The sequence below is a fragment of the Dyella sp. SYSU CM1112 genome, assembly GCF_058216415.1.
Genome location: NZ_JBZEGI010000002.1, coordinates 346028 through 461370 on the forward strand (window position 1 = coordinate 346028; position 115343 = coordinate 461370).

General features: G+C 58.7%; 93 protein-coding genes (2 of these 93 running past the window's edge). 43 read left to right on the forward strand and 50 right to left on the reverse strand.

Annotated elements, in window-relative coordinates:
• Window positions 1-306, forward strand: partial view of a lipocalin-like domain-containing protein gene (locus AC4HNJ_RS04615; protein ID WP_490478347.1) — the 3' portion only. It extends 267 nt beyond the left edge of the window; 306 of the gene's 573 nt are visible here — the last part of the coding sequence; the start codon falls outside the window, past its left edge; the stop codon is at window positions 304-306.
• Window positions 307-389: 83 nt separating this feature from the next.
• Here AC4HNJ_RS04615 and AC4HNJ_RS04620 read toward each other — a convergent pair whose 3' ends face one another.
• Window positions 390-1253 (reverse strand): LysR family transcriptional regulator, encoded by an 864-nt coding sequence (locus tag AC4HNJ_RS04620; RefSeq protein WP_490478348.1) that lies wholly within the window; start codon window positions 1251-1253, stop codon window positions 390-392.
• Window positions 1254-1389: 136 nt separating this feature from the next.
• On the opposite strand from AC4HNJ_RS04620, the gene dinB reads away from it, so the two are divergent.
• Window positions 1390-2478, forward strand: coding sequence for a DNA polymerase IV (gene dinB / locus AC4HNJ_RS04625; protein WP_490478349.1), 1089 nt, complete (start codon window positions 1390-1392; stop codon window positions 2476-2478).
• 48 nt (window positions 2479-2526) lie between these two features.
• On the opposite strand, the gene lpdA is transcribed toward dinB, so the two are convergent.
• From lpdA to AC4HNJ_RS04645, 4 genes are all read right to left on the reverse strand, one after another.
• Window positions 2527-4311, reverse strand: coding sequence for a dihydrolipoyl dehydrogenase (lpdA, locus tag AC4HNJ_RS04630; RefSeq protein WP_490478350.1), 1785 nt, complete (start codon window positions 4309-4311; stop codon window positions 2527-2529).
• Window positions 4312-4327: 16 nt separating this feature from the next.
• Window positions 4328-5701, reverse strand: a complete 1374-nt coding sequence (gene aceF, locus AC4HNJ_RS04635; RefSeq protein WP_490478351.1) for a dihydrolipoyllysine-residue acetyltransferase — start codon at window positions 5699-5701, stop codon at window positions 4328-4330.
• 147 nt (window positions 5702-5848) lie between these two features.
• Window positions 5849-6643 carry a mechanosensitive ion channel family protein gene (locus tag AC4HNJ_RS04640; protein ID WP_490478352.1) on the reverse strand — a complete coding sequence of 265 codons (795 nt, stop codon included), beginning with the start codon at window positions 6641-6643 and terminating at the stop codon, window positions 5849-5851.
• 173 nt (window positions 6644-6816) lie between these two features.
• The gene (locus AC4HNJ_RS04645; protein WP_490478353.1) at window positions 6817-7620 is read right to left on the reverse strand and encodes a DUF2884 family protein; all 804 of its coding nucleotides are present in this window, start codon (window positions 7618-7620) and stop codon (window positions 6817-6819) included.
• A 209-nt stretch (window positions 7621-7829) separates the two neighbouring features.
• Here AC4HNJ_RS04645 and AC4HNJ_RS04650 point away from each other — a divergent pair, with 209 nt between their 5' ends.
• On the forward strand, window positions 7830-9485 hold the full coding sequence (locus AC4HNJ_RS04650; RefSeq protein ID WP_490478354.1) for an FAD-binding dehydrogenase: 1656 nt from the start codon (window positions 7830-7832) through the stop codon (window positions 9483-9485).
• Complete coding sequence (locus AC4HNJ_RS04655) at window positions 9482-10492, forward strand: 2-dehydropantoate 2-reductase (protein ID WP_490478355.1); 1011 nt, start codon at window positions 9482-9484, stop codon at window positions 10490-10492. The genes AC4HNJ_RS04650 and AC4HNJ_RS04655 overlap by 4 nt, the downstream gene beginning before the upstream one ends.
• Before the next feature lie 37 nt (window positions 10493-10529).
• Here the strand turns inward: AC4HNJ_RS04655 and AC4HNJ_RS04660 are convergent, their stop codons facing one another.
• The 6 genes from AC4HNJ_RS04660 to AC4HNJ_RS04685 all read right to left on the reverse strand — a co-directional run bounded on the left by AC4HNJ_RS04660 (window position 10530) and on the right by AC4HNJ_RS04685 (window position 14449).
• On the reverse strand, window positions 10530-10919 hold the full coding sequence (locus AC4HNJ_RS04660; RefSeq protein WP_490478356.1) for a hypothetical protein: 390 nt from the start codon (window positions 10917-10919) through the stop codon (window positions 10530-10532).
• 435 nt (window positions 10920-11354) lie between these two features.
• The gene (locus AC4HNJ_RS04665) at window positions 11355-11792 is read right to left on the reverse strand and encodes a DUF2383 domain-containing protein (RefSeq protein WP_490478357.1); all 438 of its coding nucleotides are present in this window, start codon (window positions 11790-11792) and stop codon (window positions 11355-11357) included.
• Between the two features lie 118 nt (window positions 11793-11910).
• A complete protein-coding gene (locus AC4HNJ_RS04670; protein WP_490478358.1) occupies window positions 11911-12666 on the reverse strand; it encodes a DUF2884 family protein in 756 nt (251 codons plus the stop codon).
• A 136-nt stretch (window positions 12667-12802) separates the two neighbouring features.
• Complete coding sequence (locus AC4HNJ_RS04675) at window positions 12803-13279, reverse strand: hypothetical protein (protein WP_490478359.1); 477 nt, start codon at window positions 13277-13279, stop codon at window positions 12803-12805.
• 59 nt (window positions 13280-13338) lie between these two features.
• Complete coding sequence (locus AC4HNJ_RS04680) at window positions 13339-13887, reverse strand: peroxiredoxin (protein WP_490478360.1); 549 nt, start codon at window positions 13885-13887, stop codon at window positions 13339-13341.
• 103 nt (window positions 13888-13990) lie between these two features.
• Window positions 13991-14449 (reverse strand): hypothetical protein, encoded by a 459-nt coding sequence (locus tag AC4HNJ_RS04685; RefSeq protein WP_490478361.1) that lies wholly within the window; start codon window positions 14447-14449, stop codon window positions 13991-13993.
• Between the two features lie 225 nt (window positions 14450-14674).
• On the opposite strand from AC4HNJ_RS04685, the gene AC4HNJ_RS04690 reads away from it, so the two are divergent.
• Window positions 14675-15094, forward strand: coding sequence for a universal stress protein (locus AC4HNJ_RS04690; protein ID WP_490478362.1), 420 nt, complete (start codon window positions 14675-14677; stop codon window positions 15092-15094).
• 101 nt (window positions 15095-15195) lie between these two features.
• On the forward strand, window positions 15196-16017 hold the full coding sequence (locus AC4HNJ_RS04695; RefSeq protein WP_490478363.1) for a ferritin-like domain-containing protein: 822 nt from the start codon (window positions 15196-15198) through the stop codon (window positions 16015-16017).
• 122 nt (window positions 16018-16139) lie between these two features.
• Here the strand turns inward: AC4HNJ_RS04695 and AC4HNJ_RS04700 are convergent, their stop codons facing one another.
• The 3 genes from AC4HNJ_RS04700 to AC4HNJ_RS04710 form a co-directional block, all read right to left on the reverse strand.
• A complete protein-coding gene (locus tag AC4HNJ_RS04700) occupies window positions 16140-16616 on the reverse strand; it encodes a DUF6491 family protein (RefSeq protein ID WP_490478364.1) in 477 nt (158 codons plus the stop codon).
• Window positions 16617-16687: 71 nt separating this feature from the next.
• Window positions 16688-17431, reverse strand: coding sequence for a hypothetical protein (locus AC4HNJ_RS04705; RefSeq protein WP_490478365.1), 744 nt, complete (start codon window positions 17429-17431; stop codon window positions 16688-16690).
• Window positions 17432-17495: 64 nt separating this feature from the next.
• The gene (locus AC4HNJ_RS04710; protein ID WP_490478366.1) at window positions 17496-18368 is read right to left on the reverse strand and encodes a LytTR family DNA-binding domain-containing protein; all 873 of its coding nucleotides are present in this window, start codon (window positions 18366-18368) and stop codon (window positions 17496-17498) included.
• A gap of 100 nt (window positions 18369-18468) precedes the next feature.
• On the opposite strand from AC4HNJ_RS04710, the gene AC4HNJ_RS04715 reads away from it, so the two are divergent.
• From AC4HNJ_RS04715 to AC4HNJ_RS04725, 3 genes are all read left to right on the forward strand, one after another.
• Window positions 18469-19713 (forward strand): MFS transporter, encoded by a 1245-nt coding sequence (locus AC4HNJ_RS04715; RefSeq protein ID WP_490478367.1) that lies wholly within the window; start codon window positions 18469-18471, stop codon window positions 19711-19713.
• A gap of 361 nt (window positions 19714-20074) precedes the next feature.
• Window positions 20075-20248, forward strand: a complete 174-nt coding sequence (locus tag AC4HNJ_RS04720; protein WP_490478368.1) for a hypothetical protein — start codon at window positions 20075-20077, stop codon at window positions 20246-20248.
• A gap of 114 nt (window positions 20249-20362) precedes the next feature.
• Entirely contained in the window at window positions 20363-20677 is a 315-nt protein-coding gene (locus AC4HNJ_RS04725; RefSeq protein WP_490478369.1) for a hypothetical protein, read from the forward strand.
• Between the two features lie 144 nt (window positions 20678-20821).
• Here the strand turns inward: AC4HNJ_RS04725 and aceE are convergent, their stop codons facing one another.
• Window positions 20822-23515 carry a pyruvate dehydrogenase (acetyl-transferring), homodimeric type gene (aceE, locus tag AC4HNJ_RS04730; protein ID WP_490478370.1) on the reverse strand — a complete coding sequence of 898 codons (2694 nt, stop codon included), beginning with the start codon at window positions 23513-23515 and terminating at the stop codon, window positions 20822-20824.
• Window positions 23516-23938: 423 nt separating this feature from the next.
• Window positions 23939-26227 (reverse strand): NADP-dependent malic enzyme, encoded by a 2289-nt coding sequence (locus AC4HNJ_RS04735; protein WP_490478371.1) that lies wholly within the window; start codon window positions 26225-26227, stop codon window positions 23939-23941.
• 254 nt (window positions 26228-26481) lie between these two features.
• On the opposite strand from AC4HNJ_RS04735, the gene AC4HNJ_RS04740 reads away from it, so the two are divergent.
• Window positions 26482-26994 carry a DUF2165 family protein gene (locus AC4HNJ_RS04740; RefSeq protein ID WP_490478372.1) on the forward strand — a complete coding sequence of 171 codons (513 nt, stop codon included), beginning with the start codon at window positions 26482-26484 and terminating at the stop codon, window positions 26992-26994.
• A gap of 12 nt (window positions 26995-27006) precedes the next feature.
• Here the strand turns inward: AC4HNJ_RS04740 and AC4HNJ_RS04745 are convergent, their stop codons facing one another.
• Together AC4HNJ_RS04745 and rsgA are read right to left on the reverse strand one after the other, a co-directional pair.
• Entirely contained in the window at window positions 27007-28281 is a 1275-nt protein-coding gene (locus AC4HNJ_RS04745; protein WP_490478373.1) for a peptidase MATCAP family protein, read from the reverse strand.
• 7 nt (window positions 28282-28288) lie between these two features.
• A complete protein-coding gene (gene rsgA, locus AC4HNJ_RS04750; protein ID WP_490478374.1) occupies window positions 28289-29344 on the reverse strand; it encodes a ribosome small subunit-dependent GTPase A in 1056 nt (351 codons plus the stop codon).
• Window positions 29345-29505: 161 nt separating this feature from the next.
• Here rsgA and AC4HNJ_RS04755 point away from each other — a divergent pair, with 161 nt between their 5' ends.
• The 4 genes from AC4HNJ_RS04755 to AC4HNJ_RS04770 all read left to right on the forward strand — a co-directional run bounded on the left by AC4HNJ_RS04755 (window position 29506) and on the right by AC4HNJ_RS04770 (window position 36462).
• Complete coding sequence (locus AC4HNJ_RS04755; protein ID WP_490478375.1) at window positions 29506-30753, forward strand: aminotransferase class I/II-fold pyridoxal phosphate-dependent enzyme; 1248 nt, start codon at window positions 29506-29508, stop codon at window positions 30751-30753.
• Window positions 30754-30756: 3 nt separating this feature from the next.
• Complete coding sequence (locus tag AC4HNJ_RS04760) at window positions 30757-31362, forward strand: SGNH/GDSL hydrolase family protein (RefSeq protein WP_490478376.1); 606 nt, start codon at window positions 30757-30759, stop codon at window positions 31360-31362.
• A 245-nt stretch (window positions 31363-31607) separates the two neighbouring features.
• Window positions 31608-34487: a TonB-dependent receptor domain-containing protein gene (locus tag AC4HNJ_RS04765; protein WP_490478377.1), complete on the forward strand. Its 2880-nt coding sequence runs from the start codon at window positions 31608-31610 to the stop codon at window positions 34485-34487.
• A 109-nt stretch (window positions 34488-34596) separates the two neighbouring features.
• Complete coding sequence (locus tag AC4HNJ_RS04770) at window positions 34597-36462, forward strand: tetratricopeptide repeat-containing sulfotransferase family protein (RefSeq protein ID WP_490478378.1); 1866 nt, start codon at window positions 34597-34599, stop codon at window positions 36460-36462.
• Between the two features lie 9 nt (window positions 36463-36471).
• Here the strand turns inward: AC4HNJ_RS04770 and AC4HNJ_RS04775 are convergent, their stop codons facing one another.
• Complete coding sequence (locus AC4HNJ_RS04775; RefSeq protein WP_490478379.1) at window positions 36472-37680, reverse strand: aspartyl/asparaginyl beta-hydroxylase domain-containing protein; 1209 nt, start codon at window positions 37678-37680, stop codon at window positions 36472-36474.
• A 273-nt stretch (window positions 37681-37953) separates the two neighbouring features.
• On the opposite strand from AC4HNJ_RS04775, the gene AC4HNJ_RS04780 reads away from it, so the two are divergent.
• Together AC4HNJ_RS04780 and grxD are read left to right on the forward strand one after the other, a co-directional pair.
• Complete coding sequence (locus AC4HNJ_RS04780; protein ID WP_490478380.1) at window positions 37954-38814, forward strand: UDP-2,3-diacylglucosamine diphosphatase; 861 nt, start codon at window positions 37954-37956, stop codon at window positions 38812-38814.
• A 139-nt stretch (window positions 38815-38953) separates the two neighbouring features.
• Entirely contained in the window at window positions 38954-39877 is a 924-nt protein-coding gene (grxD, locus tag AC4HNJ_RS04785) for a Grx4 family monothiol glutaredoxin (RefSeq protein ID WP_490478381.1), read from the forward strand.
• Window positions 39878-40003: 126 nt separating this feature from the next.
• Here grxD and AC4HNJ_RS04790 read toward each other — a convergent pair whose 3' ends face one another.
• Complete coding sequence (locus tag AC4HNJ_RS04790; RefSeq protein ID WP_490478382.1) at window positions 40004-40705, reverse strand: Fe2+-dependent dioxygenase; 702 nt, start codon at window positions 40703-40705, stop codon at window positions 40004-40006.
• Window positions 40706-40828: 123 nt separating this feature from the next.
• On the opposite strand from AC4HNJ_RS04790, the gene AC4HNJ_RS04795 reads away from it, so the two are divergent.
• Window positions 40829-42391, forward strand: a complete 1563-nt coding sequence (locus AC4HNJ_RS04795; RefSeq protein ID WP_490478383.1) for a tetratricopeptide repeat-containing sulfotransferase family protein — start codon at window positions 40829-40831, stop codon at window positions 42389-42391.
• Window positions 42392-42480: 89 nt separating this feature from the next.
• On the opposite strand, the gene AC4HNJ_RS04800 is transcribed toward AC4HNJ_RS04795, so the two are convergent.
• The gene (locus tag AC4HNJ_RS04800) at window positions 42481-45645 is read right to left on the reverse strand and encodes a TonB-dependent receptor (RefSeq protein ID WP_490478384.1); all 3165 of its coding nucleotides are present in this window, start codon (window positions 45643-45645) and stop codon (window positions 42481-42483) included.
• Here AC4HNJ_RS04800 and AC4HNJ_RS04805 point away from each other — a divergent pair.
• Entirely contained in the window at window positions 45644-45844 is a 201-nt protein-coding gene (locus tag AC4HNJ_RS04805) for a hypothetical protein (RefSeq protein WP_490478385.1), read from the forward strand. The two genes, AC4HNJ_RS04800 and AC4HNJ_RS04805, sit on opposite strands and share 2 nt — an antisense overlap.
• Before the next feature lie 476 nt (window positions 45845-46320).
• On the opposite strand, the gene AC4HNJ_RS04810 is transcribed toward AC4HNJ_RS04805, so the two are convergent.
• Window positions 46321-49365, reverse strand: coding sequence for a TonB-dependent receptor (locus AC4HNJ_RS04810; protein ID WP_490478386.1), 3045 nt, complete (start codon window positions 49363-49365; stop codon window positions 46321-46323).
• Window positions 49366-49993: 628 nt separating this feature from the next.
• On the opposite strand from AC4HNJ_RS04810, the gene AC4HNJ_RS04815 reads away from it, so the two are divergent.
• Together AC4HNJ_RS04815 and AC4HNJ_RS04820 are read left to right on the forward strand one after the other, a co-directional pair.
• The gene (locus AC4HNJ_RS04815) at window positions 49994-50938 is read left to right on the forward strand and encodes a DegV family protein (protein WP_490478387.1); all 945 of its coding nucleotides are present in this window, start codon (window positions 49994-49996) and stop codon (window positions 50936-50938) included.
• 72 nt (window positions 50939-51010) lie between these two features.
• Window positions 51011-51637 carry a DUF4124 domain-containing protein gene (locus tag AC4HNJ_RS04820; RefSeq protein ID WP_490478388.1) on the forward strand — a complete coding sequence of 209 codons (627 nt, stop codon included), beginning with the start codon at window positions 51011-51013 and terminating at the stop codon, window positions 51635-51637.
• Between the two features lie 159 nt (window positions 51638-51796).
• On the opposite strand, the gene AC4HNJ_RS04825 is transcribed toward AC4HNJ_RS04820, so the two are convergent.
• Window positions 51797-52579 carry an SDR family oxidoreductase gene (locus tag AC4HNJ_RS04825; protein ID WP_490478389.1) on the reverse strand — a complete coding sequence of 261 codons (783 nt, stop codon included), beginning with the start codon at window positions 52577-52579 and terminating at the stop codon, window positions 51797-51799.
• 78 nt (window positions 52580-52657) lie between these two features.
• Between AC4HNJ_RS04825 and AC4HNJ_RS04830 the strand changes: the two genes are divergently transcribed.
• Complete coding sequence (locus AC4HNJ_RS04830) at window positions 52658-52873, forward strand: hypothetical protein (RefSeq protein WP_490478390.1); 216 nt, start codon at window positions 52658-52660, stop codon at window positions 52871-52873.
• A gap of 80 nt (window positions 52874-52953) precedes the next feature.
• Window positions 52954-53775 carry an ABC transporter ATP-binding protein gene (locus tag AC4HNJ_RS04835; RefSeq protein ID WP_490478391.1) on the forward strand — a complete coding sequence of 274 codons (822 nt, stop codon included), beginning with the start codon at window positions 52954-52956 and terminating at the stop codon, window positions 53773-53775.
• 171 nt (window positions 53776-53946) lie between these two features.
• Here AC4HNJ_RS04835 and sppA read toward each other — a convergent pair whose 3' ends face one another.
• Window positions 53947-55830, reverse strand: coding sequence for a signal peptide peptidase SppA (sppA, locus tag AC4HNJ_RS04840; protein WP_490478392.1), 1884 nt, complete (start codon window positions 55828-55830; stop codon window positions 53947-53949).
• A 154-nt stretch (window positions 55831-55984) separates the two neighbouring features.
• Entirely contained in the window at window positions 55985-57388 is a 1404-nt protein-coding gene (locus AC4HNJ_RS04845; RefSeq protein ID WP_490478393.1) for an MATE family efflux transporter, read from the reverse strand.
• 120 nt (window positions 57389-57508) lie between these two features.
• Here AC4HNJ_RS04845 and AC4HNJ_RS04850 point away from each other — a divergent pair, with 120 nt between their 5' ends.
• Both AC4HNJ_RS04850 and AC4HNJ_RS04855 read left to right on the forward strand, forming a co-directional pair.
• The gene (locus AC4HNJ_RS04850) at window positions 57509-58666 is read left to right on the forward strand and encodes a DUF3667 domain-containing protein (protein WP_490478394.1); all 1158 of its coding nucleotides are present in this window, start codon (window positions 57509-57511) and stop codon (window positions 58664-58666) included.
• Between the two features lie 390 nt (window positions 58667-59056).
• Entirely contained in the window at window positions 59057-61231 is a 2175-nt protein-coding gene (locus AC4HNJ_RS04855; protein WP_490478395.1) for a primosomal protein N', read from the forward strand.
• Between the two features lie 31 nt (window positions 61232-61262).
• Here the strand turns inward: AC4HNJ_RS04855 and AC4HNJ_RS04860 are convergent, their stop codons facing one another.
• From AC4HNJ_RS04860 to AC4HNJ_RS04915, 12 genes are all read right to left on the reverse strand, one after another.
• A complete protein-coding gene (locus tag AC4HNJ_RS04860) occupies window positions 61263-64496 on the reverse strand; it encodes an efflux RND transporter permease subunit (RefSeq protein WP_490478396.1) in 3234 nt (1077 codons plus the stop codon).
• A 198-nt stretch (window positions 64497-64694) separates the two neighbouring features.
• A complete protein-coding gene (locus AC4HNJ_RS04865; protein ID WP_490478397.1) occupies window positions 64695-66176 on the reverse strand; it encodes an efflux transporter outer membrane subunit in 1482 nt (493 codons plus the stop codon).
• Window positions 66173-67372 (reverse strand): efflux RND transporter periplasmic adaptor subunit, encoded by a 1200-nt coding sequence (locus AC4HNJ_RS04870; RefSeq protein ID WP_490478398.1) that lies wholly within the window; start codon window positions 67370-67372, stop codon window positions 66173-66175. The genes AC4HNJ_RS04865 and AC4HNJ_RS04870 overlap by 4 nt, the downstream gene beginning before the upstream one ends.
• Entirely contained in the window at window positions 67362-67613 is a 252-nt protein-coding gene (locus tag AC4HNJ_RS04875) for a hypothetical protein (protein WP_490478399.1), read from the reverse strand. Before AC4HNJ_RS04875 ends, AC4HNJ_RS04870 begins: the two co-directional genes overlap by 11 nt.
• A 240-nt stretch (window positions 67614-67853) precedes the next feature.
• Window positions 67854-69248 carry a sensor histidine kinase gene (locus AC4HNJ_RS04880; protein WP_490478400.1) on the reverse strand — a complete coding sequence of 465 codons (1395 nt, stop codon included), beginning with the start codon at window positions 69246-69248 and terminating at the stop codon, window positions 67854-67856.
• Window positions 69241-69915 carry a response regulator transcription factor gene (locus AC4HNJ_RS04885; RefSeq protein WP_490478401.1) on the reverse strand — a complete coding sequence of 225 codons (675 nt, stop codon included), beginning with the start codon at window positions 69913-69915 and terminating at the stop codon, window positions 69241-69243. The genes AC4HNJ_RS04880 and AC4HNJ_RS04885 overlap by 8 nt, the downstream gene beginning before the upstream one ends.
• 87 nt (window positions 69916-70002) lie before the next feature.
• Complete coding sequence (rpoH, locus tag AC4HNJ_RS04890) at window positions 70003-70860, reverse strand: RNA polymerase sigma factor RpoH (RefSeq protein WP_490478402.1); 858 nt, start codon at window positions 70858-70860, stop codon at window positions 70003-70005.
• 210 nt (window positions 70861-71070) lie between these two features.
• The gene (ung, locus tag AC4HNJ_RS04895) at window positions 71071-71781 is read right to left on the reverse strand and encodes a uracil-DNA glycosylase (RefSeq protein WP_490478403.1); all 711 of its coding nucleotides are present in this window, start codon (window positions 71779-71781) and stop codon (window positions 71071-71073) included.
• A 76-nt stretch (window positions 71782-71857) separates the two neighbouring features.
• Entirely contained in the window at window positions 71858-72706 is an 849-nt protein-coding gene (locus AC4HNJ_RS04900) for a response regulator (protein ID WP_490478404.1), read from the reverse strand.
• 142 nt (window positions 72707-72848) lie between these two features.
• Window positions 72849-73820 (reverse strand): permease-like cell division protein FtsX, encoded by a 972-nt coding sequence (gene ftsX / locus AC4HNJ_RS04905; protein ID WP_490478405.1) that lies wholly within the window; start codon window positions 73818-73820, stop codon window positions 72849-72851.
• A complete protein-coding gene (gene ftsE / locus AC4HNJ_RS04910) occupies window positions 73817-74494 on the reverse strand; it encodes a cell division ATP-binding protein FtsE (RefSeq protein ID WP_490478406.1) in 678 nt (225 codons plus the stop codon). Before ftsE ends, ftsX begins: the two co-directional genes overlap by 4 nt.
• Before the next feature lie 112 nt (window positions 74495-74606).
• The gene (locus AC4HNJ_RS04915; protein WP_490478407.1) at window positions 74607-76277 is read right to left on the reverse strand and encodes a DEAD/DEAH box helicase; all 1671 of its coding nucleotides are present in this window, start codon (window positions 76275-76277) and stop codon (window positions 74607-74609) included.
• Window positions 76278-76633: 356 nt separating this feature from the next.
• Here AC4HNJ_RS04915 and trxA point away from each other — a divergent pair, with 356 nt between their 5' ends.
• From trxA to AC4HNJ_RS04945, 6 genes are all read left to right on the forward strand, one after another.
• Window positions 76634-76960: a thioredoxin TrxA gene (gene trxA / locus AC4HNJ_RS04920; RefSeq protein ID WP_490478408.1), complete on the forward strand. Its 327-nt coding sequence runs from the start codon at window positions 76634-76636 to the stop codon at window positions 76958-76960.
• Between the two features lie 156 nt (window positions 76961-77116).
• A complete protein-coding gene (rho, locus tag AC4HNJ_RS04925) occupies window positions 77117-78880 on the forward strand; it encodes a transcription termination factor Rho (protein WP_490478409.1) in 1764 nt (587 codons plus the stop codon).
• A 199-nt stretch (window positions 78881-79079) separates the two neighbouring features.
• Window positions 79080-79745 (forward strand): response regulator, encoded by a 666-nt coding sequence (locus AC4HNJ_RS04930; RefSeq protein ID WP_490478410.1) that lies wholly within the window; start codon window positions 79080-79082, stop codon window positions 79743-79745.
• A gap of 194 nt (window positions 79746-79939) precedes the next feature.
• Window positions 79940-81301, forward strand: coding sequence for a sensor histidine kinase (locus AC4HNJ_RS04935; protein WP_490478411.1), 1362 nt, complete (start codon window positions 79940-79942; stop codon window positions 81299-81301).
• Between the two features lie 210 nt (window positions 81302-81511).
• Window positions 81512-82879: a glutamate--cysteine ligase gene (locus AC4HNJ_RS04940; RefSeq protein WP_490478412.1), complete on the forward strand. Its 1368-nt coding sequence runs from the start codon at window positions 81512-81514 to the stop codon at window positions 82877-82879.
• Window positions 82876-83514 (forward strand): LysE/ArgO family amino acid transporter, encoded by a 639-nt coding sequence (locus AC4HNJ_RS04945; protein WP_490478413.1) that lies wholly within the window; start codon window positions 82876-82878, stop codon window positions 83512-83514. Before AC4HNJ_RS04940 ends, AC4HNJ_RS04945 begins: the two co-directional genes overlap by 4 nt.
• Here AC4HNJ_RS04945 and AC4HNJ_RS04950 read toward each other — a convergent pair.
• Window positions 83501-83986, reverse strand: coding sequence for a DoxX family protein (locus tag AC4HNJ_RS04950; protein WP_490478414.1), 486 nt, complete (start codon window positions 83984-83986; stop codon window positions 83501-83503). The genes AC4HNJ_RS04945 and AC4HNJ_RS04950 overlap by 14 nt on opposite strands.
• 278 nt (window positions 83987-84264) lie before the next feature.
• On the opposite strand from AC4HNJ_RS04950, the gene bufA2 reads away from it, so the two are divergent.
• From bufA2 to AC4HNJ_RS04975, 5 genes are all read left to right on the forward strand, one after another.
• Complete coding sequence (gene bufA2, locus AC4HNJ_RS04955) at window positions 84265-84534, forward strand: BufA2 family periplasmic bufferin-type metallophore (protein ID WP_490478415.1); 270 nt, start codon at window positions 84265-84267, stop codon at window positions 84532-84534.
• Window positions 84535-84595: 61 nt separating this feature from the next.
• On the forward strand, window positions 84596-85444 hold the full coding sequence (bufB, locus tag AC4HNJ_RS04960; RefSeq protein WP_490478416.1) for an MNIO family bufferin maturase: 849 nt from the start codon (window positions 84596-84598) through the stop codon (window positions 85442-85444).
• Window positions 85441-86208 carry an HvfC/BufC family peptide modification chaperone gene (locus tag AC4HNJ_RS04965; RefSeq protein WP_490478417.1) on the forward strand — a complete coding sequence of 256 codons (768 nt, stop codon included), beginning with the start codon at window positions 85441-85443 and terminating at the stop codon, window positions 86206-86208. Before bufB ends, AC4HNJ_RS04965 begins: the two co-directional genes overlap by 4 nt.
• A 99-nt stretch (window positions 86209-86307) precedes the next feature.
• The gene (locus AC4HNJ_RS04970) at window positions 86308-87255 is read left to right on the forward strand and encodes a helix-turn-helix transcriptional regulator (RefSeq protein ID WP_490478418.1); all 948 of its coding nucleotides are present in this window, start codon (window positions 86308-86310) and stop codon (window positions 87253-87255) included.
• A 170-nt stretch (window positions 87256-87425) separates the two neighbouring features.
• The gene (locus AC4HNJ_RS04975) at window positions 87426-88220 is read left to right on the forward strand and encodes a FadR/GntR family transcriptional regulator (RefSeq protein ID WP_490478419.1); all 795 of its coding nucleotides are present in this window, start codon (window positions 87426-87428) and stop codon (window positions 88218-88220) included.
• A gap of 93 nt (window positions 88221-88313) precedes the next feature.
• On the opposite strand, the gene AC4HNJ_RS04980 is transcribed toward AC4HNJ_RS04975, so the two are convergent.
• From AC4HNJ_RS04980 to AC4HNJ_RS04995, 4 genes are all read right to left on the reverse strand, one after another.
• On the reverse strand, window positions 88314-89891 hold the full coding sequence (locus AC4HNJ_RS04980; RefSeq protein WP_490478420.1) for an exo-alpha-sialidase: 1578 nt from the start codon (window positions 89889-89891) through the stop codon (window positions 88314-88316).
• 107 nt (window positions 89892-89998) lie between these two features.
• Window positions 89999-92821 (reverse strand): TonB-dependent receptor, encoded by a 2823-nt coding sequence (locus AC4HNJ_RS04985; RefSeq protein ID WP_490478421.1) that lies wholly within the window; start codon window positions 92819-92821, stop codon window positions 89999-90001.
• 179 nt (window positions 92822-93000) lie between these two features.
• Window positions 93001-94179, reverse strand: a complete 1179-nt coding sequence (locus AC4HNJ_RS04990) for a glycoside hydrolase 5 family protein (RefSeq protein WP_490478422.1) — start codon at window positions 94177-94179, stop codon at window positions 93001-93003.
• A 96-nt stretch (window positions 94180-94275) separates the two neighbouring features.
• Entirely contained in the window at window positions 94276-95433 is a 1158-nt protein-coding gene (locus AC4HNJ_RS04995) for an aldose epimerase family protein (RefSeq protein ID WP_490478423.1), read from the reverse strand.
• A 325-nt stretch (window positions 95434-95758) separates the two neighbouring features.
• On the opposite strand from AC4HNJ_RS04995, the gene AC4HNJ_RS05000 reads away from it, so the two are divergent.
• From AC4HNJ_RS05000 to AC4HNJ_RS05035, 8 genes are all read left to right on the forward strand, one after another.
• Entirely contained in the window at window positions 95759-96472 is a 714-nt protein-coding gene (locus tag AC4HNJ_RS05000) for a FadR/GntR family transcriptional regulator (RefSeq protein WP_490478424.1), read from the forward strand.
• Complete coding sequence (locus AC4HNJ_RS05005; protein ID WP_490478425.1) at window positions 96469-97434, forward strand: 2-dehydro-3-deoxygalactonokinase; 966 nt, start codon at window positions 96469-96471, stop codon at window positions 97432-97434. Before AC4HNJ_RS05000 ends, AC4HNJ_RS05005 begins: the two co-directional genes overlap by 4 nt.
• Entirely contained in the window at window positions 97431-98066 is a 636-nt protein-coding gene (locus AC4HNJ_RS05010; RefSeq protein ID WP_490478426.1) for a 2-dehydro-3-deoxy-6-phosphogalactonate aldolase, read from the forward strand. The genes AC4HNJ_RS05005 and AC4HNJ_RS05010 overlap by 4 nt, the downstream gene beginning before the upstream one ends.
• Window positions 98063-99211: a galactonate dehydratase gene (gene dgoD, locus AC4HNJ_RS05015; protein ID WP_490478427.1), complete on the forward strand. Its 1149-nt coding sequence runs from the start codon at window positions 98063-98065 to the stop codon at window positions 99209-99211. The genes AC4HNJ_RS05010 and dgoD overlap by 4 nt, the downstream gene beginning before the upstream one ends.
• Before the next feature lie 26 nt (window positions 99212-99237).
• The gene (locus AC4HNJ_RS05020; RefSeq protein ID WP_490478428.1) at window positions 99238-100002 is read left to right on the forward strand and encodes an SDR family NAD(P)-dependent oxidoreductase; all 765 of its coding nucleotides are present in this window, start codon (window positions 99238-99240) and stop codon (window positions 100000-100002) included.
• Window positions 99999-100889 carry an SMP-30/gluconolactonase/LRE family protein gene (locus tag AC4HNJ_RS05025; RefSeq protein ID WP_490478429.1) on the forward strand — a complete coding sequence of 297 codons (891 nt, stop codon included), beginning with the start codon at window positions 99999-100001 and terminating at the stop codon, window positions 100887-100889. The genes AC4HNJ_RS05020 and AC4HNJ_RS05025 overlap by 4 nt, the downstream gene beginning before the upstream one ends.
• A gap of 12 nt (window positions 100890-100901) precedes the next feature.
• Window positions 100902-102356: a sugar porter family MFS transporter gene (locus AC4HNJ_RS05030; RefSeq protein ID WP_490478430.1), complete on the forward strand. Its 1455-nt coding sequence runs from the start codon at window positions 100902-100904 to the stop codon at window positions 102354-102356.
• Between the two features lie 130 nt (window positions 102357-102486).
• Complete coding sequence (locus AC4HNJ_RS05035) at window positions 102487-104049, forward strand: RICIN domain-containing protein (protein WP_490478431.1); 1563 nt, start codon at window positions 102487-102489, stop codon at window positions 104047-104049.
• A 229-nt stretch (window positions 104050-104278) separates the two neighbouring features.
• Here AC4HNJ_RS05035 and AC4HNJ_RS05040 read toward each other — a convergent pair whose 3' ends face one another.
• The 8 genes from AC4HNJ_RS05040 to AC4HNJ_RS05075 all read right to left on the reverse strand — a co-directional run.
• Entirely contained in the window at window positions 104279-104986 is a 708-nt protein-coding gene (locus tag AC4HNJ_RS05040; RefSeq protein WP_490478432.1) for a hypothetical protein, read from the reverse strand.
• A gap of 404 nt (window positions 104987-105390) precedes the next feature.
• On the reverse strand, window positions 105391-106257 hold the full coding sequence (locus tag AC4HNJ_RS05045; protein ID WP_490478433.1) for a transposase: 867 nt from the start codon (window positions 106255-106257) through the stop codon (window positions 105391-105393).
• Between the two features lie 35 nt (window positions 106258-106292).
• Complete coding sequence (locus AC4HNJ_RS05050; protein WP_490478434.1) at window positions 106293-107261, reverse strand: hypothetical protein; 969 nt, start codon at window positions 107259-107261, stop codon at window positions 106293-106295.
• A 444-nt stretch (window positions 107262-107705) separates the two neighbouring features.
• Window positions 107706-109916 carry a peptidyl-dipeptidase Dcp gene (dcp, locus tag AC4HNJ_RS05055; protein ID WP_490478435.1) on the reverse strand — a complete coding sequence of 737 codons (2211 nt, stop codon included), beginning with the start codon at window positions 109914-109916 and terminating at the stop codon, window positions 107706-107708.
• A gap of 107 nt (window positions 109917-110023) precedes the next feature.
• Window positions 110024-111136: a glycosyltransferase gene (locus AC4HNJ_RS05060; protein WP_490478436.1), complete on the reverse strand. Its 1113-nt coding sequence runs from the start codon at window positions 111134-111136 to the stop codon at window positions 110024-110026.
• A gap of 162 nt (window positions 111137-111298) precedes the next feature.
• Entirely contained in the window at window positions 111299-112441 is a 1143-nt protein-coding gene (gene hpnH, locus AC4HNJ_RS05065) for an adenosyl-hopene transferase HpnH (RefSeq protein WP_490478437.1), read from the reverse strand.
• 134 nt (window positions 112442-112575) lie between these two features.
• Window positions 112576-113178, reverse strand: a complete 603-nt coding sequence (gene idi / locus AC4HNJ_RS05070; RefSeq protein WP_490478438.1) for an isopentenyl-diphosphate Delta-isomerase — start codon at window positions 113176-113178, stop codon at window positions 112576-112578.
• Window positions 113171-115343, reverse strand: the 3' portion of a protein-coding gene (locus AC4HNJ_RS05075; RefSeq protein WP_490478439.1) for a hydroxymethylglutaryl-CoA reductase, degradative. The gene runs 107 nt beyond the window's last position; only the last 2173 of its 2280 coding nucleotides appear in the window; its start codon lies beyond the right edge, outside the window; the stop codon is at window positions 113171-113173. The genes idi and AC4HNJ_RS05075 overlap by 8 nt, the downstream gene beginning before the upstream one ends.

Here is a 115343-nt window from a genome sequence, read left to right on the forward strand (position 1 = left end):
CACTACATGATGCAGATCGTACGCGCGCGGCGCATGCCGTTCGCGTCAGGCGACAAATCCAAAGGTACGCCCGAGGAATACCGCGCTGCGTCGCTGGATAGCAACGCACACTACGGCAGCATCAGCATCCAGGGTAACCGGATGATGACGCACATCGATCAGGCTTCTTTCCCCAACTGGACCGGGCACGACCGTAAAACGACCTACATGCTAAAAGGCAATCAAATCACCTACATCGTGCCAAAACCCACGAGTGGGGCGGCACAGGGTGTGCACGGCGAAGTGGTCTGGCAGAAGGTGGATTGAGGAAGACAGGCAAGGGCGACGCCATTACTGGTGTGAGCTGATGATGGCCTCGCTCTTTGCACCGAAGGCCACGCATCACTTCGCTATGCCGCGGAAAGACTTTTGAACGCCGTCGCCAGTGTACGCAACGCATGACGCGAACGCTGATCGTTGAGCGCCGAATAAAGCACCACATCCAGAGTGGGCAGCGCCGGCAACGACAAAACCGGCGCGATATCGACGGTGCCGCTGGGCGCGGTGCGGCGGGCAAGTATGGCGACCGCCAAGCCGGCAGCAGCAGCCGCACCGACGACCGCAGCACCTTTGCCGATGAAAACCTCGGTCCATGCAATACCTGCTTGATCGAGCGCGTCCACCGCTGCCGTGCGAATACTGCATGACTCACCTTGCGTTGAAAGAGAGAGCGGTTGGCCGGCGCGAGGCTCCCAATGGGCTGCGGCAATCCACGCAAAGTTTTCGGTAAAGATCACTTCGCCCTGGTGACGGCGATGTTGCGGCTGGGCGACCAAGGCTGCGTCCAGCGTGCCTTCCTCGTAAGCCTGCATGACCTCGCGCGAACCCGCGACACGCATTTCGATGAGCAGATTCGGGTCATGCTCATTCATACGACGCAATAAGCCCGGCAACTCGCTGCCGACGATCAGATGGCTGACACCGATCACCAGTCGCCGCTGCTCTGCCTGGAACGAAGACACCGCACGCTCGTGCGCGCCTACGAGCGATCGCGCCGCTTCGAGAAATACCGCGCCCTCTGCCGACAAACGTACCTGCCGCGGCGTACGCTCCAGCAACCGTCGGCCAAGCTGATCTTCCAGACGGCGCAATTTGAGGCTGATGGTCGACTGCGTAGTGTGAAGGGCCTCCGCTGCGCGCGTGAAGCTTTGCAAGTCCGCAACAAAGACGAAAGCTTTGACGGCATCAAGGTCTAGCGCTTTCACAGGCATCATGATTGCTATTTGCAATGGATGGACTATACAGCAATAGTATTTGCGAATGCCGCACTCGTTCTGCATGGAAGCAGTACGGTTGCGAACGAGCTATCTCCCCTAGAATTCTGCCGTCGCCCAGCTCCTCGCACGCACCGTGCCCAATCCGCCACGCAAGATCCTTCATGTCGACATGGATGCGTTTTACGCATCGGTGGAGCAGCGTGACGACCCTTCCCTGCGCGACAAGCCTGTCGTGGTAGCGTGGCGTGGGGCGCGCTCGGTGGTGTGCGCGGCAAGCTACGAGGCACGCAAGTTCGGTGTGCGTTCGGCCATGCCGGCGGTGCGCGCCGAGCGGCTATGCCCCCACGCGGTATTCGTACCGCCGGATTTCGTGCGTTACAAAGCGGTGTCGCGCAAGGTGCGTGAGATTTTCGCGCGTCATACCGACCTCATCGAACCGTTGTCGCTGGATGAGGCTTATCTGGACGTCACCACGACCAAGACCGGGCTGCCTTCCGCCACCGCCACCGCGGAGGCGATTCGCGCGGCGATTCGCGAAGAAACGCAACTCACCGCCTCGGCTGGCGTGGCGCCGAATAAATTCCTCGCCAAAATCGCTTCCGACTGGAACAAGCCAGACGGTTTGTTCGTGATCCGGCCGCATCAGGTGCTGGGTTTTCTTGCGCCCCTGCCGGTAGGACGGTTGCCCGGGGTGGGCAAGGTGATGGAGGCAAAGCTTGTTGCGCTCGGCATTACGTTGGTGGGCCAGTTGCGCGACATACCTCTTGCCGAACTGGAGCAGCGCTTCGGACGTTGGGGACGACGACTGCATGAGCTGTCGCTGGGCATTGACGAACACACCGTGCAATCGAATCAGTTTGCCATGCAGGTATCGGCCGAAGACACCTTCGAGCACGATCTCACGCTGGACGAACTGGAGCCACATATCCGCCGCCTGGCGGAAAAAACCTGGGCTGCCCAGCAACGCGAAGCGCAGCGTGGACGCATTGCGCGCACGATCGTGCTCAAGCTCAAGACGGCCGACTTTCATACTCTCACTCGCAGCCTTACGCCATCGATGCGCCCGCAATCTGCAAACGAACTCGCCGATGTGGCTTGTGCATTACGCGAACGAGTGGATCGCCCCGCCGAGAGCCGTTATCGACTGGTCGGTGTCGGCATGTCCGGTTTTGTAGACCAGGACAGCTTCATGGTGCAAAGCGATCTGTTTGCGCAGGACTAAAAAAAGCCCGGGAAATCCCGGGCTTTTTGTACACCGCAAAGTGTCGAACTATTTTTTCTTTGGCATGTACAGATCGGTGATGGTGCCTTCGTAAACTTCGGCCGCCATGCCTACCGATTCGCTCAGGGTCGGATGCGGGTGAATGGTGAGGCCGATATCGGCGGCTTCCGCGCCCATTTCGATCGCGAGCGCGATTTCCGAAATCAGGTCGCCGGCATGCGGACCCACGATGGCGCCGCCGACGACGCGATGCGTTTCCTCATCGAACACCAGCTTGGTGAAGCCTTCCGTGCGGTCGATGCCGATGGCGCGGCCACTGGCCACCCACGGGAATTTGCCGACGCCGATCTTGAGGCCTTTTTCCTTCGCTTCGCGTTCGGTGACACCCACCCATGCAACTTCCGGATCGGTATACGCCACCGAAGGGATCACGCGGGCGTCGAAATAGCTCTTCATGCCTGCCACGACTTCGGCAGCCACCTTGGCCTCGTGCGTCGCCTTGTGCGCGAGCATCGGCTGGCCGACCAGGTCGCCGATGGCGAAGATGTGCGGCACGTTGGTACGCATCTGCGTATCGACGTTGATGAAGCCGCGCTCGGTGACGGCCACGCCGGCCTTGTCCGCACCGATCTTGTTGCCGTTCGGCGAACGGCCCACGGAGACCAGCACCCGATCGAACACGGTGGTAGCGGGGATGCTTTCCCCTTCGTAGCTGACTTCGATGCCTTTCTTGGTGGCCGTGGCTTCCACTACCTTGGTCTTGAGGTGTACGCCCTTGAGCTTGCTGCCCAGACGCTTGGCCAGTGGCTTGATGAGATCGGCATCCGCACCGGGAATGATCTGGTCCATGAACTCGACCACGGTCACTTCACTGCCGAGCGCGGCGTATACGGTCGCCATTTCCAGGCCGATGATGCCACCGCCCACGACGAGCAACTTGGCGGGTACATCCTTCAAGTCGAGCGCATCGGTGGAATCCATGATGCGCTGGTCATCCCACGGGAATGCGGGCAGCTTCACCGCTTGCGAGCCGGCGGCGATGATGGCGTATTCGAAGCGGATCAGCTTCTTGCCTTCGGCCGTCTGGACTTCCATTTCATTCGGCGAGACAAAGTTGCCCACACCTTGTACGGTTCGCACCTTGCGCTGCTTCGCCATGCCGGCGAGACCACCGGTGAGCTGGCCGACGACTTTGCTCTTGAAGCCGCGCAGTTTGTCGATGTCGATCTTGGGTTTGCCGAAGCTCACACCGTGCGCGGCCATCGCGTCGGCTTCGTCGATCACGGCGGCCGCATGCAGCAACGCCTTGGACGGAATGCAACCCACATTGAGGCATACGCCGCCGAGCGAGGCATAGCGTTCCACCAGCACGGTATCGACACCCAGGTCCGCTGCGCGGAAAGCGGCCGTATAGCCGCCCGGACCGGAGCCGAGTACGACCAACTTGCATTCGATGTCAGCCGTACGACCGGTAGCATCTGCAGCTTGCGGCGCGGGTGCAGCCGCCTTGGCAGGGGTCGCGGCGGGTGCGGGTGCTGCGGCGGGTGCGGGAGCCGGCGCAGGCGTCGCCGGCGTGGATGCTTCCGCTTCGGCGCCGGCCACCTCGAGGATGGCGATGACGGCACCTTCGGACACCTCATCACCGACCTTCAGCTTGAACTCCTTGATGATGCCGGCAGTGCTGGCCGGAATCTCCATCGTCGCCTTGTCCGACTCCAGCGTGATGAGGCTTTGCTCCTTCGCCACGGTGTCGCCGGCTTTTACCATCACCTCGATGACCGGCACGTTTTCGTGACCGCCGATATCGGGAACCTTCAATTCAATCGTAGCCATGTTGATCTTCTCCCCGTCAGAGCAGCAGGCGGCGGATGTCGCCAAGCTGGGTGGCGAGGAAGGAGGCGAAGCGCGCGGCGACGGCGCCATCGATGACGCGATGGTCGTAGCTGAGCGACAACGGCAGGATCAGACGCGGCGCGAATTCCTTGCCATTCCACACCGGCTTGGTCTGCGCCTTGGACACGCCAAGGATCGCCACTTCCGGCGCATTGACGATCGGTGTGAACGAGGTGCCGCCGATGCCGCCGAGGGAGGAGATCGAGAAGCAGCCGCCGGACATATCGTTGGGACCGAGCTTCTTGTCGCGCGCTTTCTTGGAAATCTCGCCCAGTTCAGTCGCCAGGTCGAGCAGGCCCTTCTTATCGCAATCGCGGATCACCGGCACGACCAGGCCATCCGGCGTATCCACGGCGATGCCGACGTGGAAATACTTCTTGAGGATCAACTTCTCGCCGCTTTCGTCCAGCGAGGCATTGAACTGCGGGAATTTCTTCAGCGCCGCAACCACCGCCTTGATCTGGAACACCAGCGGGGTGATCTTCAGATCCTTGTTTTCTTCGCCGAGCTTCTTGCGGAACGCCTCCAGCTCGGTGATGTCAGCATCTTCATGCTGGGTGACGTGCGGGATCATCGCCCAGTTACGCGCGAGGTTCGCGCCGGAAATCTTCTGGATACGCGAAAGCGGCTTCTCCTCGATCTCGCCGAATTTGGCGAAATCGATCTTCGGCCACGGCAGCAGATTGAGACCGCCGCCGGCCGCTACGCCGCCGCCCTGGATCGGACGCGCGCCGGAAGCAAGCGCATGCTTGACGTAAGCGGTCACGTCCTCGCGCACGATGCGGCCACCTCGACCACTGCCCTTGACTTGGTGGACGTCCACGCCCAGTTCGCGGGCAAAAGCACGGATCGCCGGCGAGGCATAAGGGGCATCGCCCGGCATCACCAGTTTTGCGTCGAACGGCGGACGGGCTTGCGGCGCCGCATCGCCTTCCGGTGCATTACCGGGCAGTACGCTGCGACCGCCCAATGGAGCAGGCTCTTCCTTCACTTGAGGAGCGGGGGCGGGGGCGGGCGCCGGTGCAGGCGCGGGTGCCTTGGCAGCGGGCTCTTCCGCCTTGGCCGGGGCCTGGCCAGCGGCAGCGCCGCCAGCCGCTTCGATCACGGCAATCAGCGCGCCCTCGGAGACTTCGTCTCCTACCTTCAGCTTGACTTCCTTGACCACACCGGCAAACGGTGCGGGCACTTCCATCGTGGCCTTATCCGACTCCAGTGTGATCAGGCTCTGATCTTTTTCAACAGTGTCGCCGGGTTTGATCATTACCTCGATGACGGGCACATCGGCGTGACCGCCGATATCCGGAACGCGGGCTTCTTTAAGGTCGGCCATGATTTCTCCTGCGGAACGATGGCGGCCGCGCAGGGGGAGGCGACGGCGGCCGCAAGGCTTCCATCATAGCAACCGCAGTGGATTCCGGACATGGCAAGAACGGCAAAAGCACCCCGTGCGCATACGTATGCGCTGAATTTGTCTTGCTTATTGCCCGGGCGAGGCGGTGACCACGCGAATCTCACGTTGTGGGAAGGGAATACTGATGCCTTCGGCGTCAAAGGCCTCCTTTACCGCGCGCAGCAAATCCGTCTGCGCGGGCCAGAAATCGGCAGTAGCAGTGTAGGCCCGCAACAGAAGGTTTACGCTGCTGTCCCCAAGGCTGTCGGTCCATACCGTTGGCGCGGGATCTTTCAAAATGCGGCGGTCGGCAGCGAACAAGCGCTGCACCACCGCCACCGCCTTGCCGATGTCGTCGTCATAGCCGATACCCACGCGCAACTCGAAGCGCCGGGTTCCGCGGCGGCTGAAATTGATGATGGCATCCGCTCCGATCTTCGCATTGGGCACTACGGCTTCGCGATTGTCCGCCAGGATCAGTTGCGTGTGCATGAGGTTGATGCCTTCGACCGTGCCGTCGACACCGCCGGCGTGAATGAAATCCCCGACTTTGAACGGACGAAACACGATCAGCAGCACGCCCCACGCAAGATTGCTCAAAGAGCCTTGCAAGGCCAGGCCGATCGCCAGACCTCCCGCGCCCAGCGCGGCGAGAAGGGGCGCGCTCGGAACGCCGGCCGTCTGTAGCGCAATCACGATCAATACGGCGATCAGCACACCGTAGAGCACATTGCGCAGGAAACCACTCAGGGTGGGATCCACCGCGGCACGCTGCATCGCACGCTGCAGGAAATTAGCCAAGCGTGCGGAAGCCCAGCTACCTATCGCTAGCACCAGCAATGCACCAAGCAGGCTGGGCCCGTGCCGCGTGAGCAATGACATCAGGTCATCAGACGAAGTGTGTAGAAAACGCTCGAACATAACGCAGTCCCTGGCAAAACTGCGCAAAGCCTAACAGCCTGCAAACTGGCCTCCCACACCGGCGCAAAAAAATGCCCGGAAGGGAGACCGGGCATGTGACTGTCCCATGCCGGGGGAGCATGGCTTTAGGGGGACTAACGCTGGGCGTATTGACTTGCCTTGTAGGAACGATCCATGTCTAAGGTCATCAGTTGCAGCCGCTCACCGTGCGAGAGGCGAAACTGAAAGTGTTGTTGAAGCTGATCGAGTTGGCTCAGCTGGGGACATAGCGCTTCGGCGCGCTGTGCGAGCTTGTCTGCCGGTTGATTGACCGCTTTGTCGAGCGTTGCGTCCAGTGCAGCGGTCCGCTCTTGCAATGATGCGAGTTTGGTCGAGTCTCCGCTGAGCGCATCTTTAAGCGCATCGCCGGTGATGTTGCCGACGATATCTTCCACCGTTTTCTGCAAGTTGCCGCTGAAGAGGTCGTCCTCATCACCCGCGTTCCAGAAACCCCGGCCAAGCGTATCGTCGATGTGTTGCATCGCCTCGACGCGCCGGTCACGCAACTCCTGCAACAGCTGTGTGCGTTCATCGCCGTTATCGGCGAGCGTTGCCGCGACCGTGGCAAGCGCGGAATAACCGATATCCACGCCATCGCGGGCGATGGCCGTGACAGCTGGTACCAGACTGCGTACCTGATATTCGAATTGACGTAGACGATCCGCGTCCGCCGGAGAAACAGCCATCGCGTGATCGTCTATCCACAACTGTCCGTCATGCATGAAAACATCATGGGGATATCCGCTGCTGCGGGTGAACACGACACCCTCAGGCTTGACGTGCACATCGTAATCACTGCTATAGGAGCACTGCAGCCCATGACGATGGCTTTCACCGGCTTGGACTCCGCCGGCGATCAGGCCAAAGAGCAGGAAAGACACGACGAAACGATGGCGCATGCAGCAACCCTCCCGTATTCAGTCATTGCACGCTTGGATGCGTTCGGACAGGCATAGGGTTTAATGCCGGGGGTAGTGGCGGCATGGGCCGTACGTCACGCCCTGCCATCGGTCATAGGCGTGCTTCTGCCTCCATGGCGCAGCGCACATAGGCAAATGGAGGGCCACACGATAAGTTGGCTGTTCCAAGCGCACCCAGGGATGTGCCCATGCAATCCACCGATGCCATCGTGGTCGGCAGCGGACTCGCCGGCCTGGTCGCGGCGACCGAGCTGACCGATGCCGGCCGGCGCGTTGTCGTGATCGAGCAGGAGCCCGAGCAAAGTCTCGGTGGGCAAGCGTTTTGGTCGTTCGGTGGTTTGTTTTTCGTCGATTCTCCCGAACAGCGCCGCATGGGCGTGCGCGATTCGCGCGAGCTGGCGCTGGCGGACTGGCTCGGGACAGCCGCATTCGATCGTCCCGAGGACTATTGGCCTCGCCAGTGGGCGGAAGCCTATGTCGATTTCGCCTCGGGTGAAAAACGTGCCTGGCTGCATCGCATGGGGATGCGCTGGTTTCCGGTGGTGGGCTGGGCGGAGCGTGGGGGCTATGGCGCGATCGGCCACGGTAATTCCGTGCCACGTTTTCATGTGACCTGGGGTACCGGTCCGGGTGTGCTGGAACCCTTCGTGCGGCGCGCACGCGAAGCACAAGCGAAAGGCTTGTTGAGCTTCGCCTTCCGTCACCGTGTTGATGGATTGATCACGGACAACGGCGACGTCATCGGCGTCCACGGCGCACGGCTTGCGGACGATGCCATCGAACGCGGCAGACCCAGCACACGCGAAGTCGTCGGCGATTTCGAATACCACGCGCAAGCTGTCATCGTGGCCTCCGGCGGCATCGGCGCCAATCACGAACTGGTACGAAAGAACTGGCCGGAGCGATGGGGGCAGCCACCCACCCATATGCTGAGCGGCGTCCCCGCGCATGTGGATGGCCGCATGCTCGGCATCAGTGAACAAGCAGGAGCGCGACTGATCAACCGTGATCGCATGTGGCATTACGTGGAAGGCATCGAGAATTGGAATCCGATCTGGCCGATGCATGCGATCCGTATCTTGCCGGGCCCCTCCTCGCTTTGGTTCGATGCTTGCGGCAATCGCCTGCCCGGTCCGCTTTGGCCGGGCTTCGATAGCATGGGTACACTTGAACATCTGCGCCGCACCGGCTTCGATTACAGCTGGTTCATCCTTGATCAGCAGATCATCCGGCGGGAATTTGCATTGTCGGGCTCAGAGCAGAATCCCGACCTGACCAGCAAGAGCTGGCGACAAGTCGCCGGACGCGCCATCGGCAAGCAAGCGCCCGCGCCGGTGGAAGCATTCAAGCAACACGGCCGCGACTTTATCGTGCGCGACAACCTGGATGATCTGGTCGCCGCCATGAATGCGCTGGCTGGCAATGCCCTGCTCGACGCATCGCATTTGCGTCGGGAAATCGAGGCACGCGATCGGCAATTCGATAACCCTTATGCCAAGGACGGGCAAGTCATGGCCATTCATAACGCTCGCCGTTATCGGGGGGATCGTCTGGTACGCGTCGCCAAGCCGCATCGGATACTTGATCCGGCCAATGGTCCGTTGATTGCGGTACGCCTGCATATTCTTACCCGCAAGACCCTGGGCGGTTTGGAGACAGATCTGCAAGGGCGTGTGCTGGGGCATGACAACGAAGCCTTGCACGGCCTTTATGCGGCGGGCGAAGCCGCCGGCTTTGGTGGCGGCGGCTTGCATGGCTACCGTGCCTTGGAAGGCAGTTTCCTGGGTGGCTGCCTGTTCTCCGGCCGCGTCGTCGGACGCGCTGCTGCCGCCGCCGTCGCATGACGTCATTACCGCGCATTGCCATTTACGGTGCCGGCATGGTTGGCAATTACCTGGGTGGCAGGCTTCACCACCATGCACGCGTTCGCTTGATTGTCAGGCCGCATATCGCAGCGACGCTGCGGCGATCCGGACTGACTGTCAGTGACCTGCACGGATACGAACAGCACGTTGCTTCCAGCTCGCTCGACCTGGCATGGCAACCCCATGCCGTGCGTGGTGTGGATGCGGTGCTGGTCACCGTCAAATCAGCGGCAACGATGGATGTGGCACACGAACTTGCCGAAGTGCTCGCACCGGGAACGCCGGTCATCAGCTTCCAGAACGGCGTGCGCAATGCGGCGGAATTACGTGCCGCGCTACCTGGACATCCTGTGTTGGCTGGCATGGTCCCTTTCAATGTCACGCAACCGGATGCCGGTCATTTTCATCAGGGTTCTTCCGGTCAGCTGGTCGTGGAACGCTCATCGGCGCTGCAGGACTTGTTGCCGGTCTTCGCAAACAGTGGCTTGGCGTTGCAGCAGAGCGACGATATGCAGGCGGTAATGTGGGCAAAACTGTTGATCAATCTCAACAACCCACTCAATGCACTGAGCGGACTGCCGCTGCGCGAACAGTTGGCGCAATACGCCTGGCGGCGCTGCCTCGCCTTGCTGCAAGGCGAAGCGTTGCGAATATTGGATGCCGCGGGAATCCGGCCGGCGCAACTGACTCCGCTCCCCGCCCGCTGGCTGCCGATGGTGCTGTCGACGCCGAATACGCTGTTCCGCCGCTTGGCTTCGCGCATGCTTGCCATAGATCCATTGGCGCGCTCATCGAGCTGGGACGATCTGCAAGCAGGCCGCCGCACCGAGGTGGATTACATCAATGGTGAAATCGTGGCGCTAGCGGCTTCGAAAGGCCTGCGCGCGCCGGCGAATGCACGTATCGTTGGATTGATCCGCGAAGCGGAGCAGTCGTATTCAAGGTGGGAACCTCGTGCGTTACTGAAAGCACTGCGCGCATCATGATGCGCAGATCACACGAGACGGCAAACGAAACGAAAGACTAGCGGGCAACATCGTCGATGTGGGCAATTTTTCCGCCGACCATGGTGAAGGTGGTGGTATGCCCATCGCGGTGATAGATCCAGGTTTCGCCACTGCCTTTGTCTTTGGCGTCCTTGCTTTTAGTGCTTTTACTCTTCCCGCCTCCCGCTTTCTTGCCCTTGCCACTTGAGCTGGACGCCGTTTTTTTGCGCGTACCAACCTGGCCCGATCCGGAGGTTTTTTTCGACACCGTAGCCTTGGTCTGGGTCGAAGGATTTCCAAGCAAGGCTTTCACTTTTGCCGCGCTGTCACCGATTACCAGTAATTGACTTCCCACACGTAAGCTCTGCAATGCATGGGCATTGAGTGCGGCACTGCATAACAGCGCGAAAAGCAGATAGTGGCGCATGCTTCGGTCTCCGGTCGTGAATGGAGCAAGATCCCGGTCACCGTCGAATTCAATATCCCGTGCCAGGTGCGGCGAGATCGTGTTGCGATGCGGCGCGCTCGTTCTGCCTGGCACCGCCTTCCAACGAAGAAAGCGCCCCAAACACGCAATCACTACCTCGAGCTGATGAGCTTCGCATAAGCCTCGGGCTCGCCCCGCACCGTTCGCCATGAAGCAGCTTGAACAAGGCAATGACACGCTGCCCCAAGCTCTGCATCTTCAATATGTTGCAACGGCATGAAGGCGAATACGGACTCAAGGAAGAGATGCCGACGGTCCAAGCCTTCGTCCATGCCTTACAGCGCTAGATGTTGATCGACTTCATCCTGCATTCTGATGTCGAAGGCTCAACATCAGCATTGCGTCGAACGGAGAGAGAGCGCGACTTGCCATGCGTCACTGCCCGACGCCGACTGCCTTGGCAAGGCTGTGCATATCCAGATGGATCGAATGCAGGCGCGGAAGCTGGCGATGCAAAGCAGTGGCCATGTCACCCGGTGCCAGCTTGGCCAGCGCACGCTCGAAAACCCGCATCAGCTGTTGTTCGCTGTGTGCGAGCAGCCGGATCCAGGCATCGTCGTTGCGTGGCAGCAACGCGTCGAAGCGCTGGCGCGCCGCACCGATGACTCGTCGCCGGGTGGCGGGGGTGCCGTCATGGCTGCGCATTTGAGCCTGCAGTTCGTCAATGACCTGGCCCAAAGATTGAGCTTCTTCTTCCAACACGGTACGCAGACCGGGTTCACTTACCCGTAACGCCGCATAGCGATACAACGCCCGCAATTCGATGCTGCGGCGTATCAAGCCATTGCATAGACGTTGAATATCGAGCGACACGGGGTCGCCTCCTGCCAGGATCGGAATCTACGAATGGCGACATCTTGCAGGACAAGCACTTAGCGGCGGCTAAATTTACTTGTCGTATCTATGAGCCGCTCAGCTCGCATTTCGCCGCTCACTGGCCGACCTGAACGAGGTTCAAGGCCCGGCCGTTGCTGGCCCGTATGCCTTGCTGCAGCTCAGAAAGCTGCCGTATGTCCGGGCATAGCGCTTCGATTTGCGGCTTGAGAACCTGCAACCGTTGCTGCAGGCGGGGCTGAAAATGGGCGGCGAGGTTCATGGCCTGCTCACGCAGCGTAGCCGCTTGCTGCAAATCGCCGCTCATGGCCGCATGGATGGCTTGCTGACCTATGGCCGAGGCAAGCAAAGGAGCGATATCGCCGATGACCTGGTTGGCGTATTGGTTGGCGGCATCGCCATGCCAGTCATGGGTGCTCTCGCTATGGGCGACACGCTGATGCAGTTCCGCTGCCTCGCTAGCCAGCCGCTGCTGCAGTTCAGCGCGCGTGGCAGCATCCAGATTCAGGCTATCCGCCTCGTCCTGGATGGCTCGCAGTGCGACATCCACACCTCGCTGGACCACTGCCTTCACACGCGGAACCAGGGCACGCAGCGTGCGCTGAAATAGCGCCAGGCGATCCTGGTCTTCGTCGTTGAGTGGGACTCGCACACCATCCGTCTGCAATGTACCGGCGCCAATCACCACACGCATTGGCGCCGGTTCCGACCGATCGAAGGTCAACTGGTTAGGTTGCACAGTGAGGTCGTAGCTGCTGGTGGCATGGCACACCTTCGCCAGATCCTGCGCATGCAGGCAGCCGCAGACAAGCATCAGCAGCCACGCGACCATGCAGCGGTTAGAGTGGCACATAGAAAACTCCGTCGATCACGCGATCTCAGAAACTGTCCAGAAACCTATGGCGACCGGTTTCTGGACGGCTTCCCGGGGACCGACAGCGATAAATGGCGATGCGGGAACCGACGCTGAATCCGCCGATCTCGGTACATCAGCCGCGGCGCGCACGGAACTGAAGACGAACGGCGGGTTGGCCGAGCTGCCAAGCCAGCCAAAGCAACAAGGGCACAGCCAATATCCGCAGTACCAGGCCGATCAACAACAGGCGCCGAAAATCGGTCGGCAGCGCTTGCCCTGGTGACAAGGCGCTCGCCATTTGACTGAACGCAGTCCACTGGTGCCAGAGTAAGGTGCCGCGATAGGCGCTCCATACGCACAGCAGCAATGCGATGATGCGCAGTGCCGGGCGCGCCCAAGCCTGGCGAAGTATGCAACCCGCACAGGCCACGATAACCACAAATGCGGCGGCCAAATGACCGAGATCCCAACCCAGCAAGCCGCGAAGCTCCACGGTATTGCCTGGGTCGCCCGGCGGCACGCGCTGCAACGCCCCCCACACCAGTTGGGCGTTATGGATGTATTCCACGCCTCCGAAACCGGCCAGCAACAGCAGTACCCAAACGAGCATACGCCACCACGCAAAACGCGATGTCCTTCGCGGCTCGAGATCAGAGCGAGATATCAGCATCAGGCTGCAGCCCTCTTCAATGTGTTGAGATCGCCCAGTACCTGAGCGGCATTTTTCTTGGGATCCACATCCCGGTAAATCTTGGCGATCTTGCCATTCGGATCGATCAGGAAGGTAGTCCGCTTGGCGAAGTGGAATCCTATGGCAGACGTTAGCACGCCATAACGAATGGCTACCGCTCTGCTCGCATCCGAGAGCAGTGGAAAAGGCACGTGATACTTCGCGGCAAATTCCGCATGTGATTTCACGTCGTCCAGGCTGATCCCTACGACGGCTGCTCCTGCTTGACGCAAGTGATTGACTTCATCTCGAAACGAGCAGACTTCGGTCGTGCAACCAGGCGTGAAATCCTTCGGATAAAAATAAAGCACCAGCCAATGCCCGCGATAATCTGCGGGGCTATGCCAGTGCCCATTCTGGTCCTGCAGGCGGAAAGCCGGCGCGGGCTGCCCTATTTGCGGATGCCCGTCATGGATCGCGGCGAATGCGGAAAAAGTCGCGAGACTCATCAAACCGAGCATCGCGAACATCGTCAGGATGCGGCGCATGGTTAACTCCCAACTACGACTAAAAGCGAGTATACGCTGGGGTGCGCAAGCGAAAGGCGCCCGAAGGCGCCTCTCGTCATCCCAAGCATGAAGCTTCTGCGTGTCAGCGCGCCGGTTCGATCTTGAAGGAATCGACGGCTACGCCGAGATTGACGCCTTGACCGGTACCACTCAAGGCGATCGAGGTAGTGCCTTTGGTCAGCACCTGCGCCGTACCGCTGCGCACAATGCCAGCCGAAGCGCCGGCCTGCGCATAGCTACCGTAGACATCCTTGATGCTATACACATTACTGATGTCGCCATGGCCACTGACGTGGAACTTGCCAGCCGTCAACCCGCCACCATGCATGCTGATGGTGACCGCCGATCGTTGTCCGTTATCGCATCTCACGGTGCCGTGTCCTTCAGCATGCTGATAAATCGCCGACCATCCGGAAAGGCTATAGGTGAGGTGGCACTTCACCGGTGCTTCCCCTGCGCGGGCCGAAGTAGCCGGCAGGGCAGCCAAGGTACCCGCGCACAACAGCATGGCGGCAGTCAATCCAACGATATGCTTGCTCATAGGGATCTCCTTCCAGTTGCAGAGGCTCATCATAAAGCCGTAAGGAAAAGTGTCGGTTTTGCAAACTGAATAAACCGCCAAGGGCAGTTTGTGGCGTTCAGGTTCGGTAATCGCCTGTGATGCCAGCGTGCATGGCCAACCTGTTGTTCCGCGGTGCTTGATGCTTAACTAACAATGCGCCGAGCAGACTGGACGTGACTCGGGCGCGATTGCCGCGGAGGAAACATGCCCAAGTATTCGTTGGTCGGCTACGACAGCTCAGAAACCTCACAGCGCGCCTTTCGCTTTGCCATGGAGCTGGCCAGGGCGTGCAAAGGGCGTGTACGCGTTGTTTCGGTGTTGCAGGTAACACAAGGGGGAGCCGATGCCTGCGCTCTCATGATGACGGATTCGGCCAGCCAGCGAACCGAGGAATTGCTGGAAGAATTGCATTCGCTCGCTCCGGATGTCGAGCAACTGGTCGATCTTGAGATCACCCACGGCAGCCCGGGAGATGTGTTGCTGGGCCAGATCGGGCAGCATCCTGCCATCGACCACATTGTGATCGGCCATACCGGACGCGGTGCCTTGGCCCGGTGGCTGTTGGGCTCGGTTTCCGAGGATGTTCTGGCCGGTGCCCATGTGCCGGTCACCGTCGTGCGTTGAGGGTCAGGTCGGGTTGCATTAATCCGTGCCAGCGTTCACCGTTTATGCTGTTGTCCCTGATCTGTCACAGACCGGCCGGTCTTTTGCACGGGAAACACCACGTGGACTACAGCACTGTCTTGCCATGGACTTTGGAAAGCCTGAATTTCTCCGAGATCGACCTTGCGCGCGTACGACATAACGAAAATCTCTTCCTGCTGCTGTGCAGCGCGTCTTTCGTTGAAAGCGGCTCGGACCTATACACCCACAATCTCATCGAGCACTTCGATGGCGACCTGGAACTCCAGGGCTGGCTGCGCGACCACTGGGAACATGAAGAATTGCAGCACGGCCGGGCACTGGCAGCCTATGTTCGCCATGTCTGGCCGGAATTCGACTGGGATGCGGGGTTCCAGGCTTTCTGGAAAGACTATGGCGCACTGTGCACGAATGAGCAGCTGGAACCATCGCGCGGGCTGGAACTGGCTGCGCGTTGTGTCGTGGAAACGGGCACCGCCAGCCTGTATCGCGCCTTGAACGACATTGTCGACGAACCCGTCCTCAAGCAGCTCACCAGCCACATCAAAAGCGATGAAGTGCGGCACTTCAAGCACTTCTATCAGCATTTCCAGCGCTACCGCGACCAAGAACGGCTGGGTCGCTACAAAGTGTTTCGCGCCATCGTGCGCCGCGTGAATGAGATTCGTAACGAAGACAGCGACATCGCGCTACGGCACGTTTTCAATCAATGCTATCCGCAGTTCAAGGATGACAAGGCAGCGTTCCAGAAAGTCGCCGGTCCCGCCCAGGCATTGCTGCGCCGACATATCCCGGCAGAGATGACGGTAAAAATGCTGTTGAAGCCACTCGACCTGCCGCCCCGTCTGCAGCAGGCGGTGGAAAAGCCACTGGCGCGGATCAGCGAGAAGTTATTCCTGAACTGATGCAGCTGCGCAAAGAAATTTGCGCGGCTCATCGCCCTGCTCCCTCGGTTTCCGCCAGCGATATCGCATCGCGCAGGAACTAAGTTCCGGCAAACCAGGCGTTTCGCGACACCTATAGCAGTTCAATGATCGCCAGCGTGTGCTGGCGGCGCGTTACCAGTGTTGCCGCGCGGCACGCTATCCATATGGCGCTGCCCCTCCTTCTCCAGCTTGAACCGGGCCAAGTTGATGGGGCGAATCTGCTTGATACGGCATGGGATGTATGGACGTCCTGTCAGCACCTTGTCAAAGCCGGTCTGCACTTCATTGGCAAAGCTGGTCAAGCCGATGATGTTGGTGAACGTCAGGTTGTTGCACGGCCATACATCCAATAGAAAAGCACGATTGGGCAAGGTATAGACCACCAGCTGGGCGTCACTGAGTGGCTCCCATGAGTAGATCTGTGCACCCAGTACAAGTCGGAAGCTGCGTACCGGCGCGCCCGCAGCAGCGTTGTAGGCCTGCTGACGCTGCTGCAGGCGTTGCGCGTAAGGTGCGGTTTCGCAGGCAGTAAGCAGCATTCCCAGGAGCAAAAGAACCAGAATTCGCAGCTTAGCCATCGCACCTGTCTCTATGATCTGGATAGGCCCTACAACGCGCGAATGTCTTCCCGGTGCACGTTCGCCACCATCTATTTCTTGCCCAGCGGCGCCCATTTGGACGGGTCAAAACCACCGACTTCGAACAAGAGTGTCCGCTTGCCTTCGTCGCGCGTTTCCACATCCATCTCGATACGCTTGGTTTTTTCCAGCGCCTCGATAAAGGCTTTGTCGTCGCGAATGAAAACGGCTGGCTCGTTGCCCGTGGTGGGCAGGAAAGCACGCAGCGGATGGGATTTGTCATCGAAGCGGGCGGGGATGATGCAGTTGCCCTTGCATACAAAACCGTGGCCCGTGCCGAACAGGAATACGCTCTGACCCCATTTGGTGTGGCGCCGCAACACCAGGCGCACCGCGTGATCGCCGGAAGGACGGGTACTGTAGAGACTGGCGGTGGATTGCGTTCCCCCTTCCATCGGCCCTACCTGGTAAGACCACATGGCAGCAAGACGACGCTTCTCGCTCGTTTCTTTCCAACGCTGTTCCACTTGGGGCAATGTCTGCTCCACTTCTTTCGCTGCCGCAGAAGTGGGGAACTGCTTGACGATTTCCTCGCCTAGTTGCGAGGCCATTTCGTCGTTCTTCATTTGCAGCATCTTGCGATAGGTCTGCAGATCGCTGTTTGCTTCGGCCGCCTCGCGCTGCGCCTGGGCTTTGGCAGCATCCGCCGGACTCGGCGTGTTCTGGTCCTGCTGCGAGCAGGCGGCGAGAGTCAACCAACCGCACGCGGCGACGGTAAGGAGAAGGCAACGGACAAAAGGAAAGGAGCGGGCCATCGGCAGCACACCTGCAAAGGACAGGCCGTTAGCTTGGAACGAGGCACCGCCTGAGTGCAACCGCTCAGACCATCGCCGCTTGCCCGAATCGCTCACGCAAGGCCGCTCGATAACGCCTGCTGCAAGGAATTTTCACACCATCGCGCATCAGCAGGCGAGCATCGCCGGTCTCCAAAGGCTCGATCTCGGCCAGAAAATCCAGGTTGACCACGTAGCTACGATGCACCCGCAAAAAGCGTTGCGCGTCCAGTCGTGCCTCCGTGCTCGCCATGGTTGCGCGCAGCGGGTAATCCCGCCCACGGACATGCAGATTCACATAGTTGCCGGAAGCCTGCAGCCATTCGATTTCGCGAGCGGCAAGCAGGAATTCCTTGCCTAACTTCCGCACCAGGAAACGCTCGGGCTGGTCCACGGGCTCTACCGGCGGTCCGACGTCAGGCTCGGCCAGCAAGCGCGCCTCGCCTTGAAAGCGCACAACCCAGAATCGGTAAAGCCCAATGCCTGCAAGAATCCAGAAATAGGTACGCACATCCTTCAGATACTCGTATCCGAAATCGGTCCACCATGTACCAAAATCGTAGTGGTGCCCGGCAAGCGCGTAGACGAGTTTTCGCAACGCCACCATCCCACCGACATGAACCAGGCTAAACACCACGCTGTAAATGAGGTGTCTCGGCAAATTCTGCTGCCAGGTTTCAAAGCGAATCGGCCAGCGCCGCGAGGCCCACACCAAGAAAGGTATCAGCGCCAGCATCGCAACCGCGCTGCTCGCTTCCCACGTCCATGGTTGCCATGGTGGAAAGTCCGGGTGATCCATCACGGAAATCACACCATTGAGCGCCGTATTGATGACAAAGAACAACGGCCAGAAGGCGATCTCGAACGAGCGCCGCCAGCGCTGGAAGCTTTCAAACGTAAATTCACGAGGCATCCCCATATAGCCATTCTACTGAGGCTCGACCGAGCTCGACGAACCCGCCGGCTTTGCCGCGTGGTACCGGGCACCGATAATGCCGCCTATCGAGCAAGGACCTTCCATGTCATCCTCCCCTCTGTCCGGGTCATCGGACTCGTTGTTCCAGCATCGCGCTTATCTCGCCTTCTGGTGTGTACGCACCGCCTCGAGCTTCGGTTTCCAGATGTTGTCGGTGGCCGTGGGCTGGCAGATCTATGCGATGACCGGACATGCCTTCGATCTCGGCTTGATCGGCCTCGTACAATTCTTCCCCTCGGTGCTGCTGGCTCTTCCGGCCGGCCATCTGGCCGATCAATTTGACCGGCGACGCATCGTGCTGATGGGGCAGATCGTCGAATGGATTGCCATCGTGTTTCTGGCCATGCTGACATGGCTGCATGCGGTCAATGAGGTAGGCATCCTGCTGCTTATCTTCCTAATCAGCGTCGCCAAGGCATTCGAATCACCTTCCCTGCAATCCATGGTGCCGGCACTGGTGCCTCCCAACCTGCTGCCGCGGGCAATGGCGGTTAACGGCTCCGCCTTGCAGGCGGCGATGATCATGGGTCCTGCCGTGGGCGGCTTTCTCTACGTGGCAGGACCACAGATCGTGTATGCCGTGGCGGCTCTGCTCTATCTTGTTTCCGTGACCATGATGGCGCAGCTTCGCTACGAGCACGCGCCGCCGAAGCGAGAGCCGGCGACGCTGAAGACTTTATTCGCGGGTGTGCATTTCATTCGCGAACGCAAAGACATATTGGGCGTGATTTCGCTGGATCTCTTCGCCGTGTTGCTGGGCGGCGCCACGGCACTTTTGCCTATCTTCGCCAAGGACATTCTGCATACCGGCCCATGGGGGCTAGGTTTGCTGCGTGCCGCCCCGGCCATCGGCGCCCTGCTGATGTCGTTCTGGTTGGCGCGTCACAGCATGGAACGAAATGTAGGCAAGATCATGTTCGCATCCGTGGCCGGTTTTGGCGTCGCTACCTTGGTCTTCGCGCTTTCCAAGATCATGTGGGTCTCGCTGTTGGCACTCTTTGCACTGGGCGCCTTCGACATGATCAGCGTGGTGATTCGCGGCTCGCTAGTGCAACTGGACACACCCGATGCGATGCGCGGACGAGTCAGTGCGGTCAATGCGATTTTCATCAATACCTCCAACCAGCTCGGTGAATTCGAGTCCGGCATGGTCGCCGCATGGCTCGGCGCAGTCGGTGCAACGGTAGTCGGCGGCATCGGTACATTGATCGTCGTCGGGCTGTGGATGACCCTGTTCCCGACGCTACGTAGAAGGCAACGGCTACATCTGGGGGCATCATCCGCGTAGACACGACGTATCGCCTGCCCTGCTACCTTGGCAGCACGCACACGGGGATGTCGTGCAGGTGAATGTTGCCGATTGCCCATCCGGCCGTTATGGCGCATCTACACGCAGTGTCGCGTGGAGGGATCGACCGACGGCGCACCCTGGAACACGTTGGTCGCTCTTTCGCATAAAACGCCGGACCGTCCAAACACCTACCTGGAGCTCGAGCAATCTGCGCGCATGCGTTATATGTCCCTATGCGTGTATTCGGCCGCGCCGATGGACCGCCGCCCGCGCCCGTGCTGGTTTCCGCCCAACACATGGCGAACAGGCGCGATGCGAAATCGCATGGAAGCCGGTTGCTGGAGGGGTGGGCTACAACGTGCGCTACGAACTGGCGCCTGATCGCCTGCATTCCATCTATCAGCGTTTCGCCGATCAGCCTAGCCGGTTGGTGCTGCGCTCATTGAACGAAGGGGGCCTACGTGGAGCCGCGCAAGCCTTTGACGAACACGAGGTATCCAAGCTATCCAGGTTCACGGTGCTGCGTCCCTGAGCCGAGGCCCAATTAGGGTGACGAAGATCAATGGCTGCACGTCTACGCTAGGTTAACGTCCCACTCACGTGTACGCTGGCAAGTTTGAAACCCGGACATTGGAGGAATATCGCCATGAGCAGGCAAGCCGACATCGAACGCCGACTCGACCATCTTGGCAACCGTGTGCGCGAATACGCCGATGGTGCCGCTGACACCGCCGACGGCTGGCTGTCCCGCGGACGCCGTGCTGTAGGCCGCTTCAACCGGGCTGACGCACGCAAGCGCATGGCGCGTCGTGCTGAGGATTTCGGGGATGAGGCCAACTATCAATACCGTCGCCTGCGCCGGCAGGTGGGTCGCCATCCGGTTGCCACGGCAGCCATCGTTGCCGGTACCGTTGGCGCACTCTTCCTGCTCTATCGCACCTTGCGTCGCGACGAAGACTGATCGTTTTTCCAACCGCAAGGTGCGCTCTAGGTGTCGTCATCCCGCGAAAGCCGGAATGACGGCGTAGGGGAGTGACAACGTTCAGAGGCATGGACCCATACAGTTCAAGCATAAAAAAAGCCCGCCTTCCGGCGGGCTTTTCCATTACACCGTCAGCGGATTCGGCTTATCCGGATCGAGCTTGTACTCACGGATCGCGCGCGCCACATCCTTGGCGTTGACCTTGCCGTCCTTTGCCAGCGCGGCCAGTGCCGCATGGGCAATCCAGTAGCGATCCACTTCGAAGAAGCCGCGCAGGTGTTCGCGCGTATCCGAACGACCGAAGCCATCCGTACCGAGCACCGTGTAGCGCATGTCGTCCGGCATGAAGGCACGAATCTGGTCGGCGAATTCGCGCACGTAGTCAGTGGCGGCAATCGCCGGACCTTGCCGACCCTGCAGCAGACCGGTGACATACGGTACGCGTTGCTCGCTTTCCGGATGCAGGCGGTTCCAACGCTCGGCGTCGAAACCATCGCGGCGCAGCTCGATGAAACTAGGCACGGACCAGATGTCGGCGCTGACGCCGAAATCCTTCTCCAGCAATTCGGCCGCGGCAATCACTTCGCGCAGGATGGTGCCGGAACCAAGCAGTTGCACGCGCGGCTCGTTCTTCTTCGCCTTGCCGCCGTCCTTGAACAGATACATGCCCTTGATGATGCCTTTCTCGACGCCCTGCGGCAGATCCGGATGGGCATAGTTCTCGTTCATCACGGTGAGGTAGTAGTACACGTCCTCCTGCTCTTCCAGCATGCGACGGGTACCGTCCTGCAGGATCACGGCAACCTCGTAGGAGAAGGTGGGATCGTAGGCGCGTACGTTGGGAATCGCACCGGCCAGCAGATGCGAGTGACCATCTTCGTGCTGCAAGCCTTCGCCGTTCAACGTGGTGCGTCCCGAGGTACCGCCGATCAGGAAGCCACGTGAGCGCATATCGCCTGCGGCCCAGGCCAGATCGCCGATGCGCTGGAAGCCGAACATCGAGTAATAAATGAAGAACGGCAGCATTGGCTGGTTGCTGATGCTGTAGCTGGTCGCTGCAGCCATCCATGCCGCCATGCCGCCAGCTTCGGAAATGCCCTCCTGCAGCACCTGGCCCTTCTGGTCTTCGCGGTAATACAGCAGCTGATCGGCATCCTGCGGGCGATATTTCTGGCCGAACGGCGCGTAGATGCCGATCTGGCGGAACATGCCTTCCATACCGAAAGTGCGCGCTTCGTCGGCAACGATCGGCACGACGCGCGGACCGATCTGCTTGTCGCGCAACAGCAGGTTCATGCCGCGCACGAGCGCCATCGTCGTGGAGATCTCGCGATCCCCGGTGCCCTTGGTAATCTGGTCGAACGAAGCCAGTTCCGGCGCCTTGAGCTTCACGTCGGTGTGGCGACGGCGCTGCGGCAGCGAGCCGCCGAGCGCCTTGCGGCGTTCAAGCATGTATTGCACTTCCGGCGAGTCCTTGCCGGGGTGGTAGTACGGCACGTCCTTGAGCTTGTCGTCCGACACCGGAATGTTGAAGCGGTCGCGGAAGTGGCGCACGGCCTCGTCGTCCAGCTTCTTCTGCTGATGCGTCGGGTTCTGCGACTCGCCGGCTGCGCCCATGCCATAACCTTTCACTGTCTTGGCGAGGATCACCGTGGGCATGCCCTGGGTGTTCACCGCGGCGTGATAGGCGGCATACACCTTGTGCGGATCATGACCGCCGCGGTTCAAGCGCCAGATGTCGTCGTCGCTGAGGTTGGCAACCATCTCGCGCGTTTCGGGATATTTGCCGAAGAAGTGCTCGCGCGTATAGGCGCCACCGAAGGCCTTGCATGCCTGATATTCGCCATCGACGGTTTCCATCATCAGCTTGCGCAGCACGCCGTTCTTGTCGCGCGCCAGAAGCGGATCCCAATAGCTCCCCCAGATCACCTTGAGGGCATTCCAGCCGGCGCCGCGGAACACGCCTTCCAGCTCCTGGATGATCTTGCCGTTACCGCGCACTGGACCATCCAGACGCTGCAAATTGCAATTGATCACGAAGATGAGGTTGTCCAGCCCCTCGCGACCCGCCAACGAGATCGCACCGAGCGATTCGGGCTCGTCCGTCTCGCCGTCGCCCATGAAGCACCAGATCTTGCGATCGGTCTTCGGCATCAGGCCGCGATGCTCCAGATATTTCCAGAACTGTGCCTGATAGATTGCCTGGATCGGGCCCAAGCCCATCGACACCGTCGGCACCTGCCAGTAATCGGGCATCAACCACGGATGCGGGTACGAAGAAAGGCCGCGGCCGTGGCCGGCCACTTCCATGCGGAACAGATCAAGCTGATCTTCGCTGATGCGGCCTTCGAGGAAGGAACGCGCATAGATACCCGGGCTGGAATGGCCCTGGTGGAACACCAGATCGCCCGGATGATCCGCGCTCGCCGCGCGCCAGAAATGATTGAAGCCGACGTCGTAAAGCGTGGCAGATGAAGCAAAGCTTGCAATATGGCCACCCAGTTCGCCGGGCTTGCGGTTGGCGCGCACTACCATCGCCATCGCATTCCAGCGAATCAGGGTGCGAATACGCCATTCCATGGCCGCGTCGCCGGACATCTTGGCTTCCAGGTGCGGCGGAATGGTGTTGACGTATTCGGTAGTCGGGTCGAACGGCAGGTATCCGCCGGAACGGCGCGTGGAGTCGACCAATCGCTCCAGCAGGAAATGGGCGCGCTCGGTGCCTTCGCGATCGATGACGGCACTAAGCGATTCAACCCACTCCTGGGTTTCGGTGGGATCAAGGTCCTGGTGGAGGATATCGTCGAGCTGATCCATGAAGGTCTCCGCGGCCGGGCGCCGCCTTACGGTGGATGCGCGTCGCTGGGGAAGCGACGAAACTGGAGCATCGGTCCGGCGGCTGGAGCCGGCACGGAACAGAACCGCGTGGCGTGTTCGCCGCTGGACGAGCTAACCGTCCGATTCTATCTGCCGACCGTATGCGACGCCAATTAGCAAGACGCACAAACATGATGCATCGATGGATTTGTGCGCCGCATCATGATGATGCCGCGCACTCCCGGTAGCGAGGACGAAACACATCGAAAGGCATCCGGGATGTCGAGAAAGCGGATTCGGGCGCCTTTTTGTAAAACGGACGCTTGGCTCCGCCTAAAGGAGCTTCCCCTGCCACGGAAGAGCCGTGCTGAGCCAGCGGTAGCTGCCTTACGTCGCCCTCCCCTTCCAGGGAGGGACTCTCACTTAACTGCGCTCGCTCTGGGCAGCTCGGATTTGCGCATCGACTACGGCGATCGCGGTCATGTTGACGACACGTCTTACCGTGGACGTTGGAGTAAGTATGTGGGCCGGCTTGTCCACACCCATCAAAATGGGACCGACCGCCACGCCGTCGGTCATCACGCGCACCATGTTGTAGGCGATATTGGCCGCGTCGAGATTGGGCATGACATACAAATTGGCGCGGCCACTCAACGTGGTGTTGGGGAACATGCGCAGCCGGATTTCCTCATCCCACGCGGTATCGCCCTGCATTTCGCCATCCATTTCCAGTTTGGGCGCACGCGCTTTCAGTATCTTCCAGACTTCCCGCATCTTGGTCGCGCTGGCGTTCTCATGGCTGCCATAGTTGGAATGCGAGAGCAACGCCACCTTCGGCTCGATACCGAATAGTTTCAAGCGATAACTGGCTTGCAAGGTTGCCTCTGCAATCTGCTCGGCGGGAGGGTCGCATTGGACATGCGTATCCAGAAAGAACCAGGTGCCTTTGTCGTTGATCACTGCCGTCATCGCCGACGTGCACTGCACCCCAGGATCCAGGCCGAAGACGCTGCGGATATAGCCAAGCTTCTTGTGATAACGCCCGACCAGGCCGCAGATCAGTGCATCGGCCTCTCCACGCTTGACCATCATCGCGGCAATCAGCGTTGGCCGCGAACGCATCAGATTCTTTGCCGCAGCCGGGGTGACACCGCGACGCTCGGTCAGGGCGTGATATTGCTGCCAATAATCATTGAAGCGCGGATCGTCGTTGATATTCGTCAGTTCAAAATCGATGCCGGTCCGCATGCGCAAGCCAAGGCGCTCGATGCGCGTCTCGATGACATCCGGGCGACCGATCAGGATGGGATAAGCCAATTTCTCGTCAATCACCGTTTGGACGGCACGAAGGACAGTTTCCTCCTCGCCTTCTGCGTAAACCACTCGCTTGCGGTCGGCACGGGCACGCTCATACACCGGCTTCATGATCAAGCCAGTGCGATAAATGAACTGACTAAGCTTTTCGAGATACGCCTCCATGTCTTCGATCGGACGGGTGGCCACACCCGATTCCATCGCTGCCCGTGCAACGGCAGGCGCCAGCATGACGAGCAGGCGCGGATCGAAAGGACGCGGAATCAGATAATCCGGGCCAAACGTCGGCGAATCGCCGCCATAGGCACCTGCGAGGTCACCGGACTCCATCTGCGCCAGCTCGGCGATGGCGCGCACACAAGCGAGCTTCATCGCCTCGTTGATGCCTGTGGCGCCTACATCCAATGCTCCGCGAAAAATATAGGGAAAGCACAGCGCGTTGTTAACCTGGTTCGGATAGTCCGAACGGCCTGTCGCAATGATGCAGTCCGGACGCACACGCTGCGCATCTTCGGGAAGAATTTCGGGATTCGGATTGGCCAGCGCCAGGATGACCGGCCGCCTGGCCATGGAAGCCACCATCTCCGGCTTCAAAATACCCCCCGCCGACAGCCCGAGGAAAATATCCGAACCTTCCACGATGTCAGCCAGCGTGCGTGCCTTCGTATCGCGGGCGTAGCGCTGCTTGTCCGGATCCATATGATCGCGGCCGACATACAGTACGCCGTCACGGTCGTAGGCCAGGATGTTCTCCGGCTTCAGGCCCAATGCAACCAGCATGTCCAGGCAAGCGATGCCTGCGGCCCCCACGCCGGTCGTCGCCAGCTTCACATCCTCGATGCGTTTGCCGACGATTTTCAATGCATTGATCACCGCGGCGCCAACGATGATGGCGGTGCCATGCTGGTCGTCGTGAAACACCGGTATCTTCATTCTTTCGCGCAACTTGCGCTCAACGATGAAGCATTCCGGTGCCTTGATGTCTTCCAGATTGATGCCGCCGAACGTCGGCTCCATGGCCGCGATGATGTCGACCAGTTTGTCCGGATCGCGCTCGTTGAGTTCGATATCGAACACATCGATGCCTGCAAACTTCTGGAACAGCACGCCCTTGCCTTCCATCACCGGTTTGCCGGCCAGGGGACCGATGTCACCCAGGCCGAGCACTGCCGTGCCGTTGGTGATCACCGCTACCAGGTTCGAACGTGCGGTGTACTCACTGGCGCTATGTGGATTCTCCACAATGGCTTCGCAGGCATAGGCCACACCCGGTGAATAGGCCAGCGACAAATCCCGCTGCGTGACCAATGGCGTGGTCGGCGTGACTTTGATTTTGCCGGGGCGCGGCAAGCGGTGATACTCGAGTGCGGCTTTGCGGAAGTCGTCGGAATGAGCCATCGGGTGTGTTGAAACACATAGGAGAAAGAGAAAGGAACCGCCTCGGCGGTATCTGTGCATGGTAACACTCACCTGCTTTCCCCCATGCGCTGCAGTGCGTCACAGCATCCGGCGTATAGCGGGGATTTACTCCTGTCCGACCAGCCGGTTGGAAAACTTGCGTTGCCTACCGGAACGACAGAGAAAACTGCCGGCTATCGATAAACCCTCCGATCCGTTATGTGTGACGTATCGTCAGCTCTGTGCACACCGCCATGCTCATTCGTCTTGCAAAAATCCTCCTGCCCCTGGCGCTTGCCGCGTTTACCTTTTTAGTAGCGCTCGACAACATCATCGACTACGGCACCAATTTCCTTTTTGTTCGACATGTGTTGTCCATGGACACGACGTTTCCGGGCAACACCTTGTCATGGCGCGCGATCACCGCGCCCGCAGCCTGGCATGCGAGCTATGGGTTGATCATCGGCGCAGAAGGCGCGACTTGCCTATTCCTGCTCTTTGGGGCGTACAAGCTTTGGCGCGTACGGCGTGGAAGCGGCGCTGCGTTCAATGCAGCCAAGGCACTCGTCACACTAGGCTGCACCGTGGGTTTTCTAGTCTGGTTCTTCGGTTTTATGGTGGTAGGCGGGGAATGGTTCGCCATGTGGCAATCCAAAACCTGGAATGGTCAGGATGCCGCCTTCAAGTTCTACATGACCATCTTGGGGGTGCTTATCTTCGTCAACCAAGCGGACCAGGATCTCGCTGATCATGGACATGATGGGTAAGCCCTGGTCGGCCTAAACACCTGACGAAAGTGAACCGGCTTCCACCTTCGACATCCGGATTCGGTTGATGAAGAGCGAAAACGCCAGCTTGCCGGCCAGGCCATGTACATGCTGCATCCACGGCGGCAACCAGCGTGGAGGGGCGATGGCGCCTGATTGGAAGTAGGGCTCCAGGCTCATCACGTCATGCAGGGCCATCTTGCCTGCGAAAAGGTAGCGCAATAGATCCATGCGCCGTTCCTTCAAGGCCCAGCGAAAGAATGTATGCACATCCAGCAGCCCGGACAAATAGACATTGTCCTTGGCGAAAGCGGAACCGCCCGTCAGCGGCACGCCGCGGAAAACGCGTTGGGCGGAATGAAAGCTGTCCGCCACGGTTTGCCCGCAACGATTGAAGAAGCGATAGACCTCAACGAAATCAGCGCCGTTGAGCGCCATGTCGATGGCCAGGATGCGCAGGCTGATGCGCTTGAGCCGTGCGATATCGATTGCGCCCGACATCAGTTCGGCGAACACGGCCAACCCCTCTTGTGTCGCAGTGACGCGGGGCGAGGTGCGCGCCAATGAGGCAAGCAGCGGCTGCGCGCGACCGTTCAGAGCCGTGAGCGAATGGACAAAAGCCTCGTGATTGAGCAATTGATGTCGGTCGTACTGGCTGAAGCGCGTGCCGCCACGCAGGCGAATGCGTGTCGCACCGGCTGCCGCCTTCGCGGTGAGATCGTTATCCACCTCGACTGTGATCATCCCGTGACCGAAGAAATCATCGAGTACCCGGGACAGATCCGCACGCAGCACGTCAGAAGAAATGCTGGCGGTAATGTCGTCGTCATGCAGATCCGCGCCAAGTTCGTCGGATAACTCGACGAAATAACGCGCCGCATCGAGATTGCTGCGGTCGCTGCCGGGAATAGCATCGCCCGGCCTGCCATAAAGCTGGATGGATGGTGCCGTGACTCCATCCGTGCCAACGGCTTCGAGCATCTCCGCAGCGATGCGCCAAGACTCGGCTGTCCGCCGCAGATATCCGCCGATCGGATCACCATCGCCGGTGCGGCTCTCGATATCGGCCAGCTCCCTCCGCACTTCGGAGAAATCGGGTTTTTTGTAAGTCACGTACGGCAAGGTGTACTGCCCCTTGCCGTACTCCTCGATCATCCGGTCTTCCAAGGAAGCCGGCCAACTGACCGTCGATAAAATGTTGATGCCTTTGACCGCCGCAAGCAGGCGCTTGTCCAGCGCAGCGTAGGCTTCCAGTTCAATGGGAACGTTGTCGACAGATGCGTTCAAGAGACCATCACTCCCTTTCGCGCGACCCGCGCGGACCATGGGTTTTGACCGCCGGCCGGCCACCCCGCTGGCGACGCAATCGCGACTCCAGCATGGCAGCTTGTTCTTCGCGCTCGTCGCGAAGCTTGAGGTAATTGCGCCAGCGCTCCGGCGTCAGTTCACCATCCCGCAAGGCTTCCTGTACCGCGCAACCCGGCTCGCTGCCATGGCCGCAATCGGCAAAACGGCACTGTTCCGCGAGCGCTTCAATATCGGCAAATAAATCCAGGCTTTCCCCGCCGGTGAGCTTGAGTTCGCGCATGCCAGGCGTGTCAATCAAGCAACCGCCACTTGGAAGCTGCAACAAGGCGCGATGCGTCGTGGTATGACGCCCCCGACTGTCGTGGTCCCGTACGGCTCCCGTCGCCATGCGTTCGCTGCCCAGCAGCGTATTTGTCAGGGTGGACTTGCCGGCGCCAGAAGAGCCCACCAAGACGGCACTGTCGCCTGGCTTCAGATACGTCCCGAGCACGGCGGCGCTGGCCGTGTCCTTGCTGTTGATCGCATGAATGGGCGTCCCCTCCGGCAGCCGGGCACGCAGCTCGGCGACCCGGTCCGCCACGTTCTCATGCAAGTCGAACTTGCTGAGAATCACTACCGGCTGCGCTCCCGATCCCTCGGTAAGAGACAGGTAACGCTCGATACGGGCAGGGTTGAAATCGCCATCCAGGCCGGTCAGTACCAGCACGTAATCGATATTGGTCGCAATGACTTGCCGCTCGTAGCGCTCACCGGCCGCTGCCCGCGACAGCACAGTGCGACGCGGCTGCACGGCCAAAATGTGCGGGGGCTTGCCTGGCTCTACTTCGACAAAGTCGCCGACCGCGGGGCGCTCGGCGGGATCCAGGCCACGTTTCAAGAAATAACCCGCCGGCTGGGCGCTGAATGCCTGCTGCCCATCGTGTAGTTCATAACCAGCCCGGTGCTGTGCCACCACCCGCGCCAGCCGCAACCCATGTTCGGGCAAAGCCTGGCCACGCCAACCGATGTGCCGTAATTGCTCGATGGTTTGGACGTCACTCATGAAGAAGGATTATGCCTGCTGGACAGCCATGCGGGGCGAGCCGTCGCAAGGCGTGGAAAAGTCCTCGTCATGTCCTCCCGCCTGGCTCCCTTGCTGCGCCACCACACCGCCCTATTCCACTGCTAGCATCGTCCACGGAGAGAACAATAAGGGATGCCCCATTGGCCATGATCAAACCCAGCTCGCACCTCGCCGAGGTGCGCTACGAAATCCGTGGTGCGCTGACCCGTCGTGCCCGCGAACTGGAGGCTGCCGGCCTGCCGATCATCAAACTCAACATCGGCAATCCGGCCCGCTACGGGTTTTCTGTGCCCGATCATTTACGCGAGTCCATTGCCGCGCATCTTCATGAAAGCGAAGCCTATGGCCATGAGCAGGGCCTGGAAGAAGCCCGCGAGACGATTGCCGCACAACAGCGCACACGTGGCGCCTATCAGGTGCACGTCGAACGTATCTTCATCGGCAATGGCGTCAGTGAGCTGATCGACCTGAGCCTGCGTGCCCTGCTCCAACCCGGCGATGAGGTATTGCTGCCAAGTCCCGATTACCCACTATGGAGCGCAGCCACCATCCTCAACGGCGGCGTGCCGCGCTATTACCGCTGTCTTGCAGAAAACCGGCACATGCCGGATCCAGAGGAAATGGAAGCGTTGATCACACCGCGCACGCGCGCGCTGGTCTTGATCAACCCAAACAATCCGACCGGAGCGGTTTACCCGCGCGCACTGCTGGAACGCATCGTCGACATCGCAACGCGACATCGCTTGCTCTTGCTTTGCGATGAAATCTACGACGAGATTCTCTACGACGGCACCCCATTCCAGCCACTGGCCGAAGTCGCAGGCGCGACGCCATGCGTCAGCTTCGGCGGCCTGAGCAAGGTGCATCGCGCTTGTGGTTATCGCGTGGGCTGGCTAAGTCTGTCCGGCGATGCGGCTCGCACGCATGAATACCGTGACGCTCTGCAATTGTTGGCCGCACTTCGGCTCTGTGCGAATGTCACCGCACAATGGGCCGTGATGCCAGCCTTGCAGGATGCGCCCACGATCAACACCCTTACCTCGCCGGGCGGCCGCCTGCATGAAGCCCGGCGAGCTGTCCTCGACGGTGTTGCATCTAGCCAGTATCTGGATGTGGTGACACCGGGCGGCGCGCTCTACGCTTTTCCTCGCGTTCGCAGTGATCGCATAAACGATTTTGACGATAACGCATTCGCCCTGCGCTTGCTGGAGGAAGAGTCTGTACTGATCGTGCCCGGCTCAAGCTTCAATGTGCCGAACAGCCGTCACATGCGCCTGACCTTGTTGCCGCAACCGGCTCAATTGCGCGAGGTATTCATCCGCATGGAGCGCGTGCTGGAGCGCATGGCTGCAGAGGAGTCACCGCAAGCTGCCGCCGCATCAGGCTGATTGATGTCATTACGTTATCTCGCCCTGGGCGATTCCTATACCATCGGCGAAGACGTCTCCGCCGACGACCGCTGGCCGGCGCAGCTTTCGGCAAAGCTGCGCCAACAGGGGCTAGCGATCGAAGACCCGCAGATTGTTGCCGTGACCGGCTGGACCACGGATGAGCTCTCCTCCGGCATGGACCGGGCCACGCTGACGCCAGGATATAACCTCGTTACCCTGCTCATTGGCGTCAACAACCAGTATCGCGGGCGAACTGGCGAGGAATACCGCGAGCAATTTCGCACGCTGCTGCACCGTGCGATCCATCTCGCCGACCATCAGCCCGGACGCGTCGTAGTGGTTTCCATTCCGGATTGGGGCGTAACGCCTTTCGGCCGTGCTAGCGGACGCGATCTCTTGCAAATTGCGCGCGAGTTGGATGCCTTCAATGCTATAGCGCGCGACGAAGCGATGGGTGCAGGCGCCGGTTTCGTGGATATTACTGAACTATCGCGCGAACATGCCGAATGGGTTGCCCCGGACGGTTTGCATCCCGCTGGCGCGCAATACGCGCTGTGGGCGGAGGCCATTCGCCCCGTGGCAACACACGCCCTACGTCAATCCTGACGGCCCAATCGGCGACAACCGCCGCACTGTCACGTGAAAAAAAACGACTCAATCTCGTTTTATTCGCAAGAACCTGTTTACTCCCCGTCAAATTCCTGAAACAGTTGCAACGGAGGAACGCCGGTGCAGCAAACTACTAGGACGGATGTCTAGATGTTTGCGCGTCTTGCCACGCAGGGGAAGCGGCCAGGCATCCTTTTGTTGCATCCGGTGATCCTCTTCGCCATTTATTCGGGGAGGTCACCATGCAAGCCCATTACAATCGCTTGTCCGTCGCAGTACGTCTGGCGTTGTCCGTCGGCATCGCCTCGTCGTCTCTTATCCTTCACGCGCAAGACACCACACCTCAGCAAAACAGCAGTAACGCCTCGCAGCAGAACACCAACGAACAGCCACAGGCGTCCAAAGCCAAATCGCTACAGGCCGTTACCGTCACCGGCTCATTGATCCGCCGTGTCGATACGGAGACCGCCAGCCCCGTGGTAACACTGGACCGCGCCGCGATCACCAACAACGGCAGTCCCACGCTCGGCAATGTATTGCAGCAGCTGCCCAGTGTCTCCGGCTATGCCACCAATCCCGCCAACAACAGCAATGGCGGCGGCGTTGCCAGCCCCACGCTGGAAGGTGGCGACGGCGCCTCTCGCGTATCGCTACGCGGCCTGGGCACCAACCGTACCCTGGTGCTGGTGGACGGCCAGCGCCTATCCAACGCGGATCTCAATATGATTCCGCAGAACATGATCCAGAGCGTGGACGTGCTCGCGGAAGGTGCTTCTACCGCCTATGGTTCGGATGCCATCGGCGGCGTGGTGAACTTCCATCTGCGCAAAGACTTCCAGGGTGCCGAGTTCAGCCTCAACGACGGTATCTCCAGTCACGGCGATGGTCAGCGGCGCGGCTTCAACTTCACCACTGGCGCCAGCGGCGAGGCCGGTAACATTGTCGCCGGCATCGACTGGAACAAGTACACCCCCGTGCTGGCCACACGCCGTGGCTTCTCACAACGCGCGTTGTATCTGTCCAGCGGAGTCATCACGCCAGCGGGCTCTGGCACGATTCCCAGCGGACGCATCCTTATTCCGGCGGGACTCTCGCCGGGTGGTTGTAACGTCAACGGCGCGGGCAATACCTATGTGACGCTGGCGCGTGGCAACGGCAGCAGCCTCGGTGATTACCGCTGCTATGGTGGTCCCAATGACACCTTCAACTACAACGCTTACAACTATATCCAGACCGAGCAGAAGCGCGCGAATTTCTTTGTGCTGGGCAACTATCACATCCTGCCGAACCTCACCGTGTTCGCCAATGTGTTCTACAACCGTACAAATTCTGCCGGCCAGGATGCCCCGGCACCCACCGGTACGGGCGACGGTTGGTATGTGGCAGCCAACAACCCGATCAATCCATTTGGCGTTACCTTCGGCACGCCACCGGGCTACACCGGTAACAGCTATGTGATCAACACACGCCTCACCGGACTGGGCACGCGCCTACACACGTTCGATACCGACAACCTGCAGTTCAATACGGGCCTGCGCGGCAATTTCGGCCAGAGCAGTTGGATCTGGGATGCGAGCCTCGATTACGGCTATACCAACCGTAAGCAGGTCGATTACAACGAAGTGAACATCGCCGATCTGCAAGCCGTGATCAATGGAGGCGGCAACATCTTCGACCAGGCCGATCCTTCCGTGACCGCACAACTGCAGAATGGCGTAGATTCGCCCACCTACGTACTCACCAACACGATGAAGCAGGTGCAGTTCGATGCTTCTGGCGAACTATGGGACCTGCCTGCCGGCGCCATGCAGCTTTCCACCGGTGCGTTATACCGCTGGAATTCCATGAACTACACCGTGACGCCGGATGCCATTCTCAACCCGGGCACGGCTACGTGCGGTGTGCTGGCCGAAGCCTGCGGTTCCCCCGGCCGCGGCAGTTTCAGTGTGCGGGAGCTCTATGCCGAAACGCTGATCCCATTGCTTTCGGAACAACCTTTCGCCTATGGGCTCAATCTCGACATCGGCATCCGCAGCTCCGACTACAGCACCTCCGGCACGACAACCAACAAGAAGATCGCGCTGGAATATCGCCCCATCGCGGATCTCCTGATACGTGCCACGGCCACGCAGGTATTTCGCGCGCCCAACCTGGATGAGCTGTTCGACGGCATTACCATTGCCAACCCCACCATCAATGATCCATGCGTGGGCCTCAACGCAGCCACCTTGGCCGCTCACCAAGCGGCTTGCCAAAATGTACCTACGCAATGGCAAGGCAACCCGACTCCGCAAATCACCGGCTATTACTCGGGAGGCAAGCCGGCTGGCGTCAATTTGAAACCCGAGCACGGTATGTCCTACGACTTCGGCATGGTGTACTCGCCAAGCTGGCTGGAAGGCTTCTCCTCCACTGTGGACCTGTGGCGCATCAACCTGCATGACATGCTGACGCCACTGGCTGCGCAGACCGTGCTCAACGCCTGCTACGCCAACAACAGCAGTCCATATTGCTCGTTCATCCATCGCTATCCCAGCAACAACGCGCTAGCCGGCGCGATCTACTTCATGAACACTCCAGAGGTGAACCTGGGCAACCTCAGCACCAGCGGCGTGGATTTCAGCACCAGCTACGCGATTCCGCACTTCGACCTGGGCAGCTTCAATCCCGGCAATTTCAAGGTGGGACTAAACACCACCTACACCAGCTCGTTCTACAACGACGCTACGCCGGGCCAGCCAGGCGCCAAAACGATCGACTACGCTGGCACGTATACGCAGCAGTTCGGCAACATTGCCCGCTGGCGCGGCACGCTCACGCTCAACTGGTCGCTGGGCAATTGGAGTGCGCAATGGCAGACGCGCTATATCCATCATCTGACCAACGTTAACGCCGACTACATCACCGGCGCGAGCGCCCCGATGGCTTCGATCCTGTATCACTCGGCACAGATCGCTTACAACGTGCCGGCGATCAAGACACGCTTCGAATTCGGTGTGGACAACATCACGGACAAGGCTCCGCCACTGATCTACCAGAATGGCTTGAACTACAACGTCGACACTTCAACCTACGATGTGCTGGGACGCTATTACTGGGCACGTGCTACGGTGAAGTTCTAACGTTCATAGCGAAACAGCAGAATCTGCATGTCGGTTCACTTCATGCAGTGATTTGCTCCCTCCCCGTCATGGCGGGGAGGGAGCAGCGTATGACACGGAGATAAGGCACTTGGATCCATCGCCATCCGGATCGACATCTCCCGCCGATGAATCGGCCGCCATACTCGCCGCGTTTCACCAAGGCGACATGCGTCGCGTGCTTGCCCTGAGCGAAACCGCTCTAGCCTATAGTGAAACCACCTTACTGCTACGCGCACTTGCGCTCCACGCCACACGCCAATTGGACGAAGCGCTGCAGCTTTTTATCCGCCTGACCGAAATCGCACCGGACACTTTCGAATACTGGAATAACCTGGGGCTGATCGCCCGCGAAACTGGCGACACACAAACCGCCTTACAAGCTTTACAGCGCGCGCACGTGCTCGCCCCCCAACAAGCCGACGTGCACTACAACCTCGGTCTTCTTCTCTTGCAACAAAAACGTTGGCTGGATGCACGCGATTCGCTGTTGGAAGCGGTTCGCCTTGCACCCGACCTTATTGAGGCTCGCCTGCAAGCCGCATATGCCTGTCACGTTTGCGGTGACAATACCGGCGAAGAAGCCATGCTGGAAAACGCGGGTAACTGGCCGCCACAACCGGCCGAGCAGGCCCTTACTCTAGCAAGCATGCTTTCCACCTTGGGTCAGCAAGATGCAGCCATTCGCTCACTGCAAAATGCTCTGCTCCCACAGGACGATACGGCCTCGGTCATGCGTCAACGGATAGCGGCCCTGCGTGCTGCGCTGTACGAGCGTGCCAATCGGCTTGATCTGGCCGAAGCCGAGTTGGTCTCGTTGCGGCTGGACGATCTATCTGCACACCCACCGCAACTATCTTGTGCCGTTTGGCTGGCCCATGCCGCCGTGGCTGCACGTGGTGGTGATACTCAACGTGCAGGCGAGCTGTACGAACACGTCATCGCAACGAGTGAGGACGCCGAAGTACTCGCCCAGGCTGCATTCGGTCTTGCTGCCGCACGCGACAAACAATCACGCCCTTGTGATGCTTGGTCGGCCCTGCAGCGCGCGCATGAAGCGCAGCTCGCCATGGCATGCGCCGTTGTGCCCGAGCTGATGGACAAAGATAGCCAGCCACTGGCGATGGCGTCGCTATCCGTCAGCCGCAGCGAACGCGATCGCTGGGCGGCACTGACAGCTCCGTATGGCAAACAGAGCCCGGTCTTCATAGTGGGCTTTCCGCGCTCGGGCACCACGCTGTTGGAACAGATGCTGGATGCACACCCCGATTTTTGTGCAATGGATGAACGCGCCTTCATTCATGAATTAACCGAGCGCATGAACCTGGCTGACCAGCCTTATCCTGCGGCCTTGGCCGATCTCACGGAAACAGACGCCAGCCAGCTTCGAGCTCTCTACGCTGCCATGGTGCGCAAGGTGGTTCCCGCTCTCGGCGCACGGCAGCTCGTGGATAAAAATCCGCTCAACATGCTGTGCCTGCCCATGATCGCGCGACTGTTTCCTGAAGCGCGCATCATCTTGTGCCTGCGCCATCCCTGTGACGTTTTACTGAGCTGTTATATGCAGCCTTTCCGCTCGCCCGCCTTCATGGTGCTATGCAGCTCACTGGAACGTCTGGCACACGGCTACGTACATGCTTTCGAGCACTGGTTCGATCAAGTGGAAGTATTTGCGCCGCGCGTGCTGGAATGGCGCTACGAATCGGTAGTGACCCGCTTTGAGGAACAGGTGCAGCGGCTAGGTGATTTTCTCGACATCATGGATCCGGCACCGATGACCCGCTTCGCCGACCACGCACGCAATAAGGGTTACATCAGCACACCTAGCTACGCACAGGTCACACAAGGCATCTACGCACGCTCGGTGCGCCGCTGGCATGCGTACCGGGAGATGTTTGAGCCGGTATTGCCAATATTGCGTCCGATCATGACAAGGCTTGGCTATAGCCACGAGTAGGCCGTTTGCTCATTCACCGCTCTCCGTATTGAAGTCTCCTATCGCTTCGATCAAAGCGGTGATCGCTATGCGTTCGACGTCGGTGAGATCCGGATTCCAGCTGTCGAGGATCAACACGACGCGCGTTTCGCCGCTGCGATTCCATGCCTCGTGTTCAAAGGTATCGTCGAAAGTGACACAACGTCCTTCCTGCCAGACGTGCGTTTCGCCTCCCACACGCAAAGCGCAATCAGCAGGCACGATGAGCGGCAGATGCGTGACGAGGCGAACATTGGTCACGCCGGTGTGCGGCAGGATGTGTGTGCCGGGACTCAATACGGAAAACAAAGCCTCCGGCGCATGATCACGGATGTGTGTGAGCGGCAGCATGCCTAATAATGCTGCGGTACGCGGACAGGCCGCCGCATGCGCGTCATAACGCTTGCCATGCCGATAGAAAAAGTAAGCATCCCAGGCCGCAGGCTGCAGACCGCAAGATTGCAGCATCTGCTGCTGCGTCTGGCCCGGCGGCGGAGCGCCAAGAAACGCTTCCAGGCTTTGCTCTTGCGCTAGAACGCCGCGCAGCTCATCGCGCATCCAACTCGTGGCAGCTTCCAATGCTTCCTGCCAGGGAAAACGTTGCCGCGGGTAATAAGGCCGATTGGGAATACCGGGAAAATAGAGAAATTTTGGCTTTTGCCGCGGATCGCATGCGTCGCTCAAATGCTCACCCAGGTAGATTTCCAGGCAGTGTTCCACCCTCCGCATCTCGGCTGCACCATAACGCTGTTGCAAGGACGCCAGCACCTCTCGAAACAATGCCGGCCGTCCCTCGTCGACATAGCGCATGGCGTGCTTTACCGCGTCGCGAAGGCCGGGTGCGGTGGTTTCATCGCTGAGCCAGCGTCCCTGCTTTTGCGCCGCACGCAGGGCTCCGAAGTAGGCTTTCAAAGCCCCTTGGGACTGACCAAGCCGCTCCAAGGCAATGCCGAGGCGTAATCGCTCCACGAACAGATTTGGCGCCTGCAGCAGCGCGTGTCGGAGCGTCTGGACTGCAGCCGAAAAGTCGCCGGTCGCCAATTGCGCAGTACCCACCACCTGCAAAGCTTCCACGTCGTCGGGCGCTTCCCCAAGGACACGTCCGAACAGCTCGCTAGCCTGCCGGAGATCACCCCGCTGCAAGCAGTCATGAGCCGCCTGCCGCCATTGAGCAAGTTGCGCGATAGCCGCCGTGTTCATGGACGTTTCCTCCGCATGCGCTCGCTTTCCTCAAGGAGAGAGTTGGGGCGAAGAGACGCCTTGCACGATATTTGCCCACGCATGGAATAAAGGCAAAATCTGCCCATACTCATCGGCCAGGCTGGACGACCGCCCCTCCGGATCACGTTTGATTAGGCTGCGTTGCCATCGTCCCACCCAAGCCACGGCAATCTCTTTGCAACCATTTCGCCATCGCTCGGTGACGTTGCCACACCATACTGTGGTCCCGGCAACCTACCGGGGAGTGACGCCATGGCCATCCTTCGCTGCCGAAGTGCGTTCATTTCGGACGTCCATTTGGGAACACCAGACTGCAAAGCAGCCTACCTGCTGGATTTTTTGCGCCATTTGCAATGCCAGAAGCTCTATCTGGTAGGCGACATTATCGACCTTGAGTCGCTGAATCGTCGACGATGGTGGCATCCGGACCACGGCACCGTGATCGCCGAGGTACTCGACATGGCTCGCCGGGGTGTGGAAGTAACCTACATCCCCGGCAACCATGACTGTGCGCTGCGCGGCCTGGTAGGCCAGTCCATCTGCGGCGTGCGTATCGAGCTTGACGCCATTCACATAGGCGCGGATGGACGCCGTTATCGCGTGAGCCACGGCGACGAGTACGATCCCGAACACATCGGACGCAGCTGGATGCTGCATATCGGCGAGGCCATGCACCGCTTCATCTGCTGGGGCAACCGTCGCATTAACGCCTGGCGCCGCCGCATGGCGCTGCCATACCTGCCGCTCTCGATCATCGTGAAATCGCACATCGGCAAGGCGCTCGCCTATATCCGCGCTTACGAGGAACGGGTAGCCGCCGATGCGCGCGAGCGCGGCATGGACGGTCATATTTGCGGTCATATCCACTTCGGCCAGGTGCGCACGATCGACGGCGTCGTGTACCTCAACGATGGCGACTGGGTGGAACATTGCACCGCCCTGGTCGAAGACGAAACGGGCGCCATGGAACTGATCCACTGGAGCGAGCAGCCCACTGCCCTGGGGCACGCTACCCGCGATCTGGTCCAGCCTTCGCCCATGGCGGCGCTGGCCTTGGCACCGCTGGCACGACGCAAGAAGCACGAACTAGAGGAGTTGCAGCCCGCCGCCTGATTCCCTACGACAGCCCCTCCGCTCGCACCCTGGGAGGGCGATCGTCCGCAGCCAGCCCATTTTCCGGCAAGCCTTGAAGGTCCCGACCGCACGCCAAATATAACCGGCGTATCATTGCTCACCTTTGCCGGAGCCTCTCATGTCCCTCGACACCACCACCCGCGACCGTATCGAAACCCTGCTCAAGGACCACCGCGTGGTGCTGTTCATGAAGGGGACGCGCAACCAGCCCATGTGCGGCTTCTCCGCCGCCGCCACCAATACGCTGAACGAACTGCTGCCTGATTACCATACTGTCAACGTGCTGGAAGATCAGGAAATACGGGAAGGCATCAAGGCATTCGGCAACTGGCCGACCATTCCGCAGCTGTATGTCGATGGTGAGCTGATCGGCGGGGCCGACATCATCCGGCAGATGTATGGCAGCGGCGAATTGCATCAGCTGTTCGGTGCGACCCCACCGGATCGCACCCCACCGGAAATCACCATTACCGACAAGGCTGCCGAAGCTATCCGCGCTGGCACGGCTGATGCGCAAGGCGTAGCCCTGCATCTCGAAATCGGCCCTGATCACAGCGCTGGCTTCCAGCTAGCCCCCGCCAGCGACCACGATATCGTGGTCACTGCCAATGGCATCGAAGTGCACTTCGATCCTGCCAGCGCACAGCGCGCCAAGGGCATCGTGATCGACTGGGTATCCACCATGCAGGGCGAGGGGCTGAGTTTGAAATTTCCTGGTACGGTCGAACTGCGCTCGATGAGTGTGCAGGAGCTGCAGCAGCGCCTGGCCAAGGGCGACATCACCCTGATCGACGTACGTCCCGCGCAGGGCCGCATGATTGCGGCTCCGCTACCGCAGGCCCGCGTACTTGAAGAAGAGGATTATGCGGCGCTGGCCGCACTGCCGAAAGACACCGCACTGGTCTTTATCTGCCACCACGGCATCTCCAGCCGTAGCGCCGCAGAACGCTTCATCGCTCATGGCTTCAGCAACGTCTTCAGCGTCGATGGCGGCATGGATGCATGGGCTGCGGAGATTGATCCTAGCGTGCCGCGTTATTGATCTGCCCGTATGTGCATGACAGACCAAAAGAAGCTCTGATAAGCCTGTGAAAGGGTACATTGCACAGCTTGATGCTCTATGCAATGTATATGCAGCAAAGTCCGCACTTTTTGCGCATGCCCTAGGTCAGGTCTCCGCCCACATGCGAATCAGATTCGCGCGGGATTTGCTGATCAGGTCGAAAGCCGGGCTCTTGCCTTCACGCTTGAAAGTCAAATGCTTGGCATTTTCCATATCCCACAAAATCTCCCGTTGCGCAGGATCACGCACCTGGCTTTGCACCCATAGAATTGCCGCGTCGCGCACGCCGCGGGTGACCGGTGTTACGTGGTGCAATGTATTGGCCGGATACGCGATCGCCGCACCTGCCTCAAGCTTGAACTGGCTGCCGATGCCATTCATGAATACGGTCAACTCGCCACCATCGTAGCTTCGTGGGTCGCAGAGAAAAATGGTGATAGCAATATCGCTACGTACCGCGTTGCTCATGCTGCCCATGATCGGCGTATCCACGTGGGGACCGTATTCCATGCCTTGCCCATAGCGATTGAACAATACCGGCGTTGCCGCCGCCGGCAGCAACGCTGCCTGCAATTCGCCGCTGCGCATGAAGGATTCACGCACGATGCGCGCAATCTGCTCGTATTCGGGCGTACCCGGCGTCACTTGCAGGTTCTTCTTCACCTCCCGCGCAGACCAGCCGGCCGTAACGGCTCCGTCCGCAAAAGAAGCACTCTGCAGCTTGGACTGGATGGCTGCCAGCTCATCAGGACCTAGAACGGCGGGGACACAGTAGATCAAGGCAGTAACCCTTTCATGAGATTGCATGGCGCCATCCATGGTAATCGCACGCCCGATGAAGCGGAACGTCTGCCGCCATCAGCCGTTCTTTACTGTGAAGAACATGCAAGACTAGGCGCCAGTTCTGAAACTATTCATATCAGGTAGTCCATGTCGCCTCCTTCCCTCTCTCCCGCAGCACGCCAGTGGCTGAGCGAAGCCGGCAAAGTGTTATCACAAGGACGCCCGGATTTGGCCGTGCAACCTTTGAAACGTGTGCTGGCCGAGGCGCCCGGCTTTGCCAACGCGCAATTCCTCTACGGCATAGCCTGTCAGATGCGGGGCGAGCACCACACCGCCGCCGAGTACATGCGCAAAGCCGCGCAGCAACTCCCCAATGATCCGAACATCCTCACCAATCTTGGGGGCGCGCTTTATGATGCTGGCGCAACCGAAGAGGCCTTCGTCTACCTGCGCCGCGCCACAGAACTGGCGCCCTTGCAAGCATCAAACTGGTACAACCTCGGTAAAGCACTGAAATTACATTGGCAATTGGACGCAGCCGCGGATGCTTTGCGACGCGCGCTTGAGCTGGAGGAGCGGCATATCGCTGCACGCAACACGTTGGCCGATATTTTCACGATACGCGGGAACATCGCCGATGCAGTCATCGAGTATCGCAAAGTGCTGGCCTTGCAGCCCGATCAGGCTCTCGCCTGGCATGGCTTGGCCAATCTGAAAACCGTGTCACTGACGCAGATGGATGCCAAGCAGATCCATCACGCACTGCAAAACCCGCAGCTTGCGCCCGACGAGCGCGTATTGCTCGGCTTCAGTCTCTACAAAGCCCTGGAAGACCAGCACAAATACCGCGAAGCGTTTGAAGCGTTGCGCGAGGCCAATGCAGTCAAACGCAAGCTGATCCAATGGGATGCGGCTGCCGAACATGCTCATGTTGACGCTATCGCCGAAGCCTTTCGCTATCCGTTACCAGCGCCGCTCGATCCAACCCTCGGGCATGAGGTGATTTTCATAGCTAGCCTCCCTCGTTCCGGATCGACACTTGTTGAGCACATCCTTGCCTCGCACCCGCTGGTGGAAGGTGCAAACGAGATTAACGATCTCTCACAGATCCTCGAAGATGAATCCGCGCGACGCGGCAAAGACTTTCCGTATTGGGTGGCCGACGCCACAGCGGAAGATTGGGCGCGCCTAGGCAAGAGCTATCTTGCCCGCACCGCCCGCTGGCGTGCCAAGCGCCCTTATTTCACCGACAAAAACTTACAGAACTGGCAATGGATCGGAGCCATTCGCGCCATGTTGCCTGGCGCCAAAATCATCAACTGCCATCGAGATCCGGTCGAAACCTGTTTTGCCTGTTATCGCCAATTGTTCAGTGAGGGCACCTACTTCAGTTACGACCTGAAAGATCTCGCCAGTTATTACAACGGCTACCATAAACTCAGTCACCATTGGCAAGAGCATTACCCGGACACAGTGTTCGACCTTGCCTACGAGAAGCTGGTACAGGAGCCCGAAGCGCAGATACGGCTCATGCTTGCCTTCTGCCAATTGCTATTCGATGCAGCGTGCCTCTCGCCACATCAAACACAACGCGATGTGCACAGTACGGCGAGTGCGGCGCAAGTACGCCAACCCATAAGAGGTGATACCGTGCGCAGCCAATACTATCGAAACTTTCTGGCGCCGTTGATCCAGCTTCTCGATCATTGAAACAAAGAAGGCCACCGGTTGCCCGGCGGCCTTCTTTATTACTCCCATTACCGATGCCTTCCTTGGCATCGCTGAATCCTCGGTGGGAATTACCAGTCGTACTTCACGAAGAAATCCATATAGCGAGGCGTTTCCGTCGTCAGCGCCGTGTGGTAGACAGGGTTCCAATAAGTTGTTCCGCCGTTGCCGCCACCAGCACCACCGTTTGTACCAACGGCGTACTGGGTGTAGTACAGCGTCGCTTCCTGCTCGTTGAGCACGTTGTGGATTTCCCACTGCAAGGTGAGGTGCTTATTCGCCCATGCCGGCGTGTACGTCAAGCTCAGGTTGAGCTGATGCAACCACGGCGTATGGCCGCTGTCTCCCGGAGGAGACGGTTGACCGCCAAAACCCACGCCAGTAGGTGAATTGCCGGACGGTGTACCACCGCAGAAGTGCTGATACGGGCCGCTGTAAAGGTCCGGAATAATCTCACTACCGTAACCGCTCAGGCACACGTTCGGCGCACCCGACGAAATGATGTACGTGCCGCTGATCATCCACTCTGGCGTAATGGCGTAAGAGCCGAACGCTTTGAAGGTGTGACGATGGCTGTTGGCCTGCTCACCGTTGGCGTATGCCATCAGGTCGGGGAAGTCCCACTGGGCTGTGGTCGAACCGGAGAATCCGCCGTTGCGCTGATTGGTAATCTGCCCAATCGGAGTGTCGGTCGGACCTTCGGTGCTACCGTACGACTTGGAGAACAGGTAGTCGACCTTGGCGTACCACTTACCGTCCCAGCTGTGCTCCAGGTAGTTATCCAGCGCGTAGTACTTACGCGACGGCACTGGCCACCCGCAGTTCGTCGATGTAACGCCTGGAAGATTGCAGACAGAACCTTCACCCGTGTTCGGATTCCACACGGCGTAACCGCCGGCCTGCGGAATGTAGTTGGTCTTGCCAGGATTGACCAAGCCCGCAATGATGTTGCCCTGGTAGAGGACGTCAGTGTCATCAACGAGATTGCCTGCCTTCTCGTAAGTCGCCTGCTCGCCCCACACTAAACCGGTATCGCCGAGAGTCTTTTGGAAGCCCAGCACATATTCGTCCTGGTACTGCGGCTTGAGGTTCGTTGAGGCATAGTCCTTGATATTGCCAGGGACGCCATTCTCACCATCCGCCGAGAAGTATCCTGGAATGGTCACACCCGGAGCTAAGGCAACAGGAACCGGCTTCAGCCCGGTCGGCACGCCATTCGCAGAGATGCCCGAGTAGGTATAGACGACTGTACCGTTAATGGAGCCAAATGCAGAGTTGCGTGCGGCCAGACCCGCCGGCAACGCTAGGTAGTAGCGCCCTGCGTTACCGAAGACCTTGAACGTGCTGTCGCCAAACACGTCCCAGCTGGCGCCCAGGCGCGGTGCCCACTGCGGGCTGGTTTCCTTCACATACGCAACACCGCCGGGGCCGGTGTTTTCAAACTGGTCGTTGCGCAAGCCAAGGTCAAGTAACAAGTTGGGCGTGACCTGCCAGCGGTCTTCCACGTACTGCGCCTTTTCGCGAGACGCAATCGTGACGTTCTGCTGCACGAGGTTTTCGAGGACGTAGTTGCCTGCAACGTTGCCAGCACCACCGATAAACGGCGCACCACCGACGACGCTAGAGGGAGTGCCATAAAAGTAGGTGTACGCGCCGCCACCAAGGATCTGGGTGCCGTCATCATCGTCACGGTACTGCACGTTGTCGATACCGAACTTCAGATCGTGATTGTCGGTGACCTTCCAATCAAGGTCGACACGCAGGTTCTGGGTCTTGGTGGTGTGGCCCGGATTGGCAATGGTTGTATCAACCAGATTGGGGACAACGACGCCCGCCGGCTGAGTCGCCCCCGCTCCAAAAATCACCGGGGCAGCATTGCCACCCGCGAAGCTGCTGTAGTAATCCGCACCCATCAGGCCGTACAGTACTTCGAGCGTGAGGTTGTCGGTGATGTAGGAGGTGTACTTAAGGATGCCGACATTGAAGGTGTTCTTGGTCAGAACCCCCGCTCCGTAGAAGTTGCCGACTGTCTGGTTCGTGTAGTCGTAGTTGTAGAAGTTGCTGCTGGTCTCATTGCTCTGGGTTCTGACGCCCGTCAACTCCAACACGTTGTTGTCGTTGATGTTCCAGTCCAACTTGCCATACAGCTTAGGGCTGTCGGTGGCTGTCGTTTGATAGTAACCCTGGGGCGATGTGATGCCATACGTTGCCAAGCCGCCATCATTGCTGTCGTGCTGCCATTCGGCCGTCAGGAAGAAGAACAGTTTGTCCTTGATCAGTGGGCCGCTGAGGTAGGCGTCGTACACGGTCTCCCAGTCGCTGTTCTGCTTTCTGCCTCTTTCGATCTGTCCGTAGCCGGGAGCATAGTTGGTTGTGCCCTGGCTGGGAGCCAAATAAGAACTACCCACTGGCGTCAGCGGATTGCTGTACTTGATATTGTCGTAGCCGCTTTCAGCCCCAGCCGGACTGTAGGACACATAGATACCGGCGTGCCACTGGTTGCTACCGCGCTGACCGATCTGGCTGATCACGCCACCGGTCGAACGACCGTATTCGGGGCCATAACCGCTGGTGATGGTCTGCTGCTCGGAAATGGCGAAGTACGGCAGCGCGATGCCACCTGCGCCACCGATCGGATCGGTGGTATTGAAACCGTTGAGGTAATAGGCGTTTTCTACGACGCTGTTGCCACCAAAGGAAAGCAACGGCGTACCGGTCGGACCCGTGCCGAGGCTAGCGCCCCCCGTGTTCACCCCGGGAGCCAGCAGCGCAATGGCTTCAGCGCTGTGAGCGATCGGCAGAGTCTTCAATTGCTGTGCGGTGATCACCGATGTCTGGCGAGTGGAGGACACGTCGATCGCAGGTACCGAGGCGGCCGTCACCGTGACGGTGGAGAGGTTCTGCGCGTTCTTCGCCGAAGCAACGGCAAACGGCACGTTCGTTCCACCAGACACACTTACCTGCACATGGTTTTGCGTAGCCACCACGTTACCGTTCTGCACCAGCGAAACGGTGTAGTCGCCCGTCGGCAACTGGTTGGCGCCGTAGCGGCCAGTACTGTCGACCGCTACTTCACGTGTCAGGCCCGTCTGGGTATTGACAATGCGAACCGTCTCACCAGCCGCCACCGGCGCGGTACCAAACACGGAACCGGTAGTGGCCTGCGCCAATACCTGCCCGGAAAACCCAAAACCCATCGCAACTGCGATAGCCAGCGCGGTATGGCGAACTGGCATGCGTGATGCATTCGCAAACTTTTTAGTCGTCATTGAAAATAATCCCCCAGCGGCAAAAATTCCAAAAGAGATAAAAACGCCAGTGCCTTACGTGATTCGCTTGGTCTCCCACGACCAAAACCGGCAAATAGCAAATTTTTATCTTCCCCATCCCCTACAAATTGCTCGGCGAGAAGCCTTCGCTTTAACGACTGGTTAGCAACTTGTTATCCCGAAAATAAGGGTTTGGACGATATCAAGTCAACGGCAAATATTTACGATTTATTCGCAATAAATTGCGTAACAACGGCGGTGGGTGCCTCGCACCATGTTGATGACGAGCGCCATTCATTTAACTGCATCCCTTCACGAATCCTGGCTGAGTCATCCGGCCTAATCACCCATCGCCCCCTTCAACGTATGCCCGCCTACACTGCCCCCTGATGATCGTTGTACCTACTCGCGGTGCAGCTGGCATGATGCGTTGATCATCGGAGTTTGCCTTGTGTCGCATTGAGCCCTGCTTTGCATCGTTACAAAGCGGTTGACAAGCAACAGAATCGCTGATCGAACACCAATAATCTCGTTGCGCATGAACTACGATTGTCAGTGACTGAGCTCATTTGAACTTTCATAAAAAACGCCTCGGTGACCGAGGCGTATATAAGAAGCTCCTCTCAAGAAACGTTACGTGACTTAATAGTCGTATGACACCGACAGTCGCATGTAACGAGGCTGTGTGTAGTACATGCCTAAGCCATACGTGTTGAGTACCGTGCCAGGCGAAGCGGATTCGCTGGTGGCACTCCACTGAGTGGGTACCTGATGGTTCAGTACATTGAATACATCCAGTCCAAAGGCCAATTTTTGCCCCGCGAACATCGGCCGATAAATCACTCCCAAATCCAGGCGCGTGTTCCACGGCATGCGTCCGGCTGCCCCAGGAGATGAAGGCAAACCAAAGCAATAATGGTAGGCCGAGCCGTAACTGATTGGATCGGTATCCGGTTGGGGGTAATAACCCAGACAGCTCTTCGGTACGCCTGAGGTTGCTAGTATGCGGCCCGAAACCATCCACTCTGGTGTGATCGCGTAGGCGCCATAAGCTTTGATCTGATGTGTGTGGTCGTTGAACAACACGCCATTAGCATTCGCCATGATCGCAGCGGCATCCCAATCTTCCGTTTTGCTGACGTCAGTCTGGCCAATATCCGAACGTACCTGGCCTTCGGTATTGCCGTAGCTGCGCGAGAAAGTGTAATCCAAGCGCGCCTGCCACTTGCCGTCGAACGGATGCTCCAAGTACATGTTCAAGGCGTAATACTTTCGCTTTGCCTTGTCGGTGAAACCCCAGTCGCCGCTGGTCATGGTTACGTTGGAGTACCCACTACCATCAAGACGCGATACGAGAAAATTGTTGCTGCTACCTGGATTGATGAGGCGACAACCCGGCTGATAAACATTGTAATCATCCGGATTCAAGCCCATTGACTGCATCTTCGTAGCCAGTTTATCCATGTCGCAGACGTCATCGATAGCGCTCTCCAGTCTGCGCAACATAAACTTCGCGCCAGTAGTCCACGTGGAACCCAAGGTCTTGTCAAAACCTACGATGAGCTCGTCCTGATACTCCGAACGCAAGTTGGTAGCGGTGAACGTCTTGGGGTCTGGCGTGATGCCGTATTCGTTATCCGCCGAATGGGCCGGCCCCAATGCTGTCAGGCCGGTCGGCGCACCGTTCGCGGCTATACCCGTATAGGTGAAGTACTGATCGGTATAAGTAGATGCGGACGCGCCACGGATCGCCACGCTGCTCGGTAAAGCAAGATAGTAACGACCAAGATTGGCGTATAGCCTCAGGCTGGAATCGCCGAATACGTCCCAACTCACGCCCAGACGTGGCGCCCACTGATTGCCGCTGCGCACATACGGCTGTTCGGAGTTGTTGTAGTTGGTGAACTTGTCGTTACGCAAGCCAATATCTGCAAGCCAGCGATCGGTTATCTGCCACTTGTCTTCCAAGTAGTACGCCTTCTGCGCCACCGACATGCTGGTAGCATCACTGAAAATGCGTTGACGCGCGTAATACGGAGAGCCAGGTGCCGCGGAGTAGCTGTTGATCGGGTCGTTCGGTGTGGACGTGATGAAGTAATACCACGCGTAACCAGGGCCGCTAGTGATCTGACCTTGATCAGCAGCGTGGTAGTACATGTTGTCGATACCTGCGGCCAGATCGTGTCGACCCAGGTGGTAATCGATATCTACGCGCAATCCATGAGTGCGGCTCAAAGCATTCGGCGAGTTGATCAGGCGAACCGTGTTGTCATTGGTAATCGCTCCACCACCCGTGTAGGCCGGGTTCTCATTGAGTGGGCTAACGATGAACGGATCGGTAGCATTTTGCCCCGGAATCTGAGTGAAATTCGTGACTTTACTGCGACCGTAGGTCGCGCTCACTGTCAGATCCTGCGTGATGTAACCAGTGTACTTGATGATGTCGAGCGTGGTGGAGTTCTTGGACCACACGGGGTAAAGCCCCAACGCGCCGCCAGTACCAAGCTTGTTATAGTTGAAAGCGTAGTATTCCCCCGAACTTACCTCCGGTGGGCTGGCGGTTGCCGGATCGCTGTTGCCGGCATCGGCCGGCTGCTTGTTCACGATATGGGTGAGTTCCAACAAGTTATTGTCGGTGATGTTCCAGTCGATCTTGCCGTAGAACTTCTGTAACTTGTTGGTGTATTTCAAATAAGCCGCCTGCGATGCATCCACAGTATTTGTGCTTTGGCCCTCCACCTTTTCCGCTTCCGCTGACAAGAAGAAGAACAACTTGTCCTTGATCAGCGGGCCACCGACATAGGCGTCATACACCGTGCGCCATTGTTTGTCGTCCTTGCGGTATTGATAGAGCGTGCCCGGCAGATCTGACTGTGCATATTTATAACCGGTCGGAATAGCCCTATTTGGGTAGTAGCGATTCACTGGATCGGATTCCAAGAAACGCGGCTCCCAGATCATCTGACCGCCGAAATGCCACTCGTTGGTGCCGCGCTTACCAATCTGGTTGATGACACCACCGTCGGAGCGACCATACTTTGCGCTATAACCGCCGATGTAGGTCTCCTGTTGCTCGATCGAGCCGTAAGGTAGACCCACGCCGCCCAAGTTAGATAGCGGGTCGGAAGTGCTGAAACCGTTGATGTAGTACGCGTTCTCCGTAGCGCTACCGCCACCGAAAGAGAGCGCGTTGTTGAAGAAACCGCTACCCTGCACCACGCCCGGTGCCAGTAACGCGATAGCTTCAGCGGTACGACCCAGCGGCAGACGCTGCAGGTCCTTGGCACTAATCACCGAGCGCGAATCTACCGAAGTCACGTCGATCTGCGGTACCTCATTGGCACTCACGGTTACGGTGCTGAGTGTCTTGGTCGCAAAGGCGACTTCGGTGCCGATGCCAACATTCAATGTCACGTTGTTGCGTGCCTCCACTACGGCGCCGTCTTTCTTTAGCTGAACCGTATAGGTGCCAACCGGCATGTTGCCGATGCGATAGTGACCCGTGCTATCCACTGCCACTTCGCGGCTAAGGCCTGTTTGGCTGGTCACCGTTACGGAGTCGCCAACGGGTGCCTGTCCGAAAAACGAACCGGTGGTGGACTGTGCCGTAACCACACCAGTAAAGCCCAAACTTAGTGCTAGGGCCGCTGCAAGAGCATGGCGACGGGGCGCCCCTAAGCTAGTCATGTGACGCTTATTCATTCTTCAAGTTCTCCCCAGAAAGCCCAACGGGCTAAGCAAACGACTGCACGGACCCACTCCGTGCAGCCCCAATCGCAAGGGGCGCTAAAACCTGCTCGCAAGAACCCTCTACCCTGCAAATCTCCCGGTTAGGCGATTCGAACCACGTACGACCCGGCAAGCACCCTCCAGCAAGAAATTACGGCAAGCCTTTCGTTTGTGTCAACAATTTCTTAGCAAAATTAGTAATAAATTGCGTAAACGGTGCGCTCGAATTGGTCACGCGAAACTCTTATTAAGATATTGATATACATATGCATTTCCCTTCATCTTGTGCTTTTTTGAAGAAATTCGTAAAAATTTACACAAAAAAAGCGCCCTCAGTGGGTGCGGGGATATCTTACTCGTAAGAAATTAATGATCTGAATCGTGATTTAATGCGGAAAAGTGGCTCGATCACGCTCAGCAATTGCATGGCATACCTTGGCAATTGCAAATAAGCCCAGCCCTCACCTGATCGATCATTACGTTGATGTGTTGAAGAAGAAAACTGCCCAGCGTCCTGGCCATGATCACGCGTCACGGCCACATGCTATGTTCGGCACGCATATCGAAGGTGAGGAAGTTGGCAACTATGCGAATGGGCTTGGCTATCGATGCATCCTGCGACTTGCCGCGGGATTTTTTACAGCGGCACAACGTCGCCGTCATGCCGATTGCCGTGCGGGTCGATGAATCCGTCTTCAAGGATGATCGTGATCCGGCTGAAATCGAGCGCTTTCTCAAGCTGAAACTGGGCAGCCGCAGCCATTCTGCAGAGACCGAACCTTGCTCCGTAGATGACGTGCAAAAACTGTTTCTGGAACAACTGGTGCTGGAAAAGGACTGCGTGTTCTGCCTCACCATCACCGCGACACGCAGCACGATCTATGACCATGTCGTGAAAGCCAGCTTTGCCGTGCTGAAGAACTATCGCCGGGTTCGCGAGCCCGCGGGTCTGACCGGTCCGTTCCTGATGCGCGTCATCGATACACGCAGTCTGTTCGCCGGATCTGCGCCTTGCGTTGTGGAGGCCGTGCGTCTGATCCAGGCCAACGAAACGCCTGCCGCGATTCGTGAGCGCGTGGCGTACATCGCCGAGAACTCCTATGGCTATATGTTGCCGCGGGATCTTTATTACCTGCGTGCCCGTGCCAAGAAGAAAGGCGACCGCAGCGTTGGGCTGTTCAGTGCTGTGCTGGGTTCCACGCTCGACATCAAGCCTCTTTTGCGCGGCTATCGCGGAGAAACGAGCCCCGTCGGCAAGGTGCGAGGTTGGGAGCATGGTTGCGAAACCCTGTTCACCTATGCCTCCGAAAGGGTACGTGCGGGATTACTGGTGCCGGTGGTCTGCACTGCTTACGGCGGTGACCTGTCGGAACTGCCAAAACTGCCTGGCTACGCGCAACTTGCCGAAGCTTGTGAAGCCAACGGCGTGACGCTGATGCAAGCTCCGATGAGCATCACCGGCATGGTGAATGTGGGCGAAGGTGCTGTAACGGTCGGCTTTGCCGCCGAAGAGCATCATGCGGAATTCTGATCGAGAAGGACGGAAAGCCTAGGTGCGGATGGCAGCATGGGCGAGGCCTGCCTGAAGAACTAGAATCCTCTTGTGAGGTCTCTTCTTGCCACAGTCTTTATCCTGACGGTCGCTTTGCCGACATGGGCGTGGCTTGCACCGGCGCACGCCAACAGCATCACGGTATATAAGTGCAGCGCAACCAACGGCCAGGTCGTCTATCAGGGCACCCCGTGTGCTTATGGTCAGCAACAGCAGACCATGCAGCTTGAGGACAGCACACTCCCGTCATCGCCGGTACCGGCGCCGGAGCCGGGCAGTTCTACTCCTCATATCGCCGTTGCTCCGCCGCCACGGGTGCCGCCTCCGACACCACCACCTACGATGTATCGCTGCTACCGGGCCACCGATCACGCCTCCTATCTCAGTAATCATGGCAATCCACCGCCCTACTACGCCCCTCTCGCCATGACCGGCATCATCCCCACGCCCCTTGGTCATATCGCTCCGGGCCGCGTCCAGCCGAATGCGGCCATGATCGCCAGCCACTATGTGCTCGTGCAGGATCAATGCGTGCCCATGACACCGGAGGACACCTGCTCCGCGTTACGCGACCAGTACAACGAGAACGAGCAGAAGCTATCGCGCGCTTTCAAAAGCGATCAGCCGCCCCTGCTTGAGCGTGAGAAGGCATTACTCGCCCAGCTCAGTCATTGCTGAGCACGTCACGTCTGCGCAAGATCTAAGCAAGGTGATGCAAGTGTCTGTCAGGCAAGTGCAGCCAGGCGTTGTCCACAGGTTTGCCACCAAGCTTTCCCCAGCAACTGTGGAAAAGTCACACGAAGTGATTCGTTGACATATCTTCCGCGCGAGCCGGATTTAAAAGCCATAATTAAGAAACCCGCCGTCCACCGCCAACACTTGTCCAGTGATATAGCTAGCCGCGGGCAGGCAGAGGAAAGCGATGGCCGCAGCGACCTCTTCCGGTTCGCCAATACGCCGCAGGGGGGTGCGATCCAATACCTCGTCAAGATAATCCGAATCGGCCAGGGCAGGTTCGGAACGCTGGGTGCGGATGTACCAGGGCGCAACAGCATTGACCCGAATGCCATCCACTGCCCATTCCGCAGCCAGGTTGCGCGTGAGCTGATGCAAGGCCGCCTTGGTCATGCCGTAAGGAGAACCGGTACGCACGTGCGTGATGCCCGACACCGATCCAACATTGACGATCGCCGCATTCCCATGCTGAGCCAGGTACGGATGCGCGAGCCGGCACATTTCGTATGCGGAGAACAGGTTGTGTTCGAAAATGGCGCGGTATTCGTCCTCGTCATAGTCGAGGGTCGCCTTGGGCGTATTCCCGCCAGCATTGTTCACTAGAAGCGAAGGAGCCAGATCGAGATCGGCCACCCAGTCGAATACCGACAGCCGATCTTCCTCATCGCTCAGGTCGGCTGCGAAAGCCAATATGTCGATGTCAGGATAATCGTCTGCCAATTCCACGCGTACTTGTTCGAGATAATCATCCTCCCGCGCAACCAGCAGAAGGCTTGCGCCCAGTCCCGCCAGCTCGCGGGCTGCCGCATAGCCAATGCCTTTGCTGGCCCCCGTGATAAGCGCGGTATGGCCTTGCAATTGCCAAGCATCGATTCGACTGTTCATGCATAAAGCTTACACGAACGACTTGTCCATGGCCTCGTATGGCGGGACACTTGCAAGCTTGCTTATGGAGGTCATGTCATGAAAGTAGCCATTTCATTGCTGTGCCTGCTCACCCTCGCCGCTTGCAGCAACAAGCCGCCGGCTCCGCAATCCGACCCGAAGGCCGCGGCGACGCAACCCTCAGCACCGTGGGATGGCATGAAACAGGACGAACAACGCGCCAAAGACGTGCAGAAAATGGTCGATAAGCAAGCTGCCGCTCAAGCCAAGCAGATCGAGCAGCAAACACAATAGGCCAGACCAGGCAGATAACGATTTGGACGTCTGTACGTCCATGACTTGCCAGAGATGTCTGTTGCAGGCAAGGTTTGGAAATGAGCCCTGATAGCCTGCACCCTGAATCAACTCCTCTGTTGGACATCCGCGAAGCCAGCGTCATGCGCGGCGAGCGGTTGATCCTGGACCGACTCAACCTTCGCATCGATACCGGGCAGCACACCGCAATACTCGGTGCAAACGGCTCGGGTAAATCCACGCTGATCCGCCTGATCTCACGCCAGCTTTATCCGCTCGCCCGCCGCGACGGATCGTCGGCCGTCAAAATTTTTGGACGCGATCGGTGGGATGTAACTGAGTTGCGCAGTTTGATCGGCATCGTATCCCCCACGGTTCATCTGGATTACACCAGCGATTCCCCGCTGGAGGTATTCGATACCGTGGTCTCCGGTTTCTTCGCCGCGCGTGGCTTGGGTCTCGACCACCAAGTCACTCATGCCATGCGTGAGCGTGCGCTGGAATCGCTGGCGCAAATGGAAGCAACGGCGTTGATCGGGCGCGAGATGGCCACCTTGTCCACGGGCGAAGCGCGACGCGTGCTAATCGCACGGGCGCTGGTACATCGGCCTCGGGCCTTACTGCTTGATGAGCCCTGTACCGGCCTGGATCCCGCCAGCCGGCGACGCTTTCTGGAAAGCCTGCGCCAACTGGCGAAACGCGGCGTCACTCTCTTGCTCGTCACCCACCATGTGGAGGAAATCCTGCCTGAGATCGACCACATTCTCTTGCTGAAGGACGGCAAGACATTAAGTGAAGGAACGAAAGCCCATGTGTTGAATAGTGAGATGCTTACCGCCGCATTCGGAATGCGCATGCAGCTCGCGCAGCAAGGTGAGTATTACTGCGCCGCCATCGGGTAAGTAAAAACCGCGCCCAGTAGTCGCCCCGCCAGGAGCGGCACCATCGTGCCAGCGTATAGGCCTCCACCATCATGGCGCGGTGGCCTGCATGGCCTGATCGCGCCCATGCTTGCACCTTCATCGGCTGGCACGCTCGGCCGATGAGGGTCCACCCTCACTGAAATGTCTCCATCAATGCAGTGAGCAGAAGCAATAGGCGTACACGTTTGGCCGCCCAGCCTGCGCCGTACGCAGCATCCCCCATTCGGGTGCCAGGGCCGGTAATTGTGCGAACCAGCTTGGCAGCGTCACGCCATAGCTCTGCAGCCCGGAAATCATCGCATCCTGATTGAGGCTGACGAAGAAGCGCTGGAAGAAGCCCATCGGCGGCTCCTGATAACGCACGGCGTAGTGCTTGCCCAAATGGGCCAGGGCCGCGGCTTTCTGAACGGCGTCGCCAAGTCCGCCCAATTGATCGACAAGTCCTCGTTGCTGCGCCTGTGCGCCGGTCCATACTCGTCCCTGCGCTATGGCGTTGATCGCGTCGTAGGATTTGCCGCGCGCCTGCGCAACGCCGCCCACGAAATCGTGATAACCCTTGTCAATGATGGACTGGATCACGGTGCCCACCTTCGGATCCAGCGGACGCGTGATGTTGAACGCACCTGCCAAAGGAGTGGTTCCTACTCCGTCCGTATTGATGCCTATTTTGCTGAGCGCATTAGGTACCGTGTAATACATGCCGAAGATGCCGATCGAGCCCGTGATGGTGTCAGGTTCCGCATAAATCTGGTCGGCATTCATGGAGATCCAATAGCCGCCGCTAGCCGCAACATCGCCCATCGACACGACCACCGGAATACCGGCTTTACGCGTCAGCGCCACTTCACGCCGGATTTCTTCAGCCGCATAGACTTCACCGCCGGGTGAATTCACGCGCAAAACCAGCGCCTTCGTGCGCTTGTTTTCCCTGGCGCTACGGATCAGCGCTGCCGTGGACTCACCGCCGATTGAACCAGGCGGCTGTTCGCCGGATGAGATATCGCCTTCTGCCACCACAACCGTTACCGCAGGATCACCCAGCGTGTTGCGGCTCGGCAGACTTGCAACATATCGATCCAGGCTCACGCCTCGAAAGCCATGACCGTTTTTCCCGGCAGGTACTCCTTGCGAGTGAAGCATCCCTACCAACTCGTCGCGCGTCGCCAGTCCGTCGATCAGGTGTTCATCCAGCGCAAGCTGGGCGAGATTGCCCTGTGCGGCAGTGATGCGATCAGGCAGGTTATCGATATCTGCGCGCACTACCGCGGGATCGAGCTTGCGCAGCTTTGCTATCTGGGTGATGTAGTCGTCCCAAAGGCCGCCCATCCAGTAACTGTCCGCTTCCTTCGCTTCCGGTGAGGCGTGATCGAGCACGAAAGGTTCAGCGGCACTCTTGAATTGACCTTGGCGGAACAGGTAGACGCTCACGCCCAGCTTGTCGAGCAGATCTTTGTAAAAGAGGCGGTAGTTCGAAAGGCCCATAATGAACAAGCTGCCCTGCGGATCAAGCAGGATGCGGTCAGCATGCGCGGCCAGGTAGTACTGGAATTGATCAAGGTCGGAAGCCCACGCGATCACTGGCTTGCCAGATGCCCGGAAACGATCCAGCGCGGCGCCGACTTCGGTCAATCCAGCAAAACCTCCGCTCTGCAGATGCCCGGGATCCAGCACAATCCGTGTGATGTGCGGATCCTTTGCGGCTGCATCGATGGCATCCACCAGGTCGCGCAGCTGGACTTCTTTCGGCTCATTGCCGGACAACTTCGACAAGGCCCGCTGCATGGGGTTGATGCTGTACTGCTCGACCAGCCTCCCCTCCGGCCTCAACACCAGCACGCTATCGTCCTGAATGTCGTTCGCGTGCCGCGTTGCACCGACCGCCAGCATCAGCAACACCACGACCGCCAGAAAGGCAAAAAACACGGCGTTGAGAACGATCAGGCGAACTACATTGAGACCACGGCCAAACACTCGCAAAAAGGCCCAGAACCCATTCGGTTGTTGCGGCTGGCGCAAGGGCGGTGGGGTCGTCATAAATGGCATGATTCCTCGTAGTGATGCGCCAGCGTAGCCGGTCGCGCAACGTCGGTCATTACAGTCGGTTTCGTCGACTTGCCCGCGAGATCCGGTCCGTTTTCAAAGCCTGTTGCGATCGCCATGAAGTCCGCGTAGAGATCGTGGACAAGCTTCAAGGCATCGTGGCATCCGCCATGGCCGCAGCAACAGGGCCAAACGTACCGGATCGGCGCCGATGCGAACTGCGCCAGAAACGCACAAACAGCAGCAAGGCTGCCATGCTCAGGCCAGCAATCAAGCCCATCCAGATGCCACGGGCTCCCAGCCCGGCGTGGAATGCCAGCCACCAACCTACCGGCATGCCAACCATCCAATAGGCAAACAGGGTAATCGCCATCGGCACACGCGTGTCCTTCAAACCACGCAAGGCACCGTTGGAAGCCACCTGGATCCCGTCCGAGAACTGAAACAAACCGGCTAGCACCAGTAATTGCGCTGCCAGGTCGATAACCGTGTCGTCATGTGTATACAGGGACGCGATGAGGCGTGGAAATCCCAGCATGAGCCCGGCAGACAACGTTTGCGTTACCAAGGTGAGGCCGATGCCGCAGAAGCCGGCGTAGCGGACGCCGGACGTATCCCCACGGCCCACTGCATTGCCGACGCGTACCGTGATGGCCATCGCCAACCCCAATGGAATCATGAAGAACAACGACGCCACATTGAGCGCGACCTGATGGCTGGCCACCATGTCCTCTCCCATGGTTCCGATCAGCAACGCCGCGGCGACGAACAGCCCCGCTTCGGCCAGCAACGAGATCGTCATCGGTAAGCCAATGTGCAACAAGCGGCCAATACGCTGAGGGTTCGGTCGCTCGAAGCGATCGAACAATCCCAGCCCCCGATAATTGGGATGCAAAGCCACGTAGGTGCCGAACGCAAGCATTTCCAGCCAGAGCACCGTAGCCGTGGCGATACCGCAGCCGCGCGCGCCTTGCGGCGGCAAACCCAGCTTGCCGAACATGAAGACGTAACCCAGCGGTACCAGCAAGGCCAGACCGCCAAAACTGAAGTACATCGATGGACGCGTCAGCGAGAGCCCTTCGGACAGGCCGCGCAGGGCGAAATAACAGGTCAGCGCAGGGGCACCCCAGCTGATGGCATGCAGAAATTCGCCGACGCCGACATACAGGCTGGGCGAGACACCGATCAGCTTGATAAGCGGTTCTGCATGGCGTACGGCAAACCAGAGCAACGCGCCCATGGCCAAGGCCAGCCAGATCGCCTGATGGAATACTTCGCCGGCTTCATGCCTGCGGCCGGCGCCATCCAGCTGCGAGACGGAGGGCGGCACTGCCATCATCATGCCAATGCCACTGACGATGGCCAGTGACCAAATGCTCGCGCCCACCGCGACAGCGCCCAGCACGTGTGCGCTGACGTGTCCGGATAGCACGGCGTCAATCACATTGCTGCCGACGGCGGCAAGTTGGGCAAGCATGAGCGGCAGGGCCAGGCGCACAGTAGCGCCGATCTCCCGCAACACCCGCGCGCGGTCGATAGATAACGGTTTCATGGGTGAGATACTCCGCGGCCGCCTAGTGTACCGTGCGACACACCCCCCGCGCTTCCACGACCTGTTTCCCCCTCCGGCTCAACCTGCCAAGATGCGGCCCTGCATGGCAGGGGAGCCGACATGAAGGAAGTGACGTCATTCGAGGGTGTGCGCTGCGCTAATTGTGGTACGGCGCTGGAGGGCGAGTACTGCCATCATTGCGGTCAGTCTGTGCATAGCGTGCTCCGGCCTGTACACGGCTTGTTCGAGGAGTTCTTCGAAACTCTCCTGCATATCGACGGGCGCATTTTTCACACGCTGCCACCACTTTTCTTCAAGCCCGGCTTTCTCACGCTGGAGTATTTCAGCGGACGCCGTATGCGCTATATCGCCCCCTTCAGGCTGATGTTCGTGCTGTGCCTGCTATCGTTCTTTACTCTGCACCTGGCGACAGATGTGATCGCCCAGCGCATCGCCCAGCGCCACCAGCAGGCGGTGTTGATCGACAATGGTGACGATTTCACCAGGGCGCAAACAGCCAGCGAGGTCAACAAACAGCTCACGTACAGGCTGGACGCCCTGGAAGCGACCCGCGCGCTGGGCAATGCAGCCATCGTTGCGCAGGTAGACCAGACCGAGCAACAGCTGCGCGAACAGGCCAAACAACGATTGAGCGAACTGGGATCGCCGGCAGGCTCAGCGACCACCGCGCCATCCACCAAGGTGCCGGGAGAAGAAGCATCCAGGATTGCCCGCCCCCCCGTAAACATGAGCTGGCTTCCGAGTTTCGCCAATGAGCGCCTCACGGAACTGCGCAATCATTTGTTGCAAAACCTTCATGCACTTCGCCACGGCACAGCAAGCGAGCGCCAGGAAGCGGGCGAACGCTTCGCCGCCGGTGTCTATGGAGCGCTACCGGAAACGATGCTGGTACTGGTGCCCGTCTTCGCGCTGCTTTTGAAGATCTTCTACGTCTTCAAGCGGCGGCTATACATGGAGCACCTGATCGTTTCGCTGCACAGCCATGCTTTCCTGTTCCTGAGCCTGCTGCTGGTCGTCATCAGCGGAATGCTGTCCACCTGGCTCAAGCCGCACGCGGCCTGGGTGGGTTACGGGGTCGGTATGGCGCAGGCCCCGCTGCTGATATGGATGCCGGTCTATCTGCTGATCATGCAAAAGCGTGTTTATCGCCAGGGATGGGTCATGACCGTCGTGAAATTTTGGTTCGTAGGGTGGCTCTATCTGTGGCTGCTAGTGTTTGCGCTTATCACCGCCGCTGTACTTGGGCTGGCCCACTGATTGTCATTTTTGAGGGCCAAAAGCACGGTTTTGCACAGCGTCAAGGTATTGACATATGAGCGTATCGAGGGCGTGATCCCAAACGCGGGCGGCTCTCGGCGATGTCTCAAGTTATTGATATTTCTGTCTATTTTAAAGTGGTCAAAACTTGAACAGCTTGTCACAAGGGCCGATCTGATGCGCGAAAAAGGCCCCTCTCAACGGCGCATCCACAGACTTATCCACAACTCTTGTGGATAAGGAAAAAATCGTGGGTCCATGAGCTACTTAGCCGTGTTTCCTCGATGACAGAGAAGCAATCGGTTCCAACATCCCATCGCAACATCTTTCACCCATTTCCACCCCCCTCTGCAGATACACTCAACTCGATACCGGCTTCAGCACATCGCCATGCCATCCGTCCTCCGCATTGCCTTGCCGGTGCCGTTACCCACGCTATTCGACTACCTGCCTCCCACCCATGGCCATGCGATGGCCGGTTGCCGGGTGCTGGTTCCGTTTGGCCGTGGCAAGACGGTGGGCGTGGTCATCGAAACGGACGTTCCCACTCAGGTCGGCAGCGCGCGGCTGAAGCGCGTGTTGCGGATCCTGGACGATGCGCCTCTGCTCGACGCCGAATTAATGCAAACCGTCGCGTGGGCATCCGATTATTGGCTAGGCTCGCCAGGGGAGGCGTATGTCAACGCGCTACCACTGCTATTGCGTGAAGACAAACCGTTGCCGGACACCCATGAGCCCGCCTGGCGCCTGACCACTGCCGGGCACAGTGCGCTCGATGCAGGCAGCCGACGGGGTAGCAGCCGCGCGTTATTGCAAATCCTGGCCGAGAGTCCTTTGTCGGCGATCGAATTGGATACATTGCTCTCCGAATGGCGGCCGGCAGCACGCCGCCTGGCAGAAGCAAGCCTGATCGAGCGCGCAATCCTCACACCCTCACCGGAAAATTTGCCGGCGGGAAACAGTCCCGCTCTGCATGACGAACAGGCCCATGCCGTTGCGGAAGTGGCCAAAGCGTTCGGCCGTTTCCAAGCCTTTTTACTGGATGGCGTCACGGGCAGCGGCAAGACCGAGGTCTACTTGGCATTGATCGAACGCATGCTGGCGCAAGGCAGACAAACCCTGCTGCTGGTACCGGAGATCGGTCTGGCGCCCCAGACAGTGCGACGCTTACGTGAGCGACTAGGTGTGCCGGTTGAGGTGCTGCATTCCAATCTCGCAGAAGGCGAGCGTGCGCGGGCCTGGCTGAGAATGCGCTCAGGCGAGTCCAAGGTAGCCTTGGGAACGCGTTCCGCCGCATTCGCCCCATTGCCCCAGGCCGGCCTGATCATCGTGGACGAGGAGCATGACAGCGCCTACAAGCAGCAAGAAGGGTTCCGCTATCACGCACGCGATCTTGCGCTGGTGCGTGGCCGTGCACTGCAGGTGCCCGTGCTGCTCGGCTCTGCCACGCCTTCGCTGGAGAGTCTTGCCAACGCCGCGGCCGGGCGCTATGAGGCACTTCATCTGCGCTCGCGTCCCATCGCTACACAGCCAACCCGCGTGCAGATCGTGGACATGCGCGCGCAGCGGCTGGAACACGGATTGTCACCGGCGTTGCTGCATGCCGTCGAGGAAACAGTGGCACGCGGGGAACACGTGCTGGTGTTTCGCAACCGGCGCGGCTACGCACCCGTCCTGCTATGCCATGCCTGCGGTTGGCATGCAGAATGTCCGCGTTGCGAGCGTCCGCTCACTGTGCATGCCGCATGGCAAAAATTGGTCTGCCATCATTGCGGTGATCAGGTTCCCGTGCCATCTGCCTGTCCGACCTGCGGCGATAAGGCATTGAGACCCCAAGGCCAGGGCACGGAGCGGTTGGAAGAGGCGCTGGCTGCACGCTTTCCACAAACACCCGTATTGCGCATCGACCGCGAAACAACGCGGCGCCGCGATGCGTTCGAAAAGCTGCTGGACAATCTGCAGCCTGATGCACCGGCCATCCTTGTCGGTACACAGATGCTGGCCAAAGGTCACGACCTGCCTAATCTGACCTTGGTGGCCATTGTTGGGGTGGATGAGGGTTTGCTCAGCGTCGACTTCCGTGCTGCAGAGCGGCTGGCTCAACTGGTCGTGCAAGTCGCCGGACGCGCGGGGCGTGCGCATAAGCCGGGACGCGTGCTACTTCAGACGCATTATCCCGATCATCCGCTCCTGCTCACGTTGCTTACACAAGGTTATGCCAGAGCCGCCGCCGATCTGCTGACGGAGCGGCGGCAAACCAGACTGCCGCCTTACGGGCATCAAGTGCTGCTGCGGTGCGAAGCCCATCAACGAAGCGCAGTCGATAGTTTTTTGTCCGAGGCTCGCGCAGCGTTGCCCGATATCGAGAATCTGCAGGTCGCCGGACCGATGCCGGCGCCGATGGCACTGCGTGCCGGCAAGCAACGTGGCCAGTTATTGATCGAATCCGTCAGCCGTCGCGATTTGCACGCGGCGATGCGCCCATGGTCGGCGCAACTCATCCGGTTACCCAGCGCACGCAAAGTGCGCTGGTCGCTGGATGTCGATCCCATCGATCTTTATTGATCTTGCCAAGTCGCCTTATGTAGAGACATGTCTAGGCCGTACCCCGTGCATGAGTCGCACTAACCGCCGTAGCAGGCTGCTCGCGGCCGTGAACGATGCTGAAGACCACCGGCACGAACAACAGCGTGGCAGCGGTGGCAAACAGTAGGCCACCTATCACGGCACGTCCTAACGGCGAGTTCTGCTCTTGCGTCAGCGCCATCGGCAGCATGCCAATGATCATGGCCAGTGCCGTCATGCAGACCGGACGGAAACGCGTGAAACCCGCTTCCAACGCCGCTTTCACCGCATCGCCGTGCTCGGCCAGCCGTTCGCGCGCAAAACTCACCACCAGAATCGAGTTTGCGGTCGCCACGCCCATGCACATGATGGCGCCAGTCAGTGCCGGTACCGACAGCGTGGTATGCGTGATGAACAATATCCACACGATTCCCGCCAGCGCCGCCGGCAATGCAGTGATGATCACAAACGGATCCAGCCACGATTGGAAGTTCACTACGATCAGCATATAGATCAGCACAATCGCGCCCAGCAAGCCGAACAGCAAGCCGGAAAACGCCGTGTTCATAGCTGTGACCTGACCTAGCAACCGTACGACAGCGCCCTTCGGTCGATCCTTCGCAGCCTGGTCGAGCACATGCTGGATATCATCCGATACTGCGCCAAGGTCACGGCCTTGCACCGATGCGTAGACGTCGAATGACGGGGCAATGTTGTAGTGCGAAACAACTGCCGGACTCGAAGTAGGACGGATCGTCGCCAAGGCACCAAGAATCTGTTTCGCACCGGTCGTCGCGGATGTGATCGGCAAGCTTCGCAGAGCCGCCAAGCTATCCATGCGGTACTGCGGCGTTTGCGCCACCACCGCATAGGACACGCCATTGGCATGATTCAACCAGAACGTAGGCGCCACCTGCAGGCTGCCGGCCAGCGATGCCACCATGCTATTGGTAACGTCATGCTCCGTGATACCCAGTTCATCGGCGCGAACACGGTTGACGTCAACGTCCAATTGCGGAGCGCCTGTCGACTGCTGCAAGCGTACATCGGCGATCCCGGGAATCATCCGCATCGCCCGCAACAAGCGAATGGCATAGGCCTGATTGGCCGCAGTGTTACGACCAGAGACCTTCACGTCCAACGGTGCAGGCGCACCGAAGTTCAGGATCTGGCTCGCCATGTCCGCAGGTAGGAACGCAAACGTAGTGCCCGGGAATTCGCGTGGCAGTACGGTCCGCAATGTCTTGACGTAGGCATCGCTAGGGCCATGATCGGGCTTGAGCAAAACCTGGATGTCGCCATCCTGTGGCCCGATCGTGCCGCTGCTGTTGTACACCATGTTGGTGCCACTCAAGGGTAAGCCAATGTTATCGATGATTCCATCCAATTCGTTGGGTGGTACGACATGGCGAATGGCATTCTCGATGTGATCGAATTCCGCCGCGGTGTCTTCGATGCGGGTTCCTATCGGCGCACGTACGTGGATGGCAATCGCCCCGGCATCGGTCGTCGGAAAGAAGTCGCGTCCCAGAAAAGGGACAAGCGCAAAGGATGCCACCACGACGCCGAGAAAGCCCAGCACAAACCGCCCGCGCGCCTCCAGCGCCAACGCAAGGGTGCCGTAGTACGCATCACGGATCTTCGCGAAACGATGTTCGAAACCTTGCTGGAATGACACCAGCATGCGACGCAACATACCTCGCCGCATCGCCGGGTGCTGATCGCCCTCATGATGGTTGATGTAGGCGTCTTCCGGATGATCGCCCGCGCCACCTTCCGCAAAGTGCGGCTTGAGCAAATACATCGCCATCGTTGGCACCAACGTACGCGACAGGATGAAGGACGAAATCATCGCGAAGATGACCGCCAACGCCATCGGGCGGAACAAGAATCCCGCAATGCCATTGAGCATGAACATCGGTACGAACACGATGCAGATGCAAAGCAGTGACACGAAGGCCGGCGTCACGATCTGCTTGGCACCATCCATGATTGCGGTATGTACATCCTTGCGTTGCTCAAGATGCCAGTTGATGTTTTCGATAGTGACGGTGGCGTCGTCGACCAGGATACCCACCGCAAGGGCGAGACCGCCCAAGGTCATGACATTGAGGGTTTGCCCGAAGGCGGCCAGCAACGCGATGGCCGACAGCACGGCAAGTGGAATCGATACAGCGATGATGACGGTCGAACGCCAGCTACCCAGAAACACCAGGATCATCACGGAAGTGAGCAGCGCGGCAATGATGCCTTCGCGGGCTACGGAAGCAATCGCGCCCCGCACGAAAATGGACTGATCGCCGAGCAATTTGATCTTCATGGATTTCGGCAGTGTCTCCTTCGCCAGCGGTAAAAGCTTCTTGATACCTGCCACCACCGCCAACGTTGAAACATCACCACCTTTGAGGGCCGGCATGAGTACGGCGCGATGACCATCCACCCGGACCACGTTGTTTTGGGGTGGCGAACCATCTCGCACATGCGCCACCTGGCCAATGGTGATGGTTGCACCATCGACGGTCTTGATCGGCAAATTGTTGATTGCCTCGATGGCCCTTGGGCTGTCGTTGAGTTCGACGGTGTATTCGTAATCGCCGATCTTGATCGTACCGACTGGCAAGATCTGGTTCTGCGCCGCCAGCGCATTGCCGACATCCTGGGCAGAAAGTCCTTTTGCCGCCAGCGCCTGCGGATCAAGATCCAGCATGATCTGACGCTGCTTACCGCCATAAGGCGTAGGAATCGCCACGCCGGCTACCGATATCAACATGGGCCGCAAGAAGTTCTGCGCGTAATCTCGAATCTTCTGCTCGCTGAGTTTCGTGCTCGACATGGCCATCTGCAAAATCGGCACGGTGGAAGCGTTGTAATTGATGATCTGCGGCGGTGTGATGCCAGGCGGCATCTGCTTTAACACCGTCTGCGAAATCGACGTCACCTGCGCCGTTGCCGTGCGAATGTCTACGCCGGGCTGGAAGAAAATCTTCACCACGCCGATGCCCGGCAAGGATTGCGATTCGATGTGCTCGATATCGCTTACCGTCGAAGTCAGTGAACGCTCGTAGTAATAGACCACGCGACCGGACATCGCGGCTGGCGACAGGCCGTTGTACGACCACACTACGCTGATGACCGGGATGCCGATATTCGGAAAGATATCGGTAGGTGTCCGCAAGGCGGCCAGGGGGCCGACTATCAGGATGAACAACGCCAGCACGATGAAGGTGTAAGGGCGCGCGAGCGCAATGCGGACCAGACCCAACATAACGATGATTCCCGTAATGCGGTAATAACAGTATCGCGCAAACGAAGCGTTGCATCCGTTCAGTGGTCGCAACAATTCAGGTTAATTGCGCTGCTCTTTATTCCCGTTTGTATGTGAAAAAGAAAAGTTTGATACGCAACAAAACTCTCTCTCCTCCACAACAGCTGAAGAGAGCGGCGAAGACCGACGCGGCCGTTTTTAGCGTGTGCCGGTCTTCTCAGGCATGGCGACTTTAGCCGTCGTCGCACCCATACCTACACTGTCGCGTGACCAGCCACCGCCCAGTGCACGAATCAAATCCACGCTAGCCTGCAGCCTTCGCGTACGAATGGCCTCCGCATTGCGTTGCGCGGAAAGCGCAGCCGTCTGAGCGGTGACCACATCGAGGTAATTTACGATGCCTTCGCGATAGCGATTGGTGGCGATGGTCAAGGTCTGCTGTGCAGCAGTAAAAGCCAAATCTTCCTGCCTCGCCTCGACACCGAGCTGCTGCAATAGCGCCAGGTCATCTTCCACTTCGCGGAAGGCATCGAGCACCACCTGCCTATAATTGGCCGAAGCTTCAGCAAACTGTGCGTGTGCTTCGCGCAACTGGGCACGTCGCAGGCCAGCGTCGAAAATATTCAGTGTCGCCAAAGGCCCTAATGCCCAAAAACGATTGCCGATGCCTAGCAGATTGTCCAAACCGGTATTCTGGAAACCATAACTGCCGGACAAGCTCACGTCGGGAAAGAACGCCGCGCGTGCCACACCGATGCCCGCATTGGCCGCAAAGACTCGCCGTTCCGCAGCAGCGATATCCGGACGGCGCTCCAGCAAGGTAGAAGGTACGCCAACCGGTGTGAGCGGAACCTGCAATGGATCCAGCTCAGGTGCGATCGAGAAGCTTGAGGCAGGCATGCCGACCAGGCTAGCGATAGCGTGCTCGGCAAGTGCGCGCTGCGCCAACACATCCGTCACCTGCGCTTGCGCATTATCAAGCTGTGTTTGCGCACGCGACACGTCAAGACCCGAAGCAACGCCACCGCTATGGCGGTTCTCGGTGAGTATCAGCGCGCGCTGATAGGCTTTCAAAGCATCCTGGAGAATGCGCACCTGAATATCGTAGCCGCGCAATCGAACGTAATTATTGGCGAGCGAAGCTTCGAGGCTCAGCTTGGCTGAAGCAAGATCAGCCTGGGATGCCTGTGCCAACGCGCCTCCCTGACTGACTTCGTTACGGATTCTTCCCCAGAGATCCAGATCGTAGTCGGCTTCGACACCTACCGTATCGCTGTCGTACTCGTTTGGCTGATTGGCTCCACGCAGCGGGCGATTGTTCGACTGACGCGCACGTAGCGGACTGGCCAAGGCATTAAGCTGGGGGAACAATCCCGCGCTGAGCTGGCTCTCGAATGCACGCGCCACGTCGTACCTGGCCAACGCAGCGGCCAAACTGGGATTTTGTGCGTCAAGCTCTGACTCCAGCTGGTTAAGCGTGCTGTCACCGTAAACCGCCCACCAGTTGCCGCGCGCGTTCTGATCCGATGGCGCAGCGACTTTCCACGCAGTATCACCTTCCTTGAAGCTTGCCGGCATCGGCGGCAACGTCGGCGCATGGTAGGCCGGCGCCAGCGAGCAGCCGCCGAGTATCAGCGTGGCAGCCAGTGCAGCAATCCATCGGTCAGCATGCCGGTTCACCCGTGCTTCTCCGTATCTTGCGCGGCCAGATTCTGATTCGTGTCTGTTTCCACTTGCACCTTGTCTCCATCCATCAGCGAGTCAGGCGGATTTTCAATCACGCGATCGGAAGGAATGAGACCTTGATCGATCTGCAAGGTCTGCCCGAGGTCTACTGCGATGTGCACGTCATGCAGATGAGCCCGCCCATCGGGACCAAGCACCGCTACTTGCGGACCATGGGAGCGGAAAATCAGCGAGCTTGCGGGCACGCTGACCATATGCGGATCGACTGGCAGGCTAAGATGCACATCGGCGTAGTCACCGGGCTTGAGCTCGCCATCGCTATTATCGGCAACAAATTGCGCCAGCAGACTGCCGGAATTTTGGTTGATCGCATCGGAACTGCCGAGCAGAGTCGCCTGGAATGTGCGTCCCGGCAGCTCAGGAATGCTAAGTGTCACTTTCATTCCAGGCTTGATCCCATTCGCCTCGACTTCCGGAACCGGCACATACAAGCGCATGCGACTGGTATCGGCCACCTTGAAAAGCTCCGGTCCGCTTTCGTTGTTGGCGGTAATCAAGTCACCCACATCGGTGCGGCGGGCAGTGACCACGCCGTCAAACGGAGCCACGATCTTCTTGAACGTTTCCAGAGCATTTAACCGGTCGACGTTAGCTTTGGCGGCTAGCACGGTGGCCTGCGCTGCCTCGGCTTCACCGCTCTTTTCATCGGCTTCCTGCTTGGAAACCGAATCGGATGTAAGCAAATGTTCCCAGCGCTTCGCCGTAATATTGGCGAGATTGGCATCCGCCTGTGCCTTAACCAGTACTGCCTTGGCCTGTTCCAATTGCTGATCGAGTTCAGGGGTATCGATGGTGGCAAGCACGTCCCCGGCCTTTACCTTGTCACCGATGTCCTTGTACCAAGCTTTCAGATACCCCCCCACCCGCGCATGGATAGGCGCGCTGTACCACGCTTCCAGATGACCAGGCAGCGTTATCAGATGTTCCTTGGCGGGATCCATCTCAGGAGCCAGACGCACGCTTGGAATGAGTTGTGCATCGGTCCACTGCACCAACTCATGGTGCTCGTGGTAGCGAATGAACAAGCCAAGCGCAACAGCGAACAACGCAAGCGCTGCGCCGCCTATGCCGACGGCTTTGAGGTGCTGCGGTTTTTGTGCAACTTGCACAGGGGCTGGATTATGCGACATGGGGAAGTCCCGCAATGGAGTTCAAATCAGTGACGTGCTGCGCGCGGTCGTGAGCGGCGCCGAAGACTACCGGTGCGAACAGCAGTTTGGCGCCGGCAAACCGTAGACCGCCCACGCCGATGTTCGGAAAGGTATCGGCAGACGTCCGCAAGACGCGCAAGAGGCCAACTACCGGGATGAATAGCGCTAGGACAACGAAGGTGTAGGGGCAGGCGGATGCGATGCGAACCAGACCCAGCATGCGGGGCTTCCAACTAGCGTGAACAGTGGCCGCTATTATTCTTTATCGCTGCATCGCAGCGCCTTTCACTGCGATGAAGATTGTTTAATTCATGAAAGATTTTTAATGAAACAAAAGCCCGTCCTCTTGAAGCACCAGAGGCCGAGCTTGCAAAATCCAGGGTTGCACCCCACGCCTCAAATCCCCCCACAGGGCAGCGCGCTGACTACGTGGTCATGGCGACGCAGGCAGCCCTATTCGCTATGGCGCGACGTTAAGCAGACGGCACGTCATCACCATCCGTGTGCCGGTGTGGTCGCCTTCGATACGCAAATCAAAGTCATGGAGCTTTGCGATCGCGGCCACAATGCTCAAGCCAAGACCATGTCCCGTTGTGCCATTGCGACCGCTATCCCCTCGATAGAATCGCCGCCAGACTGCATGGCGCTGTTCCTCCGGAATGCCTGGGCCGCTGTCCGTGACTTCGATATGCGCAAGTTCTGGGCTTACGCCCACCGCGCTTAGCGCGACCTGACCACCGTTTGGCGTGAATTTGATGGCATTGCTGACCAGATTTCCGATCGCCTCGAACAACAAGTCGGCATCGGCATGTATCACCAGTCCAGGCTCTGCTTGCAACGTGAACTGCAACTGCTGATCTTCAGCCAGGGGGGCGTAGAGCTCGTACACGTGTTGCAGCGTCTGCCCAACATCGACCGCAACAAAACCCTCGCGCCGCCGCCGGTCTTCCAGCTCTGAGATGCGCAGTAGTGCGCGGAATCGCGCAAGCACTTCATCAACGTCGCTGACACACCGGCCAATCAGCGCAGCACGAGGGTCGTCTTCGCTCATTTGCTGCTCGGCCCGATATAGCTGCGAACGCAGGCGCGTGAGTGGAGTGCGCAGATCATGGGCGATGTTGTCGCATACACCTTTGACCTCGCCCATCAATCGCTCAAGCTGGTCCAGCATGTCGTTGACGATGGCCGCGAGCCGATCAAGCTCGTCACCGCGATGACTGACCGGTAGGCGCTGGCGCAGATCCCCCTGCATGATGGGTTGGGTAGCCGATTCGATCTGGCGAATGCGTCGGCGCGGTGCGCGATTGAGGATCAGGCCACCGATCAGGCCCGGCACGAGCGTGAATGAAAGTCCCCACCACAACGCATGCAGGATGATGCCTCCAACCCGGGCAGCAATGCGTGTGGTATGTGCAAGCACCAGCACCTGACCATCTTGTACGTGGGCAGCAATGACCGAAAGTTTTGCGGTGGGGGGTGCAAACGGCCCCGGAACAACTTCTTGAGTTGGCAGCCGTATCGATGAGGGTGAATCCACCTTCAGGCCTGCCGGCATTTGCTGGATGTCGCCGTATTGCCATTTGCCATGCTTATCGAACAGGCCCCATGCGTTGTAGTTCGTGCGTTCCAGAATGACGTAGTCATTCAGCGCAACAAGCATGTGATCTTCATCCAGACTACGGAGATAGCTGATCTGCTGTTTGAGCTGCAGATCGGTACGCGTTTCGAGATAGTGCAGGGTCTCCCAATAAATAGAACCCAACAGGACCATGCCCCATATAACGAAAAACACCCCGTACCCGAGCAAAAGGCGCGACGTGGTGGCACGCCAGTGAATCGAGAGGTTCTTAGCCAAGGCGATATCCCGATCCGCGGACGGTACGGATCAACGACGGCTCGCCCTCCCCGTCGACCTTGCGGCGCAGACGTGCAATGTGCACGTCGATGAGGTTGGTACCGGGATCAAAACGCAAGCCCCATACACTTTCAAAAATCATCGCGCGGGTCAGCACCTGTCCGGGATAGCGCATCAGAAATTCCAGCAGCCGGTATTCGGTGGGTAACAGCGTCAACTCGCGGCTGCCGCGTCGTGCTGTCCGGCTGATCATGTCCAGTTCGAGTTCGGCGACGCGTAGCTTGGTCTGCGCAGGCTGCTCCTGCCGATGGCGGCGCAGAAGCACTTCGATACGAGCCGCCATTTCGTCTGGCGCGAAAGGCTTGGTGAGGTAATCGTCCCCGCCGGCGCGCAGGCCACGCACGCGCTCGTCCACGTCTCCGAGGGCGCTGATCATTAAGACCGGCGTCGCAATGCCTAACTCGCGCAGCTGCTTTACCAGCGTCAAACCATCCATGCCAGGCAGCATGAGGTCGAGCGTAATAGCGTCATAGTGCGGCTCTTGGGCGCGCTGCATACCCTGCGCGCCGTTATGCACGCGATCGGCACTGATACCATGCGCAGCCAATTCCAGCACGATCTCGCGTGCGGTGATTTCGTCGTCTTCGATGACCAGGATGTGAGGCATGGGCGTCCGGGCGTTGCAATCCACGCGGGACTTAAACACAAAACGGCCTCCGCGAGGGAGGCCGTAGGAAAGCTCGTCAGTATCGCTTCAGGCCGCGAACAGACCGCGCATCTTTTTCATCGCGTTGGCCTCGACCTGGCGGATACGCTCGGCAGACACTCCGTACTCATCAGCCAGATCCTGCAGGGTGGCCTTTTCCTCATTCAGCCAACGGCGCTGGATGATGTCGCGCGAACGTTCGTCCAGCTTCTGCAGCGCGGCGGAGAGCGTCTCGAGCTGATTGTCGGACTGGTCGGCATCCGCCACGTTCTCGTAAGGATCGGCACCTTCATCAACCAGGAACGCTTCGGGTGCCGGCTTGGCATCTTCTTCCGCGTCCGCCGGTGCTTCGAAGCCGATGTCACGGCCCGACAGACGCGACTCCATCTCGCGCACCGTCGCCTCCGGCACGCCAAGATCCTTGGCGACCATGCGCACTTCTTCGGCGTTCATCCAGCCGAGGCGCTTCTTGCTCTTGCGCAGATTGAAGAACAGTTTGCGCTGCGCCTTGGTGGTCGCGACCTTGACGATGCGCCAATTGCGCAGGATGAATTCATGCATTTCGGCGCGAATCCAATGCACGGCAAAACTGACGAGGCGTACGCCCTGGTCGGGATCGAAACGCTTGACCGCCTTCATCAGGCCGATGTTGCCTTCCTGAATGAGATCGGAGAGCTGCAAACCGTAGCCGCTGTACCCGCGCGCCACGTGTACCACGAAACGCAGATGCGACATCACTAGCTTGCGAGCAGATGCCAGATCGCTTTCTTGGTGATACCGGCGCGACAGATCCTGCTCTTCCTCTTGGCTGAGCACAGGGATGCGATGGACGGCCGAGATGTAGGCATCCAGACTGCCAACGACGCTGGGAACCGGCAAATTGGCCGTCACCAAGGCTTGGGACATGTTGGAACCTCCTGAAGTGGGGTGAGCTTAGCACTCTGGTAATTAGAGTGCTAAAGGTGCCAGCAAGTTCCGGCGCCTTTTATGTACCGAATAGTACACGAATAGCCAGGCCTTGTCCATGTCCATGGGTGCCAGGGCAAGGGGCTTCAAGCATGACTTTTGGGGAGTGAATGCTGGGTCGGAACCACAGCTTCGGCCGCCCACGGACTCTCAACACTCACCCAGCCGGGCTCGCGGCGGTAAGGACCAATCGATGGGAGCTTGCCCCTGGCCCTGCAAATAACGGTTGGCCGCCGAAAAGTGCCCACAGCCAAGAAACCCACGATGCGCCGACAGTGGCGACGGATGCACTGACTTGAGTACGGCATGGCGGCGGGTATCGATCAACTGACCCTTTCGTTGGGCGTAGGAACCCCACAGCATGAACACCAGACCTTCCCGCTCCCGGTTAAGCGCATCAATGGCTGCGTCGGTGAAACCCTCCCAACCCTTGCCCTGGTGGGAGGCCGGCAGACCGCGCTCGACCGTAAGCACGGCGTTGAGCAAGAGCACGCCCCGATCTGCCCAAGGGGTAAGACACCCATGGTCCGGCGCAGGAATGCCAAGGTCGCGCTCGATCTCCTTGAAGATGTTCACCAGCGAAGGTGGCGGCGGCACGCCCGGCCTCACTGAAAAGCACAGGCCGTGGGCCTGGCCGGGGCCGTGATATGGATCCTGGCCCAGGATCACGACACGCACCGCTTCGAACGGCGTGTGCTTGAACGCATTAAAAATTTCAGGTCCCGGCGGATAGATCACTTTGCCGGCATGCTTTTCGGCCCGGAGAAATTCAGATAGCGCGCGCATTTCCGGACGCTGAAGATAATCGCCAATGCGGCTTTTCCAGGAGGGCTCCAGCTTGATCCGCTCTTCGTCGTTCATCGGTAAAATATGAAATCCATGTTGTTCGATGCCGTCCGCTTCCATCCCGAACACGAATGATAGAGCGAGAGGCCCATCAGGACATGCCTACACTCTCGCGGGCGCGCAGATGCTGCGCTACACGCAGCTGGAATAACAGTTTGGTGACTAGCAATTTTTCCTCAACGGGTTTTTCCACCAAGTCATTGGCGCCTGCACGAATCAGGGCAGCCTGGTTCTCCGGATTCTCATCACCCGTCATGACCAGCACAGGCAATTTTCCCTTGCCATAGTTGAAATCCGAACGGATGAATCGCAACAGGTCACCACCGGTGAGATCGCCCTTGAGGCTGACATCAGTCAATACAACGTCTGCACCTACCCCACCCTGCGCGCGCGCTGTTTCAAGCAGCGTCAACGCGTCCTCCACGCTCACAACGTGGCGGACAGTCAGCCCAATCTTCTCCAGCATGCGGCGTGTGGCAAGCGCAACGACTCGGCTGTCCTCCACATAGAGCACCACTCCGTCAGCAGCACTTTCGGGACGTACATATCCTCGAATGAACTCCGCCAAGGCCTGGAAGCCGAGCGACTTATCGAAATAATCAGTGACATGTTCGCCTAGCGAGCGACGATGCAGGCGATCGTCCACATCGCCTGACACCACGACGATCGGGACATAGATTTGCGGTGCAGATTCGCGCACATAGCGCGCCAGCTCCAAACCATCCATGTCAGGCAAACGCAGTGCGACGGTAATGAAATCGAACACACCGCCAGCCAGCAGTTGATGCGCCTCGGCACCGGTGCCGCATCCCACTACCTCAGCCTGCGGCCACTCTTTTTGCACCACGCGCGCGATCAGCTGACGAACAACCTTGGAACCATCTACCACCAGCACGCGCGGCGCTGTGTTGAGGTCTCGGCTACTGATGCTTGCATTCATCAAAAACCCCACCATCCCGATCAAGCGTGGCTTCCGTGCTCATGCTTCGGCAAGCGCCCCCTGCGCCCGTAGCACATTTGCTTATAGTGCCTCAGGATACCGGCAAAGGGTTGCGAACCGCTTCACTGCCTGTTGCAGCCTGTTACGCCGCTCGGCGTAGCTGCCATGCACTCACCAGGCGCGCCCCCAACCAGCCAAGGAGCGCCGCCGCTACCGGCACAGCCAGCAGCAGCCACGGCGGCAAGCCCCCTACATGTAGCTTCCCTCCGTAAACCTGGCTGAGGCGCGCCACAGGATCAGCCAATGCAGCTTCGATCGCCAACGCGAGCGCAACGGCTAGCACACCGCTAAACAATCCGTACCAGACTCCCGCATAAAGATAAGGGCGACGCACGAAGGCACGACTGGCACCGATCAGTTTCAATACGCCGATTTCCTCGGCACGGCTGGTGATATCCACTCGCACGGTGTTGCCAACTACCAGCAGCACCGCCAGCGCGAACAATCCACCCAAGATGATGACGGCGCGATTACCAACCGCCAGCAAGGCATCCAGACGTTGCCGCCATGTGCCGCTGTCCTGCACCATGTCAACGCCTTGCATGCCGCGAAGGTCATCCACGAGATGGTCTGCAGCGTCGGCAGTAATGCCGTCTTGCGGCTGCACTTCGAGTACATAAGGCAGCGGATTGTCGTCGAGCGCATGCAACGCCGCCGAGAAACCTTGCATCTTGCTCAGCTCATCCATGCCTTGCTGAGGCGACTTGATGGTGACGTGGCTGACTCCGTCATGTTGCCCGATCTGCTTGGCGAGCAGTTGCGCATTGCTGATCACTTGATCAGGTTTGAGGAAGACATTGATTACCTGATTGCGTCCCAGCGCGTCGCCCAGCGACTGCACATTCGAAAGCAGCAGAAAAAACGCCAAGGGCAACGCCAGCGCCAAGCCCATGACTGCGATGGTGAGCAAACTACCCACTGGCTTCGACGCAAGCCGGCGCAAGCTCGCTGCAGCGCTCCAGCCATGATGCTCTCGCCAGCTGGAAACAGGTCTACGATGGCTCCGTTCGCTGCGAGGAGGCGGCGCCGGCTGAGTCTCGGTCGAGGCGCTCATAGCACCTCCTCGGCCGCGACGTCGGCCACGAGACGACCATGATCAAGCACGATCACCCGTTTTTTCATGCGCTTGATCAAGGGCAGATCGTGACTGGCGATCAACACGGTAGTTCCTACCTGCTGAAACTCCGCAAACAAGGCCATGATTTCCACTGCCAGCTGCGGATCAAGATTACCGGTCGGCTCGTCCGCAATCAGCACACTCGGCTTGGCGACAATGGCGCGGGCGATGCCTACGCGCTGCTGCTCACCGGTCGACAACGAAACAGGCAATTGACGCTCATAATCGAGCAGACCCACTTTCTCCAATGCAGCGCGTACCCGGCGCCCGCGCTCCTGCGGCGTGATACCACCAATCACCAGCGGCAATTCGACATTGGCAAAAACAGTACGGTCCATGAGCAGGCGATGATCCTGGAACACCATTCCCAGGCTGCGGCGCAGCTTCGGAATACCACCCTGGCCGATCTTGGAAAGATTCTGCCCATCGAGGGCGATATATCCATGCGAAGGCCGTTCGATCAGCGCCAGCAGTTTGAGCAATGTGCTTTTACCGGCGCCCGAATGCCCCGTCACAAAGGCCATTTCTCCCTTGGCAACCTCGAACGTAAGCTGCGAAAGGGCCTCATGTCCCCCTTCATAACGCTTGCCGACCTGATCGAAGCGGATCACCGCGTTCCCCGTATTTCACCCGAATATGGCGGCAAGGATAAGGGAACGACCGGGGTTATGTGCATCCTCGCCGAATGCATCGTCGTATTTTCCCGGCAATGCGTGCGGAGGTTCAGCGTCCGGTAAACAGCCGCGCCAAGCGTTGGAAGAAACCTTGCTTCTTGGGAGCTGTTTGTTCGCCGGAGGGCGACTGCGCCACAACCTGCCGTGACGGCCGATTATTGCTGGCAGCAGCGGAAGCGTTGACAGCCACGTCGGTCACCGGCCCACTGCCGGAACGGTGACGGCCACGGCCACCCCGACGACGGCGCTTGCCTTGACCGTTCGACACACCCTCCTGCGAAGGTGCCGGGCTTGATGCGGCCTGAATACCACCGCCCGACTTGGGCGCCGCGGATTCCGCACGCGGTGTGCTATGGCGAGGACGACTGTCGCGGCGCTGTTCCTGCGCACCCGGGCGTTCGCCTCTACGTCCACCACCAGCATTGCGACGACGCGACTCTCCGGATTTGGGGCCCTCAGTATTGCGAGGCGTGACCTTGTCGCCGAAGGCTGCACTGTCGGCTGCGGCATCGGCGGCGAATTGTGCATCCACCTGCTTCGGTTCCGGCATCACCAGCAATGCCGGCTCCATCGTCGCCACGGGAATCTTCTGACCGATGTACTCCTCGATATCCGGCAAGGACATCGCGTACAGGTCACAGGCAAAACTGATGGCATCGCCTTCGGCACCGAGACGCGCCGTGCGCCCGATGCGATGCACATAATCTTCCGCATCCTGCGGCAGGTCGTAATTGAATACATGGCTGACCGCCGGAATGTGCAGGCCGCGAGCGGCTACATCCGTGCATACCAGCACGTCGAGCTGACCATCCTGGAACCGCTGCAGCAGCTTCTGGCGCTTGAGCTGCGGCACGTCGCCGGACAAGGCACCTACCCGATAACCCTGCCTTTTTACACGATCGGTGATCCGCTCCGCCGCCGCCTTGGTATTGACAAATATGATGCTGCGCGACGCTGCTGCACGCTCCAGCAGGTTCAGCAGCAGCGGCATCTTCTCTTCCTTGGCCGGGAAATAAACCTGCTGCCGCACGCGATCGGCGGTGACATTGTCGGTTTCCACTACCAGCTTTTCGGCATTGTGCATATGCTCGTAAGCGAGCTCGAGCACGCGATGCGAAAGTGTCGCGGAGAACAACAGCACCTGGCGCTGTTCGCGCACAGGCAGCCGGCGGAAGATAAAGCGAACGTCCTTGATGAAGCCGAGATCGAACATGCGATCGGCTTCATCGATCACCATGACCTCGACGCCGGTGAAACCGAAGACGTTCTGCTTGTAGTAATCGAGCAGTCTCCCCGGGGTGGCAATGATGATGTCGCACCCATCCTTGAGCAGTTGCCGTTGCTTGTCGTAGTCCACTCCGCCGTAGATGAGCGCGGTGCGTAGCCCGGTATAACGCCCGATATTCCTGGCGTCCTTTTCAATCTGGATGGCCAGCTCGCGCGTCGGCGCGATCACCAGTGCGCGGGGATCTGCGTCCTTGCGCTCGGCCACCGCAGGTTGGGTGAGCAGGCGATTCATCAGGGCTACCAGGAAGGCGCACGTCTTGCCGGTGCCTGTTTGCGCTTGCCCAGCCACGTCGCGACCGGTCAGAGCAACCGGGAGCGTCAACGCCTGGATGGGAGTGCAGCGCGCAAAGCCGGCCTCGTCGAGCCCTTTCTGCAGCAGCGGATGCAAGTCGAATTGCGTGAAGAATATTTCGGTAAGTACAGTTTGTGGCATGAAGGGGAGTCTGATAGGGATCGGCAGCAAGGTGCTCGATCCGGTCCCGCGGCCAGTCTGACAACCTTGGGACAGGTGGATGAATGCGACGCGCCAAGCGGCAGCGCCGGAAGCAACACGTTCACGCCGGCATAGGTGAAACGGCTCGCAAGCAGCCTCACCTATGCCAACCGAACGCATCGTAAGATGCCCTTGAATCGCTTGAATCGCGTCCCGACTTAGGCTGGAATGGAAACCCTGCCGCAACGGCACCGCTTCCAATCCCGGATCGACCCGCGCCTCATGGGCACTTACTAGTGTACCCGATGAACCGCACCCGGTCTTACCCCCTACCCGACTTGCCCCTGGAGACTACGGTGAGCGAATTGATTACCCACGTAAGTGACGATGCCTTTGAGCAGGAAGTGCTGCAGTCCGATACCCCCGTCCTGCTTGATTTCTGGGCCGAATGGTGTGGCCCGTGCAAGGCCATCGCGCCGGTGCTGGACGACCTGGCCAAGCAGTATGAGGGCAAGCTGCGCGTGGTGAAGCTGAACATCGACCACAACCAGAAAACCCCCCGCACCTATGGCGTGCGCGGCATTCCGACACTGATGGTCTTCAAGAACGGCAAGGTGGAAGCCACACAAATCGGCGCCGTGAGCAAAGGCCAACTGGTCCAGATGATCGATAAGACAATCTGAGACACCTCCCATACGACCGTCGCTGCAGCCGCCCTTTACGGCGCTGCGCGACGAGTGCTAGATTCTCTTCAGTTGGGGCTGTCCTGCCCCTCGGCGCGTTTCCGCGCAACGCTCGTCCTCCCTTCTGTCATCAACGGCGCCCCGTGAGGTTTGCCCGTGTCCGATATCGAAAGCAAAGATCAGTCCGACGCCATCCGCGCCGAAACCAAACCTGTAAGTGAAACGCCTACCCGCACTCGTTCGCCACGACGATCCGCGGCGGCAGCCAGTCATGCCAGCCCGCCGAGCGAGCGATCCGCCGAGGCGGCTATGCCTCCCGCGGAGCGTCCTGCTCCTTCGACCGAGGTGCGTTCCGAGGCACCCGCGCCTCCCGTCCCGGCCCAGGAGCCACTGCGCTATGGCAATGAAGGCCAGGAGCTGCGCGAAAATCCTTATAGCGCCAACAACGGCAATGGCAACGGTGCTCCCCAACCGCAACACCAGGGGCAAGGCCAGGGTAGCAATGAGCGGCGTAATGACCGCAATGATCGTAATGACCGCAATCGCCGTCGCCGCCACGAGCGGGGTCAACGGCCGCCGGGCCAGGGCGGTCAGCCACGCAATCCGCATGGCCTTCCAGTAGACGACGACAATGCTGACATCGGCAGTAATGATCGCGTCATCAACCTGACCGAGCTGAAGCGCAAGAGCCCGGTCCAGCTGCTGGAATTCGCCGAATCGCTCGGCATCCAGGAAGGCGTCGCCCGCCAGCGTCGCCAAGACGTGATCTTCAATATCCTCAAGGCCCACGCCCGTTCGGGTGGCGGCATCTGGGCTGAAGGTGTCCTGGAAATCCTGCAGGATGGTTTCGGCTTCCTGCGTTCGGCCGATGAGTCCTATCTGGCCGGCCCCGACGATATCTACGTGTCGCCCAGTCAGATTCGCCGCTTCAACCTGCGCACCGGCGATTACATCACCGGACGCGTGCGTCACCCCAAGGAAGGCGAGCGCTATTTCGCGCTGCTCAAGGTGGACGACATCAACGGCGATCCGCCGGAAGCATCGAAGAACAAGATGCTGTTCGAAAACCTGACGCCGCTGTTCCCGCGCAAGGCCTTCAAGCTCGAACGCGGCAATGGCTCGACCGAGGACATCACCGGACGCATCCTGGATCTCGTCGCCCCCATCGGCCGCGGCCAACGTGGCTTGATCGTGTCGCAGCCGAAGTCCGGTAAGACGATGATGCTGCAGAACGTGGCACAGGCGATCCAATACAACCATCCCGACGTTCACCTGATCATGCTGTTGATTGACGAACGTCCGGAGGAAGTGACCGAAATCGCACGCACCGTGCGCGCCGAAGTGATCAGCTCCACCTTCGACGAGCCAGCCGTGCGCCACGTGCAAGTCGCCGAAATGGTGATCGAACGGGCCAAGCGCCTGGTTGAACACAAAAAAGACGTAGTCATCCTGCTCGATTCGATCACGCGTCTTGCGCGCGCCTATAACACCGTGGTGCCGAGCTCCGGCAAAGTGCTCACCGGCGGCGTAGATGCCAACGCGCTGCAGCGTCCCAAGCGCTTCTTCGGTGCTGCGCGCAACGTGGAAGAAGGCGGCTCGCTTACCATCATCGCCACCGCGCTGATCGATACCGGCAGCAAGATGGACGAGGTGATCTACGAAGAGTTCAAGGGCACCGGCAACATGGAGGTGCACCTGTCCCGCCGCATTTCCGAGAAGCGTGTTTATCCAGCCATCGATATCAACCGTTCCGGTACGCGCCGTGAAGATCTGCTGATCGATCCGGATCTGCTCGCCAAGATCTGGATCCTTCGCAAGCTCTTGCACCCGATGGATGAGCTCGCAGCGATGGAATTCATGCTCGATAAGATGAAGAACACCAAGTCCAACGACGAGTTCTTCAATTCAATGAAGCGTTGAGTTCCTGATTGCAGACATGGGAAAGCCGCCGCAAGGCGGTTTTTTCATGTCTCCTGAAAAGCTCATTCACGCGTCCCGCAGATGCCGAACCTTACGGCAGCATTTCGCCAATCGCGTCTGCTGCGTATCCGCTGGAAAAACGAGGGATTAGCGGCTTATTAGCTGATACGCTTTTGCAACTTCCTGCCTATTCATCCGTATGCGCATCCTGCTAGTTGAAGATGATCCCCTGGTATCCGACGCCATCGTCCGCGGGCTGGCAACAGCCGGATATGTGGTTGATGCCGTTGTCGATGCCGAATCTGTTCAGGGACGCCTGGACACTTCGCACTATGACCTGGCGATCGTCGACCTGGGGCTGCCTGGCGAGGACGGTTTCACGCTGGTGCGCCGCCTGCGCAAGGAAGGAAGTCCATTGCCGTTGTTGATCGTGACGGCTCGCGACGGGCTGGACGATCGCGTCAATGCACTCGACCTGGGTGCCGATGACTACCTGGTAAAGCCGTTTGCCCTGCCTGAGCTCGCTGCCCGCTGCCGCGCACTGATTCGACGCGCTACCGCCGCCACCTCCAATGAGATGGCAGTAGGACGCCTGCGCATCGACCTCGCCGGCCGCCGCGCCATGGACGATACCGGACGCGTACTGGAGCTCACCCGGCGCGAATGGTCGATTCTGGAATGTCTTGCACATCACAGCGGTCGCGTGGTCAGCAAGGAACGCCTGATTCAGGCCATCGTGAGCTGGGATGAAGAAATTTCCGGTAACGCGATCGAAGTACATGTGTCGCGACTACGCGCGAAACTAGGCGATGCGGCGACAGTACGTGGCATTCGCGGACTCGGCTATCGCCTGGATGACGCGTAAGAATCCGCTTGGTGGCTGCACGTAGCTCGCAGAAACACTGAACAGGCTCAAGCCCGGACTAAAGCATGCCCACCCTTCCAAGATCCAAGCGCGCACCGAGCATTCGCACAGGATTACTCGGCTATTTGCTCCTGCCACTTGTGCTCCTGTTGGTGGCAAGTATCTGGGCTGACCATCGGACTTACGTCACTCCCATGTATGAAGTTTTCGACCGCGCGCTATCGCGTACGGCGGTCGCCATCGCAGCGCATGTCCAACGCGCTCCTGACGGCAAACTCTATGTGGAAGAACCCAACATTCCCTTCCATGGTCCTGGCGCGCACCCTCCTCCGCCCCCCGATGCGCCCTTCAGGCGAGGGCCTCCGGCGCATTTCGGCGATCGAAACAAACCGATGTCCTGGATGCGGTTATATCCGGGAGCCCGCGACAGTTTCTTATACCGTATCAGCACCCCGGATGGCCGAACGCTTGGCGGCGATGACGGCTTGCCCATTGCGCAAGGAACCGTGATCGACAACCTGGCTTATGCCGATGCGCTCTACAAAGAGTTACCGCTGCGCATCGTCAGCTACCACACTCAAGTGGGCAATCTGCCGGTAGTCGTAACCGTCGGCGAAACGGTGCACCGCCGTGACAGAGTGGTGCACCGGCTTGATACCGTCATCGGCCTGAGCGATGGCATCCAGCTCTTGCTGGTACTTGGGTTGTGTCTGTTCGGCATTACCGTGGCATTGCGGCCGATCAATCGTTTACGCGAGCGCATCGCCCACCGCGAACCCCAATCCCTGCAGCCACTCCCCTTGGAACCGGTTCCTGGCGAAGTGCGTCCATTAGTGGAGTCGCTCAATACGCTACTCGTGACAGTGCGCGATTCCGCCGTGGCGCAGCAGCATTTTCTGACGAATGCAGCGCATCAGTTACGCACCCCGCTTACCGGTTTGAAAGCGCAGCTGGAGGTGCTGGCCAATGAAACCCAGGATGCCATTCAGCAAGAACGCATTTCTCGTCTGCAAGGAAGCGTGGATCGCCTGGCTCACACCACTAACCAGTTACTTGCGCTTGCGCGCGCCGAACCATCGACGCACAACCCGGGTGATTTCGTACCGATCCAGCTCGACGCACTGATCGGCATCGTGGCCGACGCCCTACTTGATCGGGCTCTTGCTCGCGATATCGACCTCGGGGCAGAGTGCACGCCGGTGCAGGTACCCGGCGTTCATTGGCTGCTGCACGAGCTCCTGATCAACCTGGTCGACAACGCCGTGCGTCACACACCCAACGGCGGCTGGATCACGCTGCGGTGTGGCGTCCACGATGACGTGCCCTACCTGGAAGTCGAAGATAGCGGCCCCGGCATCCCAGTGACCGAACGCGAACGCGTGCGTGAACGCTTCTACCAGGCAACCGGAAGCGATAGCCAGGGGAGTGGCCTGGGCTTGGCCATTGTCGAAGAAATAGCCCGCAGCCACCGCGCGCGCTTTCAGATTCTGGACGCCCGCGAAGGTACGGGAGCGCGCATGCGCGTAGAGTTCCCCGCAACAGACACGAACGAATAGCGGGCGAAAAACGCACGGGCCCGCTCAAGCCGTTGCCTTCCTTTCCTGCTCTTACGGCTTTCCTGGACCGAGCGCTGTACATGCTCTCGCACCGCTCGGCAATGACCAATCCTGTAGCTGTACTGTCACGTACATTTTTTTTCATCTCCCCCCTTTTCGGAGCGACGCGAAGCCTCCATAGTCGGGGGCTATCCCCGTGAGGCTTGCCCTGTGTCCATTCCTAGTGCCGTCAAAAGCACCCCGATTTACGGCCGCCAGCAGCTGATCGACTACCTTGCGGCGGGAGAGAAGCCGCGCGATGCCTGGCGCATCGGTACCGAGCATGAAAAGTTCGGTTTCCGCACGGATGACTTACGTCCCCCTGCATTTGAGGGCGAGCGTGGTATCCGTGCACTCTTGGAGGGTATCGCCGCGCGCCATGGCTGGGACATTGTGCGCGAAGGGGACACCCCGGTGGCACTGGTCCGCGACAAGGCCAACATCACACTGGAACCAGCCGGTCAGTTGGAGCTCTCGGGCGCGCCCCTGGAAACCATCCACCAGACCTGTTGTGAAGTGAACAAACATCTGGATGAAGTGCGTGATGTCGCCGATGGCCTGGGCTTGGGCTTTCTTGGCATGGGCTTCCAGCCGAAGTGGCGCCGCGAAGAAATGCCATGGATGCCCAAGGGCCGCTACAAAATCATGCGCGAGTACATGCCCAAGGTCGGCACACTAGGCCTGGATATGATGACGCGCACCTGCACGGTTCAGGTGAATCTGGACTTCAGCAGCGAAGGCGACATGGTACGGAAGTTCCGCACCAGTCTCGCCTTGCAGCCCATTGCGACTGCCCTGTTCGCCGACTCCCCATTCACCGATGGCAAGCCCAACGGCTACCTGTCGTATCGCTCTCAGGTATGGACCGACACCGATCCCGATCGCACCGGCATGCTCGACTTCGTCTTCGAAGACGGCTTCGGCTATGAGCGGTACGTGGACTACATGCTCGATGTCCCGATGTATTTCAGTTACCAGGATGGCCGTTACATCGATCTCGCCGGAAAGGACTTCAAGCGCTTCATGGCCGGTACGCTTGCCGAGCTGCCCGGCACACATGCCACGATGAAGGACTGGGCCGACCATCTCACTACTGCCTTTCCCGAAGTGCGCTTAAAGCAATATCTGGAAATGCGTGGAGCCGACGGTGGCCCATGGAACCGCCTGTGCGCGTTGCCGGCATTGTGGGTCGGACTGCTTTACGACGACGAGGCCCTGCAGGCAGCGTGGGACCTGATCAAGAACTTCACGCGTGAGGAACGACACGCCCTGCGTGATGGCGTGCCAAAGCACGCCCTCACGCTGCCCTTCCGCCATGGCACGGTGCGCGACCTTGCTCGCGAAACCTTGCAGATCGCCGCCCACGGCTTGAAGCGCCGCCAGCGACTCAACCGTCTCGGTGCCGACGAAAGCCTCTTCCTTGCACCGCTCATCGAGATCGTGGACGCCAACCAGACTCCCGCTGAGCGCAAGCTGGAGCTGTTCCACGGTCCGTGGAAAGGCAGCGTGGACCCGGTCTTCAAGGAATTTGCCTATTGATCTCCGCTGCGTCGTCGCACGCGCCGTTCCTGGCAGGTTTGTTGCTGGGAGCATCGCTGATTGTTGCCATCGGAGCGCAGAATGCGTTCGTACTGCGACAAGGGTTGTTGCAGGCGCATCGACTTCCGGTGGCGCTATTTTGCGCCCTTTCCGACGCCGTGCTCATCGCGGCAGGCGTGGGAGGCTTGGGCATTGCCGTCGGCCGCCATCCGCACCTGTTAGCCCTTATTGCCTGCGCTGGCGCCCTGGCATTGCTTTGGTACGGCGTAAAAGCCCTGCGGCGCGCATTGCATCCAGCAGTGCTGACGCCGGATATGCACGGCAACACCCGCAGCATGTGGCAGGTCATCGCGACATGTGCCGGCTTTACCTGGCTTAATCCCCACGTCTACCTGGACACCGTACTGCTGATCGGCAGCCTGGCCTCAGCATGGCCGCTCATGTTGCCGCGCCTGTTGTTTGCAACAGGCGCGGCAACAGCTTCCTTCATCTGGTTTTTTGCGCTCGCCTACGGTGCCCGCCTGCTTGCACCCTTATTCCGCAGGCCCATGGCATGGCGAGTGCTGGATGTGGTCATTGCGATCGTAATGTGGAGTATTGCCAGCAAGCTATTGCTGTCGTTTATCGTGCGCTGATGCCTTCTGCGCCATCGCGCGTGCGTATACCCAACCAACGCGCTACCAGCGTATCCAGACTGATCTTGCCCGGGCCGGCCATCAGCAACCAGAAGAAAATCAGCATGTAGACCACTTCGTCAGCCTCGACGAAATCGTCCAGTCCCATCAAATTGCTGGATACCACCAGGGTCACCGCCACGATCATGTTGATGATCATCGGTATGGTTACCAGGCGCGTGAAGAGACCCAGCATCAAGAGCAAACCGCCCACCAATTCCGTCCACGCGGAGAGCGCAGCGCTGAATGCAGGAAAGGGAATGCCCCACCCCATGAAGCGCTGGGTGAACCCATCCAGGTTATGGACCTTGGCGATGCCGGTCTCCAGCCAGAAGTAGCCGAACACCAGTCGTAATACCAGCGGCCCCAGCCAACGCCAGTTGTAAAGGATCTCGAGCAGGCGCGAGGCCTTCGCCGCTATGAAATGACGCATCGCACATATTCCTTTGAATGAAGTGAGCGCATGATGCGTGGGCTCATCCAACCCCGCCATGTCCGGACGTCCAGGCTTTCTTGCCCAAGGTCCTGTGGCGATGAGAACCGCGATGGGACGGACGATCGGGCATAAAACCGGGATGCATGGGCGCAGCCAGTGAAGGAATGGAGCAGCACAATGCAGCCGTTCGAATCGCCAGGCCAGCGATGTCTGGATATCGAACGACTATCCCCAAAGCCGCTTTGCGGCGAACACTACCTCTTGGAGCCTGAGTTATGAACATCAAGACCGTCAATGCCAGTGCCATGGCCATCATGGTGGCCGGCCTGTTCGCCGCCGCTGCGGTATCTGCTGCGCCCGTCGGCGCCCCCGCAGGTGATCATGCCATGATCAAGTGCGTGAACTCTTCTTCCTGTAAGGGACAGGGCGCCTGCAAGCAGGCCACCAACTCCTGCAAGGGTCAGAACTCCTGCAAAGGCCAGGGTTTCACGATGCAGAAGACCCAGGCTGACTGCGCCGCTGCCCAGGCCGCTGTGAAGAAGTAATAGGTTTGGCGGAGCGTGCCCTGCACGCTCCGCCTGCTTATCAGGTATAGCGAGATAAGCCATGGCGAATCCACGTTCCGATGCACTCCCTTATCTGGGTTACGGACTCGGCTTACGCACGGAACATTACGAAGCGCTGCTGACCAACCCTGGCCACGTCGATTGGCTGGAGGTGGTGTCGGAAAACTACATGATCGACGGCGGATTGCCGTTGACGTGGTTGGATCGCTTCCGCGAACGCTTCCCGCTGGTCATGCACGGTGTTTCCCTGTCGATCGGCAGCACGGACCCCTTGGACGAAGACTACCTGCAGCGTCTGGATGCACTGGCGAAGCGTATTGAACCCGCCTGGGTATCCGATCACCTGTGCTGGACCGGCGTGCAAGGCATCAACCTCCACGACTTGATGCCGCTGCCGTACACAGAGGAAGCGCTAAACCACGTCGTAAGCCGGGTCCATCGTGTACAAGACCGGCTTGGACGTCGCATCTTGCTGGAAAACGTCTCCAGCTACGTGAGCTTTGCGCAATCCCAGCTTACGGAGTGGGAGTTTCTGGCTGCAGTGGCGGAACGTGCCGATTGCCTGATCTTGCTCGACGTCAACAACATACATGTCAGCGCGATGAACCACGGCTTTTCGCCGTTGGAATACCTTCGCGGCATTCCGGTATCACGCGTCCAGCAGTTTCACCTGGCGGGCTACGAACAAGGTTCGCAGCTGATCATCGATACGCACGACGCGCCCGTATCCGGACCCGTGTGGGAGCTTTATGTCGAGGCCGTACGCCGCTTCGGTCGCGTATCGACCATGATCGAACGGGACGACCATTTTCCTCCTCTGGCCGATTTGATCGCCGAACTTCAAGTGGCCCGCACACTGGCCGAGCCGCTTTTGCAGGACGCCGCATGACGACGCTACGAGCGATGCAGCGACAGATGCTGCAGGCCGTCATTAACCAAAGCGCACCGCCTCCGGACGTTCGCGGCGACACCATCGCCGACGCTGGCGACCGGCTGGCCATTTACCAGCATGGCTATCACGCTCGTTTGTGCGAAGCGCTTGGTCATGAATTCGCGGGCCTGCGCTGCCTGGCAGGGCGTCAGTTCGAACCCTTGCTCTATGCCTATATCGACGCTTGTCCATCGCAGCATTACAACATTCGCTGGCACGGGACTGGTCTCGCAGACTTTCTGAAACAGACAAGGTCCGACGAACCGCAGCTCGCCGAAATGGCAGCACTTGACTGGGCGATTTCCAAGGCCTTCGACGCGGCCGACGAGCCAAGCCCTGGCCTCGCCGAACTCTCCTCGATTCCAGCCGAATCCTGGGCAAATTTGCAGCTTTTCTTGCAAAACAACTTGCTGTGGCTAAGCGAAACCCACAACGTCGACGCATTTCGCCGCGCCTCTGACAAGGGAACGAAACGTCCACGGCTACGGCGACTTGCGCACCCACGCCACTTCATGGTCTGGCGCCATGCCATGGTCGTCCATTACCGCCGCGTGGCTAGCGATGAACATGCCGTATTGACTGCCGCGCAACGTGGCGAGCCTTTTGCCGCCCTTTGCGCGATTCTTGCTGGGTTCCACGGTGAATCTACGGCACTGGCACGTATGGTGACCTTGCTACAGACCTGGTTGCAGGCCGGTCTCATTCGCGGCTGGCAGGTATAGGGGTATCCATCAACCACCTATAAACCTCCACATGGTGTAACCAAGGCGAAGCTTCCTTCGAATAACTGGCATAGAGCCCAGTCAAGGAAGTGTTGCCCCATGTACATCGAGCACCTTTCCGCATTTGCCGACGTGCCACGCAACGTGCGGATCGAGCCTGCCCTGGAGTCCCTGCTCAACCAGTCCATGCTGAAGGTGGAGGTGGTGGCCGAGTTGCACCAATGCGGATCCTGGTTCATGGAAGAACCCCAGTACGAATGCGGGATCTTCCATCTGGTCGGTTCCGGCCACTGCCAGGCGGAGAGCGCGGTGCTGGCCGAAAACCTGCCATTGGAGCCCGGCGATCTGATCGTCTTTCCCCACGGCACGCCGCATAATCTGCGCGCCTCGAAAGTGAGCGATACACCCACCAGCCTGATCTGCGGCGAACTGCATTTCTCCAGTCACACCCAACACCCTCTCCACCACGCCCTGCCCGCCTATTTCGTGGTGCGCGCGGCGCAGGCCGATCCGATATTCCGCAACCTATCGGCCATGATGACCTCACTTGTACGTGCCGACGTACCTGGGCGCCAGGTACTGCTGAACAAACTCGCCGATGCGCTCTTTACCTTGGCGGTCTGCGATTACGCCCAGCGCCATGCCGATCGCCGCGGTCTGTTCGCCGCGCTGACGGATACACGCATCTGCAAAGTGCTGCAAGCTGTACATGACAATCCTGGCCATCCATGGACGATGCGCACCATGGCCTCGCTGGCCTGCATGTCGCGCTCTGCCTTTGCGGAGCGATTTGGACAAGTAGTGAGCATGCCGCCCATGCAGTACGTCACCCAATGGCGGGTCAGTGTTGCCGAACGCCTGCTGCGAGATCGCGAACGCTCCGTAGCGTCCGTGGCCGAGCAGCTCGGATACAACAGCGAGGCCGCATTCAGACGTCTTTTCAAGCGTGTCAGCGGCATCTGTCCGGGCCGGATTCGCGCTAAAACGTCGCGGACCATCGCTTCAACCGCCCGGGCAAGCGGCCCCGCGCCCATGCTTTCCTCCTGAGCGGCACGCACGTAAAAATCTCCGGTTCTATAGCGTTACCGCTAAACATGGCATCATTAAATGCGTAAGCGAGTTGATATCTGCTCGAGGCCGGCCTCGCCAGCGATTGAACAAAGGATTGTCTGTCCCGCGAGCCGCTCCATGGCGTGGCATAGAAGGAGATTGACCGAATGGCATCTTTTCGCAGCGGCAGGGATGGCGGCGCCGCCAAAGGAGCTGCCCACTCCGCACTTTCGCGTCGCAGCCGGAATGGCACGGGTCCGCTGACCGCGCGCAACCTGCATGGGCACGTCGTGCAACAGCTTGGCCAACGCATCGTGAGCGGCGCGCTAAAGCAGGGTGAGGTTCTGCCGCCGGAAGCCGTCATGGCCGAAGAAATGGAAGTAAGTCGTACATCGCTGCGTGAGGCGATGAAAGTGCTGTCTGCCAAAGGATTGGTCGAGGCACGTCCCAAAGTCGGCACGCGCGTGCGTGATGCGCGATTCTGGAACCAGCTCGATGCTGACATTCTGGCTTGGCGCTGTACCTCGATGCCGACGGCGGATTTCGTGCAAAAGCTTTCCGAGATGCGTGAAATCATCGAACCTGCTGCCGCTGCCAGCGCCGCACGTCATCGCACGCTCACCCAGCTGAAGCGCATGCAGGTGGCATTCGACGCCATGGAAGCCGCGCCGGACCCGGAAGCCTGGACCAGCGCCGATATCGATTTCCACGAGGCAATTCTTGCAGCTACCGGCAATGAACTGCTGGTATCGCTATTTTCAGTGATCGAGACAGCTCTCAGCAGCTACTTCACCATGTCGGCACGTACCACCGCCAATTTCAAATACTCGCTGCCACAGCATCGCGCCGTGCTCTATGCCATCCGCGACAAGGAACCCGAGGTGGCCCACAAGGCCATGCTCAAGGTCATTGCCGATACACGGGAAAATTTGAGCAGCAAGCGCCGCAGCAGCAAGGCCTGATGCGGCGCAACGTCAAGTCCAAGTAAGGGCCACGTCGTCTTCCATCAAGTGAGCCGGAATGGCTCTCCACGCGAAAGCACGGCATTTGTCCGTTTACTTGATGAACTCGATGTAATCCAGATCGTATACATACTGTGCGCCATTCACCTCGATAGCATTGTCGCCGCTGCGCAGGTTGACCTTGACGTCCATGAACTTCCACCCCGTGCTGCCGTCTGCCTTGCTCGCGGCGACAGCAATCGCTTTCCCGTTGACGCTGAGCTCAGGTACAGCAGGGAACCCCATATCGCTGTAGCGCAACCGCAGAACGTGTGCGCCACCGTGCTCACGATAGATGTCAAAGCGAATACTGCCGTAAGGCGCTGCCGCGATACGCACCATGCGACGGTTGGAAGCGTTCGCGTTTTCAATGACAGCCGAATGCGTGCGCGCCGCATCCTCCGCCTCATAGCGATTGAAATTGAGCGGTGCATCCGCGTAGAGCATCACGTTGTAGGCAGCCCGCCATGCATGTTCCAGTTCGGGTGCAGAGGAGGATGTGATGTGCAGAAAACTGCCATCCTTTTGCAACAGCAAAGCTTGCGTCCAACCCGCATGGATATTGCCGGTGACCTTTTGTACCGGCGCGGGGACTTCCCACCATGGACCACGGCCACCGTGGTTGTTCCAGTAAAAACTGCGCCCCGCTGCGTCTCCGTTACCGCCCGCCCGCTCGCTGGAAACAATGATGACGCCCTGCGGCCCACCCACTGGATACCATCCAACTACAGGGCACGCCGCCGGCCATGCGCCGCCCTCCGTCTGCACCGGCGTACCGTGATCAGCAGGATCGCCGAAATTCATGCCATCCGCGCTGAACTTCACATGGACCTGACCATTGTTCGGCCCATCGATATCTTCATAATTCATGACGTAGCGTCCGTCCGGCAGCCGCGCCACAACAGCCATGCCAGGTCGTTCCACACCACCTGGTATCGCCACATCCATGACTTCCTTGCCCCAGGTCTTGCCGCCGTCGGTCGACAGTTTGTGGGCGAGAATTTGATTGAACCCTTCCCGCTTGTGCTGTTCGCTCGAGTAATACGCAATCATCCGCCCGTCGTCGAGAATATGGACGTTCGGCTCCCATACGCCGTGATTGTCCTTGTCCTCGGGATGACCGCCACCCTGCACGATCGAGCCACGGTAGTGCCAGGTCTTCCCCTGATCCGTCGATGCATAGAGTTGAAGGTCCTCTTCCATCACGTGACCCTTCGCGTCGTTGCGCGTCGCATTGGCGGCTAGTAAAAGCGTGCCGCGCTTGAGGCCACCGCTGTCGCGCGTCACTTCCGAGATATTAGGCTGCCACCGCAGTTGCCATGCCGGATTGCCGGCATGCGCCCGATCAACCACATTCTCCATGAAATGCCAGCTCTTTCCGGCATCATTGCTTGCATAAAGCGGAATGCCCGCCATGCCATTCTGTTCGAATACCAACAACAGGCGCCCATCGCTTTGTGGATCGCCTTGATTCGTTAGGCGCACGACCGAAGCGTAGCCCGTTCCCTTGGCCAGCAACTGGCCACTAGCTACATCCGGCGAACGATCCTGCGCAAGCGCGACGGTGGTGCCCAACGCTCCAAATAAAAAGCTTGCGGAAAGTGCCGTAAAACGAGAGATAGGGCGCGGCATGGTTATTCCTCGACAGGCATTACATTTCACAAGACACAGCCGCACACGGCGACTGCAAGAATAAAAAAAGGAGCATCGCGGATATATCGGATGCTCCAGAGGGGAAATCAAAGCTTGAAACGGAAGCCCAGGCTGACGGTACGGTCCTGGAAGCGGATATCGCGCGGACGCGTAGTGCCGTCACCCCAATATTGGTGCAGGTCCGCACCGAGCAGGTTGGTGGCCTGCAGCACGATCGTGCTGTGGTTATTGAGGTTGTAGCCAATCGACAGATCGACCTGGTTCGCCGGCACGATCTCATCGTTCACGCTAGCTACGTTCTGCGCATTGAAGCCGTCGATGTAGCGGCTGCGGAAGTCGTACGCCAGGCGAATCGACCAGTTGTACTTCTCGTACATCAGCACAACGTTGTAATTGTCCTTGGAAACATTCTGCAGCGGCGCGGTGACCATCGGGCCGCCTATGTATTCCGGCGACTTGGTCGAACCGTTGATGTAAGTGAAGTTGAGCTGCGTACCAAGGCCGTTCCATATGCCCGGCAGAAAGTCGAAGAACTGCTGGTAGGCCAGCTCCACACCTTCCAGGTAACCTGAGCCGGCGCTCTGCGGTGAATTAATCTGATACGGCTGGCCACCAATCACTTCATTGGTCTGGTAGTTCTGGATGTAACCGTTGATATTGCGGTAGAACGCGCCAGCGCTCGTGTAACTACCCGGAGCGAAATACCACTCCAGCGATAGATCGTAGTTGGTAGAGCGGATCGGATTGAGATAGGCGTTGCCGGAACTACCGGCGCCCGCGCGGTTGATGGTCCCCGGGTTTAGCGAAATCGATGGATTGAGGTCGCCGAAATCCGGATAGGTAACCGTCTTGGCGGCATTGAAGCGCGCCTGCAGGTTGTCGGTGAAATGCAATACCGCGCTGATGTTCGGCAGATAGACCGGCGCATGGGTAGACAATTGCAGTGGTGTATAGATGCCGGTGGTGGTGTTGAACGAATAGGCATCCAGATCGCGATGCACGCTCTCCATGCGCGCGCCGATCAGGCCGTCCAGCGGCAAGCCGAACAGGGTGGTGGCGTAAGCGGTTTGCAGGTAGGTCGCATAGGTCTTCTCATCGATGTTGAAGTACCGGCCAGGATCGACCGGAGCCAAGCCGAGGTTGGTGCCATATAAGGCACGGATCGCATTGGCATTGCCCACGAGATAGTTGTAACAGCCACTCAGCCAACCCCCAGCCAATGCCGGACTGCTCGGTTGCGCGCAGAAATAGTTGGACGGAAAACGGGCCAGCACTTGATTGGCCGGGTTCGGATTGAGCGGGATATCGCCAGTGCCCCCAGGCGGTGCGATCGAGTTCTGCACGCTACCGTCATAACTGGACTTATGATCCGCCGCGCGCACACCGAACTGCAGGTTCTGGAAGAAACCGGAGTCAAACGTGTACACGGCGTCGGCACGCCATGCCAGCTCGCTGCCGCGTTGATCGTCCCAAGTCTGGAACAGGCCGTTGAGGTAGTAATTCTTCGCGTAGTTTTGCGGACTGCCGACTATCGACCAGTTCTGCTGGTTACCTGCGGTGCCGTTCCACACGGTGGTAAGCGGACCCTTGAGGAAGGTGTCCACGATCAGCGTATTTTCCTCGAACGAGGAGGCCGTATCGGACAGGTCGCTCGACACGCTCCAGGCATCGTTATGCCATTTCATGCCGATCGAATTCTGCAGATCGTGGCCATGCTCCTGGTGCGTCTGCGTACTGGTGGCGGCATAACCGCTGCCGGTCCAACTGGCGCTGGTGGCATCGCATACGGTCTGACCGTAATACGCGCCCTGCAACGCATCCGGGTAACAGTTATTACCCACGGTGTAAGAGTTCAGCTTCGAAGAGCCGTTCGGACCATCGAAGAAAAACGGCTGGTTATAGCTGTCGTAATCGTAGTCGAACAATCCTTCGGCGTAGATCTCGGTGTTATTGTTCGGCTTCCACTGCAGTGCGTAGTTGATCTCCGGCCGACGGCGATAACCAGTGTTGTAGTCGGCACCGAATTGATTGGGCACTTCCACCAGGTTGCCGTTGGAGCTGCGCACCGGCGTGCCACCGGGGTTCTTCAACAGCGTCGGGAAATCACCCCACACCGTCTTGTAGTCGTAGTGCTGGGTATTCATGCTGGCGTTGAGCAATGCGCCGAAATCGCCGGCATCGGTATGCCAGCGATCGCTCAGCAGCAAACTGGCGTTGCCGTCGGTACGCGCGGCTTCGGCACTGTTGGTGCCGGTGATGGTCGCCGCCAATTCCGGCCCTTGGAAATCGAGCGGGCGGTATAGCTGCATGTTGACCAGGCCAGCAATGCCGCCGTCAGGCAGGCTGGCATCGCTGGTCTTATAGACCTGCACCCCTTTCACTGCGGTAGCCGGCAGATCCTGGAACGCGAACTGACGGCCGGTGCTGCTGAAGATCTCGCGACCGTTCAACGTCGTCACCACATTGGGGAGGCCGCGCACCACAACGGTATCGGTCTCGCCCTGGAAGCCTTGTGCGATCTGCACGCCCGTGATGCGCTGCATGGCATCGGCGACGCTGTTGTCCGGCATTTTGCCGATGTCTTCGGAAACGATCGAATCGACGATGTTGTCCGAATCCTGCTTCATTTCCGCCGCCGAACCCAAGCTGGATCGCAAGGGTGTTACCACTACCGTGGAAAGTGTGGACGCATCGACCGACTTCTTCTTTTTCTGCGCGTTGTTGCTTGTGCTGCTGCTCGATGTCTGTGCATCACTGGTCTGTGCCTGGCCCATAGCTGTAGCCGACTGGCTGGCGGCGGATTGGCTCGAGGCACCGGCCGTCGTACCGGCATAAGCTGGCGCCAGCAGCGATGCGATCGATGCGGCAAGCACGGTCATGGTGCAGCTAACGAATGGATGGCGTTTCATGGATGTCTCCCCTTCGGCTTGGACTGCCTGCCTGCAATGCGAGCTGTCCGGTGATGATGAATGTCTGGTTAGGCCGTTTTTCTATTAGTACTACTATATGAGCAGACGCTTTTACTTAAACCGAAAGGCCGCCTCCCATGCGGCCTTCTGATTGATGGCGATGCGTCAGCGCACGATGCTTATCGCGCCGCGTCCGTTACAGGCAACATGGCGGTCATCGGCACTACCCCCTTGGGCGCACCGCTCAGCGCACGGAAGATCTCCGCCTCGCGCTCGCGATAGGGCGTGCCATCCTGCCTGAGCAGATCGTGGAACCAGATCACCGGCGGTTGCAGCGTGTAAGGACGCTGCCACGAATCCCACGGGAAAATCGTCTGTGTCTTGCCCGACACAAAACCCCAGTTGATCATGCCGACGTTAAGCTTCTTGCCTAGCGGCAATACACCATCAACCGTCGATCCGGCACTACGCGCCATGTATTCCGTGCAAATCATCGGACGCCCATAGCCACGCAATTGCTGCACGCGACGCAAGAAGTCTTCTGGAAACTCGTAGTTATGAAAGGTGATGATGTCCGACTGCGTGAGCTGCGTGCGCTCGACCGCGTTGAGCTTATTCAGATTCGACCAATCCGGATCGTGCCACACCCCGCTGGTCAGAGGCTGGATTGGATCCTGGCTACGGGCCCAGGCAAACACCTGCGGCAGCAATGTCGCCACACGCTGGAATTTGTCTTTGGGTTCCTCCGCAGCGTAATTGCCGCCGCCATCGTTATCCGGCTCGTTCCACACATCCCAGGCGAGAATACGATTGTCGTGTGCGAAGCTTCCGACGATGTCCTTCACGTAGGCTTCCAACTGCGGGTAACGCGCAGGATCGTCCAGGATCTTGGTACCCGGCGCTTGCACCCAGCCCGAATTGTGGACACCGGGAATCGGTGGATGCTGCGGCCCCAATACAGGATCGGGATCCCAGCATGAATCGAACAGCACGAAGATTGGCTTGATGTGATGTTTGGCCGCGATGGTCAGGAAAGTGTTGATGCGCTTCTTGAATCCCTCCCGGTCCTGGTCCCACAGAAGGTTGTGCAGAAACACGCGCATGGTAGTCATGCCGAGGCCTTGCGCCCAACCCAATTCCTTGTCGAGGCGTGCCGGGTCGAACGTGGCTGCCTGCCACATCTCCAGCTCATTGATGGCATCGGAGGGAATGTAGTTGCTGCCTACCGGCCATGGCTGCTTCGCATACCAGGCATTCGCTTTGGCGGTACTCCACCGCTGCGTATCGGCGGCATGCGATACCGAGATACTTAGCACTATCGCCAAAGCCAGACACCCTGCCCATTGCACTCGCTTCATGATCAACACTCACCCTTGTTTTATGCTTGCTCTGTATCCAGCGCTTGTTGCACGTGAGTGCGCTGAACCGAGATCAGCGCGCTTCTCCAAGCATCCCTATTGCGCTTGCTTTATCCCGGCGTTATCGATGCCGAAACGATAGACAATGATGTTTCGATAGACCTGCCCGGGTGCCAGGCGCGCGGATCCAAAGTCAGGATGGTTCGGCGTGTCGGGAAACACTTGGGGTTCCAGAACAAAGGCATCGCCCTGCCGATAGATGTGATGATCTTTCCCGGCCGTAGTGCCGTCCAGGAAATTGCCCGAGTAGAACTGCAGCCCTGGCTTGCTCGACCAAATCGTCATGACCCGGCCAGAAAGGGGATCTTCCACCCGTGCCACTACGCGTGGTTCGACTTCCTTGCGGCTGATCACCCAATTCATGTCATAGCCGTGACCAAACAGAAGCTGCTGCGAACGACCATCGCGAATATCGCGGCCGATCGGTTTCGCCACCCGGAAATCGTAGGGTGTATCGGCGACAGGAACGATTTTGCCAGTGGGTATCGAGGCCGCATCGCTTACCGGCGTGATGGCCTCTCCCGGAATCATCAATTCTTGACGCATGACCGAACCGGAACCTTCACCGCCAAGATTCCAATAGGTGTGATTGGATATATTGACGATGGTCGGTTTATCGGTCGTAGCGATGTAACTGATCCTGAGCTGATTGTCGTCACTGAGCGCATAGGTCGCCTTGACCGTCAGCGTGCCCGGGTAGCCTTGATCGCCATCGGGGCTGACGTATTCCATCGTCACGCTTGGTGTCGAGCCTGACTTGACGTCGAGCACCTTCCACACTTGCATGTCGAAGCCTTTCGTTCCGCCATGCAATGAATTCGCGCCATCGTTCAAAGTCAGGTGGTAGGTCTTGCCATCCAGCGTGAATGTGCCGTGCGCGATGCGATTGGCGTAGCGGCCAACGGTTGCACCGAAATACTGACGCCGGCCGAGATAACCCTGCAGCGTGTCATAACCGAGCACCACATCCGCCAGCTTGCCGTTTCGATCCGGCACCCATAGCGACTGCAAGGATGCGCCATAGCTCATCACGCGCGCGCGCATGCCATGACTATTCGTCAACGTCACGATGTCGACGTTGCGGCCATCCGCCGTATGCCCGAATGAAGAACGCGTTGCCTGACCGGCCATGGCAGCAAACGGCAGCGCCGCTGTCATCGTAAAGATAAAGCCAAGCACGAAAGTGCGTTTCATCAAGCAAATCCCCCTACGAAATAGGACTGTGACATGCCCTGTCGCTTCTGAGCATATTGTATGATTATATACATGCTCACCGGGATGAGCTTTACGCGCTGCAACATTCGAGCAGAGCAAGAAAAACAAGGACGTTGGCATGGATTCGCATCCGCTGGAGAGTCAAACACAATGGTTTTTGGAATCAGGCGTTATAGGGGAATGTTGTGACAAGCCGGCGATCTCGCTGGTGTCAGTTAACCGCCTTTCTCGCTGCCAGCCATTCGCCGCAGAACTTTCGCAACGCAACAAATTTTCTAACCTTCCTTAGTTGATTCCATAGAAGATGAGAGTCGCCAACATCCGCAATCTCCACGGCCATGTCACGCAGGAGCTGGGCGTTCGTATTGTGAGCGGCAACCTCAAGCCGGGCGACGTCTTGCCTCGCGAGGAAGTGTTGGCCGAGCAAATGGCAGTAAGCCGGACGGCGCTACGCGAGGCCATGCGGGTACTTTCTGCCAAAGGCCTGGTCGAAGCACGGCCGAAGGTCGGCACGCGAGTACGCGAAGAACGGTACTGGCATCAGCTTGATGCCGATGTACTGGCATGGCGTTGCGCCTCAATGCCAACTAACGACTTTGTGCAGAAGCTGGTGGAAATGCGCGAAATCTTCGAACCCGCCGCAGCGGCATTCGCCGCGCGGCGTTGCGACGCCAAGCAATTCCGGCAGCTGGAAACGTCATACGCGGCGATGGAGGCTGCGCGCACAAGCGAGGAATGGGCCGAGGCAGACCTGCAATTTCACGAAGCCGTACTGATCGCTACCGGCAATGAATTGATGATCTCTCTGTTTTCGGTGGTGGAAACAGCACTAGGCTCTTATTTTGTACAGTCGGCCCGGAAAAGCAGTGACTTCAAGTATTCGCTGCCTTATCACCGCCAGGTGCTGGAGGCGATACGCCGTCGACACCCCGAGGTCGCACGCAAGGCCATGCAACAGATGATTCTCGACTCCCGCGCCAACATGATCGGCAAACGTCGCCGGAGGAAGCCGGCATGACGCAGCAGACAACGATGGCCAGACTGATCGGCCTCGACTGGGGTACTTCCAGCCTGCGCGCTTTTCTTTACGATGCCAATGGGCGGGTCGTGACTTCGCGCCAGCAACCTTGGGGTATTCGGCAGTTGCCTGAGGGTGGATTTGCGGAAGCCTTACGCGCGATCACCTCCGGGTGGCCCCCATGCATCACGGTGGCTGCGGGCATGATCGGCAGCCGGCAAGGCTGGCGCGAAGTTCCCTATGTCGAAGTCCCGGCCGATACGGCCCGCATCGCGCAAGGCATGCTTCGCGTCGACGCATGCATCACCCATGAGTTGTGGATCGCACCCGGCCTGCTCTGCGATGCGCCCGCCGATGTCATGCGTGGCGAGGAAACCCAGATCGTCGGGGCGCTGACTCAGCAACCGCTTTACCATACCGGGGCGCGCTTCGTGCTACCCGGCACGCACAGCAAGTGGGCGACGGTCATCGATGGCCGCATCACTGCCTTCAATACCGTGATGACGGGCGAGATGTATGCGCTATTGATGAAGCATTCCATCCTTGCTGCCGGCGTATCCCCTCACGCGCCTGGGCCGGATGCAGGTGAAGCATTCGCGCGCGGCCTGCAAGTGGCGAGAGAAAGCGGCGCTGCCGGTGTATTTAGCCGTCTATTTTCAACGCGCGCCTGGATGCTTGCCGGCGAACTCGACCCAACCGATGTGCCGGACTTTTTATCAGGCTTGCTGATCGGTGAGGAATTCAGGATCGCGCGCTTGCGCGATATCGGCCACGACGCGCCACTTTGCCTGATCGGCGAACCGCTCCTCTGCGAACGCTATGCCAGCGCAGCCGAACAATTCGGCTACGCCACGCCAAATGTCCTCGGCAACGCTGCTGTCTACGGATTATGGCAGCTGGCTTCCTCCTCCGGCCTGCTCGCCCGGGCAGCGCTTCATCCTTATTCTGGAGTCGATACATGATCCGCGCCTGGCTCGATCACCTTCCCTTGGTCGCTATTCTTCGCGGCATACGTCCCGACGAAGCACTGGATATCGGTCATGCCCTGGCCGAGGCAGGCTTTCGCGTGATCGAAGTGCCGATGAACTCCCCGGAACCCTTGGAAAGTATTCGACTGCTTTCGTCTGCACTGGGCCAGCAATGCCTGATCGGTGCAGGCACTGTGCTGCAATCCGAACAGGTGCCGGATATTGCAGCCGCAGGTGGGCGCCTGATCGTGATGCCACATGCCGATACAGCCGTGATCAGGACGGCCAAAGCAGCAGGCATGTATTGCGTCCCAGGTGTGGCCACACCCACGGAAGCCTTTGCCGCCATCCAGGCCGGTGCTGACGCCATCAAGCTTTTCCCTGCCGAACAGTTGGCACCCGCCGTGCTCAAAGCATGGCGCGCCGTCATGCCCCGCGATCTGCCAATGCTGCCGGTGGGTGGCATTACCCCCGAAACAATGGGCCTCTACGTCACTGCCGGCGCGAGTGGGTTCGGACTTGGCTCCGCGCTTTATGTTCCCGGTCGCGATAAGGACGACGTCAGACAGCGCGCCGTTGCCTTCGCCCAAGCCTGGAAAGCAAATACCCAAGGAAAACACGCATGAAGATCACCCGACTCACCACCTTCCTGGTCCCGCCGCGTTGGCTGTTCGTGCGCATCGATACTGATGAAGGCATCAGCGGCTGGGGGGAACCGGTCGTAGAAGGACGCGCGCATACGGTGGCCGCAGCCGTTGACGAACTCTCCGATTATCTCGTCGGCAAAGATCCGCGACATATCGAAGATCATTGGAATGTGCTCTACCGCGGCGGCTTTTATCGCGGAGGCCCGATCCTCATGAGCGCCATTGCTGGCATCGACCAAGCGCTGTGGGACATCAAAGGCAAGCATCTTGGGGTGCCCGTGCACACATTGCTGGGCGGCCCTGTCCGCGATCGCATCCGTGTCTATTCGTGGATCGGTGGAGATCGCCCGGCAGATACCGCTAAAGCCGCCAAGGAGGCGATTGCGCGCGGCTTTACTGCCGTGAAAATGAATGCCACCGAGGAAATGCATTTCGTCGATACGCACGCCAAGGTGCAACGCGTGCTGGAGAACGTGCAGGCCGTACGCGATGCCGTGGGTCCGGATATTGGCCTTGGACTGGACTTCCATGGGCGCGTGCACAAGCCCATGGCCAAAGTGCTGATGCGCGAGCTGGCGCCCTTCAACCTGATGTTTATCGAAGAACCGGTACTCTCCGATCATCTGGAAGCCATTCCTGAATTGGCTTCCATTTCGCCCGCCCCCATTGCGTTGGGGGAGCGCCTGTATTCGCGTTACGACTTCAAGCGCGTTTTTGCAACAGGCGGTGTCGACATCATCCAGCCCGATCCTTCGCATGCAGGCGGCATTACCGAAACACACAAGATCGCTGCGATGGCCGAGGCGTATGACGTCGCTCTCGCCTTGCATTGTCCGCTGGGCCCGATCGCACTGGCCGCAAACCTACAACTCGATGCGATCTGCCATAACGCCTTTATCCAGGAACAGAGCCTGGGCATTCATTACAACGCCACCAACGATCTGCTCGACTACATCACCGATCGCAACGTGTTTGCTTACGAAAACGGCTACGTCTCCATGCCCGGCGGCCCGGGACTGGGCATCGAAGTCAACGAAACATATGTCGCCGAACGCGCGGCAGTCGGCCATCGCTGGCGTAATCCCATCTGGCGTCACAGCGACGGCAGCGTTGCTGAATGGTAAGTTCCTTCTTTCACCCGGAATACAACATGCCCATGTTTGCCACTTATCCCAGCCTCGTCGACCGGGCCGTACTGATCACTGGCGGGGCCACCGGCATCGGTGCCGCGTTTGTTGCGCACTTTGCGCAGCAGGGTGCGCGCGTGGCATTCCTCGACATCGACGAAAATGGGGCCACGCTTCTGCGTCATTCCATCTCTGATGTTCGACACGATCCCCTATTTATCCAATGCGATGTCACCGACGTGCACGCCTTGAAAGATGCCATCGGCAAGGCTGGCAGCTTGATCGGAACGATCAGTGTGTTGATCAACAACGCAGCTAACGATCGACGCCATCGCTTGCAAGACACCACGCCAGAGGAATTCGAGCAGAGCATCGGCGTCAACCTGCGACACCATTACTTCGCCACGCAAGCCGTCGTACCCGGCATGCGCGAGCTTGGTGGCGGTTCGGTGATCTGCCTGGGGTCGACTGGCTGGATGATCAAAAACGCCGGCTATCCCATGTACGCCATGGCAAAGTCCGCCGTGCGCGGCCTCGTCAATGGCCTGGCACGCGAGCTGGGCAGCGATCGCATCCGCATCAACGCATTGGTCCCTGGCTGGGTGATCACCGAAAAGCAGCGGGAACTCTGGCTGGATGAAGCCGGCGAAGAGGAAATCCGGCGCAAACAATGCATGCCTGGCTATCTGGCTGCAGACGATATCGCCCGTGCTGCCCTCTTCCTCGCTGCTGACGACAGCCGCATGTGCACGGGGCACGATTTCATCGTCGATGGCGGCTGGGCATGAGTCTTCAGGCAGCTTTGGTGCTCGATGCACGCAACACCCTTGGAGAAGGCGTGACATGGTGCCCGCGCAGCCAGTCGCTGTACTGGACCGACATCCACGCCTCCGTGCTCTGGCGTTATCGCCCCGTTGACGGCAATACGCAGCGCTGGCCGATGCCGGAACGACTGGCTTCATTTGCACTATGTCAGGACGATGGCTGGTTGTTGCTCGGATTGGCCAGCGGCCTCGCCTTCTTCCACGAGGAAAGCGGCGGTGTGATTCGCATTGCCGATGTCGAACCCGAGCTGCCTACGCGTCTCAACGATGGCACCTGCGATCGCCAGGGTCGCTTCGTGTTCGGTACCTTGCACGAACCTGCCCAGGGCGAAGCGCGCTACGCCGCAGGCGGTTTCTACCGGCTGGACAAAAACCTCAGGCTAGAGCAATTGCCGCTGGGCCCAGTCGCCATCAGCAACAGCATCGCTTTCAGTCCCGATGGCGCCACGATGTACTACTGCGACTCGATGCAACGCATCGTGCAACGCTGCAATTACGGAGATAGCGTGTCGGATGCTCGCGTCCACATCGATCTTTCACATCGTGAAGGTGAACCCGATGGTTCTACGGTCGATAACGAAGGCGGCCTGTGGAATGCCGAATGGGGATCGGGCCGCGTCGTACGCTATGACCCCCGCGGCAGAGAGGACCTCGTCATTACCCTACCAACCCGGCAACCGACGCGTGTTGCCTTCGGCGGCGAGCGATTGAATACGCTTTACATCACCAGCGCCCGCGACGGCCTTTCTGCTGCAACACTGATCGACGATCCGCATGCCGGCGGTCTGTTTGCCGTCGAGGTACCTTTCACCGGCATGCCTGAACCACGTTTTCTCGGCCGGCCCACGTGAGCCGGCTTTTTTATGCATCGGGAAGAAGATGAAAGCATCCGTCCGATGCGACCGACCGGGGAGTCATTCATGAGTGTCATGTCAACATCCGCGACCAACACAACAGCACACGGCAGGGCGACAGCCATCTTCACCTGCGTGCTTGCCGCCCTCGCCGGACTGATGTTCGGCTTGGACATCGGCGTCATTGCCGGCGCGCAGCAGTTCATCCAGAAAGATTTCATGATCAGCGACAGCACCATCGAGTGGATTGTCTCGATCATGATGGCTGGCGCCGCGCTGGGCGCGCTGAGCGCCGGCTGGCTATCCAGCCAGTTGGGCCGCAAGCGCTCACTGATTCTCGGAGCCGTGCTGTTCGTAGCAGGCTCTGTGGTGTGTGGCGTGGCGTGGGCACCTGATGTATTGATTGTCGGTCGCTTAGTACTCGGTCTGGCGATCGGTATTGCCAGTTTCACCGCGCCGCTGTATTTGGCTGAGATCGCGCCAGAATCGATCCGCGGCGCGATGATCTCGCTATACCAGCTGATGATTACCATTGGCATCCTCGCTGCGGCTCTCTCCAATGCTGCGCTAAGCTACACCGGCAGTTGGCGCTGGATGCTGGGCATCATTGCAATTCCTGGCGCACTGTTCCTGGTTGGCGTGGCCTTCCTGCCTGAAAGCCCGCGCTGGCTGATGATGCGCAACCGCCAGCCCGAGGCTGAGCGGGTACTGCATCATCTTCTCGGCAGTGAGGAAGCCATCGCCCGCGAGATCGGCGAAATCCGCGAGCAACTGAAGACACCGCAGCGCGGTGTGCACATGTTCTTCCAGAACGCGAACTTCCGCCGCTCGGTTGGCTTGGGCGTATTGCTGCAGATCATGCAGCAGCTCACCGGCATGAACGTGGTGATGTATTACGCTCCGCGCATCTTTGAGAGCATGGGTTACGCCACCGAAGCGCAGATGTGGTTCACGGTCGTCGTCGACCTGGTCAATGTACTGGCCACCTTCATCGCGATCGGCCTGGTGGACAAACTGGGTCGCAAGCCAATCCTTTACATCGGCTTCGTGGTGATGGCGCTGGGTCTCGGCGTGGTCGGCACGATGATGCACCTCGGCATCCACACGCACGGCGAGCAGATCTTCACGGTAGGTATGCTGTTGATCTTCATCGTGGGCTTTGCGATGTCCGCCGGCCCGCTGATCTGGACATTGTGTTCGGAGATCCAGCCACTCAAAGGCCGCGACTTCGGCATTGGCTGCTCCACCTTCACCAACTGGGCAGCCAATTGGCTGGTAGGCGTGTCTTTCCTGAGCCTGCTCAGTGGCATTGGCAATGCGGAAACGTTCTGGCTCTACGCCGCCTTCAACGTGGTGTTCATCGCATTCACGTTATGGCTGGTGCCGGAAACCAAGGGCGTCACGCTGGAGCAGATTGAGCGGAACCTGATGAGCGGCAAGCGGCTGCGCAGCATAGGCCACTGAATCGCACGTCTTCACTCGAGGGAACTCCCGGCCAGCGCCAAGCTGGCCGTTTCATCAAAAACCAGAATAACCATTCGGCATTGTCTTCAACACATCACGTTGTCGCGTCATGCGGCAGAGGAGATGGTTTATGAAATACCCGAAACGCTGGTCGGTTTGGAGTTCCCTGGTTCTGCTAGTGGTCAGCGCGTGGCTTATGTTCGGCACGCGACCGGCTCATGCAGCCACCGGAACGTTATTGACTGGTAGCACGCTTTATCCGCGCGTCGTTCGTCTGGAACACGGGCCGCCGTCCGTCAACGGTATGCTGGTAGCAAGCACGAACGGCATCATTTTCCAGAGTACAAACAATGGTGCCAGCTGGAACCTGATCGGTCCTGTGCCGACCATCAGCGGGAGCTCCGAATCCTGTTGTGCAACCCTGTACGAGCTTCCGCAGCAGGTCGGCTCGCTGGCCGCCGGCACACTGATATTCGCAGCGACCTATACGGTTAGCGGCACCCCGGCCATCGAGGTCTATACAAGCACCAACCAAGGCGTGACGTGGTCTTATCACAGCACGCCAGTAGAACGCGGCGACAGCTCACACGGTTTATGGGAACCGGAATTCGAAGTCGCCAACGACGGTGCCCTCGTCATGTTCTGGTCCGATGAGACCGATCCGTGCTGCAGCCAGAAGCTGGCGCAGATCCGTACGTATGACGGCCAAACTTGGCAGGATGAAACGAACACCGTCGCCAGTACCGTGCAATCGGACCGACCCGGCATGGCAACTGTCAGCAAACTGCCTGATGGGCACTTCTTCATGAGTTATGAGTTGTGCGGCCCAGCGGCGTGTACCGTGTTCTACCGCACATCTACCGATGGCTGGAATTTCGGCGATCCCAGCAATACGGGTACGAAGATAGCAACTGCGACCGGACAATATCTCGAGCACGCGCCGCTGAACGTCTGGAGTCCATCTGTCATTTCCAGCAATGGTGCCATCCTGCTTGTCGGACAAGTGATGTACGAGTCCAACGGCAGTGTGTCGACCTATAACGGTAAGGTGTTGTTCGTGAACACCAATGTCGATGGCGCCGGAAATTGGTACACCATCAACGCGCCGGTGCAGGTTCCCACTGCCTACAACAATTATTGTCCGAACTATTCGTCTGCACTGCTGCCGGCTACGGATGGCTCAAACATTCTTGAGCTGGCCTCGGATTACAATAACGGTGGGTGTATTACGTACTTTGGCAGTGAATCATGGAACAACCTGCCCGCCGATGGCTCGACGCATGTGTTCCATAACATGCAAGACACCTCCCTATGCCTGGACAATACTGGCTGGTCGACTTCCAACGGTACCAGCGCCGAGCTTTGGGATTGCAATAGCGCCCCAGTGCAGAACTGGATCGTGCATGCAGAAGGCGGTGGCTGGTTCAGCATCCAGAATCAGCAAACCGGCCTTTGCGTGGACAATACGGGAGGCAGCACGTCGCCCGGCAATCTCGTCACGCTGTGGGGCTGCGTCGGTAATGCCAATCAGGCGTGGCTGTTCATGGATCTTGGCAATGGCACCTACAAGCTGATGAACCAAGCCTCTGGATCGCTGATGCTCGATGACACGGGCGGCTCGACTACGGAAGGAACGCAGTTGCAGATCTGGACCGATAACGGCCTTCCGCCGCAACAGTGGCTGCTGGATTGAGGCGATCGCGCCGGCCCTCTTCTTCGGCCGGCTGGATCAGTTTCATATCATCTCCCTCCCCGACATGGAGTTGGGGAGGGAGATATACCCGCCCTGCAGGCAAGAACACCGTTGTGGTCAGGAAGAGGAGAGTCAGCCTGCGCCAGCGCTGCCACATCACCCAACCGCTTACCACCATCTATTGATGGGTCTTTTCCATGACGCACGCCACCAACGTCAGGGCATGCTGTCAGCGATCCACGTACTGGACGCTTGTCCATGTCTGGTTGACATATTTGTAGATAAGCGTCTGGCCGTTGCTGATGGTTGCCATGACCGGACCATTGGAAGAGCTATGCAGTTGCGATGATGCTGATGCATCTGAGTGGATAATGATCAACTGGTCGTCCACAGGGTGATCGGGAAGGTAAACATCTCGCCCCCAATTGCCGTTCTGCATCTGGTAAACAAGAAACCGCGGTGACCCGGCGATATAGGTTCCACCACTGCTGGGCGATGCGTAATTTATGCTTTTGCCTGACTGCGGCACCCAATAATAATCGCCACTCTTCGAAAACACATACTCGTCGTTGGTATGCAAGGTAATGTCTGTAAACATCTGCAATTTGCCAAAAGGCAGCTTCAGCTGCAGGGTCATAAACTTCGGATTAGAACCGTCATCCGCGATGGAGGATGTAAAGGTTGCCTGGGACAGGATATCTAGTGTCATCCCCTTGTTGAGGAATGTGGGGACAAAAAGATACTTGCCCCAGTTTCCGTCAAAGGTTTCGAACTTATAAGGTGAGACGCTCCCATCGCTGTCCAGTCTACAAGGCGGATTGCCGTCGGCGTTTGCACAGCCAAGATCATTGGGTGTAAAAATGCCGCCCGCTTGTGCGTACGCCATGGAGGAAGCTACAAGCGCCCCTATTAACGTCAATATGCCTTTGCAGTTCATGGCGAATCTCCTTCATTGACGGGTAACAACCCTGTTTATGGATGACTGCAGTCTGTCATAGGGCGGAACATACTTTCCGAGTATTACGGTGTTACGCATCTCTTTTGAGAAAAATCGTCTTTTAGTTCATGTGCTCCGTACTTTTAATCATTCATAGACGTAGCTTGACGGTTTTGCCGAAGCACGGGCTTTTAACCTAAATACGGCCCCGACATAACCGATGAATTTAGAGTCTCCAAAGAAATTCGAACGAGCCCCAATGAAGCAAGTGACCCTATTACCGTCAGGAGAACGTGAATAAACTGAGGCGAATTACTTTTAGGTCGAGCTGTCCGATGGCTTCAAACGCTTGTGAATTGAAACAGTCCAGCGATAGCAGCACACTTCGAAGTGTCCGAGCACATCTATACAAGTTTTTCTATGTGTGAGAGATGCACCTTCGCCCATTGTCGAAGTAGTGGTGGATCTCCCGGCGCAACCGATGACAGCACCTCGATGGCTTCCTCCGGGGTCTTGGTCGCATGCGCCAGAGATTTCAAGGCATAAAACCGCGTGCGCGGCGACGGATGCCTACGCGAAACATCGCGAATCAACGCCCTGTCTTCTTCCGCTCCACAATAAGCCAACGCCAAAAACAATGGGGCCGCGCCGGTTCGATTAACGTACCTACTCACGGTTGATGACGGCAGTTCGAACGCATACTGGTCTGCAACTCTTGTCCTCAACGAGCGTTCCATAATGTTTATGGATACGGAAAGTGACTGCGGCGGCGACTGGTCATGCACATCGTGAAGCGCGCGATACAGCATAATTTTTCCGTAGCTTAGGTCGGTTTCTTCCACGAATTTGAGCGGCACGTGCTCGCCGGGATAACCGACGACCTTTTCGTAATCGTATTCAAAGTACCGGCTTCGATAGCCCGGCCCAAAATACCCTAGGGTGATGAAATTGAAGTTATGATCGTGCGGCTGATAATAGGTATCGAGGTTGGCTTTGCTGGACATATGTTCCTGCGCGGAAAACCATAGACATGCACGTATGAAGAACGGCTCATTGCTCTTTGAATGCAACACGATAACTTGCGACCCATAATCGCTGTCGTCAGGAAAGCACTTGTAATCCTTCAGATAGCCCGCGAGCCGGTCCGCCAGAAAGCGGCGGTTATTGTGCAACGCTTTGAGCATAGATGCCGTGCTGGCTAGCGCCTCCTCGTCGCGAGGGTCAATATTATTTGCCTGAAGAAAGTCGACGACTTCGTCGAGGCTTGCCATGTTTTCATTGCTAGCGAGTAATGTCAGTGCCATATTCAACCCAGCATTTTCTTTGTGGCTTCGGCTGCCTTGATGACCTGCGGATGCGTTTCTCTCTGGAGTAAGGCATCCAAATGGTCATGGGCTTTCGATGGGTCATAATCGAGGATTTCGCGCATAGCAGTCCAACGCACGAAGTAGTCACGATGGTGCAGCAGTGGAGAAAGAGCACCCTCGACATCAATGTCACGATGAGCCAGTTTTCTAAGCAGTGGCGCCAGAAGCTGTAGTTTGGAGGATTCCTTATCCGCTGCCGATACCGAGGAAAGAAGGCCACTCACCATATTGTAGCGAGCGTTGACGGGGGACCTTAGCGTATTCAGCTCGATGGAGAGACCGACAATGGGATCTTCTATGCTCTCGATCGAGAAAGCAGACTTCCCGCCAGGAAGGAACAATCGCAGCCCCTCCTCGACGGTAACCAAATCGTCGGACTGGCACTTCATATCCGGACGTACCGCCGTATCAAACCCGATCGGCTCCGCCTGCCACTTTCTTATCTTGCTTCCTTTCCCGTGGTAAAAGCAGAGCAAAGTATCCTTGGCGGAAACCATCACGGTATCTGAATGCCGGATGCCAGGTTTACCTATCTTGTTATCCAAACCACTTTTGCAAAATAGGTTCAGGCTAATGTCATCGTCGTTGAAAAGACGGATGACATTGTCATCTGAACTGTAATCGCCACTTGTGGGGAACGGCATCTCGTAGAGCGAGCTTGCCAAGTACGCTCGTGCCTCGTATCTCAATACGCCCAAAATTTGTTCTTTGCTTATCTTTGCAGCAACATCAGTCATACATCCTTCTTCGTCCGATTGATGACCTGACACTATCGGCTGAACTAGAACCTCTTTTATGGAAGACACCAATTTTCTTTGGACGGCGTTATTCTCCTCTCTTAATTGATTGAGAAGATAAATTTCGAGATTATTCTCGACGCTACTCAATGCATCGTTATAGTCAAGCATATATAGTAATCCGCCTTGGATGGCATGCGCCGGATAATGACGACGCATGCCAGGAAAGAAGAGCTAGTAGGGCAAACTAACCAGCGCAACCTCCACGAGTGTATCCGAGGCATAAACCTCAACATCAAAATCAAGCTTTGGCAGTACGTTTTCTTCGTTTTGCATGTTGATCTCCTTGATATCCATCTGCTGCGAGGTGATGCAGCAAATAGATAGTTATCACACTCCATGCCGGCCAACAATTGGTTGAATTCTTTATTAAGACATTTCCACATCCTGAAGTGGTGTCATGCTTATTTTGTTTTCGCAAACAGATATGACCATGCCAGCTTTGTCAAAGAAGATAATCAAGGAATTGTCTTGAAGTTATCCAACACACCATAGCCACAATGCAAAAAGGCCGGCATAATGCCGGCCTTTTTATCCTGGTACAAACGTAAGCGCTTATTTTTTTGACGTCTGCTCAAGGCCGCGGTTAATCAACATCGGCTCGATGCTTGGATCTTTGCCGCGCCAGTCCCTGTAGAGCTTGTCCAGCTCTTCGGTATTGCCGCGCGAGAGAATCATGGCACGGAAGCGATCACCGTTTTCGCGCGTCAGCCCACCGTGCTCCTTGAAGTCCTCGAAGGCATCGTCAGCCAGCATTTGCGTCCACAGATAGGCGTAATAGCCGGCTGCATAACCATTGCTCCAGATATGCAGGAAGTAGCTGGAGCGATAACGTGGCGGCACGTATGAGAGATCCACCCCGTCTTTCTTCAAGGAAGCGGCTTCGAACTCATCGACATTTTCCTTGGGAGTGTCGGCACCCAAGGTATGCCAATTCATGTCCAACATGGCCGCAGCAACCAACTCGGTCATGTCGTAGCCTTTGTTGAAGAGGCGAGCTTTCTGGATCTTGTCAACCAGCTCCTGCGGCATCGGCGCACCAGTCTTGTAGTTCTTGGCATAGTGCGCGAACACCTTCGGATCGGTCGCCCAGTGTTCGTTGAATTGGGAGGGGAATTCGACAAAGTCACGCGCCGTCTGCGTGCCCGACAGAGTGGGATACTCCTCATCTGCGAACAGGCCATGCAGACCATGTCCGAATTCATGGAACATGGTGATGACGTCATCCATCGACAGCAACGCCGGCTGCCCCGGAGCAGGCTTGGTAAAGTTAGCGACGTTGTAAATCACAGGCTTGGTGCCGAGCAGCTTGGATTGCTGGACGAAGTTGTCCATCCAGGCGCCGCCGTTCTTGTTATCGCGCTTGAAGTAATCGAAATAGAACAGTGCCAGCGATTTGCCGTCCTTGTCGAACACCTCGAACACGCGGACATCAGGGTTGTAGACCGGAATATCCTTGCGCTCCTTGAAGGTCAGCCCATAAAGCTGATTGGCCGCGTAGAAAACACCGTTCTCGAGCACATTGTTCAACTCGAAGTATGGCCTGATCTGTGCGTCATCGAGGTCGTATTTCGCCTTGCGCACTTCTTCGGCGTAGTGCTCCCAGTCCCAGGGTTCCAGCTTGAAGGTAGGCTGCTTGAGGGCAGCCTGGTCCTTATCGATCTGCTTCTGGATATCCGCCGCTTCGACTTTCGCGCGGGCTACTGCCGCAGGTGCGAGCTTGCCCATGAATGCCAGCACCGCTTCCGGCGTCTTGGCCATCTGGTTCTGCAGTGCCCAAGCTGCGTAATTGGGAAAGCCCAGCAGCTTCGCTTCTTGCGCACGTAACTGGGCAATGCGCGAAATAATGTCACGCGTATCGTCAGCATCACCCTTTTCCGCCCGTGTCCATGACGCCTCGAATAGCGCCTTGCGCGTTGCACGATCGGTCAGGTCCTGCAGCAACGGTTGTTGCGTAGTGTTCTGCAGTGCCAGCACCCATTTTCCATCAAGATGGCGATCCTTGGCAGCTTGGGCAGCGACAGCAATGTCCTCATCGGAGAGGCCAGCCAGCTTGGATTTGTCATCCACCACCAAGGCGCCGTCTCTGCTTGCAGCGAGCAGCTTGTTGTTGAATTGAGCTTCGAGCCCGGCTTCTTCCTTGTTGTATTCCTTGAGCTTGGCCTTGTCTGCATCCGAAAGCTTGGCGCCTGCCATCACGAAGTTGCGATAGACCACATCGACCAGCCGGCGCGATTCCGGATCGAGTTTGAGCGAGTCGCGCTGGTCATACACCGCCTGGATGCGCTGAAACAGCTTGGTGTTGAGATAGATCGCATCCTGATGCGCGGCGAGCTTGGGTGCTTCTTCTTCCTGGACTTTTTGCAGGGTGTCATCAGTGTTGGCCGAGGTGACGCCATTGAATACGGCCAGCACCCGATCAAGCAGCACACCGGACTTCTCCAGGGCCACATAAGTGTTCTCGAAGGTCGGCGGCTCGGGGTTGTCGGCGATCTTTTCGACCTCAGCCAGATGCTGCTTCATGCCCTCTTCGATCGCGGGCTGGTAATCGTTGTCTTTGATCTTGTCGAACGGCGGCGCCTGATACGGCAGCGTGCTGGCCGTAAAGAAAGGATTGGGCGCCTGCGGTTCCACCGCTGCCGTGGAGGTAGCCTTGGCAGGTGTACTGCTGGAAGGCGCCGGGGCATTACTGTTGCTCCCGGGATGCTGGGAACAGGCGGCCAATGCCACGGACGTGGCAATCGCAAGAAGACGAAGACGAGGCATGGAGACTCCCCAGGTGATAGGCGTGAAAATCAGCCTCCGACTGTAGCCACAGCTATGCTATCTTCCAAGCCTGCCTGACGACATGGGGAGAGAGGTCCCGGGCCTCCTCAGGTGCTGTAGGTACGGTCCTTCCAACGCGAACGTACACCGCGCCAATAACGAATCGCCGAACTCCAGGTCATGCCGAGGTACAGCAGAGCACTCAACGGCAGCAACAAGGCCCAGGCCAGACGCATGTGGTAATAGTGCAGCATCGGCACGTAGCTCAGCATCATGGCTCCCAGGGCGATCACGCCCAGTCCCCAGGCTGAAGTGGAACCGAGCAGGACGAAGGGAACCCCATAAGCCCAGACAAACAGTAGCGTGACAACCAGAAGCAACGGCGTGGAATAGCCGAGCTGGGTGAAGGCGGAACGCGCCACCATGTCGTGGATCGAGCGCAAATTGCCGTAGGGTCTGAGGCTTACTACACCGCGACTCAGGCCGAGCCAGATGCGATAGCCCTCGTTCTTGATTTGCCTTGCCAACGTGCAGTCATCGATCAACGCATTGCGAAGACTGGCAAACGCGCCCGCGCGCTGCAGTGCCTCGGTGTCGACCAGGATGCACCCACCGGCAGCGGCTGCCACATAACGGAAGTTCGAATTGGACAGTGCGAAGGGATACAGCAGCTTGAAATAATAGACGAAGGCCGGAAGCAGCAGCCGATCCCAAAAGCTGGTTCGCCGCAGGTCCGCCATCAATGAAACGAACTGGCGATTTTCACGCTGTTTGTACGCCAGCAATGCAGGGAGCAGGGCTGGCTGCAACTGAATGTCCGCATCCAGCAGCAACGTCATCGACGTTTGCACATGCGCCCTACCCTGTTCCAATGCCCACAGTTTTCCGGCCCAGCCTTCCGGCAGAGGCAAACCACTGATCACTTGGGTATTCGGAAAGGATGCGGCAATTTTCGCGGTGTCGTCGCTGGACTGATCGTCGACGACGATCACCTGTAGTCCGCGCCCTTGAGACTGCAACCCCGCAAGCGTGAGGCCGATGACATCGGCTTCGTTGCGCGCAGGTATCAGTACCGTGACCTGGCTGAGATCGGCCGACTCGGCATGCGGATCGGCTTCGATGCGTTCACGCGTGCCCCAGGGTCGCCACGGCACAGCCAGCAATCCTACCCACATTAATGCCGGCAGCAATGCGGCAATCCATCCCAAAAGCCCGCTCATGATCCCCACGTGACGTGCGTTGTGTCTGAGCGGTGGTCAGTAGGCGCGTTGGCCAACCTGGACTGCCATCCGCTCAAGCAATGTGTTGCCGCATGGCGACCGCTCGGGCGCAACGCGGTGGCCAGCGGTGGATTTTAACCCCGACGCTGGCCACGACTGATGTCAATGATTCGCGTCAGTACCGGTTTCAGCACTGCGACGCTGGATCGAGCTGATCGGAATATGGATTGCGGTGGCATCGGCACGATTACCGTATTGCACCGGCAGATCCGGCGCCATCGGACCATCAGTGCGCGGACCGAACATCGACACCTTCAGCGCTTTCAGCGGATGCGCGAACATGTCGTCTACCGCCGTGCCCTCAAAACCGCAGTGCGCCATGCAGTTGTCGCACTTCGGATTGATGCCCACGCCGTACTTCTCCCACTCGGTGGTTTCCATCAATTCCTTGTACGTCTTGGCATAGCCCTCATCCACCAGCAGATAGCACGGCTTCTGCCAGCCAAAGATGTTGTAGGTGGGATTGGACCACGGCGTGCATTGATACGCCTGGTTGCCCGCGATGAAATCCATGAACATGGCCGACTGGTTGAACGCCCACTTGCGCTTGCGTTGCTTGCCAATCTTGAAGATGTCGCGGAACAGCTGCTTGCTCTCGGTACGGCCGAGGAACACATCCTGGCGCGGCGCATGCTGATAGCTATAACCCGGCGATACCGTAATGCCCTCGACGCCCAACTCCATCGCGTAGTCGAAAAAGTCGGCAACTTCTTCCGGCGGCTCGCTGTTGAACAACGTGCAGTTCACCGTCACGCGAAAGCCCTTCGACAGCGCCAGCTTGATCGCCGTCACGGCCTTCTCGAACACGCCGTCCATGCATACGGATTTGTCGTGCTGCTTCTCCAGACCATCGAGGTGCACAGACCAGGTGAAGTACGGCGACGGCTTGTACTCGTCGATGTGCTTCGGCAACAGAATCGCATTGGTGCACAGGTACACGAACTTCTTGCGCGCGACAATACCTTCGACGATCTTCGGCAGATCCTTATGGATCAGCGGCTCGCCACCAGGAATGGAGACGACAGGCGCATCGCACTCGTCCACCGCGGCCAGTGCCTGCTCGACACTCATGCGCTTTTGCAGGATTTCCTTCGGCTGGTCGATCTTGCCGCACCCTGCACAAGCCAGATTGCACTGGAACAATGGCTCCAACATCATGGCCAGCGGGTAGCGCTTCTGACCGCTCAACTTCTTCTGGACGATGTAGCGCGCGATCGTAGTTTGCTGAATGAGAGGGATACCCAAGGGATTCTCCAGAATGTCGGTACGCCCGATGCCAACAACGTCATCGGCGTGAAAATCTTACCTAGCCAGTACAGTATAAGCCACTTGCAAGCGTGGCCGTTATGTCCGCCACGCCTGACCGTTAATCTTTGGGCCTAATCTTTGGGCCGCGGTTCAAGTACATGCGGATAGTCGCGGCGAATCCGCGCCCACTCGATCTTGAACCAGGGTGTGAACGTGTCGGGCTTGGCGGTCATTTCCGCCTCAAGCGTGTCGGGAGCGATATAGCGCAGACCCGAAATCTCGTTCACGTTCACGGTCGGCGCATCATTGCTGCGCCCGGCGTATACCCAGCACAGCTCGTGCTCAGCACCGTCCTTATCGAATTGCGCCTGATATTCGAACTTGAACAGATAGTCCAGCGGACAGGTCAGTCCTAGCTCTTCTTTCAAGCGGCGATGGATGGCATTGTCGATGGTCTCGCCACGACGCGGATGACTGCAGCAGGTATTCGACCAATACCCGGGCCACAGGCGCTTGCCCGGCGCACGCTGCTGCAGCAGCAACTCGCCCTTCGTGTTGAACACGAACAAAGAGAACGCGCGATGCAGGGTCCCTTGGCCAACGTGTGCGGAAGCCTTGTCAAGGAAGCCGACCTCCTGATCATCGTGGTCGACCAGCACCAGCGGCTCGTCATCGAAGGACACCACCTCGTTCGAATCCCGCCAATCCTGGCGGTCCAATTCTGCGTTATCCAATGTCGACCTCCATCGCCTGATAGCCGGCGTCGCGAATCGCGCCAACCACTTTGTCGCGGTTCTGCGGGCACAACGCCACGATTGAACCGCCACCGCCGCCACCGGTGAGTTTGGCCCCTAGTGCACCGTGCTCGCGTGCAATCTGTACCAGCTCTTCCACTTCCCAACTCGATACGCGCAACGCATTGAGCAGGCCGTGGCAAATATTCATCAGATCACCCAGACGCTCCAGATCGTACTGCTGCATGGCCTCCATGCCCTGCATGGTCAGGCCATCGATCTGCTGGAAAATGCCATCGTACAGTGCGGGGTTGCGCTGCCATGCAGTGCGAACCTTTCCGACCGTGACTGCAGTGAGGCTTTCTTTGCCGCTGATGCCGATTACCAGAGGAATACGCTTGGGCATGTGCAGTTCGCGCACCATAGGTGCCTCGCCTTGCTTGCCTGAGCGTTTGTACAGCAGCGTTTTGCCGTAAGTCGCAACGGTATTATCGATGCCGGACGCCGAACCATGTGCCACTTCTTCGCAACGGAACGCCAGCGCATTGATCTCTTCGTCGCTCAAACCGAGCTTGTAATGCTGATCAAGCGCACGGATCACCGCTACCGCCATCGCCGCCGAGCCACCCAGGCCCATGGCGCGCGGCACATTCGGGAAGACCTCGATGCGCATCGAACGCTCGGTAAGTTCAAGCGTATCGAAAATGATGCCAAGCGAACGCTGGAACGAATCGCGGTGTGCGGGATCGCGGTGCAGGCGATATTCCACGCCCCACCGCGGAATGAACATATCGACGCCGCCGGACTTCGTATCCTGTGCAATCGCACGTACGGCAAGCGGTACTGGGGCGGCAATGGCGTGGCTGCCGTACACCACAGCATGTTCGCCTAGCAGGATGATCTTGCCATGCCCACACGCACGATGATCGATGGCCGGATGCTCAGGCACCTCGGGGGCGCCATGCGATTCCTTGCGCACTTGTTCAACGATCTCCTGCGCTTTCCATATCTTGATTTCACCGCTTTCGACCAGGCGTTCCACCACAGTATCGAAGATTTCCGCGGTGGCACCTGCGGCAACGGCAACGCTGCGCGCATGCAGCGTCATATGCCCCTGCTGGATGCCTTCCGTCACCAGCGCTCGTAGCGCGGAGAAATTCTGCGCAAGACCGACCGCGCCCATCACCTCTGCGAGTTCGCGTGCCGTCTTTACGCCAAGCAGGCGAAGATCCAATGCCACGGTAGCGTTCGATTGCAACGGACCGCCGACAATGCCGACCTTCATGGGAATATCGAGTTCGCCGATCAACTCACCCTTCTCACCCTTGTACCAGCGCGTAAGCGACGTATAACGGCCGCCGCGCGCCGCATACGCATGCGCGGCCGCTTCGATGGCGCGCCAGTCGTTGCCGGTCGCCAGAGCGACGGCGTCGACACCGTTCATGATGCCTTTGTTGTGCGTTGCCGCCCGGTACGGATCAATGCTGGCGAATTCGTTCGCGAGCACGATGCCATCACGCACCTCCTCCCCTTCGAACCCCTTGCCGGTGAGGTGCTCGGCAGGGATCACGCAGCGTGCACGCACCATCGAGCGATCAGTGAGATTGGACAGGATGCGCAGGAACACCCGGCCACCGGTCATCGTCTCGACCAGCGAAGCGATGCCCTCGCACATGGTGTTGACCAGGTTGGCGCCCATTGCATCACGCGTGTCGACCAGCAAGTGGACAACGAGCATGTCTCCGCCTTCGGGGCGAGGATGCACGTGCACTTCCAGATCCTGCGCGCCACCGCCGCGCGCCACCATCTGCGGATGGAGGCTGTTGGCGAGATTGAGCAATTCATCCTTGCGCTGCAGCAAAGTGGCTTTGGCGTGCGCCAGATGAGGTACGTCCACCACTTGCACCTGTCCGATCAGCACGGGTTCGGTGCTCTCTACCGTAAAGCCACCCGTACCACGGACCAGCTTGGCGGCCGACGAAAGCGCCGCAACGATGGACGGCTCTTCCACTACCAGCGGCACGATGTAATCCCGCCCGTTGACCAGGAAGTTGAGTCCGAGGCCGACCGGCAAGCCCATGACGCCGACGACGTTTTCGATCATCTTGTCGGCTTTGTGGATCTTCAGCGTATGTTCGCCGGAGACAAGCGCCTGGTAGTCCTCA

Excerpts from the sequence above, each read along its gene's own strand:
- AC4HNJ_RS04990 (WP_490478422.1), bottom strand. The coding sequence starts at position 94,179 with ATGAAGCGAGTGCAATGGGCAGGGTGTCTGGCTTTGGCGATAGTGCTA.
- AC4HNJ_RS04740 (WP_490478372.1), top strand. The coding sequence starts at position 26,482 with ATGCTCATTCGTCTTGCAAAAATCCTCCTGCCCCTGGCGCTTGCCGCG.
- AC4HNJ_RS04790 (WP_490478382.1), bottom strand. The coding sequence starts at position 40,705 with ATGCAATCTCATGAAAGGGTTACTGCCTTGATCTACTGTGTCCCCGCC.
- AC4HNJ_RS05030 (WP_490478430.1), top strand. The coding sequence starts at position 100,902 with ATGCATCGGGAAGAAGATGAAAGCATCCGTCCGATGCGACCGACCGGG.
- ung (WP_490478403.1), bottom strand. The coding sequence starts at position 71,781 with ATGAACGACGAAGAGCGGATCAAGCTGGAGCCCTCCTGGAAAAGCCGC.
- AC4HNJ_RS04965 (WP_490478417.1), top strand. The coding sequence starts at position 85,441 with ATGACGACGCTACGAGCGATGCAGCGACAGATGCTGCAGGCCGTCATT.
- AC4HNJ_RS04815 (WP_490478387.1), top strand. The coding sequence starts at position 49,994 with ATGCGAATGGGCTTGGCTATCGATGCATCCTGCGACTTGCCGCGGGAT.
- AC4HNJ_RS04935 (WP_490478411.1), top strand. The coding sequence starts at position 79,940 with ATGTATGAAGTTTTCGACCGCGCGCTATCGCGTACGGCGGTCGCCATC.
- AC4HNJ_RS05045 (WP_490478433.1), bottom strand. The coding sequence starts at position 106,257 with ATGGCAAGCCTCGACGAAGTCGTCGACTTTCTTCAGGCAAATAATATT.
- AC4HNJ_RS04835 (WP_490478391.1), top strand. The coding sequence starts at position 52,954 with ATGAGCCCTGATAGCCTGCACCCTGAATCAACTCCTCTGTTGGACATC.
- AC4HNJ_RS04805 (WP_490478385.1), top strand. The coding sequence starts at position 45,644 with ATGCGTGATGCATTCGCAAACTTTTTAGTCGTCATTGAAAATAATCCC.
- AC4HNJ_RS04650 (WP_490478354.1), top strand. The coding sequence starts at position 7,830 with ATGCAATCCACCGATGCCATCGTGGTCGGCAGCGGACTCGCCGGCCTG.
- AC4HNJ_RS04775 (WP_490478379.1), bottom strand. The coding sequence starts at position 37,680 with ATGAACACGGCGGCTATCGCGCAACTTGCTCAATGGCGGCAGGCGGCT.
- AC4HNJ_RS04985 (WP_490478421.1), bottom strand. The coding sequence starts at position 92,821 with ATGAAACGCCATCCATTCGTTAGCTGCACCATGACCGTGCTTGCCGCA.
- AC4HNJ_RS05000 (WP_490478424.1), top strand. The coding sequence starts at position 95,759 with ATGAGAGTCGCCAACATCCGCAATCTCCACGGCCATGTCACGCAGGAG.
- AC4HNJ_RS04830 (WP_490478390.1), top strand. The coding sequence starts at position 52,658 with ATGAAAGTAGCCATTTCATTGCTGTGCCTGCTCACCCTCGCCGCTTGC.
- AC4HNJ_RS04620 (WP_490478348.1), bottom strand. The coding sequence starts at position 1,253 with ATGATGCCTGTGAAAGCGCTAGACCTTGATGCCGTCAAAGCTTTCGTC.
- aceE (WP_490478370.1), bottom strand. The coding sequence starts at position 23,515 with ATGGATCAGCTCGACGATATCCTCCACCAGGACCTTGATCCCACCGAA.
- AC4HNJ_RS04970 (WP_490478418.1), top strand. The coding sequence starts at position 86,308 with ATGTACATCGAGCACCTTTCCGCATTTGCCGACGTGCCACGCAACGTG.
- AC4HNJ_RS04915 (WP_490478407.1), bottom strand. The coding sequence starts at position 76,277 with ATGCCACAAACTGTACTTACCGAAATATTCTTCACGCAATTCGACTTG.
- sppA (WP_490478392.1), bottom strand. The coding sequence starts at position 55,830 with ATGACGACCCCACCGCCCTTGCGCCAGCCGCAACAACCGAATGGGTTC.
- AC4HNJ_RS04975 (WP_490478419.1), top strand. The coding sequence starts at position 87,426 with ATGGCATCTTTTCGCAGCGGCAGGGATGGCGGCGCCGCCAAAGGAGCT.
- AC4HNJ_RS04900 (WP_490478404.1), bottom strand. The coding sequence starts at position 72,706 with ATGAATGCAAGCATCAGTAGCCGAGACCTCAACACAGCGCCGCGCGTG.
- rpoH (WP_490478402.1), bottom strand. The coding sequence starts at position 70,860 with ATGTCCCAAGCCTTGGTGACGGCCAATTTGCCGGTTCCCAGCGTCGTT.
- AC4HNJ_RS05005 (WP_490478425.1), top strand. The coding sequence starts at position 96,469 with ATGACGCAGCAGACAACGATGGCCAGACTGATCGGCCTCGACTGGGGT.
- AC4HNJ_RS04860 (WP_490478396.1), bottom strand. The coding sequence starts at position 64,496 with ATGTTGGGTCTGGTCCGCATTGCGCTCGCGCGCCCTTACACCTTCATC.
- AC4HNJ_RS04760 (WP_490478376.1), top strand. The coding sequence starts at position 30,757 with ATGTCATTACGTTATCTCGCCCTGGGCGATTCCTATACCATCGGCGAA.
- dcp (WP_490478435.1), bottom strand. The coding sequence starts at position 109,916 with ATGCCTCGTCTTCGTCTTCTTGCGATTGCCACGTCCGTGGCATTGGCC.
- AC4HNJ_RS04780 (WP_490478380.1), top strand. The coding sequence starts at position 37,954 with ATGGCCATCCTTCGCTGCCGAAGTGCGTTCATTTCGGACGTCCATTTG.
- AC4HNJ_RS04950 (WP_490478414.1), bottom strand. The coding sequence starts at position 83,986 with ATGCGTCATTTCATAGCGGCGAAGGCCTCGCGCCTGCTCGAGATCCTT.
- AC4HNJ_RS05010 (WP_490478426.1), top strand. The coding sequence starts at position 97,431 with ATGATCCGCGCCTGGCTCGATCACCTTCCCTTGGTCGCTATTCTTCGC.
- ftsX (WP_490478405.1), bottom strand. The coding sequence starts at position 73,820 with ATGAGCGCCTCGACCGAGACTCAGCCGGCGCCGCCTCCTCGCAGCGAA.
- AC4HNJ_RS04850 (WP_490478394.1), top strand. The coding sequence starts at position 57,509 with ATGAAGGAAGTGACGTCATTCGAGGGTGTGCGCTGCGCTAATTGTGGT.
- lpdA (WP_490478350.1), bottom strand. The coding sequence starts at position 4,311 with ATGGCTACGATTGAATTGAAGGTTCCCGATATCGGCGGTCACGAAAAC.
- AC4HNJ_RS05035 (WP_490478431.1), top strand. The coding sequence starts at position 102,487 with ATGAAATACCCGAAACGCTGGTCGGTTTGGAGTTCCCTGGTTCTGCTA.
- AC4HNJ_RS05025 (WP_490478429.1), top strand. The coding sequence starts at position 99,999 with ATGAGTCTTCAGGCAGCTTTGGTGCTCGATGCACGCAACACCCTTGGA.
- AC4HNJ_RS04660 (WP_490478356.1), bottom strand. The coding sequence starts at position 10,919 with ATGCGCCACTATCTGCTTTTCGCGCTGTTATGCAGTGCCGCACTCAAT.
- AC4HNJ_RS04645 (WP_490478353.1), bottom strand. The coding sequence starts at position 7,620 with ATGCGCCATCGTTTCGTCGTGTCTTTCCTGCTCTTTGGCCTGATCGCC.
- AC4HNJ_RS04670 (WP_490478358.1), bottom strand. The coding sequence starts at position 12,666 with ATGTGCCACTCTAACCGCTGCATGGTCGCGTGGCTGCTGATGCTTGTC.
- AC4HNJ_RS04655 (WP_490478355.1), top strand. The coding sequence starts at position 9,482 with ATGACGTCATTACCGCGCATTGCCATTTACGGTGCCGGCATGGTTGGC.
- AC4HNJ_RS04825 (WP_490478389.1), bottom strand. The coding sequence starts at position 52,579 with ATGAACAGTCGAATCGATGCTTGGCAATTGCAAGGCCATACCGCGCTT.
- AC4HNJ_RS04675 (WP_490478359.1), bottom strand. The coding sequence starts at position 13,279 with ATGCTCGTTTGGGTACTGCTGTTGCTGGCCGGTTTCGGAGGCGTGGAA.
- AC4HNJ_RS04735 (WP_490478371.1), bottom strand. The coding sequence starts at position 26,227 with ATGGCTCATTCCGACGACTTCCGCAAAGCCGCACTCGAGTATCACCGC.
- AC4HNJ_RS04980 (WP_490478420.1), bottom strand. The coding sequence starts at position 89,891 with ATGCCGCGCCCTATCTCTCGTTTTACGGCACTTTCCGCAAGCTTTTTA.
- AC4HNJ_RS05050 (WP_490478434.1), bottom strand. The coding sequence starts at position 107,261 with ATGCTTGACTATAACGATGCATTGAGTAGCGTCGAGAATAATCTCGAA.
- AC4HNJ_RS04845 (WP_490478393.1), bottom strand. The coding sequence starts at position 57,388 with ATGAAACCGTTATCTATCGACCGCGCGCGGGTGTTGCGGGAGATCGGC.
- AC4HNJ_RS04930 (WP_490478410.1), top strand. The coding sequence starts at position 79,080 with ATGCGCATCCTGCTAGTTGAAGATGATCCCCTGGTATCCGACGCCATC.
- AC4HNJ_RS04725 (WP_490478369.1), top strand. The coding sequence starts at position 20,363 with ATGAGCAGGCAAGCCGACATCGAACGCCGACTCGACCATCTTGGCAAC.
- AC4HNJ_RS04690 (WP_490478362.1), top strand. The coding sequence starts at position 14,675 with ATGCCCAAGTATTCGTTGGTCGGCTACGACAGCTCAGAAACCTCACAG.
- AC4HNJ_RS04870 (WP_490478398.1), bottom strand. The coding sequence starts at position 67,372 with ATGTCGCATAATCCAGCCCCTGTGCAAGTTGCACAAAAACCGCAGCAC.
- AC4HNJ_RS04875 (WP_490478399.1), bottom strand. The coding sequence starts at position 67,613 with ATGCTGGGTCTGGTTCGCATCGCATCCGCCTGCCCCTACACCTTCGTT.
- bufB (WP_490478416.1), top strand. The coding sequence starts at position 84,596 with ATGGCGAATCCACGTTCCGATGCACTCCCTTATCTGGGTTACGGACTC.
- aceF (WP_490478351.1), bottom strand. The coding sequence starts at position 5,701 with ATGGCCGACCTTAAAGAAGCCCGCGTTCCGGATATCGGCGGTCACGCC.
- AC4HNJ_RS04995 (WP_490478423.1), bottom strand. The coding sequence starts at position 95,433 with ATGAAACGCACTTTCGTGCTTGGCTTTATCTTTACGATGACAGCGGCG.
- AC4HNJ_RS04640 (WP_490478352.1), bottom strand. The coding sequence starts at position 6,643 with ATGTCATTGCTCACGCGGCACGGGCCCAGCCTGCTTGGTGCATTGCTG.
- AC4HNJ_RS05060 (WP_490478436.1), bottom strand. The coding sequence starts at position 111,136 with ATGAGCGGGCTTTTGGGATGGATTGCCGCATTGCTGCCGGCATTAATG.
- AC4HNJ_RS04710 (WP_490478366.1), bottom strand. The coding sequence starts at position 18,368 with ATGGGGATGCCTCGTGAATTTACGTTTGAAAGCTTCCAGCGCTGGCGG.
- AC4HNJ_RS04795 (WP_490478383.1), top strand. The coding sequence starts at position 40,829 with ATGTCGCCTCCTTCCCTCTCTCCCGCAGCACGCCAGTGGCTGAGCGAA.
- AC4HNJ_RS04705 (WP_490478365.1), bottom strand. The coding sequence starts at position 17,431 with ATGGCCCGCTCCTTTCCTTTTGTCCGTTGCCTTCTCCTTACCGTCGCC.
- AC4HNJ_RS04680 (WP_490478360.1), bottom strand. The coding sequence starts at position 13,887 with ATGCGCCGCATCCTGACGATGTTCGCGATGCTCGGTTTGATGAGTCTC.
- AC4HNJ_RS05020 (WP_490478428.1), top strand. The coding sequence starts at position 99,238 with ATGCCCATGTTTGCCACTTATCCCAGCCTCGTCGACCGGGCCGTACTG.
- grxD (WP_490478381.1), top strand. The coding sequence starts at position 38,954 with ATGTCCCTCGACACCACCACCCGCGACCGTATCGAAACCCTGCTCAAG.
- rsgA (WP_490478374.1), bottom strand. The coding sequence starts at position 29,344 with ATGAGTGACGTCCAAACCATCGAGCAATTACGGCACATCGGTTGGCGT.
- AC4HNJ_RS04800 (WP_490478384.1), bottom strand. The coding sequence starts at position 45,645 with ATGCCAGTTCGCCATACCGCGCTGGCTATCGCAGTTGCGATGGGTTTT.
- AC4HNJ_RS04885 (WP_490478401.1), bottom strand. The coding sequence starts at position 69,915 with ATGCCTCACATCCTGGTCATCGAAGACGACGAAATCACCGCACGCGAG.
- AC4HNJ_RS04700 (WP_490478364.1), bottom strand. The coding sequence starts at position 16,616 with ATGGCTAAGCTGCGAATTCTGGTTCTTTTGCTCCTGGGAATGCTGCTT.
- dgoD (WP_490478427.1), top strand. The coding sequence starts at position 98,063 with ATGAAGATCACCCGACTCACCACCTTCCTGGTCCCGCCGCGTTGGCTG.
- AC4HNJ_RS04685 (WP_490478361.1), bottom strand. The coding sequence starts at position 14,449 with ATGAGCAAGCATATCGTTGGATTGACTGCCGCCATGCTGTTGTGCGCG.
- bufA2 (WP_490478415.1), top strand. The coding sequence starts at position 84,265 with ATGAACATCAAGACCGTCAATGCCAGTGCCATGGCCATCATGGTGGCC.
- AC4HNJ_RS05040 (WP_490478432.1), bottom strand. The coding sequence starts at position 104,986 with ATGAACTGCAAAGGCATATTGACGTTAATAGGGGCGCTTGTAGCTTCC.
- AC4HNJ_RS04855 (WP_490478395.1), top strand. The coding sequence starts at position 59,057 with ATGCCATCCGTCCTCCGCATTGCCTTGCCGGTGCCGTTACCCACGCTA.
- AC4HNJ_RS04715 (WP_490478367.1), top strand. The coding sequence starts at position 18,469 with ATGTCATCCTCCCCTCTGTCCGGGTCATCGGACTCGTTGTTCCAGCAT.
- AC4HNJ_RS04810 (WP_490478386.1), bottom strand. The coding sequence starts at position 49,365 with ATGACTAGCTTAGGGGCGCCCCGTCGCCATGCTCTTGCAGCGGCCCTA.
- AC4HNJ_RS04765 (WP_490478377.1), top strand. The coding sequence starts at position 31,608 with ATGCAAGCCCATTACAATCGCTTGTCCGTCGCAGTACGTCTGGCGTTG.